General features: G+C 64.7%; 77 protein-coding genes and 2 tRNA genes (2 of these 79 only partly in view). 39 read left to right on the top strand and 40 right to left on the bottom strand.

All coding sequences use genetic code 11. The features are described from left to right. From ACP7AI_RS16230 to ACP7AI_RS16245, 4 genes are all read left to right on the top strand, one after another. Positions 1–690, top strand: partial view of a uroporphyrinogen decarboxylase family protein gene (locus tag ACP7AI_RS16230; protein ID WP_426169577.1) — the 3' portion only. 333 nt of this gene lie to the left of the window's left edge; 690 of the gene's 1,023 nt are visible here — the last part of the coding sequence; its start codon lies off the left edge, out of view; its stop codon occupies positions 688–690. Next, positions 687–1,826 carry an epoxyalkane--coenzyme M transferase gene (locus ACP7AI_RS16235; RefSeq protein ID WP_426169579.1) on the top strand — a complete coding sequence of 380 codons (1,140 nt, stop codon included), beginning with the start codon at positions 687–689 and terminating at the stop codon, positions 1,824–1,826. Before ACP7AI_RS16230 ends, ACP7AI_RS16235 begins: the two co-directional genes overlap by 4 nt. 103 nt (positions 1,827–1,929) lie before the next feature. Beyond that, positions 1,930–2,325 (top strand): MAPEG family protein, encoded by a 396-nt coding sequence (locus ACP7AI_RS16240; protein ID WP_426169581.1) that lies wholly within the window; start codon positions 1,930–1,932, stop codon positions 2,323–2,325. Beyond that, a complete protein-coding gene (locus ACP7AI_RS16245) occupies positions 2,325–2,819 on the top strand; it encodes a DUF427 domain-containing protein (protein WP_426169584.1) in 495 nt (164 codons plus the stop codon). Before ACP7AI_RS16240 ends, ACP7AI_RS16245 begins: the two co-directional genes overlap by 1 nt. A gap of 54 nt (positions 2,820–2,873) precedes the next feature. Here ACP7AI_RS16245 and ACP7AI_RS16250 read toward each other — a convergent pair whose 3' ends face one another. After that, positions 2,874–3,527: an OmpW/AlkL family protein gene (locus ACP7AI_RS16250; RefSeq protein ID WP_426169587.1), complete on the bottom strand. Its 654-nt coding sequence runs from the start codon at positions 3,525–3,527 to the stop codon at positions 2,874–2,876. A 165-nt stretch (positions 3,528–3,692) separates the two neighbouring features. Here ACP7AI_RS16250 and ACP7AI_RS16255 point away from each other — a divergent pair, with 165 nt between their 5' ends. After that, the gene (locus ACP7AI_RS16255) at positions 3,693–4,511 is read left to right on the top strand and encodes an SDR family NAD(P)-dependent oxidoreductase (RefSeq protein WP_426169590.1); all 819 of its coding nucleotides are present in this window, start codon (positions 3,693–3,695) and stop codon (positions 4,509–4,511) included. On the opposite strand, the gene ACP7AI_RS16260 is transcribed toward ACP7AI_RS16255, so the two are convergent. The 5 genes from ACP7AI_RS16260 to ACP7AI_RS16280 form a co-directional block, all read right to left on the bottom strand. Then, a complete protein-coding gene (locus ACP7AI_RS16260) occupies positions 4,508–12,673 on the bottom strand; it encodes a GH36-type glycosyl hydrolase domain-containing protein (RefSeq protein WP_426169594.1) in 8,166 nt (2,721 codons plus the stop codon). The genes ACP7AI_RS16255 and ACP7AI_RS16260 overlap by 4 nt on opposite strands. A 62-nt stretch (positions 12,674–12,735) precedes the next feature. Further along, positions 12,736–13,209 (bottom strand): pyridoxal-phosphate dependent enzyme, encoded by a 474-nt coding sequence (locus ACP7AI_RS16265; RefSeq protein ID WP_426169597.1) that lies wholly within the window; start codon positions 13,207–13,209, stop codon positions 12,736–12,738. Beyond that, positions 13,209–13,976 (bottom strand): SDR family NAD(P)-dependent oxidoreductase, encoded by a 768-nt coding sequence (locus tag ACP7AI_RS16270; protein WP_426169600.1) that lies wholly within the window; start codon positions 13,974–13,976, stop codon positions 13,209–13,211. Before ACP7AI_RS16270 ends, ACP7AI_RS16265 begins: the two co-directional genes overlap by 1 nt. Then, complete coding sequence (gene hisD, locus ACP7AI_RS16275; protein WP_426169602.1) at positions 13,973–15,301, bottom strand: histidinol dehydrogenase; 1,329 nt, start codon at positions 15,299–15,301, stop codon at positions 13,973–13,975. The genes ACP7AI_RS16270 and hisD overlap by 4 nt, the downstream gene beginning before the upstream one ends. 2 nt (positions 15,302–15,303) lie before the next feature. Then, complete coding sequence (locus ACP7AI_RS16280) at positions 15,304–16,281, bottom strand: ester cyclase (RefSeq protein WP_426169604.1); 978 nt, start codon at positions 16,279–16,281, stop codon at positions 15,304–15,306. Positions 16,282–16,341: 60 nt separating this feature from the next. Between ACP7AI_RS16280 and ACP7AI_RS16285 the strand changes: the two genes are divergently transcribed. Continuing rightward, positions 16,342–17,280 carry a cupin domain-containing protein gene (locus ACP7AI_RS16285; protein WP_426169607.1) on the top strand — a complete coding sequence of 313 codons (939 nt, stop codon included), beginning with the start codon at positions 16,342–16,344 and terminating at the stop codon, positions 17,278–17,280. Here ACP7AI_RS16285 and ACP7AI_RS16290 read toward each other — a convergent pair. The 12 genes from ACP7AI_RS16290 to ACP7AI_RS16345 all read right to left on the bottom strand — a co-directional run bounded on the left by ACP7AI_RS16290 (position 17,267) and on the right by ACP7AI_RS16345 (position 31,174). Beyond that, a complete protein-coding gene (locus ACP7AI_RS16290; protein WP_426169609.1) occupies positions 17,267–18,028 on the bottom strand; it encodes an HpcH/HpaI aldolase family protein in 762 nt (253 codons plus the stop codon). The genes ACP7AI_RS16285 and ACP7AI_RS16290 overlap by 14 nt on opposite strands. Continuing rightward, a complete protein-coding gene (locus tag ACP7AI_RS16295) occupies positions 18,028–19,161 on the bottom strand; it encodes a cobalamin-independent methionine synthase II family protein (protein WP_426169611.1) in 1,134 nt (377 codons plus the stop codon). The genes ACP7AI_RS16290 and ACP7AI_RS16295 overlap by 1 nt, the downstream gene beginning before the upstream one ends. Then, entirely contained in the window at positions 19,158–19,817 is a 660-nt protein-coding gene (locus ACP7AI_RS16300; RefSeq protein ID WP_426169614.1) for a hypothetical protein, read from the bottom strand. The genes ACP7AI_RS16295 and ACP7AI_RS16300 overlap by 4 nt, the downstream gene beginning before the upstream one ends. Then, positions 19,814–20,848, bottom strand: a complete 1,035-nt coding sequence (locus ACP7AI_RS16305) for an ester cyclase (protein ID WP_426169616.1) — start codon at positions 20,846–20,848, stop codon at positions 19,814–19,816. Before ACP7AI_RS16305 ends, ACP7AI_RS16300 begins: the two co-directional genes overlap by 4 nt. 35 nt (positions 20,849–20,883) lie before the next feature. Continuing rightward, positions 20,884–22,137 (bottom strand): MFS transporter, encoded by a 1,254-nt coding sequence (locus ACP7AI_RS16310; protein ID WP_426169619.1) that lies wholly within the window; start codon positions 22,135–22,137, stop codon positions 20,884–20,886. Beyond that, positions 22,134–24,194 (bottom strand): beta-galactosidase, encoded by a 2,061-nt coding sequence (locus tag ACP7AI_RS16315; RefSeq protein WP_426169621.1) that lies wholly within the window; start codon positions 24,192–24,194, stop codon positions 22,134–22,136. Before ACP7AI_RS16315 ends, ACP7AI_RS16310 begins: the two co-directional genes overlap by 4 nt. Positions 24,195–24,253: 59 nt before the next feature. Next, positions 24,254–26,578: a TonB-dependent receptor gene (locus ACP7AI_RS16320; protein WP_426169623.1), complete on the bottom strand. Its 2,325-nt coding sequence runs from the start codon at positions 26,576–26,578 to the stop codon at positions 24,254–24,256. A 144-nt stretch (positions 26,579–26,722) separates the two neighbouring features. Then, complete coding sequence (locus ACP7AI_RS16325; RefSeq protein ID WP_426169625.1) at positions 26,723–27,775, bottom strand: LacI family DNA-binding transcriptional regulator; 1,053 nt, start codon at positions 27,773–27,775, stop codon at positions 26,723–26,725. Between the two features lie 55 nt (positions 27,776–27,830). After that, positions 27,831–28,724 (bottom strand): hypothetical protein, encoded by an 894-nt coding sequence (locus tag ACP7AI_RS16330; RefSeq protein ID WP_426169627.1) that lies wholly within the window; start codon positions 28,722–28,724, stop codon positions 27,831–27,833. Then, a complete protein-coding gene (locus ACP7AI_RS16335) occupies positions 28,724–29,707 on the bottom strand; it encodes an SPFH domain-containing protein (RefSeq protein WP_426169630.1) in 984 nt (327 codons plus the stop codon). The genes ACP7AI_RS16330 and ACP7AI_RS16335 overlap by 1 nt, the downstream gene beginning before the upstream one ends. A gap of 1 nt (position 29,708) precedes the next feature. Further along, positions 29,709–30,392 carry an NUDIX hydrolase gene (locus ACP7AI_RS16340; RefSeq protein WP_426169633.1) on the bottom strand — a complete coding sequence of 228 codons (684 nt, stop codon included), beginning with the start codon at positions 30,390–30,392 and terminating at the stop codon, positions 29,709–29,711. 86 nt (positions 30,393–30,478) lie between these two features. Continuing rightward, complete coding sequence (locus ACP7AI_RS16345; RefSeq protein WP_426169636.1) at positions 30,479–31,174, bottom strand: response regulator transcription factor; 696 nt, start codon at positions 31,172–31,174, stop codon at positions 30,479–30,481. Between the two features lie 430 nt (positions 31,175–31,604). Between ACP7AI_RS16345 and ACP7AI_RS16350 the strand changes: the two genes are divergently transcribed. The 4 genes from ACP7AI_RS16350 (at position 31,605) to ACP7AI_RS16365 (ending at position 37,578) form a co-directional block, all read left to right on the top strand. After that, positions 31,605–33,260: a ShlB/FhaC/HecB family hemolysin secretion/activation protein gene (locus ACP7AI_RS16350; protein ID WP_426169639.1), complete on the top strand. Its 1,656-nt coding sequence runs from the start codon at positions 31,605–31,607 to the stop codon at positions 33,258–33,260. Positions 33,261–33,304: 44 nt separating this feature from the next. Beyond that, positions 33,305–36,007 (top strand): filamentous hemagglutinin N-terminal domain-containing protein, encoded by a 2,703-nt coding sequence (locus tag ACP7AI_RS16355; RefSeq protein ID WP_426169642.1) that lies wholly within the window; start codon positions 33,305–33,307, stop codon positions 36,005–36,007. Further along, positions 36,007–36,642, top strand: a complete 636-nt coding sequence (locus tag ACP7AI_RS16360; protein ID WP_426169644.1) for a L,D-transpeptidase — start codon at positions 36,007–36,009, stop codon at positions 36,640–36,642. Before ACP7AI_RS16355 ends, ACP7AI_RS16360 begins: the two co-directional genes overlap by 1 nt. A gap of 75 nt (positions 36,643–36,717) precedes the next feature. Beyond that, positions 36,718–37,578: an FG-GAP repeat domain-containing protein gene (locus ACP7AI_RS16365; RefSeq protein ID WP_426169646.1), complete on the top strand. Its 861-nt coding sequence runs from the start codon at positions 36,718–36,720 to the stop codon at positions 37,576–37,578. Between the two features lie 15 nt (positions 37,579–37,593). Here ACP7AI_RS16365 and ACP7AI_RS16370 read toward each other — a convergent pair whose 3' ends face one another. Next, on the bottom strand, positions 37,594–38,460 hold the full coding sequence (locus ACP7AI_RS16370) for a type 1 glutamine amidotransferase (protein ID WP_426169649.1): 867 nt from the start codon (positions 38,458–38,460) through the stop codon (positions 37,594–37,596). A 373-nt stretch (positions 38,461–38,833) separates the two neighbouring features. On the opposite strand from ACP7AI_RS16370, the gene ACP7AI_RS16375 reads away from it, so the two are divergent. The 4 genes from ACP7AI_RS16375 to ACP7AI_RS16390 are packed head-to-tail and all read left to right on the top strand — an operon-like array spanning position 38,834 to position 46,237. Beyond that, on the top strand, positions 38,834–40,279 hold the full coding sequence (locus tag ACP7AI_RS16375) for a tyrosine-type recombinase/integrase (protein ID WP_426169652.1): 1,446 nt from the start codon (positions 38,834–38,836) through the stop codon (positions 40,277–40,279). After that, the gene (locus tag ACP7AI_RS16380; RefSeq protein ID WP_426169655.1) at positions 40,276–40,686 is read left to right on the top strand and encodes a hypothetical protein; all 411 of its coding nucleotides are present in this window, start codon (positions 40,276–40,278) and stop codon (positions 40,684–40,686) included. The genes ACP7AI_RS16375 and ACP7AI_RS16380 overlap by 4 nt, the downstream gene beginning before the upstream one ends. Continuing rightward, positions 40,683–43,271: a hypothetical protein gene (locus ACP7AI_RS16385; RefSeq protein ID WP_426169657.1), complete on the top strand. Its 2,589-nt coding sequence runs from the start codon at positions 40,683–40,685 to the stop codon at positions 43,269–43,271. Before ACP7AI_RS16380 ends, ACP7AI_RS16385 begins: the two co-directional genes overlap by 4 nt. Next, positions 43,241–46,237, top strand: a complete 2,997-nt coding sequence (locus ACP7AI_RS16390; RefSeq protein WP_426169660.1) for a tyrosine-type recombinase/integrase — start codon at positions 43,241–43,243, stop codon at positions 46,235–46,237. The genes ACP7AI_RS16385 and ACP7AI_RS16390 overlap by 31 nt, the downstream gene beginning before the upstream one ends. Positions 46,238–46,348: 111 nt before the next feature. On the opposite strand, the gene ACP7AI_RS16395 is transcribed toward ACP7AI_RS16390, so the two are convergent. Continuing rightward, positions 46,349–47,008 carry a hypothetical protein gene (locus ACP7AI_RS16395; protein WP_426169662.1) on the bottom strand — a complete coding sequence of 220 codons (660 nt, stop codon included), beginning with the start codon at positions 47,006–47,008 and terminating at the stop codon, positions 46,349–46,351. Next, positions 47,005–47,643, bottom strand: coding sequence for a hypothetical protein (locus ACP7AI_RS16400; protein WP_426169664.1), 639 nt, complete (start codon positions 47,641–47,643; stop codon positions 47,005–47,007). The genes ACP7AI_RS16395 and ACP7AI_RS16400 overlap by 4 nt, the downstream gene beginning before the upstream one ends. Positions 47,644–48,431: 788 nt before the next feature. Here ACP7AI_RS16400 and ACP7AI_RS16405 point away from each other — a divergent pair. Both ACP7AI_RS16405 and ACP7AI_RS16410 read left to right on the top strand, forming a co-directional pair. Beyond that, positions 48,432–52,157, top strand: coding sequence for a hypothetical protein (locus ACP7AI_RS16405; protein WP_426169666.1), 3,726 nt, complete (start codon positions 48,432–48,434; stop codon positions 52,155–52,157). Between the two features lie 29 nt (positions 52,158–52,186). Further along, positions 52,187–52,384 (top strand): hypothetical protein, encoded by a 198-nt coding sequence (locus ACP7AI_RS16410; protein WP_426169668.1) that lies wholly within the window; start codon positions 52,187–52,189, stop codon positions 52,382–52,384. 329 nt (positions 52,385–52,713) lie between these two features. On the opposite strand, the gene ACP7AI_RS16415 is transcribed toward ACP7AI_RS16410, so the two are convergent. Further along, positions 52,714–53,505 (bottom strand): hypothetical protein, encoded by a 792-nt coding sequence (locus tag ACP7AI_RS16415; protein ID WP_426169671.1) that lies wholly within the window; start codon positions 53,503–53,505, stop codon positions 52,714–52,716. A gap of 233 nt (positions 53,506–53,738) precedes the next feature. On the opposite strand from ACP7AI_RS16415, the gene ACP7AI_RS16420 reads away from it, so the two are divergent. From ACP7AI_RS16420 to drmB, 5 genes are all read left to right on the top strand, one after another. Continuing rightward, on the top strand, positions 53,739–54,779 hold the full coding sequence (locus ACP7AI_RS16420; protein ID WP_426169673.1) for a ParB/RepB/Spo0J family partition protein: 1,041 nt from the start codon (positions 53,739–53,741) through the stop codon (positions 54,777–54,779). Between the two features lie 179 nt (positions 54,780–54,958). Next, a complete protein-coding gene (gene drmD / locus ACP7AI_RS16425; protein ID WP_426169676.1) occupies positions 54,959–58,180 on the top strand; it encodes a DISARM system SNF2-like helicase DrmD in 3,222 nt (1,073 codons plus the stop codon). After that, the gene (locus tag ACP7AI_RS16430; RefSeq protein ID WP_426169679.1) at positions 58,177–62,148 is read left to right on the top strand and encodes an Eco57I restriction-modification methylase domain-containing protein; all 3,972 of its coding nucleotides are present in this window, start codon (positions 58,177–58,179) and stop codon (positions 62,146–62,148) included. The genes drmD and ACP7AI_RS16430 overlap by 4 nt, the downstream gene beginning before the upstream one ends. Before the next feature lie 326 nt (positions 62,149–62,474). Then, positions 62,475–65,942 carry a DISARM system helicase DrmA gene (drmA, locus tag ACP7AI_RS16435; protein WP_426169681.1) on the top strand — a complete coding sequence of 1,156 codons (3,468 nt, stop codon included), beginning with the start codon at positions 62,475–62,477 and terminating at the stop codon, positions 65,940–65,942. Then, positions 65,939–67,807, top strand: coding sequence for a DrmB family protein (drmB, locus tag ACP7AI_RS16440; protein WP_426169684.1), 1,869 nt, complete (start codon positions 65,939–65,941; stop codon positions 67,805–67,807). The genes drmA and drmB overlap by 4 nt, the downstream gene beginning before the upstream one ends. A gap of 552 nt (positions 67,808–68,359) precedes the next feature. Here the strand turns inward: drmB and ACP7AI_RS16445 are convergent. After that, complete coding sequence (locus ACP7AI_RS16445) at positions 68,360–68,686, bottom strand: hypothetical protein (protein WP_426169687.1); 327 nt, start codon at positions 68,684–68,686, stop codon at positions 68,360–68,362. 281 nt (positions 68,687–68,967) lie between these two features. Here ACP7AI_RS16445 and ACP7AI_RS16450 point away from each other — a divergent pair, with 281 nt between their 5' ends. The 5 genes from ACP7AI_RS16450 to ACP7AI_RS16470 all read left to right on the top strand — a co-directional run bounded on the left by ACP7AI_RS16450 (position 68,968) and on the right by ACP7AI_RS16470 (position 76,603). Next, positions 68,968–70,722, top strand: a complete 1,755-nt coding sequence (locus ACP7AI_RS16450; RefSeq protein ID WP_426169689.1) for a hypothetical protein — start codon at positions 68,968–68,970, stop codon at positions 70,720–70,722. Next, entirely contained in the window at positions 70,719–72,842 is a 2,124-nt protein-coding gene (locus ACP7AI_RS16455) for a hypothetical protein (protein WP_426169691.1), read from the top strand. The genes ACP7AI_RS16450 and ACP7AI_RS16455 overlap by 4 nt, the downstream gene beginning before the upstream one ends. Positions 72,843–73,031: 189 nt before the next feature. Then, on the top strand, positions 73,032–73,640 hold the full coding sequence (locus tag ACP7AI_RS16460) for a DUF6088 family protein (RefSeq protein WP_426169693.1): 609 nt from the start codon (positions 73,032–73,034) through the stop codon (positions 73,638–73,640). Beyond that, complete coding sequence (locus ACP7AI_RS16465; RefSeq protein WP_426169696.1) at positions 73,633–74,700, top strand: nucleotidyl transferase AbiEii/AbiGii toxin family protein; 1,068 nt, start codon at positions 73,633–73,635, stop codon at positions 74,698–74,700. Before ACP7AI_RS16460 ends, ACP7AI_RS16465 begins: the two co-directional genes overlap by 8 nt. A 976-nt stretch (positions 74,701–75,676) precedes the next feature. Beyond that, positions 75,677–76,603 (top strand): DUF4238 domain-containing protein, encoded by a 927-nt coding sequence (locus tag ACP7AI_RS16470; protein ID WP_426169699.1) that lies wholly within the window; start codon positions 75,677–75,679, stop codon positions 76,601–76,603. A gap of 100 nt (positions 76,604–76,703) precedes the next feature. On the opposite strand, the gene ACP7AI_RS16475 is transcribed toward ACP7AI_RS16470, so the two are convergent. After that, a complete protein-coding gene (locus ACP7AI_RS16475) occupies positions 76,704–80,438 on the bottom strand; it encodes a hypothetical protein (RefSeq protein WP_426169702.1) in 3,735 nt (1,244 codons plus the stop codon). A gap of 829 nt (positions 80,439–81,267) precedes the next feature. On the opposite strand from ACP7AI_RS16475, the gene ACP7AI_RS16480 reads away from it, so the two are divergent. After that, positions 81,268–81,531 carry a hypothetical protein gene (locus ACP7AI_RS16480; protein WP_426169704.1) on the top strand — a complete coding sequence of 88 codons (264 nt, stop codon included), beginning with the start codon at positions 81,268–81,270 and terminating at the stop codon, positions 81,529–81,531. Positions 81,532–81,780: 249 nt separating this feature from the next. Here the strand turns inward: ACP7AI_RS16480 and ACP7AI_RS16485 are convergent, their stop codons facing one another. From ACP7AI_RS16485 to nth, 6 genes are all read right to left on the bottom strand, one after another. Further along, positions 81,781–82,866 carry a hypothetical protein gene (locus ACP7AI_RS16485; RefSeq protein WP_426169707.1) on the bottom strand — a complete coding sequence of 362 codons (1,086 nt, stop codon included), beginning with the start codon at positions 82,864–82,866 and terminating at the stop codon, positions 81,781–81,783. 109 nt (positions 82,867–82,975) lie between these two features. Continuing rightward, positions 82,976–83,569 carry a hypothetical protein gene (locus ACP7AI_RS16490; RefSeq protein ID WP_426169709.1) on the bottom strand — a complete coding sequence of 198 codons (594 nt, stop codon included), beginning with the start codon at positions 83,567–83,569 and terminating at the stop codon, positions 82,976–82,978. A gap of 332 nt (positions 83,570–83,901) precedes the next feature. Further along, the gene (locus tag ACP7AI_RS16495; RefSeq protein ID WP_426169712.1) at positions 83,902–85,539 is read right to left on the bottom strand and encodes a hypothetical protein; all 1,638 of its coding nucleotides are present in this window, start codon (positions 85,537–85,539) and stop codon (positions 83,902–83,904) included. 566 nt (positions 85,540–86,105) lie between these two features. Then, a tRNA-Arg gene (locus ACP7AI_RS16500) sits at positions 86,106–86,182 on the bottom strand. A 43-nt stretch (positions 86,183–86,225) separates the two neighbouring features. Continuing rightward, entirely contained in the window at positions 86,226–86,618 is a 393-nt protein-coding gene (locus tag ACP7AI_RS16505) for a hypothetical protein (RefSeq protein WP_426169714.1), read from the bottom strand. A gap of 135 nt (positions 86,619–86,753) precedes the next feature. Further along, positions 86,754–87,389, bottom strand: a complete 636-nt coding sequence (gene nth, locus ACP7AI_RS16510; protein ID WP_426169716.1) for an endonuclease III — start codon at positions 87,387–87,389, stop codon at positions 86,754–86,756. A gap of 60 nt (positions 87,390–87,449) precedes the next feature. Here nth and ACP7AI_RS16515 point away from each other — a divergent pair, with 60 nt between their 5' ends. Beyond that, a complete protein-coding gene (locus tag ACP7AI_RS16515) occupies positions 87,450–87,929 on the top strand; it encodes a DUF2244 domain-containing protein (protein ID WP_426169719.1) in 480 nt (159 codons plus the stop codon). Here ACP7AI_RS16515 and dapB read toward each other — a convergent pair. Beyond that, on the bottom strand, positions 87,890–88,699 hold the full coding sequence (gene dapB, locus ACP7AI_RS16520) for a 4-hydroxy-tetrahydrodipicolinate reductase (protein ID WP_426169722.1): 810 nt from the start codon (positions 88,697–88,699) through the stop codon (positions 87,890–87,892). The genes ACP7AI_RS16515 and dapB overlap by 40 nt on opposite strands. Before the next feature lie 115 nt (positions 88,700–88,814). Between dapB and ACP7AI_RS16525 the strand changes: the two genes are divergently transcribed. Next, on the top strand, positions 88,815–89,411 hold the full coding sequence (locus ACP7AI_RS16525) for an OmpA family protein (protein WP_426169724.1): 597 nt from the start codon (positions 88,815–88,817) through the stop codon (positions 89,409–89,411). Between the two features lie 31 nt (positions 89,412–89,442). Then, positions 89,443–90,138 (top strand): NAD-dependent deacylase, encoded by a 696-nt coding sequence (locus ACP7AI_RS16530; RefSeq protein ID WP_426169727.1) that lies wholly within the window; start codon positions 89,443–89,445, stop codon positions 90,136–90,138. 7 nt (positions 90,139–90,145) lie between these two features. Here the strand turns inward: ACP7AI_RS16530 and ACP7AI_RS16535 are convergent, their stop codons facing one another. The 5 genes from ACP7AI_RS16535 to ACP7AI_RS16555 form a co-directional block, all read right to left on the bottom strand. Beyond that, on the bottom strand, positions 90,146–91,366 hold the full coding sequence (locus ACP7AI_RS16535; RefSeq protein WP_426169729.1) for an MFS transporter: 1,221 nt from the start codon (positions 91,364–91,366) through the stop codon (positions 90,146–90,148). 70 nt (positions 91,367–91,436) lie between these two features. Next, on the bottom strand, positions 91,437–92,861 hold the full coding sequence (locus tag ACP7AI_RS16540; RefSeq protein ID WP_426169731.1) for an efflux transporter outer membrane subunit: 1,425 nt from the start codon (positions 92,859–92,861) through the stop codon (positions 91,437–91,439). Then, complete coding sequence (locus ACP7AI_RS16545) at positions 92,858–96,034, bottom strand: efflux RND transporter permease subunit (RefSeq protein ID WP_426169733.1); 3,177 nt, start codon at positions 96,032–96,034, stop codon at positions 92,858–92,860. The genes ACP7AI_RS16540 and ACP7AI_RS16545 overlap by 4 nt, the downstream gene beginning before the upstream one ends. Beyond that, positions 96,034–97,266, bottom strand: a complete 1,233-nt coding sequence (locus ACP7AI_RS16550) for an efflux RND transporter periplasmic adaptor subunit (protein WP_426169736.1) — start codon at positions 97,264–97,266, stop codon at positions 96,034–96,036. Before ACP7AI_RS16550 ends, ACP7AI_RS16545 begins: the two co-directional genes overlap by 1 nt. 184 nt (positions 97,267–97,450) lie before the next feature. After that, positions 97,451–97,846, bottom strand: coding sequence for a hypothetical protein (locus ACP7AI_RS16555; protein WP_426169738.1), 396 nt, complete (start codon positions 97,844–97,846; stop codon positions 97,451–97,453). Between ACP7AI_RS16555 and ACP7AI_RS16560 the strand changes: the two genes are divergently transcribed. Then, positions 97,829–99,043 carry a hypothetical protein gene (locus ACP7AI_RS16560; protein WP_426169740.1) on the top strand — a complete coding sequence of 405 codons (1,215 nt, stop codon included), beginning with the start codon at positions 97,829–97,831 and terminating at the stop codon, positions 99,041–99,043. The genes ACP7AI_RS16555 and ACP7AI_RS16560 overlap by 18 nt on opposite strands. A 3-nt stretch (positions 99,044–99,046) precedes the next feature. Here the strand turns inward: ACP7AI_RS16560 and ACP7AI_RS16565 are convergent, their stop codons facing one another. Then, complete coding sequence (locus ACP7AI_RS16565; protein ID WP_426169743.1) at positions 99,047–99,613, bottom strand: DUF3011 domain-containing protein; 567 nt, start codon at positions 99,611–99,613, stop codon at positions 99,047–99,049. Positions 99,614–99,627: 14 nt separating this feature from the next. Continuing rightward, positions 99,628–100,059: a hypothetical protein gene (locus ACP7AI_RS16570; RefSeq protein WP_426169745.1), complete on the bottom strand. Its 432-nt coding sequence runs from the start codon at positions 100,057–100,059 to the stop codon at positions 99,628–99,630. Between the two features lie 298 nt (positions 100,060–100,357). Here ACP7AI_RS16570 and ACP7AI_RS16575 point away from each other — a divergent pair, with 298 nt between their 5' ends. Next, positions 100,358–100,888 (top strand): hypothetical protein, encoded by a 531-nt coding sequence (locus ACP7AI_RS16575; RefSeq protein WP_426169748.1) that lies wholly within the window; start codon positions 100,358–100,360, stop codon positions 100,886–100,888. A gap of 92 nt (positions 100,889–100,980) precedes the next feature. On the opposite strand, the gene ACP7AI_RS16580 is transcribed toward ACP7AI_RS16575, so the two are convergent. Next, positions 100,981–101,067, bottom strand: a tRNA-Leu gene (locus ACP7AI_RS16580). 152 nt (positions 101,068–101,219) lie between these two features. On the opposite strand from ACP7AI_RS16580, the gene ACP7AI_RS16585 reads away from it, so the two are divergent. The 7 genes from ACP7AI_RS16585 (at position 101,220) to ACP7AI_RS16615 (ending at position 110,976) form a co-directional block, all read left to right on the top strand. Continuing rightward, positions 101,220–102,206, top strand: a complete 987-nt coding sequence (locus ACP7AI_RS16585; protein ID WP_426169750.1) for a complex I NDUFA9 subunit family protein — start codon at positions 101,220–101,222, stop codon at positions 102,204–102,206. A 49-nt stretch (positions 102,207–102,255) separates the two neighbouring features. After that, a complete protein-coding gene (locus tag ACP7AI_RS16590; RefSeq protein WP_426169752.1) occupies positions 102,256–103,059 on the top strand; it encodes an undecaprenyl-diphosphate phosphatase in 804 nt (267 codons plus the stop codon). A 149-nt stretch (positions 103,060–103,208) separates the two neighbouring features. Beyond that, complete coding sequence (locus tag ACP7AI_RS16595; protein ID WP_426169754.1) at positions 103,209–104,627, top strand: NAD(P)-dependent oxidoreductase; 1,419 nt, start codon at positions 103,209–103,211, stop codon at positions 104,625–104,627. Between the two features lie 18 nt (positions 104,628–104,645). After that, positions 104,646–105,218, top strand: a complete 573-nt coding sequence (locus ACP7AI_RS16600) for a DUF2059 domain-containing protein (protein ID WP_426169756.1) — start codon at positions 104,646–104,648, stop codon at positions 105,216–105,218. A 13-nt stretch (positions 105,219–105,231) separates the two neighbouring features. Next, positions 105,232–109,785 (top strand): glutamate synthase large subunit, encoded by a 4,554-nt coding sequence (gene gltB / locus ACP7AI_RS16605; protein ID WP_426169759.1) that lies wholly within the window; start codon positions 105,232–105,234, stop codon positions 109,783–109,785. Positions 109,786–109,844: 59 nt separating this feature from the next. Further along, positions 109,845–110,141, top strand: a complete 297-nt coding sequence (locus ACP7AI_RS16610; protein WP_426169761.1) for a hypothetical protein — start codon at positions 109,845–109,847, stop codon at positions 110,139–110,141. Between the two features lie 169 nt (positions 110,142–110,310). Next, a complete protein-coding gene (locus ACP7AI_RS16615) occupies positions 110,311–110,976 on the top strand; it encodes a glutathione S-transferase family protein (protein ID WP_426169763.1) in 666 nt (221 codons plus the stop codon). A 36-nt stretch (positions 110,977–111,012) separates the two neighbouring features. Here the strand turns inward: ACP7AI_RS16615 and ACP7AI_RS16620 are convergent, their stop codons facing one another. Beyond that, positions 111,013–115,343 carry the 3' portion of an NAD-glutamate dehydrogenase gene (locus tag ACP7AI_RS16620; RefSeq protein WP_426169766.1) on the bottom strand. Its footprint extends 463 nt past the window's final position, so the window shows 4,331 of its 4,794 coding nt (coding positions 464–4,794); the start codon falls outside the window, past its right edge — the gene reads right to left on this strand; the stop codon is at positions 111,013–111,015.

Genomic DNA, 115,343 nt, shown 5'->3' on the forward strand with positions numbered 1-115,343 from the left:
CGCATCCGCCGCCGCCACGCGGTCGAAACCCGCGACGTCGCCTTCCTGCGCGCCAATACCGACCGGATGATCAAGATCACCGTGCCCGGCCCGTTCACCATGGCCCAGCAGGCACAGAATGATTTCTACCCCAGCCTGCGCGAAATGGCGCTCGATTATGCCGAGGCGGTCAATGCCGAGATCCGCGACCTGTTCGCCGCCGGCGCCGACATCGTCCAGATCGACGAGCCGTACATGCAGGCCCGCCCCGACGCAGCGCGCGAGTACGGGCTGGAGGCGGTGAATGCCGCGCTGGCGGGCATCACCGGCCAGACCGCGCTGCACATCTGCTTCGGCTATGCCGCCATCATCCACGAGCGCCCGACGGGCTACACCTTCCTGCCCGAACTGTCCGGGTCGACGGTCAAGCAGGTGTCGCTGGAAACCGCCCAGTCGAACCTCGACACGGCCGTGCTCGAAAACCTGCGCGGCAAATCGATCATCCTGGGCGTCATCGACCTGTCGACGCACGACATCGAGACGCCGGAGACGGTCGCGGCGCGCATCCGCAAGGCGCTGCCGCATGTCGATGCCGACAAGGTCATCGTCGCCCCCGATTGCGGCATGAAATACCTGCCGCGCCCTGTCGCCTTCGGCAAGATGCAGGCGATGGCGGCGGGTGCTGCGATCGTGCGGGCCGAGCTGGCATGAGCGGCGGGCGTTTCCTGACCACCCATGTCGGCAGCCTGCCGCGCGCCGACGACCTGATCGCGATGATCTTTGCCCGCGAGGCCGGCGAGGCGGTCGATGCCGGCGCACTGGCCGCCCGCGTCGAGCAGGCCGTCGGCGAGGTCGTCGCCGCCCAGGCCGGCGCCGGCGTCGCCGTCATCAACGACGGCGAACAGTCGAAGCCGAGCTATGCCACCTATATCAAGGACCGGCTCCACGGTTTCGGCGGGGAGGGCAACAGCTATGTCTTCCAGGATGTCGAGGACTTTCCCGGCGTCAAGGCGCGCATCTTCGGCGATGCCGGCCGCCGCCACAGGAAGACCCCGGCGTGCAACGCGCCGATCACCGTCAAGGACATGGACGCCGTCCATGTCGACGCCGCAAACCTGAAGGCGGCGCTGGCGCGGCATCCGGGGACCCAGGGCTTCCTGTCCGCCGCCTCCCCCGGTGTCACCGCGCTGTTCTTTGCCAATGCCCATTACGACAGCGACGAGGACTATCTGTTCGCCCTCGCCGAAGGGCTGCGCCACGAATATGAGGCGATCGCCGCCGCCGGCATCACGCTGCAGGTCGATTGCCCCGACCTGGCGATGGGCCGCCATACCCAGTTTCGCGACCTCGACCTCAACGGTTTTCGCGACCGCATGGCGCTCAACATCGCCGCGCTCAATCATGCGACGCGCAACATCGCGCCCGAGATGATGCGCATGCACCTGTGCTGGGGAAATTACCCGGGTCCGCACCATTGCGATGTGCCGCTGGCCGACATCATCGACCTCGTGTGGACCGCACGCCCGCACGCCATCCAGTTCGAAGCCGCCAACCCGCGCCACGCCCATGAATTCGCACTGTTCGAAGCCGTCGGCGTGCCGGCGGGCAAGGTGCTGATTCCCGGCGTCGTCGAATGCCAGTCGGGCTATATCGAGCACCCCGAGCTGATCGCCCAGCGGATCGGCCGCTATGCGCATTTGGTGGGCCGCGACGCCGTCATGGCCGGGGTCGATTGCGGCTTTTCGATCCATGCCGGGTCGGGCGGGGTCGACCCGGGAGTGGTCTGGGCCAAGCTGGCGGCGCTGGCGGAAGGGGCGGCGATCGCTTCGAAGCGGTTCTGGCCGTAGGGGGCGCCCGCCCCACGGTTGCACTCCCGCGCCGGGTCGCTTATTGATTTGCGCATGACTCAGATCGGTCGCAACCGGCCGGCGCAGTCAGGGGGAACACGACATGGCACTTTATCCGTTGACGGCACTGGCGATCCTGCTCGCACTGGCGGTCTATTTCGGCCTGGGCGCCGTCGTCGGTGCGGCGCGCGCCAAGTATGACGTGCCGGCGCCGCAGTCGTCGGGCCATCCCGAATTCGACAAGCGCAACCGTGTCCATGTCAACACGCTGGAGCAGCTGGTGCTGTTCGTGCCGGCGGCGATGCTGGCGGCGCCGGTGCTCGGCGATGCCGTCGCCGGCGGGCTGGGGCTGATCTGGACGGTTGGGCGCTTCGCCTATGCCCGCGCCTATTATGTCGACCCCAAGACGCGCAGCCTGGGCTTCCTGCTGACCATCCTGCCGACCTTCATCCTGTTCCTCGCCGCGGCCTGGGGCGCGATCCGGACGCTGCTCGCTTGATGCCGATTCCGGACCCCGTCCTGCCCGGCCAGGAAAGCGTCTGGGATTATCCGCGGCCGCCGGCGCTGGAGGCGTCGACACGGCGGCTGCGCATCGTCCATCGCGGCGTCGTCATCGCCGATACGACGGCGGCGCTGCGGACGCTGGAGACCAGCCACCCGCCGACCTGGTATCTGCCGCCGGCCGACATCGCCATGGCGCTGCTGGAGCCGTCGCCGCAGCGCGGATCGGTCTGCGAATGGAAGGGGCGCGCCGTCTATTGGGATGTCGTCGTCGGCGCGGAGCGGCTGGCGGCGGTCGGCTGGAGTTATCCGCAGCCGACACCGCGCTTTGCGGCCTTGCGGGATCACATCGCCTTTTACGCAGCGCCGTTCGACGAAGTGACCGTCGATGGCGAGCAGGTGCGGCCGCAGCCGGGCGGCTTCTACGGCGGCTGGATCACGTCGGACCTGGCGGGGCCGTTCAAGGGCGTGCCGGGCAGCCAGTTCTGGTAGCGGGCCGATACCGTCATGCTGGCGTGCGCCAGCATGACGGGACGGTAGGCGACCTTAATACCGCATGCCGAGGCCGACGCCGAACACCAGCGGGTTGATGTCGACAGCGACCTGGTTGACGAGCGCGCCGCTGGTCAGTTTTGCCCGGGTCGTCATGTCGATGTACTTGACGTCGAGGTTGAGGAAGACCTTTTCGCTGATGTCGACGTCGACACCGGCCTGCACGGCATAGCCGAAGCTGCTTTTCAGGCTGACATCGGTGGGGCCGACGGCGCTTTCCAGCGCGGCGCTGGCGTTCCGCGAATAGAAGATCGTGTAGTTGATGCCGGCGCCGACATAGGGCCGGACATGGCCGGCGGGCAGGAAGTGATATTGCAGGACCAAAGTCGGCGGCAGCACCCAGGTGCTGGCCAGCTTGCCGACGCCGGCCAGCGTGCCGGTGCCGCTGATCGTGTGCTTGTCGGTGGCGAGGACGAGCTCCACCCCCAGGTGGTCGGTGGCCATGTAGGTGAAATCGAGCTCCGGTGCATAGGCGTCGTTGACCGACACGCCGGCACCTGGAAAGCTGGGCAGCACCGGGCCGCTGCTTTCATTGGGCGATACCATGATGGCGCGCAGGCGGACGAGGACATCGCCCTGCTTGGCGGCGGCCGGGGCGGCGATGGCCGCGGCGAGGGCCAGGCCGGCGATGAGGTTCGTGACGCGCATTGTCTTTGCTCCCTGTTGATGGCGCCGCTGTGGGCGCTCGGCGGGGGCCGGACATTGATCCAGCGCAAAGGCGACCGATTATTCCGGGGCTGGCACGCTCGGGAGTGATGACGCCGGGTCGCGACCGGGCTAGCGTTGCGGCAAAACACGATGGGGAGAGCAAAGATGGGACGACTGGATGGCCGGGTGGCGTTCGTCACCGGCGCGGCGAGCGGCATCGGCCGGGCGGCGGCGATCGCGCTGGCCCGCGAAGGCGCCGGGGTGTTCCTGACCGACATCGACATGCGCGGCGGGCGCGAGACGGCGAAGGCCATCACCGAGGCCGGCGGGCGGGCGGAATTTCGCGGCCAGGACGTGGTGGAGGAAGACCGCTGGGCAGAGCTGGTCGCCAGCACGTTGCGGCTGTTCGGGCGGCTCGACATTCTCGTCAACAATGCCGGCATCGGCACCGGCGCGTCGGTGACGGAAATGACGCTCGACCAGTGGAACCGCCAGCTGGCGATCAACCTGACCGGCGTGTTCCTCGGCACCAAGCACAGCATCCCGGCGATGCGCGCCGACAAGCCCGAGGGCAGCTATCGCGGCGGCTCGATCATCAACATCTCGTCGGTGGCGGGGCTGGCGGGCTCGGCCGGCCTGTCGGGCTATTGCGCGACCAAGGGTGGGGTGCGGCTGTTCACCAAGGCGGTGGCGATGGAATGCGCCGCGGCGAAGGACGGCATTCGCGTCAATTCGGTCCACCCCGGCATCATCGACACGCCGATCTGGGGCAAGATCGACGAGGTCGGCACGATCAGCGCCGCGGTCGGCCTGCCGCCGGGCGCCAATACCGTCGATGCCGACCTGATCGCGACCGCGTCACCGCTGGGCTTTGCCGGGCTGCCGTCGGACATCGCCGACGGCATCGTGTTCCTGGCATCGGACGAATCGCGCTACATGACCGGGTCGGAACTGGTCATCGACGGCGGCTGGACGGCGCATTAGAGCGACCAGGCGATGTCGTGGTCGCCCGGCGACAGCGTCCAGGCGATGCTGCCGTCGGTGACCGCGAGCGGCTGGCCGTCGAGCGTGCAGGCGGATGCCGCGCCGCGGGTGATGGTCATGCGATAGCGGCAGTCGCCGAGGTTGAGCGCCAGCGTCAGGCCGGGCCAGTCGTCGGGGATGCACGGCTTCATGCGCACCGTGTCGCCGCTGCGGCGCAGGCCAAGGATGTGCTCGACGCCGGCGCGGTACATCCAGCCGGCGGCGCCGGTGTACCATGTCCAGCCGCCGCGGCCGGCGTTGGGCGCGACGCCATAGACATCGGCGGCGACGACATAGGGTTCGACGCGATAATGGTCGGCGTCGGCGGGGTTGAGCGCATGGTTGATCGGGTTGAGCAGCTGGAACAGGTCGACCGCGCCGCGGCCGTCGCCGGTCAATGCCGCGGCGATGATCGTCCACATCGCGGCATGGCTGTACTGGCCGCCGTTTTCGCGCAGGCCCGGGGGATAGCCGCGGATATAACCGGGGTCGTGGTCGGTCGCGTCGAACGGCGGGGTGAACAGCTTCACCAGCCGCTGCTCGCGATCGACAAGGTGGCGGCGGATGGAGCCGAGCGCCTGCCCCGCCCGCGCCGGATCGCCGGCGCCGCTGATGACGCTCCACGTCTGGGCGATCGAATCGATCTTGCACTCGTCGCTGTCGGCGCTGCCGAGCCAGGTGCTGTCGTCATAGGTGGCGCGGCGGTACCATTCGCCATCCCAGGCAACGGCCTCGATGGCGGCGCGGACGCTTTCGGCATGGGCGCGCCAGCGGGCGGCACGTTCGGGCTCGCGCGCATCGGCAAAGGGTGCGAAGCGGTTGATGGCGTGGATGAGGTGCCAGCCGAGCCAGACGCTCATGCCCTGCCCGCCTTCGCCGACGCGGTTCATGCCGTCGTTCCAGTCGCCGCCGCCGATCAGCGGCAGGCCGAGCGCGCCGGTCATCGCCACCGACTGGTCGAGCGCCAGCGCGCAATGGGTATAGAGCGACGCCGTGTCGTGGCTGGTGTCGGGCTGGTAGAAGGCGTCGTGCTCGTGCGGTTCCAGCGCCCGGCCCTCGAGGAACGGGATCGCCGTCTCGAGGATCGCCGCGTCGCCTGTCGATTCGACATAGTCGGCGACCGAGATCGCCAGCCAGCCGCGATCGTCGGAGATGCGGGTGCGGACGCCGCGGCCGCTTTCGGGCAGCCACCAATGCTGGACATCGCCTTCGCGGAACTGGCGGCCGGCGGCGCGCAGCAGGTGCGGGCGGACGAGATCGGGCCGCGCCAGCAGCAGCGCGCCGCCGTCCTGCAACTGGTCGCGAAAGCCATAGGCACCGCTGGCCTGGTAGAAACCGGCGCGGCCCCAGACCCGGCAGCCGAGCACCTGGTAGAGCAGCCAGCCGTTGAGCATGATGTCCATGGCGCGGTCAGGGCTGCGCAATTCGATGGTGCCGAGCGTGCGGCGCCAATGGTCGGTGGTCCGCGCCAGTTCGGCGTCGAGATCGGCGTCGCGCCAGTGGCGGACAAGCGCCCGCGCCGCATCGCGGTCGGCGGCCTGGCCGATCGTCCAGACCAGTTCACAGGCTTCGCCAGGGGCGAGCGTGACCTCGGTCATCAGTACGGCGCAGGGGTCGAGCCCGGCACCGCAAGCCGGCGCCAGCGGCGTGTCATGGGCGAGTGCGGCCGGTGCGGCGAGGCTGCCGCCGCGGCCGACGAAAGCCGCGCGGTCGCAGGTCCAGCCGGTCTGGCAGCCGCCCAGGTCGGCAAAGGCGATGCGGCCCCCGGTTTCGGGATCGAAGGGATTGCGGGCGAACAGCGCGCCGGTGTCGGCATCGTGTTCGGTGACGATGTGCGCCGCGGTCTTCGATCGCGCCTGGCCCAGCACCCATTCGGCATAGCCCGTCACCGACAGCACGCGGGTTTCGCTCGACATGTTGCGCAGGGTCAGGCGCGCCAGCCTGAGCGGCGCATCGAGCGGGACATGGACGAGCAGGTCGCTTTCGATGCCATGGCCCGAGGCATGGAAGCGGCTGTAACCGAAGCCGTGGCGCGTGCAGCGGCGGCCATCGGTGCCGGCGGGCGCCTGCGTCGGTGACCAGACCTGGCCGGTGTCGAGGTCGCGGATATACAGCATGTCGCCGGGCGGATCGGCGACGGTGTCGTTCGACCAGGGCGTCAGCTGGTTTTCGCGAGCGTTGCCGGCCCAGATCGCGCCGAGCCCGTCGGCCGAGACCTGGCAGCCGAAATCGGGGTTGGCGAGGACGTTGATCCACGGCGCCGGGGTCGCCTCGCGGCCATCGAGGACGATGGCATATTCGCGGCCATCGGCATGGAAGCCGCCATGGCCGTTCCAGTATTCGAGGCTGTCTGGATGCGGCAGCGCCATCTCGCGCGGGCGGCCGGGGCGCGGGCGATGCGTCGCGGCCGTCAGCGCCGGCGGCACCACGGCCAGCGCCGCCTCCGGCCGCTGCAATTGCCGGCGCAGGCTGCCGCGCTGAGCGGCGATCTCCACCCGGGCGAGCGCGCGCAGCGTCGCCACCTGCTGTTCGAGCATCAGGTCGGCGCGCAGCGTGTAGACGTCGCCGCGCACCCCCGCCGGCGCCGGCCGCGCCCTGACCGCGCGCACCGCATCGTCGATGCCATTCTGCAGGTCCTGGACATACGAGGCACGGCGCTGGTTGAGGATGACGAGATCGAACGCGAGGAAGCGCGCCTGCAGGAACTCGAAGGCGCGCAGCAGGTCGACGACGACGCCCATGTCGCGCGGATCGTCGATGCGGACGACGACGATCGGCAGGTCGCCCGAAATGCCGTGCACCCACAGCGCCGATTGCGGCCCCGCCGCCGCCGCGACCAGCGCCGGTGGCGGCGCATGGACGGCGCCGGCGTTGACGATATGCGCGGCGAGGCGCTGAAAATCGGCGGCGTCGCCGGCATCGAGGCGGAGGAAGCGGCGCTCGACCTGGGCCTGGGTCCAGGCGCCGAGCTCGGCGCGGTCGAAGGCGGCGGGCTCGCGGTGGCGGTCGATGGCCTCCAGCAGTTCGGCGCGCGAGGCGGCGGCAATGGTCCAGAAGGCGACGCGGACCGTCTGGCCGGGTGGCACGACCAGCGGGCAGCGCAATGCGAACGCCGGGTCGATCACGGTGCCGCAATGGCCGCCGAGCCGGGTGCCGGGGGCCAGCCCGACGGGATCGGCGGCGCCGTGCCCGCGGCCGATGAAGGCGCTGCGATCGGTGTCCCATGCGATGGGGCCGGCGGATTCGCCCTGCACGACGGCAAGATGCGCCACCCAGATCGACGGGTCACTGCTGCCGCGCGGCCGGCGGCGGGCGATGAGCACCGGGCCCTCCAGCTGTTCGGTTTCGACGAACATGCGGGCAAAGGCCGGGTGGGCGAGATCGGTATCCTGCGCACCGACCGACAGCTCCATCAGCGAGGTGACGTCGATGCGCCGCGCCCGGTTGCCGCGATTGGCGATCGACACGCGGCGTACCTCGGCGTCGTCCTCGGGCGAGATCAGCACCTCGGTCGTCGTCGCCAGCACGCCGTCGCGACGGCGGAATTCGGCGCGGCCCTCGGTGAAGATCGCGGTATATTGCGTCGGCAGGCCGCCGCGCGGTGCCATTGTCGCCGACCATGACGCGCCGCTGTGATGGTCGCTGACATAGAGCCAGGCGCCGTAATTTTCGACCACCGGGTCCTCGCGCCAGCGGTTGATCGCCAGCCCCTTCCAGCGGCTGTAGCCGGCGCCGTTGCCGGTCAGCAGCACCGCATAGCGGCCGTTCGACAGCAGGTGGACGGGGTGCACGGCGCCGGCGTGCTGGCTGTAGCTGCGGGTGGCGCCGGGTTCGGCGGGGCGGTCGGTCGCGGCGACGGTTGTTTCTTCGGCGCGCGGATTGAAGGTGCCGACGCCGCGCGGCGGCCGCTCGTGCAGCAGCAACGCCGTCGCCTCGATCATCGGTTCGGCGTGAAAGGCATCGCGCAACCGGCCGCCATCGAGGACATTGGTGATCGCCAGCAGCGCCATGCCCTGGTGGTGCGCCATATAGGTGCGGACGACGGCGCCGCGCTCGCCGCTCGGCACCCGCGCCGGGGTGAAATCGATGGCTTCGTAAAAGCCGAATTCGCCGCGGCCGCCGATCGCCTCCAGCGCCGCCAGATTGTCGAGCGCGGCGGCGGCATCGACCATCGTCGCCAGCCCGGTCGCATAGGGCGCGATGACAAGGTTTTCCGACAGGCCGCGCTTCAGCCCCAGGCCCGGCACGCCGAAGTTGCTGTACTGATAGGTCATTTCGCGATCGCGAGCATTATACGCCGATTCGGAGATGCCCCAGGGCACGTCGGCCTCGCGGGCATATTCGCGCTGGCGCTGGATGACATGGCGGTTGGAGGTTTCGAGCAGGCTGCCGTCGGGCGCGCGCATCAGCAGCGACGGCATCAGATATTCGAACATCGATCCCGACCAGGAGATCAGCACCGACGAATTGCCGACGGTGGTGGCGCTGCGGCCGAGGCGGAACCAGTGCTTGGCGGGAATATCGCCCTTGGCGATGGCGAACAGGCTGGCGAGGCGCGCTTCCGACGCCAGCAGGTCATAGCAGCTTTCGTCGCGGCGGTTGTCGGCGACCGACCAGCCGATCGACAGCAGCAGGCGTTCCGGATCGAGCAGGAAGGCAAAGTCCATCGCCAGCGCCATTGCCCGCGCCTCGGCCGCCAGCGCGGCGGCGGCGGCATCGTCCCAGGCGTCGAGCAGGTTGGCCAGCGCAATCAGGTGGCCGGCGAGATTGCCGCTGTCGACGGCGGACACATACGCCGGTTCGAGCACGCGCAAGTCGCGGGTGTCGTACCAGTTGAACAGATGGCCGCGGTAGAGCGCCAGGCGGCGCAGCGTGGCAAAGGTCGCCTGCAGCCGCTCGAGCGCCTCGGCCTGCGTGCACCATTGGCGATCGCGCGCGGTGGCGACGACGAGCAGGTAAAGCCCGATATTGGTCGGCGAGGTGCGGCCGGCGACGATCGGCACCGGGGTTTCCTGGAAATTGTCGGGCGGCAGGTGGTTGTGCTCGGCGGTGACGTGCGTCGTGAAGAACCGCCAGGTCTGGAGCGCGATATCCTCCAGCCGGCGGCGCTGGGCGGCATCGAGCACCGGGGCGGTGGCGACGGGGCGCGGCTGGCTGATCGCCCAGGCGACGGCGGGCGCCGCCAGCCACAGCAGCGCCAGCGGCACGACCAGCGGCGCGATGGCCGGCTGCAGCCAGACGGCGGCGGCGGCGGCGACGCCGACCAGCAGCAGCGATCGGCCCATGAACCAGTAGGTCTGCGCGACGCCGGGGTTGGGGCCGGCGCTCGCCGAGGCGGCGGTGGTCCATTCGAGCAGGTTGCGACGGGTGATGGTCAGCCGGACGAGGGTGCGCACGATGGCGTCGATCATCCGCACCGCCTGGTCGGCGACGGTCGTCAATTGCAACGCGATATGGCCGAAGGCGGAGCGGATTTCGCTGCCGATGACGCCGAGGTGGGCGCGCAGCGGCACGTCGCGGGGCCGCGGCGCCAGCAGCAGCGACGGCAGCGGCAGCAGCGGCGGAACGGCGACCAGCAGCAGCAGGCCGACCAGCCATTGCACCGCGGCCGCCGCTGGCATGAACCAGCCGCCGACCAGCGCCACCAGGATCGACGGCGCCACCAGAGAGCGGCGCAGATTGTCGAGCATCTTGGCGCGGCCGTTGCCTGGCAGCCGGGTGGCGGGCGTCCGGCCGCGCCCGAGGATCCACGGCAGCAGCTGCCAGTCGCCGCGCACCCAGCGGTGCTGGCGGCGGACGGCGGCATCGTAGCGGACGGGGAAATCCTCCACGACCTCGACATCGGAAATCAGCCCGGCGCGGGCATGGATGCCCTCGAACAGGTCATGGCTGAGCATGGTGTTGACGGGCACCCGGCCCTCCATCGACGCCATGAAGGTATCGATTTCATAGATGCCCTTGCCGGTGAAAGAGCCTTCGCCGATCAGGTCCTGGTACAGGTCGGACGCGGCGGCGGCATAGGGATCGATGCCCGCCGGGCCGCCGGCCAGCGCCTCGAACGCCGAAGGCCCGCGGCCGATCGGCAGCGCGATGGTGACCCGCGGCTGCATGATGCCATAGCCGGCGACGACGCGGCGCTGGGCGACATCGAAGCGCGGCCGGTTGAGCGGGTGCGCCATCTTGCCGATCATCCGGCGCGCGGCGCCCATCGGCAGCTGGGTGTCGGCATCGAGGGTGATGACGTAGCGCACGCCCTGCGGCACCGTGGGGGAGCCGCCGTCGGGGCCGTAATAGGAGGTATCGGTGGCGCCGCGCAGCAGGCGGTTGAGTTCGTGCAGCTTGCCGCGCTTTCTTTCCCAGCCCATCCAGCGGCGTTCCGCCGGATTGTACTGGCGGCGGCGGTGGAGGAACAAGAAGCGCGGGGCACCGTCGGATGTCGGATGCCGGGCATTGAGCGCCGCCACCGCGGCATGGGCCTCGACCAGCCGCTCGGCCTCGCCGGGCAGCGTCTCGCTGGCTGCGTCGCCGAAATCCGACAGCAGCGCATAGCGGACGGCATCCTCGCGGGTGCGCAGGTGGTGGATCTCGAGGGTGGCGATCTCCTCGTGGACGCGGGTGTTGGAGCCGAGCAGGATCGGCACGACGACCAGCGTCTGCAGGCCGGGCGGCACGCCGTCCTTCATCTCCAGCGCCGGGATGATGCGCGGCGGCAGCACCGTCGCCATCACCCGGTTGACGATCGCGGTCGCCGTCTCGATCGCCATGACCAGCACCGCCGCCAGCATCGGCACCACGAACCACCACGGCAGCGCGGCGTGGCGCAGCCCGATCAGCGGCGCCTGCAGCACCAGCAGCGCGACCAGCATGACGATGCCGATGTAATAGAGGATGCCGCCCTCGCGCAGGCGCCGCGCCAGACGGGTATCGACCGGCGGCACGAAACCGATGTCGTCCTCCAGCAGCGGCCGGCCCGGGCCGATCAGGTAGAAGCCCGGGTCCTTGTCGACGAAATTGTCGCGCAGCCGCGCGTCGGCCAGCGCGATGGCGCGGGCGGCGACGGCGTCCTCGGCATAGGCGGAGCCGCGCGACAGCTCCTCCAATGCGTTGCGGTAGAGATTGCGCGAGACGAAATCCATGCCGGCAAAGGCGCTGCCGGCGCGCAGCACGCGATCGGGCAGGCCGACCGATTCGACCATGTCGCCCCAGTCGGTTTCCGCGATGATCCGCATCGAGGTGATGACGTTGCGGATGGAGGCGGTGGAGGCGATTAGCGCGGTCTGCGCCAGCGTGTCGATCGCGCTGATGCTGGTGCCGGCGGCGGCGGCCTGGGATTCGAGCCAGCGCCGCGCCATCTCGCTGCGATTGTCGGCGTCGCGCAGGCGCAGGGCAAGCTGGCTCATGAACGCCGTCGGCTGCGGGCCGTCGATCGTCGTCAGGCTGGCGAGCGCGACCGCGTCGCTCGGCGCCGCGAACAGCGCATTGGCAAAGGCTTCGGCGCGAGTCCGGTCCTGTTCGTCGGCGATGGCGAGGTCGGCGAGGCGGCGCAGGTTCTCGACCATGACCAGCTGTAGCGCGATGGCCAGCGCCCACAGCTCGCCGATGGTCAGCGCGCTGACCTGCTGATAGGCGCCGACATAGCGGCGGAAGCGCTGTTCCTCGAACAGGCTGTCGCTGTGCGCGACATAGGCCCAGGCGATGGCAAAGACGCGCGGCAGCGTCGCCAGCGGGCCGTCGGCGAGCTTGGGCAATTGCCGGTAGAAATCGGTCGGCAGGTCGTCGCGGATCTTGCGGATCTGCTTTTCGACGATGTGGTAATTGTCGATCAGCCAGACCGCCGCCGGCGCGATCGGCCGGTCGAGCTCCAGCGCCTCCGCCGTTTCGCGATAGGTACGGCGCAGCGCCGCGGCATTGTCGTCGAGCCGGGTCAGCAGCTGGCGCGAGCGCAGCGACCCGGTCTCGATCTGCTCGGCACGCGCCAGCGACTGGGCGTGCAATTCCAGACGCTCCACCCCGAACAGTTCGGCCCTGAGCGGCGTCGGGTCGCGCCAGACCGGGGCGGTCAGCGCCTTGCGGGTCCGTTGGTCGAGGGCGCCTTTGAGCGTGGATCGGGCGGGGGATATCACCCCGTGTTGCTAGCGCGTATTGGCGGACCGCGACTAGGGACATTCGGCGTAGCGCCGCGCCCTCAGGCCTCGGTGATCCCGATGATTTCGGCGGCAAGGCCCCGGGTCGCCAGCGCCGCGACGATGACCTGGGCCCGGCCGGGGTCGGTGAGGTCGAGGCTGAAGGTAATGCTGACGACGCGGGCGCCGAAGCCTTCGGTGCAGGCGATCTTGGTGCGCGGCGTGCCGTTGGGCATCACCACCGTTACCGGAATGCCGAGCCGGCGGCCGTGATAGGCGACGCCCTGGGCGTGATTGCCCGCCGACACCGCGACGACGCCGCGGGCCCGCTCGGCATCCGACAGCTGCAGCAGGCGGTTGAGCGCGCCGCGTTCCTTGAACGAGGCGGTGAACTGCAGATTCTCGAACTTCAGCCAGACATCGGCACCGGTCAGCTGGGACAGCGTCTGCGACGGCAGGAACGGCGTCCGCACGACGGCACCGGCGATGGCATCGGCAGCCTGTCGCACATCGTCGATCGTCAGCGCGCCGGCCATCAGTCCGCCGTCCAGCCGCCGTCGACGACGAGGCTGGTGCCGGTGACCAGCGACGAAGCCGGAGCGGCGAGGAACAGGATCGCGCCGGTCAGGTCGTCGACGGTGCCGAGCCGGCCGAGCTTGATCCGCGCCAATACATTGGCGCGGAACGCCGGGTCATCGAGGAACGGCCGCGTCATCGGGGTCTCGATGAAGGTCGGCGCCAGCGTGTTCGAGCGGATGCCATGACTGGCGAGATCGAGCGCCATCGCCTTGCTCATGCCCTCCAGCGCCCATTTCGACGCACAGTAGAGCGAGCGGTTGGGCCCGCCGACATGGCCCATCTGCGACCCGACATGGATCAGCGAGCCGCCCTTGCCGGCGGCGATCATGCCGCGCGCCGCGCCCTGCGCCACGAAGAACGCCGCCTTGACGTTCAAATCGAGCACCGCGTCGTAATCGGCCTCGGTCACGTTCTGCATCGGCATCGGCCGGTTGGTGCCGGCATTGTTGACGAGGATGTCGAAGGCCGGGCGGTCGGCGAAGAAGGCCGAGACGGCCGAGAGGTCGCGGACATCGAGGCACGCCGATTCGGCGGCATCGCCGCGCGCCGCCAGCGCCGTCGCGACCGCCGCCACCTCGTCGCCCGAGCGCGCCACCAGCGTCACATGCGCCCCTGCCCCGGCCAGTGTCGCCGCCGCCGCCAGCCCGATGCCGCGGCCGGCACCGGTGACCAGCGCGCGCTTGCCGTCGAGCCTAAAATCGGGCGGCGGTGGCAGCACCGTCATTCGGCGGCCAGCAGCGGCCCGGCGACCCCGGCATAGGGAATGTTGCGGCCGCCATGGCGGCGCACGCGGATATTGGCCTGCTCGCCATGGCCGGCAAAGCCCTCCAGCGCACACAGCCGGCTGCAATATTCGCCGATCATCGTGCTGGCGCTGTCGGTCAGCACGCGCTGGTAGGTGCAGGTCTTCAGGAACTTGCCGACCCACAACCCGCCGGTGAAGCGCGCCGATTTCTTCGTCGGCAACGTGTGGTTAGTGCCGATGACCTTGTCGCCATAGCTGACGTTGGTGCGCGCCCCGAGGAACAGCGCGCCGTAATTGGTCATGTGCTGCAGGAAATAATCGGGGTCGCGGGTCATCACCTGGACGTGCTCCGACGCAATGTCGTCGGCGATGCGGACCATCTCGGCATCGTCTTCGGCGACGATGACTTCGCCGAAGCTGTCCCAGGCGCGGCGGGCGATCTCGGCGGTGGGCAATATGCCGAGCAGGCGCTCGACCTCGCGCATCGTGTCCTCCGCCAGCGCCCGCGAGGTGGTCAACAGGATCGCCGGGGAATCGGGGCCGTGTTCGGCCTGGCCGAGCAGGTCGGTGGCGCACAATTCGCCATCGGCGCCGATCTCGTCGGCGATGACCAGGGTTTCCGTCGGTCCGGCGAACAGGTCGATGCCGACGCGGCCGAACAGCTGGCGCTTGGCCTCCGCGACAAAGGCGTTGCCGGGGCCGACGAGCATGTCCACGGCCGCCATGCTGGCGGTGCCGAGCGCCATCGCGCCGACCGCCTGGATGCCACCGAGGCACCAGATTTCATCGGCGCCGGCCATGGCCTGGGCGGCGACGATGGCGGGTGCCGGACGGCCCTGGAACGGCGGCGCGCAGGTGACGACGCGCGGCACGCCGGCGACCTTGGCGGTGATGACGCTCATGTGTGCCGACGCCAGCAGCGGATATTTGCCGCCGGGCACATAGCAGCCGGCGGCATTGACCGGGATATGGCGGTGGCCGAGGACGACGCCGGGCAGAGTCTCGACCTCGACATCCTGCATCGATTCGCGCTGGATGCGGGCGAAGTTGCGCACCTGCACTTGCGCGAACTCGATGTCCTTCAGCGCCTGCGCCGGCAGCTGGTCGATGCAATCCTGGATCTCGGCGGCGGTCAGCCGGTAACTGTCGCGGTCCCAGCCGTCGAATTTCACCGACAGCTCACGCACCGCCGCATCGCCGCGGGCCGAAATATCGGCAAGGATCGCCTCCACCGTGTCGCGTACCTTGCGATCGCTGTCGGCACGGGCTTCGGACGTCGCGCCGCGCTTCAACCATTCGGCCATCGTCAGCTCCTGTCGTTGAGGGCCGCCATGCGCGCAAACAGGTCGATGCCCATCTGCGACAGCAGCTCGGAAATGTCGATCATCACCCAGTTTTCCGCCAGCCGGTCACCGTCGCGGCGCCAGAAATCCATGACCCGCATGGTGATGGCGCGATCGGTCGGGGCGAGCCCCAGCCAGCCGCCGCCGCGATGCGTGGCGGTGATGCTCGGCCAGCCGGTGGAGGCGACGAAGTGGCCGTCGCCGAACCGGGCGCGGTGATTGCCGCCGACGCGATCGGGGAAGGCGGTCAGGAACGGCAGCTGGTGGCCGCGCTCGTAATCGGCATGGCCGCGGAAGCTGCCGATCGGGCCGGGGCCGAACCACCAGAAATCGTCGCGCCAATAGGCCGTCATGCCCATCGTCGCGAGGCCCTGGCCATCGAAGCGCATCAGCCCGCCGATCATCGCCTCGACAAGCGCGAGGCTGGCGGCGCTCTCCAGCGCCAGGCTGGCGCCGCTTTCGTCAGTCGCCGTCGGCCAGATGCCGCCGCCGATCGGGCCGGGCGCCATAAGCAGCGGACCCAGCGGCGGGCCCAGCGGCCAGGCGCCGGCCTGCATCATCAGCGCCGGCAGGTCGATCAGCACGATGGTCTCGATGGCCTTGCCATCCTGCCAGTTCTGGAAACAGCCGAAGCGGACATGGGCGATGCGGCCGGTCGGCGGGATGCCGAACAGCGGCGCCAGGAAGCGGCCGAACAGATGGCCGCTGGTTGCCGTCCACAGGCCGCCGCGGAAAATCCCGCGCATCGCGATATCGGCGCGGACCTCGAAACCGGGCAGCGCGGCGGCCAGCGGTGCCAGCAACTGGTTGGCGACGACACCGGCGCCGTTGCCGCCTTCGACCGGGTGAAAGGCGTTCAGCCGATGGTCCGGCGCCAGCCATTCGAGGGCATCGGCGGCAAAGATGCCGTGCGGGTCGGTGCTGGTCTCGCTGGGTGGCATAAGAGCATATTGACTGCGAATGCAAAGCTGTTCAAGCACAGAAATCACAGGAGCTTGCCGATGACCGAAAATGCGTCCCGACAGTCATGGACCCCGGCGGGCATGGCGGCGCGGATCGTGCGCTATGCCGATCTGCAGCCCTGCTACAACGCTTTCATCGACACGCGCACGCCGGGGTCGGAAGCCAAGGAGAATTTCACCATCATCGGCCCCGGCGTGTCCGAAAACCCCGAGCAGCATGTCCATATCGCCGAGCCGCACGGCTTCAACATCGGCGGCGCCCGCCAGCCGCCGAACTGCGTGAATTCGCAGCACAGCCATGACACGGCCGAGGTCTTCGTCGTCCACAGCGGCCATTGGCGCTTCGATCTCGGCGAGCATGGCGACGATGCGCAGGTGTTGCTGGCGCCGGGCGACGTCGTCTCGCTGCCGGTCGGCTGCTTCCGCGGTTTCACAAACGTCGGCGACGATATCGGCTTCCTCTGGGCCGTGCTCGGCGGCGACGATCCGGGGCGGGTGACCTGGGCGCCGCAGGTGTTCGACCTGGCCGCCGAACACGGCCTGGTGCTGCTCGAAACCGGGCAGCTGCTCGACAGCACGCGCGGCGATGTCGCGCCCGCCGGCGTCGGGCCGATGCCGCGTACATCGGCGGCGCAGGTGGCGGCGCTGCGGCGGATAGGCCCCACCGACGCCGAAAATCTGGCGTGGCGCGCGACGCCCGGCGCGGGCGAGACGCCGGTGATCGCGCCGGGCGCGGCGCTCGATGGGCCGCATCCCTTTACCCTGTCGCGGATCGACCTCGCCGCCGGCGAGGCGCTGGCCGCGGCGACCCCCGCCACGCCGGAGGTGCTGTTCGTCCACCGGGGCGAGATGACAATCGGCTGGGACGGCGGCGCCGTGACGCTCGCCGCCGGCGACACGATGACAGTGCCGATCGGGCTGACGCGCCGCATCGCCAGCGCCGCCGGCGGCGTCGGCTATCGCGTCAGCGGGCTCTGATCGCCGCGCCCAGCCGGGCGGCGCCCTGCAGCAGGAAATCCTGGTCCGACTGCAGCAGGAACAGCGAGGCGCCGCGGGCGCGCCATTCCGGCACATCCTCGGTACGGCCGAGGAACATGCCGACCGTCCGCCCCGCCGCCTGCCCCGCCGCGCAGATGCGCTCGACCGCGGCGACGACCGGGGCGTCGTTCATCGTCTCGGCCCCCATCGAGATCGTCAGGTCGGCGCGGCCGATGAACAGCGCGTCGATGCCCGCGACCGCGGCGATCTCGTCGATGGCGTCGACGGCCTCGGCATCCTCGATCTGGGCGATGACGATGACCTCGCGCGCCGCCGCGCGGTGGCCGGCCATGCCGAGCGTCGTATAGGCCGCTGCCCGGCTGCTGCCGGCATAGCCGCGGCCGCCCGGCACATAATGGCAGGCGCGTACCGCCGCGCGGGCCTCGGCGACCGAGCGGATGTGCGGGATGACGACGCCATCGGCGCCGCAATCGAGCGCACTCAATATCTGTTCGTGCGCCGCCGACGCCGGCCGCACCAGCACCGGCATGCCGCCGGCACGCGCCGCCATGATGCACAGGTCGAGCGCGGCGCGATCGAAGGGCGCGTGTTCGCCATCGAGCACCAGGCAATCGAGCGACGACAGCGCCAGCACCTCGACATTGTGCGGATGCGGCGTCTTCACCCAGGTCCCGGCAAGCAGGTCGCCGGCGCGCAGGGCCTCGCGAAAATCGGTGACACGCGACATCAGAGCATTTTCCCGGCCAGCGCCGCCCCGTCGGCGAGCGCACCGAGCTTGGCATAGACGATATCGGGATCGACCGCACCGAAACCGGCAAATGTCGAAAAGCCGCAATCGGTGCCGGCAATCACCCGGTCTGGACCGACGATGCCGGCGAACCGCACGATGCGTTCGGCGACGACGCGCGGGTGCTCGACGAAGTTGGTGGTCGAATCGATGCAGCCGGGGATGAGGATCTTGTCGGCGGGGATGATGTCGAGCATCTCGGCGAAGTAATTCCAGTCGTGCTGGTGGCGGGGGTTCGACGTTTCGAACAGCAGCCCGGCGGGTTTCGCCTGCATCAGCGTCGGCAGGATGACCCCCATTTCGACATCATGGGTGTGCGGTCCCTCGTAATTGCCCCAGCAGATATGCATGCGCACCCGGTCGGCGGGCACGTTGCGTAGGGCATGGTTGAGGACGGCGACGTGACTGCCGATCAGCTGCAGATATTCGGCATCGCTGCGGCCCTTGTACATCATGTGGCGGCCGAGCCCGAGGTCGGGCGAATCGAGCTGCAGGATCAGCCCGGCGGCGACGATCGCTTCATATTCGGGCCGCATCGCCTCGGCGAGAGCTTCAAGATAGGCGTCCTGCGTCGGGTAATATTCATTGGGCTGGAACAGCGCGATGACACCGGGGGACGCCGCATTCATGAAGCCACCGGCGGGGGCGTGGCGCGCCAGTGCGGCGGCCATGTGCGCAAGGTCGGCATCGAGCGGGGCGAGCGTCGCCGGCGCCACCGGGCCGACGCATTTGGGGCGGCGATAGGTGGGCGTGCCGCCACCCTTGGCCTGGCGTTCGAGAAACCCCGGGAAGTCCTCCAGGTCGGCGGGCGGCGTGCGGGGTGAATCGCCGTCGAAGCCGGTGATGCGGTCCTTGATATAGGTGGCGTAGGAGATTTTCGACATCTCGCCGTCGGACACCAGGTCGATGCCCGCGGCGACCTGCCGCCAGACCGCCTCGTCGACGGCGGCGCCGATGACCGTATAGAAAGTGGCCGCGTCGACGGCCTCGCCGCGTTCGGCGGCAAACACCAGGTCGGTGACGGCGCGCGACCGCGGCAGCGAGCCGACATGGGTGGTGAGGATCTGCGTCATGCTGGCAACTCCCGATCAGGCGTGTGGCGACCAGCCGCTACCGCGATTGCGGCTTCGCCGGCGGCGTCGCGGACGATCCGGACATCGCCGTCGCGCCACAGCGCCGCGACATGGACGAAGCCGGCGCTGCGCACCGGGCCGGGGCCGAGGCGATGCACCGCGAACAGCGCCGCGCCGTGTGCGTCGTCGCCGAAGGCGCGCACGACGAAAACATGGCTGCGGCCATCGGGGAAGGCCTGCGGGATGCCATCGCCGATGGCGAGGACGCGCGCCACGCCCGCTGGCGCCAGCGCCGGATGGTCCGAGGCGGCAAAAGCGAGGCCACTCCCGGCCTGGGTGAGCGCCGGATCGAAGGCGACATCGATGCGCGGTTCGGCGGCGCCGGGGAGGCCGGGCCCCAATCGCCACATCCGGGCGATACCACCCTCCCCCACATCGGCGATGAGCGCCCGGTCCCCGTCGACGATGGCGAGGTGGCCGGGGAGTTCGATGCCGTCACAGTCCGCCGCCAGTTGCAGCGGCGCGGCGCGGAAGCCTTCGAGGATCGCCGGGACGCCGTAGAGTTCGACGCCGAAGGCGGCCAGACGGCACATATGGAGGAGGCCGTCGGCCGCCTGGCCCGCCGCCAGCGCCCGCAATGTTGCAATATCGGTCATGCGCCGAGCCCGCCGGCGACCTGGCGCAGCACGGCGAGTTCGTCGAACACGGTCGTGTCCTCGACGATCGAGCCGCCGCGCAGCCGATAGTGGCTGACGGCGAGGATGACGATCTCGCGGCCCGATGCCGGCCCCCACAGGCCATCGCCGCGATGCACGCCGGCCAGCGTCCAGCGCAGCGCCACGGCGATATCGCCGTCGGGCAAAGGCCGCGCCGCGACATGGCCGAGCCGCCACGACACTTCGTGGAGCGCCGCGCGGATTTGCGTCAGGCAGCCGATCCAGCAACCGCGACCATGGCCCAGCCGCCCGCTCGGCCAGCGCACTTCGACGGTGGGCGACAGTGCCGCCGCCGCTTCGCCGTACAGGTCCGCGCCCAGCGCCAGCGCCAGCATCGCCGCCGGCCCTTCCGCCGGGTGGCCCGCCGGGATCGCGACCGGCGCAGCATCGCGGGTTTCGGCGATCAGGTCCGCGCGCCAGCCGTGCCGCGACGGGTCGCCGAGCGCATCGCCCGCCGCCTGCGCCCGCGCCACTGCCCAGGGGTCGCCGCCGACCTGCGCCACGCCGCGCAGATTGTCGCGCACCAGCCATTCCTCGACGATGCGGTTCTCGCGGCACAGGCAGTCGGCGATGGTCATCACGCCGTTCGACCGCCGCGTCGCCGGGCCGAGCAGTGCGTCGGGCCCCATGTGGGTCGAGGTGCTGACGATGCGGTGCGAGCTGTACAGCCCGGCGGCGCCATCGTCGCTCCAGATCACATCCTCGCCGATCAGCCGCCGGTCCGGGGTCGCCGCCAGCGTCGTGATGGTGTTCTGCACCACCGCCTCGACGCCGCGCACCGGCCCGGCCAACGTGTGGATGGCGCAGTCCGCGGCATAATGGCTGCGGCACAGGCCGATGTTCTTTTCCTCCCAGATGCGATGCGTGCAGCGGATGATGTAATCGACGAAGTCGCGATAGACGGGGTCATAGCCGGGCAGGTCCTGCCGACGCGGCCCGGGTTCGAGCAGATCGGCAAGGCTGCGCCTCATCGGCGAGCGTATCTCGGGAAGATCGTCCCAGCGCATCATGCGGCAACTTTCAGTGTCTCGGGCAAGCTGCGCCAGACCAGCGCCGCCAGCGCAAAGGCCGCGCAGCCGATCAGCATCACGGGTGCCATGCCCCAGATCGGCACCAGCGCGCCGGTCAGCGGCGGCGCCATGATCGAGATGATGCGGCCCCAGTTGTAGATCGACGCCGCTGTCGAGCGCAGGTGCGGCGGGTAGAGTTCGGAAAACCACGGCCCCCAGACGGCGCTCGCCGACAGCATGAAGCCATAGGAAAAGCCGACCACGGCGAACGGGATCGGCGACAGCGGCACGAACAGATAGACGGGGATGATCAACGCCGCGGCGACAAAGCCCCAGGCGCCGACCCGGCGCCCCCAGATGTCGGACATCCGCCCCCAGGCAAAGCCGCCCAGCGCCGCGGCGATGAACTGGAAGGCGAGGACAGTGCCGACGACATCGGGCGGGATCAGCCGCACTTCCTTCAGATACGTCGTCGCCCAGCCGGTAAATGCCTGATAGGCAAAGAAATTGAGCCCGGTCATGGTCACCAGCAGCAGCGTCTGGCGGCGCACGCCGGCGTCGAACAATTCGGTGATCGGCAGCGGGCGCGCGGCAATCACCGGCGCATCGGGATCGACACCCCACGGCACCAGCCGGCGATCATCGGGGATGAACAGCGGCGCGAACAGCGCGGCGACGATGGGCACGATGCCGACATAGAGCATCAACCGCCAGTCATGGCCCGCCGCCACCGTCTGCCCGGCGGCAAAGCTGAGCACCGCCACGGCGACATTGTAGATGCCGAGCACGAAGCCGGCGACGGTGCCGCGGGTGCGGCTGGCGAACAGCCCCGAATAGATGCCGACGGTGATCGGGAACATGGAGCCGAGGAAAAAGCCCATCAGCCCGCGTTCGAGCGCCAGCTGCCAGAAGTCGGTGACCCAGATGCCGGCCAGCAGCGCACTGCCATAGCCGAGCATGACGATCATCAGCGCCGTGCGCCGGCCGATGCGATCGGCGACCTGGCCCATGACGACGGCGCCGACCAGCGCGCCCGAGGACTGGATGCTGTACAGCCAGCCCGATTGCGCGATCGTCATGCCGACGCTGTCGCGGATGTATGGCCGCAGGATGTCGACGGTGTTCCAGGACCAGGCGTAGAAGAAATAGCCGACCATCAGGAAGCCGAGCGCGGCATAGCGGCGGCCGGCCGACAGGTCCTCGGCGCGCGGCCGCCCCGGCGGGATGGTGGTCACGGCGATGGCGGTCATCGTTGCCCGAGCACGGCGACGCCCCAGGGCGGCAGCGTCAGCCGCGGTCCCGCCGGCGCGCCATCGAGAAGGCTGGTCATGCCCGGCGGCAGCGGCAGCGACTGCTCGCTCGTCGCCCAGTTGATGACGACATGGGTGGTCCGGCCGCCGCCGCTGCGCGCCGCCACCTCGACGCCGTCGGGCACGCCGGGCAGCAAGGGCGCCGCGCCGGCCTGCGCGGCGCACCAGGCGAGGAGTTTCTGCAGCGCCGCGGCATCGAGCCAGACGCCCACGTACGTCACCCGCCCCCGGCCGACGCGGCGCGTCACCACCGCTGGTGCATCGTCGAGCCAGTCGGCCGAGCGCGGGTAGCGCATCAGCACCGTCACATCGGGCGCATCGATCGCCAGCCGTTCGGCCCAGATCGCCGCGCTGCCCGTCGCGATGTCGCCCGTCACGGCGATCGGCGCCGGCGGCACATGGGTCTGGTCGACATGGGCGCCGACCAGTGCCGCGAGCGGCCCCGGCGCACCCGGCGTCCACAGCGCGTTGGTCGGGTCCTTCACCCCCGACCGCGGCCCCAGCACCAGATGGCCGCCGCCGCGCACATAGTCGGCCAGCGCCTTTGCCGCCGCGGCGTCGATGACGTGCGGCAGCGGCGCCACCACCAGCTTGTAGCGCTTGAGGTCGGTCGGTTGGTTGAGGACGGCGACGCCGGCCACGCTTGGCCGCACGGCACGGTAGAAATCGGTGAACAGCGTGAACGGGTTGAAATCGACCGTCATCGGCTGGCGCCGGATCGCCCAGCGACTGGGGAAATCATGCAGCATCGCGGTATCCGCGATCGGCACCGTGCCGGCGATGACGTCGCGAACCCGGGCGAATTCGGCACCGACCTGCGCCGCCTCGGCATAGACCGGTTGGGGCCGGCCGCCGGCATCGGTCAGGGCGCCATGGAATTGTTCGACACCGCCCAGCGCCGGCCGCCAGGTCCAGAACGCATAGCCGTCGGCACCATGGCCGACGGCCTGCCACGCCATCGCCCGCACCTCGCCGCGCGGCATCGTGTAATTGCGTTCGGCCCAGTTGGTGTTGCCCGGTGCCGTCTCCATGATCCAGAAATTGCGGCCCAGGAAGCCGCGATTCATGTCGTGCAACAGCCCGCCTTCGGCCGGATCGACGCGAGGACCCGGGAAATACCAGTCCCAGGACACGAGATCGAGCGGCTGCGCCGTCAGCGCGAAATCGAAATTGTCGTAGCGGCCGGTGAAATTGGTCGTGATGAAGCGGTCCCCCGGCAGATGCGGCCGGATCGCATCGATCTGGACCTGCTGGTAGTCGCGCCATTGTTCGCTGAAGAAGCGCAGCCAATCGAGGTAGAGCGACGGGCTGTCGCCGGCGCCGGGGATCGGCACCTGCGCCCAATCCGAATAGGCAAGGCTCCATTGCGCGCCATGATAGGCGGCGTTGAAGCGGTCGATGCTGCTGTACTTGGCGCGTAGCCATTGCTGGAAGCGCCGGCGCGTCTCGGCATCGAAGGTGGCGCGGCCATATTCATTGTCGACCTGGACGCCGATGACCGCCGGTTTGCCGCCGTAGCGCGCGGCCATGGCACCGGCGATCGCCGCAGCCTTTTGCCGGTAAAGCGCGCTGCCGACCGAGAAATGCCGGCGGGCGCCGTGGCGCGCCGGGCGGCCGTCCTCCTCGACGAGCAGCACCTCCGGGTAGCGCGCAGTGAGCCAGGCCGGCGGCGCCGCCGTCGGCGTGCCGAGCACGACCTTCAGGTCGTGCGCCGCAGCCTTTGCGATGGCGCGGTCGAGCCACGCCCAGTCATAGCGCCCTTCGGTCGGCTCGATCGTCGACCAGGCGAATTCGGCAACCCTGACGAAGGTGAATCCGGCGGCCTGCATGCGCTGCAGGTCGGCGTCCCAAGTGGCCTCGGGCCATTGCTCGGGGTACCAGGCCGTCCCATAGGCCAGCGGGCCGGCGGCCCCGGTCGGAACCGGCGGGGCGACAGGCGCCGCAGCGGCCAGCAGCGTCGCCCCCAACAGGCCCAGGACGCCACGCCACACGCGCATCACTTACTCCGGTCTGGCCAAGGCGGCGGCGGCACGATCAGCCGCCACCGCCGGATATGCTATCGGCGAAACGTCACCTGGACACCATAGAAACGCGGCGTTTCATAGCTGGCGTTGAGCCCCTGCGAGCCGAACACGCCGCGGTTCTTGACCGCGACATCGCCGATATTCTCGACAAAGACATCGACGCCGTAGCGATCGTCCTTCGACCGCCAGCCGAGCCGGGCGTCGAACTTGGCATAGGCCTTTTGCCGATCGAGCTCGGTGTTGAAATCGGTGTTGAAGAACGAGCTCGACACGATGGCGTTGGCCGATGGCGTCAGCACGCCGGCATTGCCGAGATCGATGTCGTAGCGGGCGGCAAAGGTGAACTTGCTGCGCGGCGAAAATGGGATTTCCTTGCCGGCCAGCGAGATGCCGTTGGGCGCGGCCGGATAGTTGGGCGGGGCGCCGGTGATGTACTCGGTGTATTTCGTCTTCATCAACGTCGCGGTGGCGTTCAGCGTCAATTCCGGCACCGGCCGCGCCACCAGCTCGGCCTCCAGGCCCTGCGAATAGGCTTCGCCGGCATTACGGATCGCCGACAGCGTCGTGGCGCCGACGAGGAACTGGTTCTGGACCTGCAAATCCTTGAAGTCGTTGCGGTACAGCGAGATGTTGAACTGATAGCGGCCATCGGCGAAGCGGTTCTTGGAGCCGATTTCATAGGCCGTCACGGTTTCCGGCGCGAAGGTCGCCGGGATCAGCGGGTTGGTGCCGGCACCGCCGTTGAAGCCGCCGGAGCGGAAGCCGGTCGAGACACTGGCATAAACCATGTTGTCGGGCGTCGCGAAGAAGTCGGCGCCGGCGCGCCAGGTCGTCTTCTTGAACTTGCCGGCCAGCTTGAAGCTGTTGTTGACGACATCGACGCCGGCGACGATCCGGAAGTTGGTGACGTCGAAATCCTTGTCGTCCTCGGTATAGCGGATGCCGCCGGTCAGGCGCAGCTGCGGCACGACATAATAGGACGCCTGGCCATAGACGGCTTTCGATTCGACCTTGGCGGTGAACGGTCCGCGGCTGCCGGCGATGCCATCATTGATGTTGGTGCGGAACGAACCGAATTCGTCGAAGACCTTGTCGTTGAGATAGTAGAGGCCGACGATCCATTGCAGCGGCTTCGTTTCGCTGCCGCCGATCTGGAATTCCTGGCTGGTCGCGTCGCTGCCGCGGATCTGGCGGCTTTCGGCGGCGGTCGGCCCGGCGACTTCACCGGCGTTGGCGACATAGCTGAAGTCCTGGTAGCCGGTGATCGAGCGCACGAAGATGGCGTCGTTCGACCATTTGATCTGCGCCGACACCGCCTTTTGCTCGAGATCGGCGAACGAGCGCAGCTGGCCCTGCCAGGTATAGGGGTCGGGATCGACGGAGACGCCGAGGTCGCGGCCCTGGAAATCCGGGATGCCGTCGCGCTGGCCCGATGTGGCGGAGAAGAAGTTGAGGTTGGGGACGAGGATGCCGTTCAGGTCGCGACCGCCGCGGGTGTCGAAAGCCGACTGGCTGGCATTGGGGTCGACGAAGCCGCCCTGCGGCTTGTAGCCGAACGCCTGGCCGCCGGTGCCGCCTTCGCTCCAGTAGCTGCCGCGGACGATGATCTCCAGGCTGTCGGTCGGCGTCCATAGCGCCGTCGCGCGGATGAACTTGGTGTCTTGGGAATAGAGGTCGTTGTCCTTGACGACGATATTCTTGACATAGCCGTCGCGGGTTTCGCGGGTGCCGGCGATGCGGATGCCGAAATTGCTCGACAGAGGGATGCTGACATAACCGCTGGCGGCGACGCGGCTGTAGTTACCGACAATGACATTGCCGCCGAAATCGAATTCGGCGCCGGGCAGCGCGCCGACCACCGAGACGGCGCCGCCGAAGACGTTGCGGCCGAACAGCGTGCCCTGCGGCCCGCGCAGCACCTCGACGCGCTGGACATCGACAAACGGCTGGCCGGCCTGGGCGGCGCGGCTCTGGTAGATGTCGTCGACATAGAAGCCGATGGTCGGGTCGCCGTTGCCGGCGACATTTTCGGTGCGCACGCCGCGGATCGCCGGACGCGCCTCCAGGCCCGAGCGGCCGAAGGTGAAGCCCGGGGTATTCTGGGCAAGGCGGGTGATGTCCTGCGTGCCGGTGCGGCGCAGGTCCTCGGAGGTGAAGGCAGTGATCGAGATCGGCACGTCCTGCAGCCGCTGTTCGCGGCGCTGGGCGGTGACGACGATCTCGTCGACGCCGAACTGCGACGACGGCGGTGGCGCATTCGCAGTCGTTTGTGCATGCGCCATCGTCGCGGGCAGCAGGACCGCCAAAGTCGCTATGGCGGTCGCGACATAGTAGCTGGTCTTGACGGTGCTGCGCATCTTGGGCCCCTCGGTATGCAGCGTCGATGCTATGTATTTTTGACTGCCTATGCAACACAATAGTCATTGTTGGCCCATCGGGCATAAAGCCGCTCAATTTCAGCAGCTTGCGTCTATCCGGATGCGCGCTGGCGCCCGTAGCGGTCAGCGGGCGGGGGCGAGCCGCGCCGACGCGCCCTCGATGAAGTCGCCGGCAAAGCTGCGCACCTCGGGCAGCAGGGCGGGGTCCTCGATGCGTTCCACCACCATCGTCACCGCCGCCTCGGTCATGCGCCGCACCGGCTGGCGGATCGTCGAGATGCGGTAATTCCCCCAGAATGCCGGCGCGACCCCGTCGAAGCCGACGATCGACAGGTCGCACGGCACCGCCTTGCCATAGCCGATGCGGGCGCAGTCGACGGCGCCGATCGCCATCAGGTCGTTGGCGCAGACCAGCGCATCGATACGCCCGTCGGTCATCGCCATCAGCGCCTTCAGCCCGGATTCGCCGCTGACATAGTCGAACGCGCCCTTCACGACATGGGCGCTGTGGCCGTGATCCTGCAGCCGGGTCACCGCCCCGCGCACGCGTTCCTGGCTGACATAGCTGTCGTCGGGGCCGGAGATGATGCCGAATTCGCGATGGCCGGCCGCGACCAGGCGATCGATCAGCTGCCGCTCGCCGCCGACGGAATCGCAGCAGACACTGGCCACCGGCTCGCCGTCGCCCAGCCGGTTGTAGAGCACCACCGGCACCCGGTGGCGGGCGAATTCGTGCAGTTGCGCCTGCGACAGCCGCGCCGCGACGATCGCCCCGTCGACACCATAGCGCCAGATCTGGTCGAGCGAGGCATCGACATCGCTTTCGGCCTGCAGCGCGAACAGCAGCACCCGGATGCCGCGATCCGACAGCCGCCGCGTGATCTCGGCGAGCACCTCCGGATAATAGAGGTTGGTCAGGTTGGAGATCAGCACCGCGACCAGGTTGGACCGCCGGGTGATCAGCCCCGAGGCCATGGCGTTGGGCGAATAATCGAGCTCGCGCGCCGCGGCGAGCACCTTGGCCCGGGTCTTGGCGGCAATGCTGGCACCGGGGCGGAAACAGCGCGACACCGCCGATTGCGACACGCCGGCCAGCAGCGCCACGTCGTATGATGTCGGCCTCACGCCGGCGCTGGCCAATTGCCGGGGACTGGTCTGCTTGCTGTTACGGGTCATCGGGCGACGTTCCGCCGAAACTTGTCATGGCTCAACAAGAATCATGCCCGCCGGGTCAGCCCGTGACCAGCCGCAGTGTCCGCGCCGCGGTGGTGATCCGCACCTGCTCGCCCCAGCCGAAGGCGAGGAAATCCTGCTCGATGCCATCGGCGAAGATAACGCCGCCGTCGTTCATGCGGGACGTCACCACCAGTGGCGCATCGGTCAGCTTGCCGGCCTTGAGCGTCGTGCCCGTGGCGACGCTGGGGAACGGCTCGCGTACGAAATAGCCGATGGCGCGTTCCGCCGGCGCCAATGCCACCGCGTTGCCGGTGGCCAGCATGATCGACCGCGCCCAGCCGGTGGCGCCGGTGCCGCTGGCGGCGATGATGCCGCTCGACGACTGGTCCTCCTCGGTGTCGCCGACGCTGATCCGATACCGCGCCGACTGGTGGCTGCGATGCCCGACGAAAATCTCGTTGAGCGACAGCAGCCGGGCGCCGCTATCGAGCCGCGCCTCCACCATGGTGCGTTGCTCGGCCCCGACATCGCCCTGGACGCTGGCGACCAGCGATCGGCCCAGCCCGGCCAGCGGCACCCGCACCAGCACGCCGTCGTACAGGTCGGGCGCCGGGTTGACGCCCAGCACCGGCTGGCCGTCGAGGTATTTGGCGATATTGGCGACCAGCCCGTCCTGGCCGACGGCCACCACCACATCCTCCGGCCCGAACAGGAAGCGGTCGAAATCGGCGCGGCGGACGAGCGTCTGGCGCCAGTCGCCCGGCACCGCCGCCCGCGCTGTCTTCAGCGTCGCCGTGAACCGATCGTGGCGCGCCTCGACCTCGGCGATGTCCTGGCCGCGCGTCGCCAGGTAGAAGCGCGCCTGTTCGCGGGTGGCGTGCCGCGCGACCAGCAGCTCGTAATCGGTCTCCCGCGTCACGAAGACGGCGCGCGGGCTGGTCGTCGTCATCAGCCGGCGTCGACCAGCACCGGGGCCTTGCGAAATTCGCCGAGCACCGTCGCCAGCAGGTCGGGGGTGATGTTCAGATGCTCGATGGTGTCGAGCTTGCCGGCGAGCTCACGCGCGGCAAGGCCGAGCAGCACCGCCGGCGGCAGGTCGCGATAGATGCCGATCCGGGTGCGCTCGGCTTCGGCATTGGCGCTTTCGACGGTGCGGGTGCGTTCGGCCGCGGCGGCGGCTTCGATCTGCTGCGCCTCGGCGAGGCCGATGGCGCGATCGCGGGCGTTGCCGGTCTCCTCGGCGATCAGCTGCTTTTCGCGGCGCGCCAGCTCGGTGCGGTTGGCGAGCTCGTTCTCGGCAATGGCGCGCTCCTTGTCGACCGCCAGGGCGCGGCGCTCGAACATCGCCTGGTCGGCCTTTTGCTGCAGCGCCTCGAAGGTCGGCGTCTGCAGGGCCCGCTCCAGCTCGCTCGACGGCGCGATGCTGGTCAGCCGCACGGCGACCACCGCAATGCCGATCTCGGCGAGCGACGGATCGGCGCCGACGGCCGCTTCCAGCCGCAGCCGCAGCGGGTCGAGCCCGGCGTCGAGCAGGGCGCGCACCGGCGCTTCGGCAAGATATTGCGCCGTCGCCTGGTTGATGAGGCCGGCGAGCCGCGTCTCGATGCGCTCGATCGGCTCGCCCTGGTGGCGGCCGGTGGTCAGCGCCACGCTGAAATCGACGCGTTCCGCCAGCCGCAGCGGGTCGGCGACGCGCCAGGCCAGCGTGCCCTGCACCGCGACGGCCTGGAAATCCTGGCTGCGGCCGCGCACGAACAGGGTCATCTCGCGATCGTCCATGGGCAATTCGGCGATGCTGCTGGTTTCCGGCACGAACCAGAAGACGAGGCCGCGACCGCTGGCCCGGACCTTGCCGCCGCGATAGCGGATGACATGGTTGCTGGCATCGCTGCGCAACTGGGCGAGGAAGCCGAAGTTCTTGATATAGGCCATGTCAGGCGCCTTTCCTGGCTAGGTAGCGGTAGAGTTCGGCGGGGCGGAACGAGGCGCCGGTCTCGCGGTCGCCGGTCGCGGCCAGCCAGCCCTTGTCGAGCATGCGGCGGCGGAACGCCGGCTTGTTGAGGCGGACACCGAGGATCGCCTCATGGACATCCTGGAGCTGGCGCAAGGTAAAGCGTTCGGGAAGCAGCGCGAAGCCGACGCCCGAATAATCGAGCTTGCCGCGCAGCCGCAGCATCGCCTGGCCGAGGATGTCGGCGTCGCCGGGCGGCAGCGCCAACGGCTCGCCGCCGGGCGTGCAGACGTCGACGGGTCCGCCGGTCTCCCCCGCCCAGGGCACGATGACTTCGGCAAGGGCGAGGCGGTCGCCGGCCTGCAAGGGTACGGCGAAGCCGTCGCCGGGAACCAGCGCGACGTAGGCGATGGTGATCGCGGTTGGTCCGCTGCCGGTCGCGGGCGTCGCAAAGCTGTAGAGCTGCTCGAGATAGGCGAAGGCGACCGGCGCCTCGGCGGACAGGATGCGGCGGGCGGCGGCCTCCAGCGTCTCGCCGGCGCCGAGGCTGCCGGTGGGCAACGCCGCCGCGTCGCCGCCGGTCTTCGACAACAGGACGGCGACGACGCCGTCGACGATGCTCATCGGAATGACTGCCAGAACAGCCGTGAAATCCAGGGCGGTCACGAACATCTCCTTGAACGCATCATGCGTCTTAGATATTCGTACCTAGCATATATGTCAAGTGCGCATATATCGGACAATGCGCCCGGTCAGCCGTCCGCCAGCCGGTACGCCGGTCCCCCGCCGGCGCGCTTGCGCTGCCTGCCGGTATAATCGTCAGCGTGCGCCGGCGCCTCTATCGAACGGCCCGAGGCAAAGGCGATGCGCACCGCCGCGGCCAGGCTCTGCACCCCAAGCTTGTTCATCATGTTCGACCGGTGCATCTCGATGGTGCGGATGCTGACCCCCAGCTGATAGGCCAGCACCTTGTTGGAATCGCCGGCGACAAGGCCCCACAGCACCTCCTGCTCGCGATCGGTCAGCGTATCGACACGGGCGAGCGCGGCGCGCTGCTGGTCGTGCACCAGCCGCTCGCCGCGCAGCCGGTCGAACACGCGCGACAGGCTTTCGGCCAATATGTCCTGGCTGAGCGGCCTGGGGATGAAATCACAGGCACCGCGGCGCATGGCCATGATCGCACCGGCAAGGTTGGATTCGGTCGCCATGACGACGATCGGCAGTTCGGCGCGGCGCAGCGAGGCCGCGGCGAATAGCGCGTCATAATCGATGCCGACAATGTCGCAGTCGATCAGCAGGCACCCCGGCTCGACACCCGCCAGCATGCCGAAGCCCATATCGGGCGCCAGCGGCCGGGACACGATGCCGAGACTGTTCAACAGTCCGGCAAGCGCCGACGTGTCGGCAGCACCATTGTCGATATGATAGGCGATCCGACGATCCCACATCAAAAACCTGCTTTCCTTGCCCCCAACAGGCATTTTCCAAACACGCGCTTGACAAAAAGGTTCCGGGTCAGAAACGAAAACGCTAATTCCTATACTGCGGCAGACGGACAGAATTACCCGATCCACCGGAAGATACGCTGCTCGTTACATCGTCATGACTGGTCACCATTGTCGCAGGTTGGAAGGGACTAGCTAACAAATCCAACCAGCAACAAGTTAACGCAACACTAACGCTCGTTACCGGGTTATCCACATCTGGGCGAATCAAGCCCGGCGGGCGAAAAACCTTCAGCCAGGGGGATTTAACATTTGATCGAGGGCGCCGCTACTGCTGGCGGTGCCCGGCAACCGGGGTTTCCCCCCTGGCAGGATCCTTGTGTCGGAACGGCAACCCGCCGTCCCGGGCAAGGACACCAGCAAGGTGGGCAACGTGCGGACTGCGATTATCGGACTTCTGCTATCGACGGCCGCCGAGGCCGCCCTGGCGCAACAACTGCCCAGCGCCGGCGGCCAGCTGCGCCAATTGCCGCCGCCGTCGCAGACGCCGCGGGTCATTCCGGAACTGCGCGTCGATCGGCCGGCGCCCGCCGCCCCCGCCGCCGATGCCGGCCCGGCCTTCCCGGTCAATGCGCTCGCCATCACCGGCATGACGGTGTTCACCGAATCCGAACTGCGCGGCGTCAGCGGCTTCGTGCCCGGCGCCAGCGTCAGCCTGAATGATCTCAACGCCATGGCGGCGCGCATCACCGCCTTTTACGGCACCCGTGGCTATTTCGTGGCGCAGGCCTATCTGCCCGCCCAGGCCGTATCCGGCGGCACCGTCACCATTGCGGTGATCGAGGGCCGCTATGGCGCCATCACCACCAACAACAGCAGCCGCGTCGCCGACGGCGTCGTCGCCGGCCGGCTTACCGGGCTCGACAGCGGCGACATCGTCGCCAATCGCGCGCTGGAACGCCGGCTGCTGCTGCTGTCCGACCTGCCCGGTGCGCTGGTCAAATCGACGCTGTCGCCCGGCGGCGAAGTCGGGACTGCCGATCTTCGCATCGACGTTACCCCCGGCCGCAGCGTCACCGGCAGCATCGATGCCGACAATGGCGGCAACCGCTATACCGGTTATTACCGCGCCGGCGGCAGCCTCAACTTCAACAATCCGCTCGGGATCGGCGACGTGCTCAGCGTCCGCGGCCTCGTCTCCGATGGGGGCCTCACCTACATTCGCGGCGCCTACCAGCTCCCCGTCGGCGCCCTTACCCTGGGCGTTGCCTATGCCCGGCTCGACTATTCGCTCGGCAAGGAGTTCGAGGCGCTCGATGCCCATGGCTCGGCCGACATCGCCAGCGTCTTTGCCAGCTACCCGTTGCTGCGAACCTATGACTACAACGTCTATCTGCTCGCCGCCGCCGATTTCAAATTCTTCCACGACGAAGTCGACACCACCGCCAGCGTCATCGACCGGCGTTCGCAGGTCGGCTCGCTCGGCCTGTCGGGCGACGGGCGCGATGCCGGCGGCAGCAGCTTCTGGTCGATCGGCTGGACCTATGGCAACCTTGACATCCGCACCCCGGCCGTGCGCGCCATCGATGCGGTGACGGCGCGCAGCAACGGCGGCTTTCACAAGCTCAACCTCGCCGCCGGGCGCAACCAGAACCTCACCGAGAACCTGTCGCTCTACCTCTATGCCCGCGGCCAGCTGGCGTCGAAGAACCTCGACATTTCCGAAAAGATGCAGCTCGGCGGTGCCTATGGCGTCCGCGCCTATCCCGAAGGCGAGGGCTTTGGCGACCAGGGCTATATCGTCACCGCCGAGGCACGGCTGCGGCTGGCCGGCGTGTCGGCGGCGGTGCCGGGCGATGTCAGCCTCGTCGCCTTCGTCGATCATGGCGGGGTCACCTTCAACCGCAACCGCTTTTCCCCGGCCGACAACAGCACCAGCCTCAGCGGTGCCGGCGGCGGCATCACCTGGTTCGGCAACGGCAATTTCCAGGCCCGGGCATCCTATGCCCATCGGCTGGGCAGCAAGCGCGTGATGTCCGGTCCCGATGCGTCGGGCCAGTTCTGGTTCCAGGTCAGCAAGTTGTTCTGATCCGTCCTGCCGCTGCAGGTTTTCGTTTTCCAAAGGTAACGCCCATGTCCTTCGTCTCCCTCGCCCAGGCCTATCGCACCCGCCTTCTCGCCGGCACCATGGCGGCGGCACTGCTGTCGCTGCCCGGCGCCGCGCTGGCGCTGCCCGGCGGCGGTGTCGTCGTCGCCGGCAGCGCGACGATCGCGGCGGCGCCTGCGGCCCTGACGATCAATCAGTCGAGCCAGAACGCCGTCATCAACTGGCAGGGCTTCGGCATCGGCACGGGCGAAAGCGTCACCTTTGTCCAGCCCAACGCCCAGTCGGTGACGCTGAACCGCGTCCTCGGCCAGGATCCCAGCACCATCATGGGGCAGATGTCGGCAAACGGCCGGGTCTTCATCGTCAACCCCAACGGCATCCTTTTCGGCCGTGGCGCCCAGGTCAACGTCGGCGGCCTTATCGCCTCGACGCTGGGCATCAGCGACGCTGATTTCATGGCCAACCGCTTCCGCTTCGAAGGCAGCGGCGGCAGCGTCCGCAACGACGGCAGCATCAACGCCGATGGCGGCGTCGTCGCGCTGATGGGCTCGCAGGTCAGCAACCAGGGCACCATCCAGGCCCAGCTCGGCACCGTGGCGCTGGTCGGCGGCGAGGCGGTGACGCTCGATTTCACCGGTGACGGTCTCCTCAACGTCGCCATCGAGCGCGGCGCCATCCGGGCCGTCGTCGAAAACGGCGGCATGATCGCCGCCAATGGCGGCCGTGTGCTGATGACCGCCCAGGCCGCGGGCACGTTGCTGAAGACCGCCGTCAACAATACCGGCGTCATCGTCGCGCGCACCGTCGCCAACCGCGGCGGCGTCATCCTGCTGCTCGGCGACATGGACAGCGGCACCATGACCGTCGACGGCAGCATCGATGCCGGTGCCCCCGATGGCGGCAACGGCGGCTTCATCGAAACCTCGGCGGCCAGCGTCAACATCGCCGACACCGCGCGCATCACCACGCTGGCGGCCACCGGCACCACCGGGACCTGGCTGATCGACCCGCAGGATTTCACCATCCAGGCCGGCAAGAACATCTCGGGCGCGGCGCTGTCGGCGCTGCTCGTCACCAACAGCATCGTCATCAGCACCTTCCCGGGCGACGACATCACCGTGACCGGCACGCCGCCGGTGACCAGCCTGTTCACCTCCGCGACCGGCAACGGCGACATCTTCGTCAACGAAGCCATCGCCTGGACCGCCAGCCCCAGCACCACGACGCTGCGCCTCAATGCCGTGCGCGACATCAACGTCAACGCGTCGATCACCGCGACCAACGGCAATATCGTGCTGTGCTGCGGCCGCGACGTGAACATGGCGGCGGCGATGACGACGACCAACGGCAGCATGATCGTCAACGCCGGCCGCAACGTCACCATCCAGGCCATCGCGGCGCTGACGGTGACCGACGGCAACATGGCGCTGTGCGCCGGCCATGACCTCATCATCGAAGGCGCAGTGACGCTGACCCGCGGCACGACGATCCCGGCACAGGCGCTGGGCCTGCCGCCCGGCATGACGCTGATCGCCGGCTTCGACGGCACCGGCCCCGGTGTCGAGGGCGGCACGGTGATCTTCGGCGCCACGGCCCCGCCGGTCGTCGTCACCGGGCCGACGGCGCTCGTCACCATCAACTACAACCCGACCTCCTATGCGACGCCGACGAACTTCACGCCGCGCTTCACGCTCAGCGGCGGCGCCACGGTCGATGCCCGCATGCTGGTCTTCCCCAAGGCCGAAAAGGTCGGCGACGGCACCACCGGGGTCGTACTCAGCGGCTTCAACAGCACGGCGACCTCGGGCCTGCCGACCGGTGTCACCCTGGTCGCCGGGCCTGAAGCGCAGGCGAATTTCGACAGCGCGGTGCCGGGCGAGGACGGCGGCGTGAGCTTCAGCGGCTATACGCTGGGCGGCCCCGATGCCGCGAAATACGCACTGGCGAGCTCGTGCTGCGAAGCCGGGCAGCGGACGGCTGGCGTGGTGACGACGCCGACCCCGACCCCGACGCCGACTCCCACTCCGACACCCACGCCGACTCCGACGCCTACGCCCACGCCGACTCCGACACCTACGCCGACGCCGACGCCGACACCTACGCCGACCCCAACCCCGACGCCGACTCCCACTCCGACACCCACGCCGACGCCGACGCCGACACCGACACCGACACCGACACCAACGCCGACGCCGACACCTACGCCGACGCCGACGCCGACTCCGACGCCTACGCCAACACCCACTCCGACGCCGACGCCGACTCCGACGCCTACGCCAACACCCACTCCGACGCCTACGCCGACGCCGACGCCCACCCCGACGCCAACTCCGACGCCGACGCCGACGCCAACTCCGACCCCGACGCCGACGCCAACTCCGACCCCGACGCCGACGCCGACGCCAACCCCGACGCCTACGCCGACCCCCACTCCGACACCAACCCCCACGCCAACTCCGACTCCGACTCCAACACCAACGCCGACCCCAACCCCGGCACCCGCACCCGTCGCGGTCTCGCCGATCTCGACCACGCCGATCCCCGCGGTCATCACCGGCATGCCGCTCGCCGGCGTGGAGCTCGCCGTGCTCAGCGGCGGCGTCAGGATGCCGGCCGCGCCGGTCGCGGTGCCGGCGCCGGTCGAGGTCGCGCCGGCCCTGGCACCCGCGCCGGCACCAGTCGCCCCGGCGCCGCTGCCCGAGCTCAAGCCCAAGCCGTCGCGCCATTGATGGACCGCGTCGCCGGCCGCCACGCGCGGCAGCTCTGCCTCGCGCTGGCGCTGCTGGCGGCACCGGCCGGTGCCGCCGAGCCCGCACCCGCGCCGGCCGCGGCACCCTCTGCCGACGTCGCCGCCATGGCGGAACGGGTCCGCGCCGCCGGTGACAACGCCGGCCAGGGCTATGTCATCGTCGACAAGCGCAACGCCCGCGCCTTTGCCTATGACGCCGACGGCAGCCTGCGCGGCGCCGCCCCGGTGCTGCTCGGGCTCGCCCGCGGCGACGTCAACCCGCCCGGCATCGGCGATCGGCCGCTGTCCGCCATCGGCCCGGCCGACCGCATCACCGCCGCCGGCCGCTATGTCGCGCGGCTCGGCAACGATCTCGGCAAGAACGACATCTTGTGGGTGGATTACGCCGCCAGCCTGTCACTGCACCGCGTCATCACCGGCAAGCCGGCCGACCAGCGCGTGCGCCGCCTGATGTCGCCCAGCCCCGACGACAACCGTATCTCCTACGGCTGCATCAACGTCCCCGCCGACTTTTTCGACAGCATCGTCCGCCCGCTGTTCATCGGCACCACCGGCATTGTCTACATCCTCCCCGAACAGCGCGCGTTCGACGACGTGTTCCCGATGCTGCGCTGACGGCCGCCCCGCTGAAATCGACGTGAAAACGTCTCCGAATCGAGCTATAAGGGCGTGTGCGGTGGGGAGTGTGCCATGGCCGGTTCGAGCATGTTTGCGACATTGACGCGCGGCCTGTGCGGGCTGCTGGCCGCCGGACTGTTATGGGCCGGCCCGGCGAGCGCGCTGCCCGCCTATGTCTTCGTCGGCATTGCGGACTGGGACCGCGACGGCCACCAGGACATCATCGCCCGCAACGGCGTCAGCGACCTGATGCTGTTTCCGGGCGAAAGCCGCCGCGGCTACAGCCAGACGCAACCCATCAAGATCGGCAACGGCTGGAACGGCTACACCTTCGCCGGCATCGCCGACTGGGACGGCGACGGCCATCAGGACATCGTCGCCCGCAACGCCGCCCAGGACCTGATCCTGTTCCCCGGCCAGAGCCGCCGCGGCTACAGCCAGATCGAGCCCATCAAGATCGGCAATGGCTGGAACGGCTATACCTTTGCCGGCATCGCCGATTGGGACGGCGATGGCCACCAGGACATCATCGCCCGCAACGCCGCCAACGACCTGATACTGTTTCCCGGCGAAGGCCGGCGCGGCTACAGCCAGACGCAACCCATCAAGATCGGCAATGGCTGGAACGGCTATCGCTTTGCCGGCATCGGCGACTGGGACGGCGACGGCCACCCGGACATCATCGCCCGCAACGCCGCCATGGACCTGATCCTGTTCATCGGCGAGGGCAAGCGCGGCTACAGCCAGACCCAGCCCATCAAGATCGGCAACGGCTGGAACGGCTACAGCTTTGCCGGCGTTGCCGACTGGGACCATGATGGCCACCAGGACATCGTCGCGCGCAACGCCGTCAACGACCTGATGCTGTTCCCGGGCGAAGGGAAACGCGGCTACAGCCAGACGCAGCCCATCAAGATCGGCAACGGCTGGTAACCAACGCCCGGCCGCTCAGCCACAGGCCCCGGACAGCAGGCTGGGCACGCTGCGCCGGGCAACATGGCCGAGGAAATTGCCCAGCTCCGTCCGCCGCCGATCCGCATCGATCGCCTGGGCGTCGAGCCCCAGCCGCCAGGCGAGGTCGCGACGCCGCGGATCGCCGTGCAGCCCGTCGACAAGCGCCGCGGTCGCTTCGACATCGGCCTCGGTTTGCGCCAGCCCGTGCGCGACGATGTCGTCGGCATCGCGCCGCAACGCCGCCGCGACTTCGCACAGGCTGATCTCGGGATGATATTGCACGCCCCAGAACAGCCCGCCATCGTGGCGGATTTCCGCCGCCTGCACCCGGGTGACGCCGTTGGTAGCGAGCAGCGTCGCCCCGGCCGGCAGTTCCGCGACCTCGTCCGAATGGATCGCCGGCGCGTCCCAGGCCGGTGGCCGCCCGCGCAGCAGCGGATGCGCCGCACCAGCCGCAGTCGCGGTGATGCGCCGGGCAAAGCCGGCCTCGCGGCGAGACCCCATGGCCCGCACCGTGCCGCCGGCCGCCATGACGGCGATCTGCAGGCCGGCGCACGACCCGAACGCCGGCGTGCGCGAGCCAAAGACCGCCCGCATGAAGGCGAGCTCGCGCCGTACCTCCGGCGTATCGTCATAGGCATGCAGCGGCGACCCGGTCAGCAGCACCGCATCATAATCGCGGAGCCCGGCCCGGCCGGGCAGCACGCTGTCGGCATCGGCCGGCGTGATCCGATGGCAGGTCGCACCCGGGACGAGCGCGGTGACGACGTCGACAAAGGTCTCGCCCGACGACCGACCGACACTGTCACGCCGCCGCCGCCGCGCATCGGCAGGCTCGCTTTCAGCCACCAGGAAATGCATGGGTTCCAACCTGCCAAGGACGCCCACCGCAACAGCGGACAATCCCCCGCAAACCCGCCACCCACCAAACCGTGCCATCGCTGCGGCAATTGGCGCCGCACGACGAATTCGCCGACACTGATCGGCCATAGCGTGGGGATTGGCGCATCCGACAGGATTCGAACCTGTGACCCCTGCCTTCGGAGGAAGGCAGTCTGAATAATACGCCGCCTGCCGATGCCCCTCAACTGCTTGGAATCAGGACAAGTTCTTCGTTGCCGGGTTCCCGAGGGTTCCCGTGGTTTCCCGCGGTTTCCCGATGTTTTGCTTCCGATGTGCTTCCGAATTCGGATACACCGGTGACATCAAAACATGCTGAATTTGAGGAAATCCGATGTCCGGACCGACAGGACGATCTGCGTTTACAAAAACCTTCATCGACGGGTTGGTGCCTTCCGACAAGGAAATTATCGTATGGGCATCCGACCCGCGCAACCTCGGTGTCCGCATATCGCCGTCAGGAACGAAAACATTCATCGTTCAGTACCGGCTGCCTTCAGGTCAGCAGCGCAGACTGAAGCTGGGTCGAACCGATTCCATCACCACGGAACAGGCAAAGAGGTCTGCTCGGGAAGCGCTTGGCCAAGTCGCCGGCGGTGTCGACCCTGGCGACAAGAAACGTGCCATGCGAGCGAGTCTCACTTTCAGAGCGCTTTGGGACGAATATTATCAGAATTGCAAAGATGGGCTTGTTCTGGGGCGGAACAAGCAGCCAAAGACCGCTTCTACCATCGAAATCAACGAAAGTCGGGCGCGACGCCACCTGCTGCCGCTCCTCGGCAACAAGAAGATCGTCGACATCACGGCATCCGATATCCTCGCTGCCCGGGATGCGATCGCCACCGGCAAAACTGCTGTTGACGAGAAAACCCGCAGTCGGGGTCGAGCGCGGGTGACGGGCGGCAAGGCCACAGCTAGCGCCTCGATCAAGCTTTGCGGAGCAATGTTCACTTACGCCGTCGCCCGCGAATACCTCGATGACAACGTTGTCCGAAAGGTAACAACGTTTGGCGACAATCAACGAAAGATATTCATTACGCCTGAGGAGTACGTTCGACTTGGCGAAACCATGAGGCAGGCTCGGGCGTCCGGTTCAATCAACGCCACGGCGCTCGACCAACTGCAGTACATCGTGCTGACGGGAGACCGGCGAGGCGAGGCACAGTCCCTTGCGACGGGCTCAGTGGACATCGAACGCCAGTGCCGTGTGCTCGCAAAAACCAAGACCGGAATGTCCGTCCGGCCGATCGGCGCCGCTGCTTGTGACCACCTGCGCAATGTGAATGCCGGTGAACAGCACTTTTTTCCCTCCACCCGCGGGACCGCACCTTACTTCATTGGCCTGCCAAAGATCTGGAAACGGGTTTCGATCCTGGCCGGGCTGCCACCAAAATTGACTATTCATGGCCTCCGACATGGGTTCGCCGGGTGGGCGGCTGAACTCGGCTACACCGAACCGACGATCAAGGCACTGCTGGGCCATAGGCGGGCCGGGGTGACGCAAGGGTACATCATCCGTCCGGATCGTGCACTTGTTAAGGCGGCCAATGACGTCGCGGGCCATATCGCACGGATGATGGCTGGTGACACGCGCTGGCCGGACCAAGTCATCGATGCGACCGTCGAAATTACCCTTGAGCCGGAGCTGCGGCAGAGGTTGACGACCTGCGCAGGCATGAACAAAAGGAGCTTGAGTGAAGAAGTCATAGCTTTGCTGGATCTCCATCTCGATGAATCCGGCCGGGGGCCCGAAATCCGCAATCTATATACCAATAAATGAAGGTTGTGGGTCAGGTCAAAGATTATATGAGCAAAAAAATGGCAGATTTTCAAGGGTTTATCGTACTTTTTCCTTCGGAAGACGGAAAAGTAAAAGCGGAAAATGTAACACCCCATGACCAGAAGGCGCCAGGTTTCGCGCTTCTGAAATCCGATGTTCGATCGTTAATGCCACCCAAATGGTCACGCAAGACAGCCATGGCGGCTCGCGGTCGGGCCAAAGATTTCACTATTGGAAAAACTGTTGTTTATGAGAATGTTGCCGGCTCTGCGGCTTTTCCCATCGTAGCAAAATCCAGATCTGTAACGCCTCTGAAGGCGGTCGTCGGTGTTGTCCGTCGCTTTCGCGCTTTGCCACTCCAGTTCGGCGACTTCCAACGCCAGTTGGCAATGGTGTCGACCCGATGACCGGCATGCATAACAACGACGTGCCGCTTGAGGGCCTAATTGCGTTGGCGCCGGCAGACCTGGCTGATCCGCTGCAGCAGCTGTTCACGCTCATCGACGCGCCCGCCAGCGCGCAAGGCTTTCAACGTGTCGCACGCAACCTGGAAAATCTCCGGCTCGATATTGAAGAATTCGTTGGGTCGGTGGCCGAAGACACGGGCCTGTGGCCGAGCAATCTTGCAAGCTCGCTGCAATGGCTGCTGTCAGTCGCGGCAAGTGAGTGCTTGGCCGCTTTGGGCATCGATCCTTCGGGTGGTCTCGGCCCCCCCCGTGGGACATTGACGGCGCACCCGATCTACGCCGCATTATGGCTCGACCTGTCAACCGATCAGGGGTGCATCCGAGAAGCACTCGTGCAAATCGTGGTCGCCCACGCCATGCTTCCAGCTCCGAGGCTTGGAACCGACCTGTACCACAGCGCCCGCGAAAAGGCGGGTCGCGCCGTCCGGGAGTTAGCAAAGCTAGACCCGCACATGTCGTCTTCATGGTTGCCAGTTCAGAATGTGCGGTCAACCACCGCTTACGCAGCAAAGCTCAAATCGACTATCGAGACTGTCGGCTCCGCTGCCATCGGCAGACATCTTGGTTCGATCCGCCACTTGATCGAGACAGCCACCGCTCAGCGGAACGTTCGACGCCGTGGTACCGGAAACCGGCATCGGGAAATCGGACAACGGATGTCGCCATCTGAGGCCACCGTCGATGATGACAGCGATGACGGCAGCGATCCCGAAAATCACAACATCGAAGACGCCAATAACGTCGAAGCGCACACGGCCGATGACGTCGATGCAGCGGAAGCGGATGTCGCCGCCGTGCCCGACACAGACCTCTCAGTTGACCTCACAGAAAGGCACAGCAGCGAGAAGGTCAGCCGTATCGAAACGCACCAGGCCGAGGATGTCGGTGCCACGGTAACGGTCGTTGCTGCCCTGCCAGCCAACGATGTCGCAGCAGACCTCGAGGATTCCGGCTCCATCTCGAGCGAGATCGAACCATCAAGCGAAACTTTCATCGTCAGGTTCGAGGATGAACCCGGCGCCGAGCGCTCAGCGATGCAGAATCGGCTCCGAGTGCAAGCCGTTGGCAAAGGTATAGCGCGGTCAAATCAAAAGCTTGTGGGACAGGTGACGACCTTGTCGACGCTCGAAATCGACGCACTCATCGAGCAGATTACACGCGCATGCTCCGACAGAGCCGCGACGCTTTTGGAAGTGAAGTCAGCAGTGCTCGTCTGCTGCTCGTTGGCAACCGGCCAATCATTTGCGGATCTTGCTGGCCTCGTGGATGGGGTCATCGACGACGAGAACCCGGTCTGGCTCGAAAAGCAGGGGGGACAGTATTTTTTCAGAGTGTCGCCCCTCGAACTGCAGGGCGCTCAAGAGTTAACGAGGTTGGGTAGTGAGCAGGCCGTTGGGGCTGGCTGGCAAACATGGCTTCCATGCCCGTCCCTGACCCAGAAGCTACTCGCCCAGGTTCTTCGCGGCAGTGATGGTACAAGCAAGTTCGCCGATGCCGCGGCACTGATAGCCGGCGCCAACGAGTTCCTGGCCAGGGCGTCCAAGGCTCAGTCCGCCCGGTTCACCGAGCGCCGGATTCAGGGCTGGTTGTTTTTGCAAATCCTCAACTTGCACGACGGCGGGATTGCAGCGGCAGCACTGATTACAGCTACCAGCGATCCGCTGGCGACCAATCCGGCGCAGTATCTCACGCTGTCATGGACTGAAGTCACTGACCTCTATCTACGGGCCGTAAAACCGCTGAACCGAGGCTGGCGCAGTGTTACTACGGAGAATGTCCGGGTGCCGTCGACACCGATTCCCGCGATCGGGTCTCACTATCTGCCCCTCCAGGACGAGCTCGCTGCCTTTATTGCCAGAATGCAGCACGAGCTTGAATCGCTCAAGCGAGCGAATGCCGGCTTCGTTGCCATCCATAACGCCATGACACTTTACACCGTGAAAATGTCAGGGTTCGCGTGCGGCTTTCGTACCGTTCGCGAACCGATTTTGCGGCCTTCCGAGATTGACGAGACCACCGGCTTCGCTGTTTTGCAGGATAAGGATAGCCAAGACGGATATAACGCACGCTTCCTCTGGGTGCCGCTGACGATGCGGAGCCAGTTGAAATTTTATACGGCGCACTTGGGGCACATACGAGATGCGATCCGGGAGACAGATCCAGCGCGCTACCAGCAGATGGAGCCGCCACCAAGCGGCCAAACGTCAATTAGCTCTGGGCTCTTTCTGCTTGATGAAAACGGCGTGTCCTATGACGCAACAGTGCCGATTTTGAAGGAGGCATGCGCCGAAGCTGGGTGGCACTTGCCGCTAAACGCTGGCCGGCATTATCTCCAATCCCACCTCCGCATTCACTGTTCGAACGATACAATGTTGGCTTTTCTTGGACATTGGAGCCGGGGGACCGAGCCTTGGTCATCGGATTCGGGGTTTGATCCCGAGGCATACCGCGCCGACCTTGGGCCAGCACTGACAAAGCTGCTTGCCGCCGACGGATGGCGGGCTATTTCGGGTTTCAAGCCATGAAGCCCGGGAATCCTTGGCACCTTGTCGCCGACGCCACCGATCGTGGTGACCGGTTATCCCACCACCGTCATGTTGTGAAGATCGTCAAAAAGCGCTTCCCTCCCCTTCACGCCGGCGTGAGCGGCCTCAAGTTGAGCCCGGTGGAAATCGACAGCCTTGTTGCAGAACTGACCGATGGCCAGTCGTCGCTCACTACAAGCTTCCGGCTCAAATATCTGAACTCTGTCCTGCGCATTGGTATCCGCGACTGTGGCTGGGAAACACCCTTGGCAACTATCCCGACCGCGCTGATACGCACACCGTCGCCCATCACAGCGAAAATATTCTCGCACACCGGGCAAATGCGGCGCTTTGAACGCGCCTTCGTAGCCAGTCTGGAAGTTCAGCCGTCGTCAATAGACGCGATGGCGGGCCAAATGCTCATCAGCGCTGTCATGTTTGGCGGCCTGCTGCGAGAAAAGAACTGGGACAGCTGGCTACGCGCGGCAGATGACTTTGATGGGCGCTCGCTTTCGATTATCGCCAGTGACGATGCTCCTCCCATCCGTTGGTTCGCCGATCCGGTAACCGCGAGATTGCTTGCTCGCTGGTGCGTGAGCTCTGATTCCGGTCAGGCGCTCTTGGCGCCAAAGAAGGCTTCGGCTTGCATCCGGGCGGCGGTAGCTGATGCGGCCTTTGACGGAGTAAAACCGGCCTCGGCGGCGGAGCTTCGTGGCTGGGCAGACCTACGACTACGCATGATCGTACCAGGTTACCTCGTCGATTATGCGTCCGGCGGGGGGCCATCCGTTTCGCTGCCCGACTGCGCATGGCAGCGGCTGCTGACAGGCCGACGGGCCGTCCCGACTGCACGCGCCGATGAAGCACCCACTTTCACCGTCTTGTCTTCCCTCGCGCCTGCACAACCCGTTGCCCCACGCGATGGGGTCGCAGTCTTGCGATCGCTACGTTCTGCCTTGCGCGCCTACGGCCGCGGAACGCGCAAGCCGTCGCGGGCAGCGGCAGCTTCTGCCATCGAAAAGATAATCGAGTCGCACGGCCCGGCCTCTCATACGAGCGAAATAATGCTGAAGTGGGCTCACGTCAGGCTGACCCAGCCAAAGCGAGATGGCGGCCTCGACCCGAAGTCTGTCAGGCGATATTTAACGCCGCTTGCTACACCGCTGATGACGTTCGCCGGTTCAGACGATTGGAGCAATTACGAAGCCGAAGACATAGCCGAACTCTACCTCTTAATCATCTCGTCCCAAAAAACTGATGGTGAGAAGGCGATGGCTGGCCGCGCGCTCGCGAATTTTCACGATGTGGTCATACGTCTGTTCCCGTCGCTCACGATCGATATGAGTGAAATTCGCCCGGGCTCGGTGCGGGGCCAGGTGAACGCAAACATTATCACCGCGCTCGAGTATGTAAATGCGAAGCAAAAATTGTTTAAAGTTGGAATGTCATGGCGCAGACGAATACCATGCATCATATTGATCCTTGGTTATCGTGCCGGTCTTCGCCGCAATGAAGCACTGCTGCTACCACTCAGTAGTTTGAGAATAAACGCTGACGATATCGAACTTACTATTCGCAAGACGTGCTTTGGCGGACTGAAGTCGGCGGCTGGGACACGCCGACTTCCACTCAGCGAGCTCCTTACCGCGAAAGAGGCCGCATTCTTGCGCAGATGGCTTGCCGATCGGCCTGCTTCACTCGCAAAATCTGGGGATCAACTGCTCTTTTGCGATGGCTCCGATCCAATGGTCTCGCTGCCGGAGGCCGAGGTGTTCGAACCAATCCGCGCAGCTCTGATCGCTGCCACTGGCGATCCGGATATCCGCTTTCATAATCTTCGCCATTCCTTTGCAACATTCTTGCTGCTGACGCTAACATTGCCGCCGGGCGTAGACCTGCAATGGCTTGGCGGCCTCGACGACGACATCGTCTCAGACAAGCGACGCGAACGCGTCAGCTTGGCCCTTTTGGGCGGCGGTCGGATGAGCCGTGCCGGCCTCCATGCGGTCAGCCAAGCCTGCGGCCATAGCGATGTCCGCATAACACTAGCATCGTACATGCATCTGGCAGACCTTGCGCTTTGGTTGCTCCTCGCACGGGAATCTGTTCAGCCGGCGCTGTCGAGAAAAGTAAGTGCGGCCATTGCCGGCATTTCCCAGTCCGCCGTGCGCGTACAGGAGCATCGACTACGACAAAAAAAGGACGCACCTCGATCAGTCGATCCGGCACTGCGCGTCGATGATGCTCGCCCAACGCTGGATTCGCACCGTGATGCCCCGAGGCGGAAAGCAGTTTCTCACGTTGGCGTGCGAACCCGTCGCTCGAAGACCCCTTTGACATTGAAACCCACGGCAGTGACAAACTTGCCCCCGGTCAAGTACATTCAGAATGTGCTTGAAGCCTTACATGCCGGCTTGGCGCCGGAAGACTGCGCACGAAGTCTGGGTGGAAACGTCGATGATATCACTCGCTGGTCTCAGCGTGCCCGGCATCTTGGCGGTATTCGCACGCAAAAGGGTGGCTACAGGCACCGCTCGGTTGGCAAGGCGACTATTGAGGATGTCCTCTTCCCGTCGCCTGCAATAGGTCAGCGGGAGATGGATCAGGCCGTAAAAATGTGGGCGCGTATTTCGACCAAAGCCGATGGCGCAAAGCTGCACTCAACTGCTCTAGGCCTCTTTTCTCAGCGATATCAGTCGACCGGGAGCATGGTCCGGATTGTCGATGACCAAGAACACAAAGCTTATGAGCAATTTCTCGCAGCGCTCGGTATTGCCAAAGCGCGGATCGTTTGGACGCCGATTCCCGATAAAAAAGGCCCAGGACTGGATCGAACGAAAGCGAGGCTCGCCGCCGACAAGCAAGGATACTTTACCGTCAAGTCTGCCGGCGACGAGGCCGCATCTGCAGGTTTCAACTACGTGGCCAGAATGCTGATCATCGCCGGGAGTTTTGCCTTCCCGTAGCTTTTGGACAGGCTTTGAAAGGTTTTCGCGATGCCACCGGCTCCAAGCATAGACCGGTGTGACGGATAGGTCGCCAAGTCGGACTAACCTGTCGTGACGTCCGCCACCAATTCACGGCCGCACGGATGGCGGCAAGTCCGCGAGGAAATTCTGCCATTCTGAATGGAGCAGGGTTTGGCCTCCATGGCCTAACAGGTCCCTCGCGAAAACGCCGACGCCATCCGCGCCTGCGACTCTTGCCGACGCGACGAGATGGACGTGGAAATCGCCGCCGTGGCTAATGCGGGCAGGCGAATGTGCGACAAGCTGGACACACAATCCGCGAGCGTCGGCAAGACGTGCCTGGGCGAATTCCGAAGCAGCGCGAACCGCACGATGCTGGAAAACCACGCCGGGAAACCAGAGCGTAATCGCAACTGCCAAGTGCTGGTCTGGCTTCCAGACATCCGAGTCGACCAACGGCCAAAACACCTCCGCCTTAGCCAAAAGATCTGGGCAGCCGGGGCTCACGATGAACGCATTCGCCGCGACGTCACGTCCGAATGTTGCAGCTGTCAGCGGTCCCTCTTCCTGTCGGAGTTTCGACCTGACGTAGCCGAAGGCACTGTTGGAGACCCCCTGGCTTGATGCCTTTAAAATGCCAAATCCAAAATCGGCCATATGCCCGTCTGGGCTGTCATAAAGCCGTGGATCGAACTTGCGCCACGCCGGCGCGCGGGGAGGCCGCTTGGCCGCTGCGACCGCCTTCGGTTTCTTGGGCCGCACGGTCATGACCCCTGCCCTTCGAACGCGTGGGGGTGCCCGGTGACTTCACTATCAGGCTGCCGAAAGCGACTGAGCGCTGAACAGAACGAAAATCGCGCACGATCAAACGCCGAAACAAGCCAAGGCTTGCCCGTATTCGTCTCGGTCACCAGCAACCCTTCAGCGGTCACAACGAGGCAAGCGCCGCCACTTTCCGGTTCAAGAACGACACCGCGCTGGTGCCGGAACGTGACGGGAATGAAAACGCCGCCGTTCCACCTTTTGCCATGATCGAGCACCACCACCCGCAGCCACGATGGGTGGAGAAGGGAGCCGCCGACGAGCACCAGCAAGATTGGGCGCGGCTCGCTTGCAGCGAAGTCAAGCAAGGCGCCTTCGCCAGCACATCCTTCCTCGCACCCGAGGCACCGTCGTTCGACATGGCAGTTTGCGTACTTCCCAAAGGTCGGCGGAGAGCTTGCACAGTGGGCGCCCACTACGTCATAGACGCCGAGTTCCATGTGAATTCCGGCTTGCGACGAACGGCCAACAGTTGGCGATGACTGGCATTCCGGCGTCATCGGATCGCCAAATAGCTCGACCGCTGAATGTGTGAGTTCAGCATGCGGTCGAATGCCCATCGCTTCGAGAGCTTGTTCCATTTGTGTATTCATTGTTCAATATTCTCTATTTGCATTGCGGCGCTGTCGGATCAGCCCCCGCGAACATTCGGCTGCACTTTTTCATTTTTGCATCCGTCCTACCTTCCCCAATTTCCACTAACCCATTGCTTTTTCGCGCTCTGGCGCACTAGGTCAGGTGTCAACGGACGCGTGACACTGTTCGGTGTTCTGATGCTGTCACGCGCCAGGGGTGGCTCGGCAGATTTGCGAGCGCGGCACTAATGCTCAGGGTCTTGCAGAAGTATTGCTCCCCAGCCGGGTCATACGATTTCGATTAGTGGTCACAATCTGACGATTGGCACCCGTGGCGATCAAACGGCTCTCGCTTCGAAGCATTGTCCTGCCGGCCGAGTGAAACCTGGCCGCAACGCACGTCAACGCTTTCTTTGTGGTAAATGCGACGCCGATCCCCGAAGCTGCTGTTCGTTCGGGGGGTGGCTCGCGTTCGCGGGACACGACAAATGGAACTATGTTTCCATTTCCGATCTGCTCACCCGTTCTTGGCTTTCGGCGGAAGCCGACATTCGCGCAGGTGCTCATGCGACGTCCTTGAATGGCTAGTGCAGGGCGGCTTTCGGACTGGTGGGTTCTGTGATCGGCACCGGTCGAAGGGGATATTGGCTACCAGCGCCCCCGATCGTCCAAATGATGCTACCTCACACCGCCTTCGTATCCGCTAATTGCTGGCACAACGGAGCCGGCATGCCCATATGCTGACGCGTGCGACGCAGAGATAAGTGTCTACTCATGGGGCGAGACGAGTTGTAATGAAGTGGATTGAAGCAAACCACCTCGAACAGTGGGGCCGCACGACCGCATCCGAGGCTGATCTGCCTGCACTGGTCGCAGACCTCATCTGCGCGACCATCGGCGGCATCAAGTCGATCCGCTTTCCGAGCCGTGGCAAGGGCCGTGTCCGTGGCTTCGACGGCGTTCTGGAGAGCTACGAAGAATCGCTTTTCGTCCCGATAGGTAAGTCGGTCTGGGAGTTAAAGTCCTCGGCCAACTACAAAGACAAAGCGCTGGAAGATTTCAACAAGCGGACGAAGGAGACCTCTGTCGGGGAGCAGGCCGACCTTACGCTGGTCCTCGTCACGCCGTTCACTTGGGACTCTTCGGATCGCAACAAGACGCTCGAGGCATGGGTCGCCGAGAAGAAGGAGGCAGCAAGCTGGAAGGACGTCGTCGTCATCGACGGCGCGATGCTTGAACATTGGCTGGACTTGGCACCCGCCGTCGCCGCTCTTTGGGCACGCGGGGTGATAAGGGGTTTCTCGGTGAACGGCATCCAAAGCACAGAGGAATACTGGAGGGAATTCGCCGGCCGCTACGACCCTAAAATTATTGAGGAATTGCTCACAACCGAACGTGGCGCCGTGGTCGAGACGGTCGTCAACACCATGATAGGCCCCCCTGCGAAGATCACGATCGTCGCCGACGCACCGGAGTTTGCGACCGCCTTCGCTGTTGCCGCCATCCGTAGCGCGCCCGAGGAGACGCGCCAATTCATCGAGGCCAGAACCCTGATTGTCGATACGATCGAGGCGGGACGCGAGATGGTCGGCCTCAAGAATATGGCGTTTATCCTTCGCAAAGCGGCGGCCAGGTCACCCACTTCCTTCGCTGAACAAGGACCAACTGTTGTCCCGCTCTCCAGGTGGCACCGGAACGATGGCGGACTGCCGCTTCCACACCAGACATCCTTCTCGGTCAAACAGGTCTTGCTCAAGATAGGATTGACCGAAGGCCGTGCGGAGACGTTCGCGCGTGGTTGCGGCGGGAGCCTGTCGGCGCTTGCCCGTATGATGGGAAGCGGAACCTACGACCCCCCAGCATGGGAGGCTAACATGGAACTGCTCCTCCCGGCCTTCCTTGCGGGTAGCTGGGACGCATCCAATCCACTTGATCAGGACATTCTCGCGAGCCTAGCCGGAACGCCAACCTACATGGCCTACGAGGCGCAACTTCGTCGCTTCCTCAACATCGAGGACGCGCCGCTCGTGGTCGAAGCGAACCTTTTCAAGGTGGTCGCACCTATCGATGCATTCGTGTTCGCGGGCAGGCTCATCGGTGAAGACCATCTCGACGCTTTAAGGCCATTGCTTCTTTCGGTCTTCGGAAAGCTTGACCCTGATCCTGACCCTGACAAGCCTTACAGATCCCGGCCCACAGACCGGCATAGCGACGAGCTGCGCGATGGCCTCGCTACCACGCTCCTGCTCATCGCAGCCTGGCAGAAACAGGCCGCTCTCTCGCTTGCACCCGGACGAGGGCAAGTATTCGCGGACGAGGTGGTCAGGGCGTTGCCGGGTCTCAACTCGGATTACCGGGTGATGGCCAGTCTCAAGGATGAGCTCCCGCTGTTGGCGGAGGCCGCCCCAAATTCTTTTTTGGCGGCCCTCGAGCGGATGCTCGAGGGCTCAGGGGCGGCAATCCGCCCAATATTTGATGAGATCGAGAGCTTTTCATTCCCGATCCCGCGGCACACCGGCATGCTCTGGGCGCTGGAAACCCTCGCATGGGATCCGAACTGGTTCCGCCGGGCGTGCCTAATCCTTGCCGGCCTCGCGACCATCGATCGAGGCGGCCGCAGCGCAAATAGGCCGGCACACAGTCTCGTCGACATTCTGCTTTCGTGGATGCCCTGTACCTATGCCTCGCCGGAGCTACGGCTCGCGGTGCTGGACGAAATCATCTCGGACTATCCGCAGGTCGGGTGGGAGCTTGTCCTCAAGCTTCTCCCGGACGCGACGACCTCCACCAGCGGAACCTCGCGTCCGAGGCTGAGAGGCGCTGATTTCTCACCGCAGCCCACGCTCACCCACGGCGACGTCTGGGCCGCCCAACGCGCAGCAAGCGAGCGTGCGCTCACCCTCGGCAGCGGTGATGCAAACAGGATGGGGGCATTGCTCGGGTCCATGCTGCACTTCGCCGCCCCGGAGCGCGAACTCGGTCTCGACGTCTTGGACTACACCTTGGGCTCCTTGGACAAGCCTGAGCGAGAGGAGCTTTGGCAGGCGCTTCAAGATCAAATCATGCGACACAAGCGGTTTGCTTCGACCAACTGGGCGCTCGACGGCGAGGAACTGGCGAAACTGGAGGCCATCGCCAACAAGCATTCGCCGACCGATCCGGTGCTTCTGACCTCGGAGCTCTTTACCTTTTGGGGAGACGACGACGATCCGGACGGGCTTATGCGCAAGCGCGTCGAAGCTGTCGCAAGTCTCGCGGCGGAGAACGGGACGGAGGCCATCCGAGCGCTTCTCCACCGGTCGCAGCAGCCGCACTACGTGCGAGAGGCGATCGAGGAGGCAAACCTAGGCCCCATGTTCCTTGAGCAACTGCTGAGGGCAGAAGTTGCCGAGGCTCCAGACGGCATGCATGCAGGTGCCTACTTCTCGATGTTTCGGCGCGCAGGAGGTGCGCTGGCGGCGCTCGCCGTCGCGGCCGACCTTCTGCGGACCAACACGCCCGCCACAGTCGCTAAGCTCATGCGCTCCTGGCCGACGGAGCCTGCTACCTGGCAAGCCGCCGCCTCTCTTGGTAGCGAGGTGCTTGAAAACTACTGGACTGACCTCACGCCCTTCCACGTCAAGGGGGATCGACGAGTACTCCTGACCGTTATCATACAACTGATGCGGCGCAACCGGTCAATCGTCGCCTTGGAGACCTGCCTGAACCGCATCGACGAAGTCCCTGCCTGCCTCGTACTCCGAATGATCGATGCGATCGTGGGCGAATTGAACGAGGGCCAGAAGCCGCGTCTCAGCGGGCTCCTCGATTACGAGTTGGAGGAGACGTTTAAGTCACTCGACAAGCGAAATCTGCCCGACATGGCGATTGCGCAGCGGGAATACGTGCTGCTTGCCCTGCTCGAGCGCGGGCAACGCCCCCTTAAGATCCACAGCCTGATGGCGCGCGATCCGGAGATGTTCCACCAGATCCTCAGGGAAATCTACCGGGCAGAGAACACAGAGGTCACGGGCGTCGAGCAGACCGACGAGCAGCGCGCCCGCTGGCGCCAAGCTTACAAGCTCCTTTCGCATTTCTCGACGGTTCCGGGTTTCACCGAGGCATATCCAGATCAGGAAGTCTTGAATGCTTGGCTCGCTGCGATGCGGGCGCTTGGCGTCCTTCATGACCGCAAGGATGTCACCGATATCGTGGTCGGGAATGTGCTCGCGCACTCCCCTGCAGACGACATCGACAGCATATGGCCCCACCGATTTGTGCGCGATGTGCTAGAATCGAGCGCGGGCATGATCCCCAGAGGAATCATGACTGAACGCGTGAACATGCGTGGTGTCACGGTCCGTGGCGTCCTAGACGGCGGTGATCAGGAGCGCAATTTGGCGGAGCAGTATCGCAAGGACGCAGCCGCTATCCAAAAATGGCCTAAGTCCTCAGCCATGCTGCTCGCGATGGCAAAGCGCTGGGATGCCTATGCAGAGCACGAGGACATCGACGCGCGTCAGCGACGGTTGCGAAGCTAACAGTGCGACGGCGGTTGGTGCGCAGGGTGATGGCTGTCTGCTTTCGGGCAGGCCCGTGGAATTGCTGGACGATCGACATTGGGGGCGCCTCGCAGACGGGCGGCTTTGAGGGAAGCCAGTTGCCGCTGTCGATGAAAGCGGCAAATCTGCAGTTGCTTGGCTATGATCCATTTGTGGATTGGGAGACGCCAGCCATTACAGCCATGCGCACCGAGCGCCAGGTTTGAATATCAGATCTGGAATTCAGGTCCGAATAAGGTGCGCTACCGTTCGTTTCACCGATCATGACGATTCCGCGCGACCAGGTCTGTTATGGCAATCAGCGTCGCATCAAAATCACGGACGAAATGTCAAATACTGGAACCCGAGTGCTCATGCGCGACAACGATGTGCCGCTACCCCTGTTTAGCAATCGCCAGCTTCTGTCTCATGTGAGCAACTCGTACGCAGGGTTAAATGGCCCTAGCTGCCCTATATCCGTTTACACTTTGCCTGCCAGAATGATCGGCAAAGTCTTTTTATAGTCTGTGATTGGGTCGAAGGTACTGACCCAATGTCATTCGACAAGCGAACCGAGGGCTTTTTTCACAGAAAGAAAATAATCATCTAGTTCAGGAGCAGAAAATTGACCCATGTCTACCAGTGTGGAGCCAGATTTATGAACTAAGGTGCTGACATTTATCAAGGTACAGGCAGTTCTAGAACGATATTTGGTTTTCGGAGGTAGACGTCCCGCTGTCTTTGACGAAAATAAAATCGACATGCGTCCGATGCTCACCAATGGGAGTGGCGCACCAGTCGCTTGCCTTTTAGCCTCTAGATCTATCCAGTCTTGTACGTCATCATACTTTGTAAAACCATCGATAACACCCGAAAACATTTGTAGAAACACAGGATCGGTCGAGTGGCTTTCGCGCGACAACCATGCCTCAGCCATGCCGGAGAAAATGTCTGTCCAATAGGTCTTGACCATTATTGCAGCACGGAGCGTATCTACCGACGAGTCAACTGCAGCGAAGATTACGGTCAGTTTCCACAGTTCTGAGAATGCGTACCGAGCATTTGGCCCGAGATTTCTCGTCGCGGGCGGAGGAATTTGGGCCTTGCTGCGCAGCTGCTTGAGCCGTGCTTCGAGCCGCTTCATGTCTTGGTGCGCAGAGATTTCAAGCTGTGCTGCGATACAGGCAAGCATGTGGCTGTAAGCGACCTCTATATTATTATCCGGTACCATATTGACGATCGCTCCAAACCGGCATATCTTTACCCGGTATAGACTGAGGTTGATATGACGAATGCCGGACGATTGGATGCAGGTCAAGCTGTGGTGCATAATCTTCGGAACATGCACCGTCCCGGCCCTTGCCCGCTGCTGACGGGAGCCGAGGCTTCAGCGTTGCTTTTGACACTCGGAATTCATCTGTCGACGAAGACTTTGGCAAACCTTCGCAGTGCCGGCGGTGGGCCCGCGTTCTGCAAACTTCGAAACGGCAAAATCGTTTATCCCTCTGCCGACTTGGAGGATTTTGCACGATCGCAGCTTTGTTTTCGTGGCGACAGCACTTCGACCTTGAGGTCCGTAATATGACGATGGAGCTTAGAATCGTCGGCTCTCCGACCCACCAATCGCCCGACACCGAATGCCGCGAAGCGGACGAAGGTCTTGCAGAAATCCTGTCTGGCGGCAAATTGATCGTCGCAGATCCGCGGAGTTGCATGGTCGCAAACTTTGTCGCTCGCGACCCCGAACGGCCAGGCATCGAGCCGATCCAAGAACTAATCGATTCATTTCGATCCGAAGGGCAGCTTCAGCCCATACTTTGCCGACAGGCTTTTGACGCGGACGGCGCACCCGTTTTCGAGGTCGTCATGGGCGTGCGGCGATGGTTGGCGGCCCTGTGGCTCTGTAATAATGACATGCCGAACTTCATGATCCGGATTGAAATCATTGCTATCAGCGACCGCGACGCATTTGTGGCGATGGACAAAGAAAACTCGGCGCATGCAACATTGAGTGCAATTGAGCGGGGCCGTTCAATGCACCGAGCATTGGGCGAGAAACTGTTCAAAAGTCAGCGTGAATTGGCGGTCGCACTGAATGAACGTCCGGCGACGGTCTCCACGCTGGTACGGCTTGCCGAGTGGCCAGCCGATCTATTGGCCGCCTTCGACTCACCGTTTGACATCCTGATGGTAGATGCTGAACGACTGGGCCCTATTGTCGACGACCGAGCGAGACGCGGCAACCTTCTCCGGGAGGCAAAGCGCATCGGTGATGAGCAGACAGCACGAAAGGCGTTGGGCAAAGCGCCCCGTACACGCGCAGCTGTTCTCAATGCCCTGAGGCGATCAGTCCGACCGCCGACGCCCTCGGAGACGGATCCATGTACTTTCGCAAAAATCAAGAAAGCGCCTGACGGCACCAGAACACTCGTTATCTCAATGGGTCTGCCGCTCCAAAGCAGATCAAAGGCACTTGCAGAGGTTCGCGCGCATGTTCAAAATGTTGATCTGGTCCAGCCATCGAATGATGCTGAAAACGCAGAGATAAGCCTCGCATACCCGCTTCTGGATTTTATCGAAGCACATTCGCAATTTACAGCGGCCGACGATACGACGTCGTAATTCCGCAGCCAAAGCGGCGACGGACATGATCAGCCTGTCGCAAATCCTGAGGCGGGCACAGTTTCAGTGCGTCTGGTAATAAGAGCTTAAGGTCGCCCATGGCGCCTTCCGGTTGTCGCCCTGCGAGACTAAGACATAAGTGCTGCGCGTTCATAACGCGCCGCGCGTGGGGGAAAATAGTGAATGTGATTCCGCAAGTTGGGGAATTTGTTGAAACCCGGGGGCGCCTCTGGCTCGTTGAACATGCGCCTGACCCCACCGAACCGTTCGGCTCTCACCGTCTCAGCTGTGTGGACGACGATGCTCAGGGTGAAACTGCCCGCGTCCTGTGGGATGCCGAAGTTGGAGCCAAATCTCGGGACCAGGAAGCATGGGAGTCGATCGGTGAACGGGGCACAGACGATGCCCGTCTATTCGCTGCGTATCTCCGAACCCTGCGATGGAACACGGCGACAGCGGCCGACCGTGATCTATTCCAGGCGCCCTTCCGGGCCGGCATCAGACTGGACGCCTACCAGCTATTGCCGCTCCGGAAGGCGCTCAAGCTACCCAGAGTAAATCTGCTGATCGCCGATGACGTGGGGCTCGGCAAGACCGTGGAGGCTGGTCTCGTCATGCGAGAGCTGCTGCTCCGCAGGCGTGTCGATCTGATCGTTGTCCTCGCTCCGCCGTCCATGACGATCCAGTGGCAGGAGGAGTTAGCATCCAAGTTCGGCTTGTCATTCGAGATTATAGATCGGGAGTATCTGGCCAATCTTCGGCGTGCCCAAGGCTTTGGGGTCAACCCATGGGCTACCGGATCACGTTTCATCCTCTCCCATAAGCTGCTGACTGACGAAACATACACTGCGGGGCTACGGGAGGTGCTTCAGGACTTCCGAGCCAGAACCCTTCTGATTCTCGATGAGGCGCATCACGCAGCCCCTGCAGGTGGGGGACGTTATGCCATAGAAAGCCAGTTTACGCGGGCGGTTCGTGACATTGCAGAGCGGTTCGAACACCGGCTGTTTTTGTCTGCGACCCCCCATAATGGTCACACCAACAGCTTCGCCACGCTTCTCGAGCTTCTCGATCCTCAGCGCTTCACCCGCGGCATGGAACCCAGACCTGCGGACCTTGAGCCGGTCATGGTCCGTCGTCTGAAGTCAGACCTGAGGGCACTCGGCGAGGCATTTCCCGAACGCATTGTGGAAAAAGTGCTTTTTGATAATCTGCCGGCGAGCACTCCGGAGTTAAGGCTGGCTTCGATGTTCGCCGACTATGGCGAACTGCGAGAGCGACGCATCGCCGCCCTGTCGGCTACCAAAGCAGCGCAAGCACGATTGGTCTTCGTTGGCCTGCAGCAGCGGCTGCTGTCGTCGGTCGTGGCGTTTGCGAGGACGTTAAAGGTGCACAGAGCGTCGCTCGAAAAGCTGATCACTTCCGGAAGCCAGGCGGCGCCGGTGGCGGCGGCGGTGCAATTCACTGGTGGCGAAAACGCAGAAACCAATCTGACGTTGATATCCGAAGAGGACAGCGCAGCCGCTGAGATTGTTCGCGATGATGAACGTGGTGCCGCCGCTGCTACGGCACTTGGCGCCGCCAACGCCACACCTCCACAACTTCAAGCAGAACTGGCCGCGGTGGATGCGATGCTTGAAGTCGCTGATACTGCAAAAGCCCGCCCCGATGCGCGCATCCGTTGGCTACACGACTGGATATCCTCGAACCAGATCAACGCAGGTAAATGGACAAATCGGCGGCTGATCGTCTTCACCGAGTACGAGGACACACGTCGCTATATCGAGCGCCAGCTGACTACCTTGCTTGGCGATCTGCTCGATACTGACGAGCGAATGGCAACATTCACCGGCATAACGTCATCCGAAAACCGCGAAATCATCAAGAGAGCGTTCAACGACGCCAGCTCGCCGTTGCGCATCCTGATCTGCACGGATGCGGCGCGCGAAGGCATCAACCTGCAGCAGCAATGCCACGATCTCGTCCATTTCGATCTTCCATGGAACCCCTCCCGCCTGGAACAGCGCAACGGTCGCATCGACCGCAAGCTGCAGCCTTCCCTGCAAGTCTTCTGCCGTTATTTCGTCTACCAGCAACGCCCAGAAGACATCGTGCTCGACGCCCTTGTTCGAAAAACCGAAACGATCCGAACCGAGCTAGGAGCAGCCGGGCAGGTATTGGAAGATCGCATCGCCAAACGCATCGCCGACCGGGGGATCGATCGCAACACCGCTCGCGCGCTCGCCGATCGCATCCAGGCTGAAGCCGACGACGAACGTGTCGAGACCGCGCGTCGAGACCTTGATGATGCACCTGATCGACGCCTGGAACGGCTAAAGCGCGAGATGGCCGATTTGCAAGGCGCTCTCGAGCGCTCCCGCGTCCAAGTCGGTGTCGATCCTACCGAACTCGAAGAGGTTGTTGGTGCCGCGCTTGAGCGCGCCGGTGGCGTGCTGGCAGCGAAAGCCGCTGCGTCAGTGGGCAAGGTGCACACTTTTGCCCTGACGCCAGATGACGCCGTCTTTGCGAAGGACCAGACTTGGCAGCCGCTTTTTGACGAACTGCGCGGTCGCCGCATCAAGCCAGGGGAACGGCCCGGTCAATGGCGAACTTCGCCAGACGCCGCGGTGCGTCGTATCAGCTTTGCGCCGGCTATCGAGGCGGACGGGCGCGATGCAAGCGGCGTTGTGCAAGTTCACCTTGAACATCGATTGGTGCGCCGGCTTCTGTCGCGCTTCCTCGCTACCGGCTTCCAGGCCGGACTCAACCGCGCGTGCGCAATCCGTTCGGCCGGAGCACAGCCCCGCGCAATCTTGCTTGGTCGGCTGGCGCTTTATGGTCCAGGCGCGACACGACTTCACGAGGAGATCATTCCGGTTACCGCGGACTGGCGAGACCATGATCGCGCTTCCAAGTCCCTCCGGGCATTCGCCCAGGAAGGCCAAGCTGAGGAAAAAATTGTCCGTCAGCTGGAAGCCGACCTTCGGTCAGCCGAACCGGTAGACGAACGGATACTCGCGCGGATCATTCCTTGGGCTAGCCGCGACGTTACTGATCTCCGTCCTGCCCTTGAAGAGCGTGCCGAGGTGCGCCGTGCCGCTGTGGCAAAAGAACTTTCGGAGCGTGGGATCAGCGAGGCCACTAGCCTGACGAAGCTGTTGCAATCGCAGATCGACCGTATTCACAAGGAGCAGGGTCGCGACGACCGGCAAATGCTGCTCACCTTCGATGCCGACGAGAATCGCCAGCGAACTGCGGACAAGAAGGCCTGGGAGCGCAAGCTCACCCGGCTCGACAAAGAGCTTGAAGCTGAGCCTGAGCGACTACGAAACTCCTATGAAGTGCGCGCCGCACGTATTGAACCGATCGGCATGGTCTATCTGTGGCCAGTGACAGGATGAGTGCATTGCCCGAGTTAAAGCCAGAACACGCATGGCTAGGCCACGTCCAACCAGTCGGCCTTGTTGTTTCGACGCTCGTTCTTGATGAGCTTGGCCTAATCCCCGAGTATCTCGGTCCCGTTGAGACAGCTCAGGTCGGCGAGCTGATCGCCAATGAAGGTCCCGCTCTCGACGATCTGTGGGCCTTTCTCGAAAGAATACTCGGCTGGCGGTCTTCCGACGTGGCAGGCAGTCCTGGTGGTGCGCCGGTTCCGGATCAGCTTAGTTTTGCGATGCGAGATCACGACACGTTGCTCGGGCCAACGATGGCGGTTCGAGCCGCCGCGGGAGACGGCTGGCAGCTACTCGTGAAAACAGAGGCGGCCGGCATCGATCTCGACAAGCGCGGCGAGCTCGCCGGTTGGGAAGCCACCCCGCACCAGCGGTTCGAGAGGCTGTTGCGCGAAACCGGCGTCGGCACCGGGCTGCTGATCGGCGACGATGAAATCCGCTTGATCACCGCGCCACGCGGCGAAACATCCGGCTGGATCATTTGGCCGATCCGGCCGCTGGCAACCGTCGCCGGCCGGCCGATGCTGGGTGGCCTCCGGCTGCTGCTGGATTCTGCGGCACTTTTCACCAACCCCGCCGAGCGGCGTCTGCCGGCGTTGCTCAAGGCCAGTCGCGAACGCCAAGCTGAAGTCTCGACAAAACTCGCCGGCCAGGTGCTCGCCGCGCTGCACGAACTGTTGCGCGGTTTCGATGCCGCCGAGCCAACGCTCATCCGCGAGCTCGCCGATACCCGGCCGCAGCATGTCTATGAAGGCCTGCTTGCTGTCCTGCTGCGGCTGGTCTTTATCCTCTATGCCGAAGACCGCGACCTGATGCCGTCGCGGACCGATAATGGCGGTCGCGAACTCTATGAGCAGGGTTATTCGCTGCGCGGTCTGTTCGCGCAGCTTGATGCCGATGCCGCGCTCAACCCCGACACGATGGATGACCGCCGCGGCGCCTGGGGCCGGCTGCTGGCACTGTTCCGGCTGGTCAACGCCGGGCATCGTTCGGGCTTCATGCAGGCAAGGCGCGGCAAGCTGTTCGACGAGGGCGCCTTCCCCTTCCTTATGGGCAAGCACGATGCCACCGAGCCCGACCGTGTGCCGCCCCTATCTGACGGTTGCCTGCATCGCGTGCTCAAATCGCTGATGATGGTGAATGGCGAGCGGCTGTCTTACCGCACGCTCGATGTCGAGCAGATCGGCTCGGTATATGAAACGGTGATGGGCTTCACCGTCGAGCGGACGCAGGGGCGCAGCATCGCCATCGCGGCGGGCAAGAACAACCGTACCCCGGTTTTCGTCAATCTCGACGCCCTGGTCACGAAATCGCCGGCCGATCGGTTGAAGGCGATCAAAGAAGATACCGGGCGCGGTCAGCTTGGTACGCGGGTGACGCCGCTGGTGCGCACTGCGGCTGATGTGACGGCACTTGAAGCCGCGTTAGGAACCATCGCCGATCCGCGCGGGTCGCCACGCGCACAGGCTGTTCCGGCGGCAACGCCGATCCTGCAACCGACCGACGAGCGGCGGCGGACAGGCAGCCATTATACGCCGCGGTCGCTGACCGAGCCGATTGTGCGCCACGCACTCGAACCGGCGCTTGCGCGGATGACTGACGACGCCACCCCCGAGGAAGTGCTGGCGCTCAAGGTTTGCGATCCGGCCTGCGGTTCGGGAGCATTTCTCGTTGAGGCGACCCGCCAGATTGGCACACGGCTGGCGCAGGCGTGGGAGCGGCATGGCAAACTAAAGCCGCCGATTCCCGCTGACGAGGATGAGGATCTGCACGCCCGCCGGCTGGTGGCGCAGCGGTGCATCTATGGCGTTGATCGCAACCCGATGGCGGTCGATCTCGCGAAGCTGTCACTGTGGCTGGCGACGCTAGCGCGCGACCATGAATTCAGCTTTCTGGACCATGCGCTGAAATGCGGCGATAGCCTTGTCGGGTTGAGCCGACAGCAGTTGACGGCCGGCAGTTGGGAAAGCGATGCGCGTCGGCAAACTCTGCTGGGGCAGCAGATCGGCGATCGCGTCGCCAAGGTGCTGACCCAGCGCGAGGCGATCCGCACCGCCGCCGATGATGTGTCATTGGCGATTCAGGAAACTCGTCATGCCGAGTCTGAGCGCGAGTTGGCGCGCGTGCGGCTTATCGGCGATGCCATCATTGCGGCGTTCTTCAAGCATGACCGACCTCGCCAGCGGATCGAAGAAGCGCGCTATATCGCGACAATGTCTGGCGGCGCGTCGGACTGGTGGGAGGCACTAGCCCAGCGTGCCGTCAGCTTGGCGGGCGGTGCCCATCCGATACGGCCCTTCCATTGGGAGATCGAGTTTCCCGAGGTTTTTGCGCGCGACAACCCGGGGTTTGACGCGATTGTCGGCAACCCGCCCTTTGCCGGCAAGAACACGACGATCGCCGGGAACCGGACTTACTATCTGGAATGGCTCCAGACATTGCATGAAGGATCGCATGGCAACGCCGATCTGGTGACGCATTTCTTCCGCCGCGCCTTCGGGCTTCTCCGTGATGACGGCGTATTCGGCCTAATCGCTACTAACACCATCCGCCAAGGCGACACGCGTGCGTCGGGGCTTACGAAAATTATAGCTGCTGGTGGCGCGATTGCGCGCGCCACGCGGAGGCTAAAGTGGCCCGGCGAAGCCGCAGTAGTGGTTTCGGTCGTGCATATCATCAAGGGCGAAGTGTATTTACCGGTGCTCGATAAGCGTTCAGTTCGCCGCATCTCTGCCTATCTAGTCGAGGGCGATCTCGATTCCTCACCTGCCGCGCTGGCGTCGAATTCCAGCAAGGCGTTTGTTGGTTCTTATGTGCTCGGCAAGGGCTTCACGTTCGATGATGCCGCTGCTGCCAAAGGTGAGGCGGAAAGCCTGAACGTGATGCTGGCACTGATTGCCAAGGACCCGCGAAACGCGGAGCGGATTTTTCCGTTCATTGGCGGTGAGGAGGTAAATACGGACCCCACGCATTCTCACCATCGTTATGTCATCGATTTCTTCGAGCGCCCCCTTAAACGCGATCCAACTCTGACTGCTTGGGCTGATATGAATGACAGCGAGGTTGCAAGGTGCCGCGTCGAAGGCGTCGTTCCGGCTGACTACCCTGATGAAGTTGCGGAGGATTGGCCGGATCTGATCGAGATCATCCGTCGCCGTGTAAAACCCGAACGCGATAAGCAGACACGGCCGGCACTGAAGACACGCTGGTGGCAGTACGCAGAAAAGCGGCCAGGACTCTATCGAAGGATCAAGCTACTAAGATATGTCTTTGTAAACTCGAGTAAGGCTGCCCCTCAATTTTCTATTGCAAGGTTAGAAAATGGTTTAGTATATTCACAAAACTTGAATGTATTTGCGTTTGAAGGTTTTTCTGGCTTCTGCGCGCTTCAATCTTCAGTGCATGAACTTTGGGCTAGATTCGTCGGGACTACTTTCGAGGACAGGTTGACGTACGTAAAAGATGATTGCTTTGGGAGTTTTCCTTTCCCCGCCGGTTTTGAGTCTGATCCATGCCTTGAAGAAGTGGGCGGCGCCTATCACGCGTTTCGTGCGCAATTGATGATTGAACGCAACGAAGGTCTCACCACGACCTACAACCGCTTCCACGCGCGCGGCGAGACGGCCGCTGATATCGCTCGCCTCCGCGATCTGCATCACGAAATTGATGTGGCCGTGTTGCGTTCCTATGGTTGGGATGACCTCGCCGCCCTTGCCGCTTCCGAATTCATTGAGCAGGAGGCTGATGAAGGCAAAACGCCCAAGACCCGCCTCGATTGGCCATCCGACTTTAAGGACGAAGTTCTCGCCCGCCTCCTCGCCCTCAACGCCGCTCGCGCCGCTGAAGAGCGCGACGCCGGACTGGTCGCGGCGGATGAAGAAGACGACGGGGACATCTCGGACGGGGAGGTCGAATGAACGGGAAGCGTCCAGTTTCGTCTATAGCGAGCGCAAAGGTAACTGGCGCTCCCTCCAGCAGGGATTTCATGCGATCCTGCTACGTCATCCACAATCACCAGGACGGCACCGGAACCGTCGCGCTCGAGTGGTACGAAATGTCGGATGGACGGGATTATTGCTCATCTGACGTGTTCATGCGGACAGAGATCGAGACTGCATTGCAGATCGTCCGACTACTCAACGCCCAATTGCCGGGGCGTGTTCACGCAGACGAACAACTCGACTGGCCCGATGAGGATCATGATCCACATGGATAATGCGATTACGGAAGCGGGGAAAGCGCGATGAACTCGATCGAACTCAGGTCGGAACTGGTCGATCGTCTGCGCCGCGACCTCGTCGGGCCTTCCGAATATCCCACTGATGACGACTTGTTGAACGAGCAATTGCGGGAGAATCCGTCACGTTGGTACCTGACAGGGTTTCTCGGCCCGGCCTTCGACGGACCTGTAGACGATGACGAAAGCGACGAGGAGCAGGAAGAGCTGTTAACGGTCGAACCGGGCGGAGCCGGTGCTGGAGGGGCGGCTGGCGACGACGGCGAAGCTGACCCGCCTGTTGTTCGGCGACGCTTTCTGCCCTCGTCCGTTGGCATCACCGTGATGCTGCCATTCGGGGTTGAACGTCTGAAAGTCCGGGCGACCTGGGGTGACTACGTCACTGAACCGCCGTTGCCACCGGAAATCCTCGAAGGCGAAAAGCGCGACAACCACCAAAAGGTGACTTGGGTGCGAAAGCCAGGCGTGGCCGAGATTGACGTGGATGTGCCGGCTTCCGGCAAATTGGCAAAGCACGTTCTACCGGACAGCGCTGCGCCCGGTAAGCGCGGAGGCGCGCTCGAGCTCGGTGTGCAGGCCCGTCCGTTCACGCTCAAGCACCCAGACGGATCGACCGAGACGGTGAATGTCGTCACCGTGTTCCTTGTCAACAGGCGGGCGAGTGTTCGTGGCCGTTATGCTGACATCACGTACGCGTTTCAGGTGCGGCTTGCGCTCCTGTGTGACGAAGGCTTTCGACCCCAATACGACCTGTCGCGGTATCGTTCGTCAGACGATGACGAGCGGCTGGCAGATCTGCACTATCGCGACCTCCCCGCATTCGCTGTCGGACGCAATGCCGCGACCAGCTTCCGCACCGATGCTGACGGCATCGTCCGCTACGTGGCAACCGACGCAATGCCGAAAGCTTCGGTCGAGCGCGTCGAGGCCGCAAAAGTCAGCGGTGTCGAGTTCGGCATCGAAGCCTTGGCTGACCTGGCCGAAAAAAGTGGGGACGAACTGGCTGCACGACTGGCCCCGCTTGTTGAAGCCTATGCCACGTGGAGCACAAAGCAGACCACGGACGCCTCCTCCGAAAACGCTATCGCAGGTGCCGAGCGGCGGCGAGAGGTGGCCGCCAGCTTGATCCGCAGCCAAGGGCGGGCGCGTGAACGCATCGCCGAAGGGATAGCGCTGCTGCAGAGCGACGACAAAGCTAGGCGGGCGTTCGAGATCATGAATCGTTCGATTGCCTTGGCTGCACGACAACGAAATGCCGCCATCGAAGGTGTGGCGCCATCCGCGGTCACCGCACCCACCTGGCGTCCTTTCCAGTTGGCATTCATATTGTTGAACTTGGCTGGCAGTGCCGACAAAGGCCACGTTGATCGCGAGGTTGTGGACTTGCTGTTCTTCCCCACTGGCGGCGGGAAGACGGAAGCATACCTCGGCCTCGCAGGTTTCGCGATCGCACACCGGAGGCTCTCAGCGAGCGGGCTACTCGGCGCAGGGGTGAGCGTGATCATGCGCTACACGCTGCGATTGCTGACACTGGACCAGTTGGGAAGAGCGGCAGGGCTTGTCTGTGCGCTCGAGCTGCTCCGAACCGGCACCCGCTATAGGACAAAGGACGATCGTCCATTGCTGGGAGACTGGCCGATCGAAATTGGGCTTTGGGTAGGGTCCGACGCATCGCCCAACTCACTCGGTGGCAAGGGGAACAAGAGCGACAACACCGCCGTCAAACGCGTCCGCGATTACAAGATGGGCAAGGACAAGCGAGCGCCGGCACCGCTCAAGGTTTGCCCATGGTGCGGAACGGCCTTCACGACCAATAGCTTCGCCTGCACCCCAAATATAATCAGCCCGACCAACCTCGAAATTAACTGCGCGAACATCGATTGCGACTTCACTGGTGACCGGTCTCTGCCCATCGTGACCGTGGATGAGGCAATCTATCGTCGGCTCCCCGCCTTCATCGTCGCAACGGTCGATAAATTTGCAGCACTGCCTTGGAGGGGTGAAGCAGGCGCATTTTTTGGCCATGTTGATCGGCACGATCATAATGGATTTTACGGTGCGAACGAGCCTCGGGAAGGAAAGACGCTATCCCACGGTTACAAGCTCGATCCACCCGACCTGATCATTCAGGACGAGCTTCACCTCATCTCGGGCCCGCTAGGTACGGTTGCGGGCCTATACGAAGCTGCGATCGACCGTTTGGCGAGCCGTGAGCTGTCCGGCAAGATTGTCCGTCCAAAAATCGTTGCATCAACCGCGACGGTTCGGCGAGCGAGCCAGCAGATCAAGGCGTTGTTCGATCGGTCGGATACGCAGGTATTCCCGCCGCCGGGAATCGATCGACGCAACAGCTTTTTTGCGCAAACACTTCCGGAAAGCGCGTCACCGGCGAGATGGTACGTCGGGCTGGCGGCCGGCGGTCGCGGCCCGAAGCTGGTCTACTTGCGCGCGTTGACCACTCTGCTCGCCTCGGCGCAGCAAATGTTGGAAGCTGAAGGCGAATCGTCCGACCCTTATCTGACCGCGCTTTGTTATTTCAATGCGTTGCGTGAACTTGGAGGAGCGCGCCGGATCGTTGAAGACGAAGTGCGCGCTGGTGTCGCCAGGTACGGAACCGAGCGGCGACGAATTGTACCGCTCGACAAACCCTTCGCTGATCGGAAAATCGGCGAACCCCTCGAATTGACGTCCCGCGTTTCGACCGATGCTGTTGCAGAGGCCAAAAACAGGCTCGATCAGGTCTACACAAAGAGCGATGAAACTGTCGACGTGGCGCTGGCGACGAACATGATTTCGGTCGGGCTCGATATTTCGCGCTTGGGCCTGATGGTTGTCCAAGGCCAACCCAAAACCGCTGCCGAGTATATCCAGGCAACGAGTCGGGTCGGGCGCGATCCGAACCGCCCCGGCGTCGTGGTGACTATCCTGAATTTACATAAGCCGCGGGACCGAATGCACTTCGAGCAGTTCTGCCATTTCCATTCGACCTTCTACCGAGCGGTCGAGGCAACAAGTGTGACGCCATGGGCGGCACGAGCACTCGACAGGGCGCTAGCCGCCGTCGTCGTGGCGATTGCCAGACACCTACGTCCCCACCTGACGCCATCCCGTGCAGTGATCGAACTTGAGGGGTCGCCAGAGGTGCGCAGCGAGGTCATCCGTTACCTTGTGGCAAGGGCACCAGACGACATCGTCGGAGGCAAGCCGGCCCTCGAGACCCTCATCGCCGGGCTACTCGACGACTGGGTTGCGATAGCCAGGGAGCAGACGCAAGGCGGCGGCAACTTCGTTTATGACATGGCCGGCACCCAGCGCCTTCTGCATGCACCCTTGGACAAGGCAATCCCAAACCTCGACCCACGCCAACAGCGGTTTCAAGCCGGATGGAGCATGCGTGACGTCGAACCTGCGGTTCGCCTTAAGCCTCGCGGGCCGGACGGCAACCTCATTTCAAACGCGGATGATCTGGCATGAAGCAGTCGTCAAAGAAGGCCGAACTCAGGCTGTCACAGATCATCACGACCTTTGGCCCGGGCGCGATGGTCGATCTGCCGACAAGATCTGTTATCGTCGGGGGTCTGGAACGCTGGGATATGCGGGAGAATAGCTGGAAGCCGATCTCGGAGCCGCGGGCGTCGCAGTTGCTGCAAGACAAGCTCGTAAAGACTGGTCGCCTCAGTCCCGGAGTGACGCTTGGCCTGCGGACCCCCCCGCTGGATCCACAGTTGCCAGGCCGTGAGCCACCAGGGATCGACGTAACCATATTCCCCTGCTGGTTCGTTACCGATGCTCACGAACAGACACCAACGGGACGCCGGCGTCGTTTGGTGCCTTGGAAGCAACTCGATGCCGCCGGTGGCCGTCGGAAATTCACCTTGGACGATGGGAAGAAAAGTGACGTCACTCCAATCCGCTTCGTTGCCGCTTGCGAGAAAGGCCATATCCAAGACATCGATTGGGGCTGGGCTGTTCACGGCAGCGGTGTAAAATGCAGCGATGCCCTCTGGCTCGAGGAGCAGGGAACCACCGGCGAGCCGCGTAATACCCGGATCGTTTGTGGCTGCGGCAAGTCGCTATCACTAGAACAAGCTCAGATACCGGGCCGGTTCGGTAGCTGCACCGGCAAGCAACCCTGGCTGTATGCAGATGCTCCAGAAGGGTGCGGCAAGGAGCTCCGGTTTTTGACGCGGACCGCAACGAACACATATTTCTCGCAAGTCCTCACCGTGATCTCATTGCCGTCCGCCGAGGATGCTCTCACGCGTCGGATACAGGAGCACTGGGACTCGTTGGGCAATGTGACCAGCATTGCTGAAGTAGGCCAGGCTCGTAAGTTTAACCCTGCAGTTTCGGCAGCCATTGAGGGGCACTCAGACGAAGCTGTTTTCGTACGCATCGAGCGGCTGCGCACTGCAATCCTTCAGGATCTCGACAAGAAGCCAAAGTTTGCGGAATTCGAGATTTTTGCGTCAGGTGAAAAACTCATCGGCGTAAATCGGCCCGATGCAGAGCTGCATGCCGAAACGCTCAACCGTGCTGGGTGGGGTGGGACCGAGGCGTGGCTTGCGCCGATCCATTCCGTTGTTGCCGTCCATCGGCTGCGCGAAGTCTCATGCTTGTACGGGTTCACACGGTTTGAAGCCGCCCCGACATCGATCGATGGTGACATTGAAGAAATCTACATTGCGGTGGACGGCGCGCCGATCGCGAACGAACTTACATGGCTCCCAGCTGTCGAACAATTTGGCGAAGGCCTGTTCATAAAGTTTGATAGCAGAGAAATAGGCGCGTGGATGGCCAAGGCGCCTGTTCAAGAGCGGGACGCCAGCCTCCACGAAGGCTTTCGAGCTTGGGCGGCAAAAAAATTCGACGGAAAGAAGCATCCTCCTTACCCGGGGGCACCGTACATAATGCTTCATTCTCTCAGTCACGGCTTGATGGCCGAAATAGCTCTTGAATGCGGGTACCCCGCGACAGCGCTGAAGGAGCGAATTTACTCCCTGCCAGACGATAAAGGGCCCGGCCGGTTTGGCATCTTGATCTACACCGCGACGGCTGGGGCTCAAGGCACGCTCGGCGGCCTTCTATCGGTCTTGCCCCGGCTGGGAGACATGATTGGTTGTGCTTTGGACAAGATGACAATTTGCTCGAGTGATCCAATCTGCGCCGATCATCAGCCAGAACGACAGTCCGACGACCGCGCGCTTCATGGGGCGGCCTGTCATAGCTGCCTTTTGGTGGCCGAAACCAGTTGTGAGCACCGCAATCTATATCTGGACCGGGCCCTGCTCAGTGAAACTGTCTCGCTGTCTGAAAGTCGGCTTTTCAACCACCGATAGATGCTCAAGCACTCCTCGAATTGAATGCTTGTGCAGAAACTTATAACGTATTTTATGTTAGTTTGAAAACGTCACCAAATGAACTCTGAGTAAATTGATCAACTCTCTTGAACTGCTTTTGAGCGAGATTGCACGGATGAACGGGGAGTTATTTCGTCGTGGTGATGTGACTTGGGATTTTTCTGCAGGCTGCTTGGCTCGGTCAGCGGGACGTAGGATGACGCCGCCCTCTCGCCAGCTAGTGAGACAATGCCTGCAGACCTCTTCAGCGAGTTTCAGGTATGAAATAGCACCAAAACAACCCATGATGCGGCATGCGTTGGCTGCCCAGAAAAGCCAGCGCTCAATCGAAACGATCACGGCAACGAACATCGTAGCGGGGAAATGGCATTAACAGAATGACTCGGTCGGAGTGCTAAATGAGTCAATGACAATCCAAAACAGGCTGATGGCCAAACAGTCGCATTAGTACTTGTCTTATATTGTGTAATTTTCAGCAGTTTAATATTTTAAAAGGATATAGTTTTGAATTCTAGAAGTGTTAGAAAGCATCTAAAATCTAATCGCAAACCAGGAAACAGTTGTTACAACGTTAATTGCGTAAATTTGCCCCCACTCGTATTTCATCATGACCATCTCGTCGATTTCACAATTTCTGCGATAGAAAGCAAAATTATCTATAAAGGCTGGGATCTGGACCCCCTGATTATCTTTGATGAAATGTGCAAAAATAATCTCGCTGGCTGCTATTTCCGTTCCGAATGGGTTTGCGAACTTTGCAACAGCATGGATGGCAGGGGCAAAGATCAGCGATATAGAAAACTTCAAATTCAGCTCTATCCGCACTCTTTTTCTATGAAACCGAGCGAGCTTTGGCAACTAAGGCCAATATCTAACGAAAACTGGTTATCTGAAGCAGCTAATATTTGGAGTCTGAATGCTAAATCTCACGTTCTAAACCTGTTAGAGATACTCAAAGTAGTAAAGAGCGACACACATTTATATAGAGCTATTGCTCAAAAATAACCGCCTAATTGTCACGGCAGCTTTAGATTATTGATTATCTCGACGATGATGAATGAAGTCAAAAGGCCGAAGTTTGTAGGCATCGAAAAATAGTCGACTAGACAGATTGCAATGTTATATATTTCGAGGCCATTTTGCTAAATCTCAAGCGGCTTCCAGCCGGTATCGCATTGCTTGGCTGGAACACGGAGCTACCTTCTTCGGGCACCGGCGACCCGCTCGGCATGACCCTGCGAGTTGGCGCGCGCCTGGGCGCTGAACTCCTCCATTGCATCACCTCGATCACGCCGCGCGCGCGCTATTATTCCTTTTTCCCGTGGGCTTTCCAGCGCGCGCAGCACCGGACCGAGGGCGAATCCGATTTCGTTCAGACAATGCGCCTTGTCCTTATCGACGAGCGGGCAATGACACTTGGCGCGGTACTCCATCACAAAGGTCACCCATGCGACGGAGGAGGTCTGCAGGGCTCTAATCGAGGAGTCGAATTTGCGACGGGTTCTACAGAGCGCTCGATCGACCTCAGTCGCTGGAGTCACCTGCGCGACAACACCAGCGGGTTCGACGCGTATAAGGGATCGCTGATCAACCTCGGCATATTCAAGGAGAGCGTGACAGTAAGCGATACCGAAAACGAAGACGGCCGATCTGCGGCCATGAGCTCCGGAGAATTGTCCGCCAAGGGAAGCCTGTTAGCCGGTGCCTTCGACCGCGCTGTCGCGGGAACCGCGTTTGTCAATCTGGGGCCGGCGAGCGCTTCGATTGAGACTGACATACTAAAGGAATTCGGCGGCGCAGCTGGACTATGCGAATTGCGGGCGGCAGACGACTCTGATCTTATGCCCTTGCGCGATCTGTTTTTCGCGACCGAAAGCGATCGGCTCAATTCTCATTATCGGCGCCGCATGAGCTTGCTGCTTCTTTTGTGGGCGACCGATATCGCTGCCGGACAGGGGTTGGAATTCAATGTGCGGGCATTTGCCGATCTGACCTACTATCGGATCGTTTTCGACGACGAAGAGAACACGGTTTCGGTGACGCCGCCGCCAGCGTTGATCGACATATCGGAGCGCTGGCGGATTTTTCAGTTTCACAATTATTTGACCACCGCGCTCGAATCCTTGTTGGCTGGCCTGGTGCGCGCGATCAGGGATCATGCCGCGGGTAGGATGCTGGAGGAAATAATCGAAGCCTTTGACAGCATAGAGTCACGCGAGGCGCTCGGCGAGTTTCTTTCGTTGGAACTGCCCATCCCATTCATGGACCTCTCGCCGGCAGACTCGCTGGCATTGCTGGGGATCGATGTTCATGATGAAGCCGATAATGGAAAAACTTCGGGGTCGTTCGCATCCAATCCGTTCGTTGAACGGCTTCTTCGTAAAGCGTTAGTCGAGCAGGATTTCGTCTCTGGGCCGGCGGGTCCACTGTTGGCCTCCTTGCTGCTCTACTCCCTGATACTTCGATATGATCTAACTGTCGCTGAAGCCCATAAAGGGTGGAACATCCAAAAGGCGCCGGACCAAGGAGCCGACGTCGCAATGCCGACTGTCTTCCACATGCTCACCGTCGATTTTGGCGAGGGCTGGTGGAAAATGGCCAATCGGGAGATCCTGACTCGGGTGCTAAAGCGGTTCGTCATTCGACAACATGAAACCATGAGCTACGAAAAGGGCTTTGGCGGAAGCCCGCCCTTATTTCGAGTTGATGGCATGATGGTCTACGGTACGGGACTGACTCGCGATGAAGTGGACCCTGGCAACCCGCGTTTTCCGAGCGCGATGCAAGTGCTGAGGGACTTGCGGCTGATCGCCAGCGACCCGGAAGTCGGGCAACGCCTGACGTCCGACGGCCGGGAAATGCTACGTTTCTACTTAGAGGACGTCATTTCGTGACGGTAGATTTCCTCGAGTTCCTGAAGAAGGCCAAGGGCAAGTTCGCGTTCGTCGCCACATATGAATTCGATCCACATTTTTTCGAACGGCGCATACTCGCTACCCCCGCATTCGACGGCGCATTGGTCCTCGTTTTCGTGGACAACGACCGCTACCGGGACATCCTAGAGAATGGCAGGCAAGGCCAAGGCTTCGATCGAAATTACTTTGTCATCCCGATCAGCATGGCCAGAGGTGTGTTCCACCCAAAATTGTACCTTTCGATCGGCGACAAGAAAATGATCGCGTCGGTCGGCAGTAACAATTGCACTTCCGCCGGAACGGGTCATAATTTCGAGCTCATCTCAACGCTGGAGTCGTCAAGCGGCGACGATCGAAACGGCAACGCTGAGCTCATCGCCTCGATATTTCGCCAATTTCAACGCTACGCACAAGAGGCTGGGCCAGTCTCCAAGTGGCTGAAAAAGGCAGTTTTCGATCAAGCTGAGGTCGCTTACCCTTGGCTTACCGAAACCGCCGTTGCCGGACAGGATATCGAGTTCGTGTCCAGTCACGCCGGTCCGCTCTGGCCGCAAATTGTCGCTCGACTGGCCAACATGGATGTTCGCAAAATCACGATGCTGGCTCCATACTTCGACAAGAACCTCAGCATGGTTGAGCTGATAAGAGAGCGTTGGCCCACCGCGACCATCCAAATAGTCAGCCAATCTGGTTATAGTAATCTACCGGTCGAGCGGTTTGTCGCGCTGCGCAACACACTTGGCAATTTGGAACTGATCTCGGCGACGCCGCAAAAAGCCGGACGCAAGATGCACGCAAAGGCGCTTGCCTTCCAGACACCGGAGCGCACTTACTGGCTCGCTGGCAGCGCTAACATGTCCAATGCCGCCCTCGCAGGCGGCAATAGCGAGGCATGCCTCTGGTTCGCGACGGAGCAGAACGCCACGGCGGCGTTGAAGCAGGATGACTTGAAGTTTGCCGAGATCGCAACGGAGAAATTTCAAGCGTCGCCGATCGAAGAGCCCGCCCCCTCGACTGCCGGGACTCACGGGCTCAAGCTACTATCGCTGGTCCTAACCGAAGAAGGACAGCTTTTGGCGACCGCGGCGATACCTGCACATACGACCGAACTTACGCTCCGAATATTCAAGCGCCACGAGGCGCTGCCCACCCTCTCGTGGAATATCGGTGCAGCAAAATCCGATATCACTCTGGCCCTAAAGGACAATGATCAAGAAAAATTCGACCAGCCTGCAGTTGGTCAATTGCGAGCTATAGTTGACGGTCGTGAAGTGACAAGCCTGCTCTGTTCCGTCAAGCAGCTTCCGCGATTGCTCCGCGATCGAGCGGGAGGTAATACTGCTGGTAACAGGCTGCAACGAGTAATCGAAAGCGGCGACGGGCTGATCGAATACATCGACGCACTCGGCGGAGTCGATGAGGCGATCGATTTTATGAACCGGACGACCATTCGGTTTGCCGATGACAGCTTTTCCGGCGGCGGTGGCGGCGGACGGTGGCGCGCGCGCGATCCTTTTTCGGGCGATGTTCCCGACCATTGGGTCATAGGCTCAAGCGGCGCTTCAGTCGCCGAACTGCGTAAAGCCATCTGGGCGTTCGTCCAGCGTCACATTCGAACGAGACTGGAACGGCACGCTAACCGACGAAACTTGCGCGGGTTGTCGAATTTCCTCGATATCTTTCGCACGATCAGCCGATTCCTGTTGGCCTGGAATAATCGGCGGATGAATAACGAAGTCGTCGTTTCCGCCGCCTTCGTGACGACGGGACTGCAGGAAATCTTAGCCACGCTGATCGGTGCGCGGGGCGAAGATCCGACAGATCGGCCGGGATATGGCAGGGCCCTTCTGTCAAGCCTGAGCGCCGACCACGCCCTCGTTACGGCGGAACTGAATCGCCACCGAGTGCCCGCGCTAGTCCGCGCAACAGTCGACGAAATCATCCGGGCCCGCGCGATTTCCCTGAACCGGCCATTTTACGATGAATGGTCGCAAGCAAGACGCGACTGGGTCTCGAACTGGATCGCTGAAATGCAGCTCGATGTACCCAGTGAAACGGATATTCATGAAATTGGAGCCGAGTTCAGGCTCGCCGCGTAGCGCGCCGCTCTTTTCGGTCTGGGAGCACGCTCAACCAAAATCCGGTGTGCGGCATCGCTCGGCTGGAGGCCGCCGGACATCCATTTGAGCTACACGAGAGGAAAGGTGCACTTACCGCGCATCATCGTTCGGACAGGATAGCTTGTTAGATATTTTTGGGCTATTATCTAACAAGGAAGGAGCAGATCCGTGACCGCTATCGCTGACAAAATCATGAAGCGCGTTCGCGGCAAGGGGCGCGGATGGGTATTTACGCCGAGGAGCTTTCTCGATCTGGGCTCACGCGGCTCGATCGATATGGCACTTTCGCGCCTGACTGAGTCCTCTGCAATCCGCCGGCTTGATCGCGGGCTTTACGATTATCCTCGCGTGCATGACGTGCTCGGCGCGTTAAGCCCCGACCCGGCAGCACTGGCAGCCGCCCACGCCGCAAAGAGAGGTGACAAGCTTGCACCGTCGGGCGCAGCGGCGGCCAACAGCCTCGGCCTCTCCACACAGGTGCCTGCCAAGGCTACCTATGCGACCACCGGCCGTACGCAGGTCAAGCGCACGGCGGGTCGCAGCCTGACGCTACGCCATAGTCGTGCGCCTGTCCTGGATACCGCTTCAGACACCGCGAACGCGGTGTTGCAGGCCCTGGCCCTGCTCGGCCGGGCCAAGGTCGATGCCGATACGATCAGGCGGCTAGCGTTACGCGTGGATAGCGACGACATGCGACAGCTGCTACGTGCGCGCCCGTCGATGCCCGGCTGGATGGGCGATGTAATCCTCAAGATCGAAGCTGCCCAGCATGGATAAGTTTGCTCGCTCCAGTATCGACAATCGGCGCGCCTTTATCGAAGAGACGGCGAACAAGCGTGATCTCACGCCGCTGATCATTGAGAAGGACTTCTGGGTGTGCTGGACGCTGAGGCGGCTTACACACACGCCCGACCTAAAGGGGCATTTGACGTTCAAGGGCGGCACGTCGCTTTCAAAGGCCTACGCAATCATTCAGCGCTTCTCCGAAGATATCGATCTCACTATCCGGCGAACCGCCCCGCTGTTGGACAAGGTCGCCTCGCCGATGGAGCATGGAATCTCCGGTAACGAGCGTCAGCGGCGCACCAAGGCGCTGAAGGCTGCAGCACAAGCTTTCGTCGAGACGATTGCGCTTCCGGTGCTGAGTAAGGCGATCGAGACTGAGCTTGGCACCACGGAAGGCTGGAGCGTCGAGGTCGACCCGGACGACAACGAGCGGCAGACGCTGCTGTTCAACTATCCTCGCACCTCGGGCTACGGTCTCGGTGGTTTCGGCCGAGGCGTCTTTGGTGACGATGGCAGCAAAGGCTATGTGAAGCCAAGGATCAAGCTCGAATTCGGCGCGCGCGGCGATCCAGATCCGTTCGAAGTACGCGACATTCAACCGTATGTTGCAGAGGAGTTTCCCGACAGCTTGCCGGACGCGGTCACATCGGTCGAGACGCTCAGCATTGCCCGCACTTTCTGGGAAAAGGCGACAATCCTTCACGCGCTGCACCATAACGGAAAGTTGCGCGATGGGCTGTCTCGGCATTATTACGACCTGCTGATGCTCGACATGGCCGGGATTACGTCTGCGGCGTTGGCTGAGCCCGACCTGCTTGCCCAGGTTGTGCGCAATAAGTCCCTGATGTTCGCGGATGGATCCGCTTCCTACGCGACCGCTGACCTAGCCGGTCTTAGAATATCGCCTTCCGCCAAGATACGAGACGCGCTCGCTGCCGATTATGCCGCGATGGCCGAGATGTTCATGGTCGAGCCGCCAAACTTCGACGAGCTGCTCGCTGGTCTCGCTGACCTCGAAAAACGCATCAACCAAGCGGCAGCCACTTCCTGAACCAGTGGTCAGCGTTGATGCCCATAGCATCCTGCCGCTGTCTCGCAATCTCCGGCGGCGCTCGCCAGATTGGTACAATGCTCGCCGTCCGCGCCATTACCACTAATCTTCGCGACGCTCGCGCCGACCCCGCGATGCGCGAACAGGATCCGCCGAACTGGGGCGATACCACCTCGCTGAATTGGAGCCTCCGGAGCGAGACGGAAAAGGACGACCAATGGACATAATCTGGTGAGAGAAATTGTTAGATATTTTGCTCGATATATCTAACACCAGCGCTACCCTGACCCTGCCTCTCTGATGGCGGCGTAACCCGCGAATCCTGCTTGACCCTTGGGCTGCCGGTACTGATGATATGATGATGCCATGGGATAATGCTAGCGTGATCGGCGGTCGTACGGCGCGCGTTGTGGCTTCACCGAGATGAGCCGGCGTCGGCCATGTTCCGACGACGACAAGGCGCGGATCACCGCCGAGAGCTGCGCCGGCGCCGGCATACGGATCTGCGACGTAGAGAGCCAGAACGGCATCTGCTCTATCTAGTGGCCAAAACCTGACGCTTGGTTCCCATCTTGATGGGTCTGCGAATGACGGGATCTGGGACAGGCCGTGTAAAAACGCAGGTTCGGCGGCTTTCTGCGAAGGATTGATTCAAGATTGGGCGCGCCGGGATTCTGTTATGGGGTCAAGACAGCCTCTCCGATTGCGATATTGCTTGTGTCGGGTCCGGCGAGGCGTTTTTACACAGCCTCGGGACATTTCGGTCATTTCTGGCGGGTCCGCCAAGTGTCGGCTTGCGCCGGCAGCAGACACTCGCGCGTGCGCTCGAGCGATGTCGCCGAATAGCTCGGGTGTGGTACTCGCTTTACGACCGACCGGAACGACGATGAAACCAAACGGTTAGCCGGTCCTAACGGCGGGGAAACGCTCATATCGGCACTGTTCACGAAGCTAGGGAGGTGGCACAGAGTTCGGCATGAGCGACCCCCACAATCATCATTACATCCCACAGTTCTGGCTGAAACGCTTTTCGCACGATGGGCAATCGAAGCTCGTGTGGTCCTATGACTGGGATAAGGACACGGTGCAGGAACGATCGATCATGACTCTTATGTCGGAGTATGACCTCTACACTCAACAAACGAGCACGGGCGACGATTTCAGCCTTGAAACCGGAGAGATGGGACAGGTTGACAGGTCTGGATCCAAGCTGTTTCGTCGCCTCGACCAAGGTGAACGAAGTTCCGCATTGAGAGAGGACTTGGCCGACTTTTTCGGCGTTATGGCCCTCCGACACCCGGCTACTGTGAGTCGCTTCCCGGTGGTCACCGCCAGTTTTCTCGGCGATCTACAATCTGTCTTAGTAGGCGCTACCTCGCTCGCGGATCTCGACGAATATCTCGCAAGCATTGGTGCACCGGCAAGTGGGATGACCCCTGCGGTTTTCGCCGCGATTAAGTCAGCGACGAGCGATGACCTGGATCTTTTTTTCACATCACAGTTTGACAAACAACTCGCACCAGGGGGGAACGAGGCAATCCCGTATGCTGACACGATCGAAGATCATTCGGGTCGGGACATTCTGAAGGACCGGCTTTTGGACATGGAATGGACGTTGGCCACGGCGCCCGAAGCGACGGTGTTGATCGGGGATACCGGCATCGTGCTCGAGCGCGGGAACAGCGACTATGGATGGAAGATCGTAATCGGACCCCAGCTTGTCCTGTCGATCACTAAGACCGAGCAGTCCGTTCCGATGATGATTGGAAGCGGAACACTGACAACCTGGGAGGTCGACGGGCTGAACCTGGAGACTGCCGCACGGTCGAAGAAACTGCTCGTCGGCCGAAGCAAGGCTGCCATTGAAAGAGCTTCGGCTCAGATAAAAGGCGGAAATTATTAAGTTGCGCTAAGCGAAGCACGCAGGTCGGCCGAATGCCCGCAATGGCCCATCAGCCGACAACTGAACCGCCCCGGGTTTGCCGGAGGCTACGGGTTGTGAGTTACGCTGCAAGATCTGGGATCGGGAAGGCTGCCGCCAGCCCGCTGAATTCGGCGATCACATCGACCATCGTTCCGGCCTTGGCCGAAAATAGCATCGGCACGAGGTGGTCGGTGACGAGAGCGGATCGTAGGGACATCCCGACCTGCGGGATACGAGTCAATTTCGCTAGCCTCTGCGGATTTGCCCGAAGAAACGCGAGCCTGTTGAGATTCTTCTCGATCGGGGTTTTCCGCCCACCGGGTGGCGCCAATGTCGTATATTCGGCGAGTCGTTCACCGATCTCACCGATCGAGCGCGCCACCTGAAGCCGCTTGCACTCGATCGCTACCACTACGCCCGAGGCCTCATGCCAGGCGAGCACATCCACATCGCCAAGGGCCTTCGTTCCGCCAAGCTCGGTAAGTTTGACGTCGCTGCGTGCCGTCCATCCTAGGCGTTCCATCTCGTCAGCAACGCTCTTGTTGAAGGCGTGTCCGTCGCGGTTAACGGCCGCGCCGATCCAGCTGCGCATCGCGTCGCCGGTGAACAGTTCTACGGGGACCAGCCCCTGCTCGGCCTCGAAGAATCGTGTGATGAAGTGGTCGACCAGTGCCGGTGCGATCAAAACGAGCGGATCGTCGCCCTCCCCTATCTGCACGATCGGGCGGTGCACGAGCGAGAGCCGACGATTGAAGCGCCAAGGATACCAGTCTCGCTTCCTTGCGCCCTCCGGATGAACCTCGTCCCAACGCGGCCGCGGTTTGAGAGCCAGCGCATTGAACGCTTTGTCGGGGTCATGGGCAGGACAGTCCGCCGTGTCACCGTGCAGGCGCTTGATTAGCTCACTCTTCGACATCTTGAGGACCGTCACGCCGGCAGCCGCAGCCTCATTGGCAAGATCCATCGCAAACCGAGCGAAGGCGAGGAGATCGAGGCCATATTCGTCGAGTATTGCTGCTAAGAAATCGGGATCAGCTTGCAGTTCGGCAGGCGTCGTGCTCACTTCGAAATGACGCGGGTACGCGCGCGCGGCACTCCTGAAAGCGCGCTCGCCATGGGCATTGATATACGGGGTTTGCTCAGCCCGCCGGAAGGTCTCGTCGAAGGACAGGGAGCCATTGTCGTTTACGAAGGGCGGTGTCACCGCCAGGCCCCAGTGGATTGCATCATCCTGATTGGCGCATTCGACCATAATCGCGAGGTCGGCATAAAGCTGGTCGAGATCGGCGTCGCTTGGCACGCGTCCACCTCTCACCGGCGCGATGCAGACCGCCATTTCGGCGAGGACTCGCGCGGCAAGTCCCGCGATCCCCCGCTGGACCTCGAGCCCGTTGGACGCTCCGATGATATCAGCCTGGTCCCGATAGAGGGCGAGCAATGCGGCGGCGGTCTGCTGCCAGCTGAAGCGATCATACACGACAGCGTCATGGTTGATGAGAAGACGCATGACCAACGCCTCACGGTCGAGCTGCTGCATCAGCGCCTCGACTCGCCTAAGCAGGGCGACTGTCGCGGCCTTGAGGATAGCCGGCGCCTGGGCGAACGGAATCGCCCCCGGGCCGGCGGTCCAGCCTGCGGCCTCGGCAAGCTGGAGCCTACCCCATGCGATATCCTCGTCCTGAAGCAGACGAGGCCGGCTCAGACCCGCAGCCGCGTAGACCTGCATAGTCGGTGTGCGCGGTTTGAACATGTGAAAGAAGCGGGCCGAGGTCGATCCGATGACTTCGAGCGCAAAGCTTTCGGCTTCTGCGCCAGTCATCGCCTCTCCAGCGATCGTTGCGACCGCACCGGCAATGCCCGCCACAATCGACCGCTCGGCCACATTGTCGGCACGCGCGAAGGCATTGAGATAGTCATTCCCACATCGAACAGAGATCCTATTGCCACTCCGTTCGACATGTGGCGGCCCGAAGGAAGCGCTGGGCGCGGCATCGGAGTCGAACGATTCGACGTCGGGCACGGTCAGGAGGATGCGGATCGGCCCTTCAGGTAGACCGGTGAACCGGTCTTCCAGCAGCTGCGCGGTCCGCAGCATCCAGTTCTGGACCATGTCCCAAAGCTGATAAACGATGCTCATACCGACAGGGCCGAGAACGCCGCGCTCGAGGCTGACCCACCAGGGCCGCCTTGCGGTTTCGACACAGGATGTCAGCTCGCCATTCGCAACCGCATAACGGTCGACGAACAGGGGCAGCCCCTTCACCTCATCGAAAAAGACATCGGTCGCGGAACGCTGTACCTCAACCCAGCGTGTACCATCATCGCTAATCGCGACATGGGGATCGAGCAGTGATCGCAGATGAGCGCGCAGCGTGCCAACATGGTCGGTGGCAAGCCGGATCCCGCCAGGCGCGGCAACGTCGGGCACCATGACCATCGCGGTGCCCCGCAGGAATCCGTAGAGGTTGGCGAAGCCGTTAATGTTGTCGAGCCGGTAACCGCGCTCGGGCAATTTCGCTTCCTGATCCAAAATCTTCCAGAGCCGCAGCGCGTTGAAGCCATGCTCCCAGATGATCCGGGCGATATCGGCGATACTGACGCCGACGCTGCGCCATACATCGGGTTCATCGTGGGTCAGCTCGATCGAAAAGCCACGCCCGAGCCCGCCATGCACGATCACCGTCAGGCCGCGTTGATAGTCCGGCCGGTCACGAAGCTCGGCCGTAACCGCGGCAACCCGTGCGCCAATCTCGGGCGACAGGATCTGGAGCGATCGGTGGCCGTTGATGCGAAAGTCGTCGAGCGCTTCGCCCGCATAGACGAGATGAAGATAGGCACCCTCGTCGAACGTGGCCACGAGGTCCCGGCCAATGGGGGCAAATGAGCCAGGCTCACGAATCAGCCGGGCTCTGAACCCGGTCAGACCGAAGCTACGAAGCTCGGTGAAATGCTTATCGGCGATGACTGCCTCGACCTGCGCGAGCGCGCCGGCGTCAGCGGCAGCGTCGAGTACTTGACGCCGGATCGCAGCACCGATTGCGGTCGGCATGACGACGATGATCGCCCTTTCGTGCCGGATCAGAGGCCGTCGCTCGAGATCGCTATGTCCGATCGACTGGCCCATGAGCGCCTCGCGATCGGCGGTGGTCAGACCGAACGGAACGACACGGTTGGCGCGAATGCCAAGCCGCATCAGGTCATCGAACTCGAATGTGACGCGTGCACGGGCTTCGTCGATCCGCGCGTCAGACACATCGATTGGCGTGCGCGGGCTGGCGGTCGAACGCGTGTAGCGGGGAATGCCGGCCCGATCGGCAATCTCCTCGCTTAGGGCGAGCATGGCCATGCATTGATCGAGTGCAGTCGCCGCCCATTCCTGGTTCTTCAGCCGCATCGTCGCCCATACGAGCGCTTCGGCGCCAACGTCATTGTCACCCCACAGTCCGTCAAACAGACGGGCATTGCCGTTCCATGAGGGGACGTTCGAGACGAACACGTCCTCGGTCGGATCTTCCTGCTGGCCAAGCGGATCGCTGAGCAGCGAGCCATTAAGCCAGCGCGCAAGATCCTTTGATGTCGGCTTGTCAACACCCATGGCGTGGATCGCCGCGAGCGAGATAAGCGCTTCCAGTCTGAAGGTCGCGGACTGGTTCTCTGGATAGGTCAGCAGCCCGCCGGCGACGGCGGCGATGTCTGGAAAGGAGAACCGGGCAAGCTCGCGCACCATGGCCGCATTGCGTTTGGCAACATCGTTCAGGTCGAGCGTCTTGGCGCTGGCGAGCATGGCCTGGAGGCCGCGCATGACGTCGAGCATATTGGCCCTTGGCCCCTCAGTCTCATTCGCCGCAACCATGGTCTGCCTTCACGCCTTTTCGCGAACGAATACTGTGCCGCGCGGCAGCATGACGTTCGATGGGTTGTGATTGGCGAATGATCAGATCCGCCGGTGACGGACAGCGCCGTCCCCGGCAGCGATCAGCGTCGTGGCGGCTGCGGGAGCGGTCTGGCCCGGGTGCTATCGTGGGCGCGTCATGGTGCCGGGGTCAACAGGTCGGCGACGCTTTCTGCAATCCTTGCGCAAGAAGCGCTTCCTCGCGCGTCAGGACGATTTTCGGCTCCATGGCAGGTTGCAGCAAATGCCGACGCTCACATGAACAACGCTGAATGTCTTGAACTGGGTCGGAAGCCGCCGTGACAACAGCGGCGGAGACAGAGGCAGCTATCCGCAAATCTCATTCTGAAAGCGCCCGGCAGCAAGCGGCCCAGTTGCTGCCAGTACCCGTTATGTCTGCAGGTTCCGCCCGACGCGTTGTATCCCGTAACGTTGCTCAGAAATCGCCAATGATGCGACAGTGGACGTTCCCGCCGTAGAGGTCGATCGTCTCTTGGGGATATCCGTTGGCGACCAACCAGGCGTTGATATTTGCAAGGAACTCGTCGGGGTCAACGCCTTCCGGAATGACTTTGGGAAAGCCGTATCGCCAACCTTCAGGCGGATCGATCCAAGCTACAATCAGGGTTCCTCATTCCTGGCAAAGCCGCTTCAGTAGGACGATCAAAACCTCAGCATCACGTTTGCAATACTCGCGGCGCCGTTCAAGATCAGTGATTGACATCAGACGTGCCCTCATAAAGTCTCGTAATTGGACGATAGTTTCGCCACGGAGAAGTACATGCCTCTTTCGGCCGATGAGATCCAAAAGCGGTTTGAGGATCGAGCCAGGGTGCCTTCCAGTGAAGCGGCACGCCAACTCCTCGCAGCCGGCCATCGCGTCGCTTACAGATACAGGGATACGCCTCTTGATCGAGTGCTGCTGCGCTATCCGGACGGCTCCATCAGCTCAATCGGACCTGACGGCGTCGAAGAATTGGTGTCCGGCCCCGATCCGTTTAAGCCTCTCTCCTAATGGGCTCCATCCGGCCAACTTCAATTTGGCACTGGCGCATAGCCGACAGCGGTCTCCACCGGATGGATACTGAGTTTGGCGCGCGCATCGCGTGCAAATAAGACTATCTGCGTGTCCAGGCATTCGTCGCTGTAACAGCCACTCGCCCGCGCAAGTAACTCGCGATCATCTTTCAGAAAGGCAACTTCTCCCTTGGATCGCCGAGCTCTTCCGGCGCAGCAAGGCTGCCGCCTGACGTCGATCACTTGCTCAGCGTGTTGGCCCTGTCGTAATCGCGACGCCGGGGCCGTCCGCATCGAGCCGCCCGGCCGGCGTTCCCGCAATTGCGGCGAGGAGAATTTTCACCAGCGCGAGCGCGTCGTCGCGCGTCGGTCGGGTCAGGTCCGGACCGATCGAGCTGTTCATGATCGACGGGTGCGCCAGATCGTCAAGATGACCCGCAAGCCCGAAGGCATGGCCTAGTTCATGCACTAAAATGGGCGTCAGATTATAACATTGCGGGCTGCCGTCGGTGGGTTTCGGGAACGCGAGCTCGCCAGTAAGTGCCGCGCGCCAGCAGGGATAGGTTGCGCCGTTAATCCACAGCGTCCGGCCCTCGACCTGCGCTCGCGCCGCTTTGACCTGACCGCCAACCGTCAAGGCCTTAGCGTCCCGGGTCATATAGCGCACCACGAACGAAGCCGTGTCGCGGCAGCCAACCCGTACCACTTGCGGCGGCGTCATCAGCACGTAGCCACCCGCCGATCGGCTCAGCATACCCTGAAACGCGACTCGCGCGGCCGGTGGCAGGTCGGGCCCAAGATCCTGAAGCGCGCCCATCCACTGCGCGACCGCGTTGCCGAACGCGTTGCGGACCTCTTGGCTGCGTGGACTATCCGGCGCGATCGGCGCGCCGCGATCATCCTCGAGATAGAAGGACATCCCGCGCGTGAGAATTCGGTTGTCGAACACGGGCTCGGGTCCATAATTCACCGCCCACGGTACGCTCTCGGCGCAAAACGCCGGCACGGGCGGCGTCTCCGTAATACCCTCGCGACAATATTGCCCTCTCGCTATTCCGACGAAGCGACGGTCGGGTCCGTGATAGGCCGTAAGGCCATCGACGGAGCGCAGGTGTAGCCGGCCATTAACGAGGACCGCGGCGGATGCCAGAAATCGCACCTTGGGTGATTTGAGTTCGACCTCATAGAGCGTGAGCGGCGTAGTCGGGCACATTTGACCGCCCGCCGAATAGGGGCGGATCGGCTTGGGGCGGCAGGCACCATTACGCTCGACCTGCTTCACCTCGCCGCGCGGAAAAGCCTGCTCCGCGCCACATTCCGGCGCGAACCGCACGGCCGTGGCGCCTACGGCGATGAGCCGTCCAAAGATCAACCGGTCACCCAGTACGAGCGTATCAGCATGTGCCGGGGGCGCGCTGGCTAGCATAGCGAGTGAGACAAGCTTAGCGAGAAAGCGTGATATCACTGGTGTCGTCCCGCTTGATCAAGTGGATGAAGGGCACCTCGGCGGTGCTCGCCGCTGGCTTAAACAGAATGACGATGTCCTTGCCTGCGAACAGAAGTCGATACCCCGCGAACGGCATCGCCTTGCCGTCCTTGTTCTTAAGCTCCCGGACCACTGGCAGACGCGAGGTTCCGGAACGAAGGTCGACATCGGCGGCATGCGCGCCGGCCGCGATGCCGGCGAGATAGGTCGTGATCACGACGAGAATGACCAGCGCATAGGTAATCGGCTGCACCCAGGGCGCCGTGCGCGGCCAGCGCCCAGCCATACCGGCACTCCCGCCCGCCAGCCATCCCATCGCGATCAGATAGGCGACGATCAGCCACGGCCCATCCAACACCGCCGTCAGGCCACGATAGACGAGGTGGGTGATCGAGAACTCCAACACCTGATAGCGAACGCCGAACCCCGCATAGTAGGTCTCGGTTGAGACCAGCCCGGCGAACAGTACCACGAAGGTGATGAGCGCCAACTGCTCCTTGAGCGCCGACGCGATGCCTGAACCATTGTCGCTTGTCGTCGGCATGATCACCCCCGCATCTAACGATAGCAGTCTTGTGCTGGCCGTGACATAGTTGTGTCAGGCGGATCGACCGTGTTGTTCGAGTAACCGAACGGTCGAATTGAGGGCGCGTTGCCGCCGAGCGGCTTGATGGCAGACGAATGACCGGTCTCGGGAGGAGAAGGCATTCACGCGTCGATAGGGGAATGGCTTAAACTGTGTCGGAAGCGGCCTTTGCGACCATGGGCACCAAGTGTCAGACTTTGACTACTAGCTTTGCACCCGGCGCCTCCAGCTCCGGCAGAGCTGACAGGGTTGTCCGCCACTCATCCGCATTCACATGGCTGCGCTCATGACCCGAGTTATCGGCTTTCCGTCGCGATTTTAGCGGACTCATCACCGGCAATCTCGATCAGATCAACATCGACCTCTCGCATATTGTCCGGATGGATCATGATAGGCTGATCATATCTCGAAGCTAACTCCTCCATGTACTCGTCGAGATCGGGAACAATGGGCCGCACATCGATCGGTTTAAACGACGCAGAGCTATAAACGCGCCGATCGCGACCCGTAGGTTTGAGTTCAATCTCGACGCCGTAGCTGATGCCGTCGCCTGCCAGCTGAGCGCTATTGAAGTAAATTGCCTTTACCGGGCCGCCGTCCCCCCTAATCTCGTCGACTTCGAACGCGAACCGCGCCTCAGGCTTCGTCCGCAGCAGCAGATCCGCTGCAAGTTGTATCCATCGGGTGTCCCACATGTCGTTGATTGCGAGGGAAGCATTTGAACGGACGCCGGCCAACTCCAGCAAGCGGCGCCAGTCCGAAGCGATCCTGTATAGCGCGGGAAGCCCGTCGACGTTGGGACCGGTCAGCCTGTCGGGCAGCGACAATTTGACCGGTCCGAATCGGCCATCGTCGCCCTTAATCACGATCGCGCCTTGGCCCGACGCTAGATTGGTAAGCGCCCGGAGAAGCATGACGAGATCATCCAGCGTGCGGCCAACCTGCTCGAAGACCGCCTTCGTTTCGAAATCGGCCTCACGCTCATGAAACATGAAGCTGAAGTCGGAATGGCGGATCAGCATGCGGAGGCGAGCGTCGAAGGAAGGCGCGAAGAATATCTCGGCTAGGAACGTGGCTGGCGGGGTCAACGGAGGGCCCGTCACTACGACCTCGCAAGCGCCGCCGGAGGGAGGCGATAACATGATCTCCTCGATCGCGTTCAGCATGTCGCCATCGTATGGGACGGGCATGTCAAAGCGGTTATCGAATGTGCGGATCGCGATTGGCTTCAGCGGGTCCATACCGAGCACAACGCGGGTCAAATGATCTTCGGTGTCCGCCCGGAAGACAACGTCGCCAACGATGCGATCGTCGCGGTAGCCTAAGTTGGCAAGCTGGGCGAGCTTCTCTGCGGAATAGGCGGCTGGATCCGGGCCGCACGCCGTGGCAAGCGCTTCGCGTAAACCCTCGGGCGTGACTTCGAAAGCCTGGCCGACTTTGCGATAGTCGAAAGAGATCGTCTGCTGATTTATATCCAGCCTGCCAATGTATTGCTCGTGTCGTAGCCTGCGCAACAGCTTCTCGAGCGGTGCCCCAAGGAGATGAACGAGATAGCCGCGGATCGGGGTACCGTCGGGCTTCATCCTGAAAACCACGATGAACGCAGGAAGCGGGCTCTTCGCGAGCAGATCCGCCGCCGACAGCCGCAGTTTAACCTGCCCGGTCCCCACCGTCTTCGTCGCCTTCAGCTGGACATGGCAGGTCGTCTTCTGACGCTGGTCGAGGATCCCCTTAGGCACGGGCAAATCGACGACAAAGTCCCAGCCGGATCTATCGCGGTCGCTCTTGTTGCAAACGAGGAGCGCGCGCGGGCAGAGATAAGTAAAGAAGGCCTCCGCAGCGGCACCGAACTCGTCATTGGGTAGTTCCGAAACTGCGCCAACGCGGGCGCCCGGCGCAGCGACGCCGCCACTTAAATCGTCGTCTACATTCACAAGTCGTCCCTTCCTTGCGAAGCCATCCAGTACGACAGGAAGGCGGCCTGAGCTTTGTGCGCGGCGCTGCCCTACCCGTCGTTGCCAACTTCACCCCTGACGAGCGCTGAAGTCGCGGAGCAATCTGCGCCCACTACCATCTCGCGAATCATTAGGTTGCGCTGAAGCCTAGATGCCAAACTCTACACGTGTCGTCGTAGGCCAGATCATTGAGTAGCATGTGCGCCTTCTTCTCGTAGCCGCAATGCGCAATCCTAACATCGCGTAATACGTCGATGACGATTCTGGAGGCGCGAACATTGGGAACGGCTGACCCTGCTTGAGACGTATGTCTCCTCGACCGTACTATTGGAGGATATGCGCCTCGCCAACAAGCAGCTCGTACTTCGCTAAAGCTCCTGGAGGGCACCTGATCAGAAGCGAACTGGGGCCACATATTCGATTACAATGATTCGGGTTCCAAATCATTGCCCGTCGTTTCCCAAAGCACCGCTTCCAATATGCTTCCGTCAGAAATCCGACGGGTCAGGAAACCGACATTTCGAGTAGCAACTAATTGAAATGTTTGGCGCATCCGACAGGATTCGAACCTGTGACCCCTGCCTTCGGAGGGCAGTACTCTATCCAGCTGAGCTACGGATGCGTGAGGGCGCTGTTAGCAGCCGGCGCCGTGCAATACCAGACGGCTATTTCCGGGCCGGGCGTTCGATCGGGGTGAACTGGCCGAGGCCGCAGCTGGCGCCGCGGCGCAGGCCGCCGCCCTGTTGCAGCACGGTGATGACGTCGACCGAGCACAGCTGGCTGATCGAGGTTGCATAGGTGAACGAGCGTTCGAAGCCGAGCTGGGGGCAGCTGTTGGGCAGCGTGTTGCGATAGACCTTGCCGTTGCGCATGATGAAATCGATGGTGCTGTCGTCGCGCACCTTGGTTTCGCGGATGTTCTGCAACAGCACGCAGCTGACGGGCTCGCCGGTCACCGTGGCCGGCGGGAGCTGGCTGGCAGTGCGCACGGCACTGCCGCCGCAGCCGGCCAGCGCCGCCATCATGATCAGCAGGGGAGTAGCGGAACGCATGGTCATCATCCCGGCAAAGACAATACGAGCACAGACACAGGCCCAGACACAGGGGCAAGCAACGCAACGGTGTACGCAGCCCGTCTGGCAGCGCGACACTGAACCCCGGCTTAACCTTCCGCGGCCCTTGGCGTTTCCCCGTCAGGCCGGCGTCTTATCGCGAAAATCGCAAAGATCGGCGACCGGGCACACCGGGCATTTCGGCCGCCGCGCCACACAGACATAGCGGCCGTGGAGTATCAGCCAGTGATGGGCGTGGCGGCGATAGGGTTTGGGCGTCCGCTTCATGATGCCGTTTTCGACAGCCAGCACCGTCTTGCCCGGCGCCAGGCCGGTGCGATTGGCGACGCGGAAGACATGGGTGTCGACGGCGCAGGTTTCCTCTCCGAATGCCACGTTGACGACGACATTGGCGGTCTTGCGGCCGACACCCGGCAGGGACTCGAGGTCCGCGCGGTCGCGCGGCACCGCCCCGCCGTATCTCGCGACCAGGATCTCCGACAGCGCGATGATGTTTTTCGCCTTGGTGTTGAACAGCCCGATGGTGCGGATATGCTGTTTCAGCCCCTCCTCCCCCAGCGCGATCATCGCCTCCGGCGTGGTCACGGTCTCGAACAGGCGCTGCGTCGCCTTGTTGACGCCCACGTCGGTCGCCTGGGCCGACAGCACCACCGCCACCAGCAGCGTATAGGTGTTCACATAGCGGAGCTCGGTTTCCGGCACCGGCATGGCGGTGCTGAGGCGGGCATAGAATTCGGCGACGGCGGCGCGGTTCATGCCTGCGCTTTGGCGTCACGGGCGCTGTAATGTCCAGATGCGCGCGTCTACTGTGGCAATGTGCTGCTCGATCTTACCCTCACGCCGAACCGGTCGCTCGATCGCCGCCATGCGGGCTGGCTGGTCGGTGCGGTCGGCGCGCTGTTCTTCATCGGCGGGCTGCGCTTCCTGGCGCTCGGTGCCTGGCCGATCCTGCCGTTCATGGCCGCCGATCTCGCGCTGCTGTGGTGGGCCTTCCGCGCCAGCAACGCCGCCGGGCGCGGCCATGAACGCGTCGTCCTCGATGCCGATGCGCTGACCCTGCACCGCGTCAGCGCGCAGGGCGCCATCCGGCGTTTCGGCTTCGAGCCGCTGTGGACCCGGGTGCAGGTCGAGGAGACGCCGCTCGGCGATGCACATGTCTTCCTGGCGGCACGTGGCCGGCGGGTGCGGGTCGGCAGCTTCCTGTCGGCGCCGGAACGCCGCGAGGTGGGCGCGACGATCGCGGCCGCGCTGGCAAACTACCGGACCGGCAGCCCCAGCACATCGTCCATCGTGTAGCGGCCGGCGGGTTTCACGGCGAGCCAGGCCGCGGCCCTGAGCGCGCCGCGAGCAAAGATCTCGCGGCTTTCGACGCGGTGGCCGAGCTCGATGCGTTCCCCGTCGCCGCACAGCATGACCAGATGATCGCCGGGCGCCGAGCCGCCGCGCAGCGCCGCAAAGCCGATGTGCCCCGGCACCCGCGCGCCGGTGATGCCGTCGCGGCCGCGGTCGCTGACCCGCACCAGGTCGACGCCGCGCCCGCGCGCCGCCGCCGCGCCCAGCGCCAGCGCGGTGCCCGACGGCGCATCGACCTTGTCGCGGTGGTGCAGCTCGGCAATCTCGATATCCCAGTCGAGCGCGCGCGCCGCCTGCTCGACGAGCCGCGCCAGCAGCGTCACGCCCAGGCTGGTATTGGCCGCCTGCAGGACAGCGATGCTGCGCGCCGCGCGGTCGATCATGGCATGGTGGCGCTGCTCCAGCCCGGTCGTGCCGATGACGATCGCCGCCCGGCCGTCGCAGGCGGCATCGAGCGTCGCCGCCAGCGCGTCGGGCGCGGTGAAATCGACCAGCACGTCGCTGGCGATGGCGAGCGGGCCGTGGTTGGAACAGATGGTCAGCGACGGCGGGAACGGCGGCCCCAGCGGCGTGCCGACGGAATCGTGCCCGGCCCGCTCGATGGCGCCGGCCAGCACCAGCCGCGGATCATCGGGAATGGCGGCGATGATCGCCCGGCCCATGCGGCCGCCGGCGCCCAGCACACCGATTTTGATCGCCTTGGCCATGGTCATGTCATGAACGTCGGCACGGCGGCTGGCAAGATTGCGCGGGCGAACATTGTCAAATGGCGGCCGCGCGAATAGCCTGTGCCGTAACGAGACGCCTTGCCTGTTGGGGGAGATTGCCATGCGCATGCTCATGTTGGTCGGACTGGTCACCGCTGCCCCGGTCCAGGCGGCGCCACCGACGGCCCGCAACAGCCCCGATGCCATCGTCTGCCAGTTGAGCGGCAGTTGCGACGGCAGCACCGCCGACAGCAGCCGCAAGCAGGCCGTCGGCGACGAAAAGGCGTTCAGCCTGGCCCGCCCCGGCGCCGTCAAGGTGCCGACCGCGACCAGGGCCAGCGCGCCGGCCAGGCGCAGCGCCGCGGCCCGTCCGGCTGCGCGCAACAGCCTCGACATGCAGATCAATTTCGCCACCGGATCTTCCGAGCTGACCGAACAGGCCAAGGCGGAGGCGCGCGCCTTTGCCGAGGCGATGAAGGCGCCGGCGCTGGCGGCGATGCGCTTCAGCGTCGATGGCCACACCGATGCAGTCGGCAATCGCGACTACAACCTCGACCTGTCGAAGCGCCGCGCCCAGGCCGTCACCGATTACCTGATTGCCCAGGGTGCCGACCCCGGCCGGCTGGAACCCCAGGGCTATGGCTTCGACAAGCCGCGGCCGGGCACGGCGGCAACGGCTTCGGTCAATCGCCGGGTGGAATTTTCGAAGCAACGCTGACAGGTGAGCCTGCCGCTGGCACACGCGGGCCATGGCCATTCGCAACATCGTCATCCTGACCGGCGCCGGCGTGTCGGCCGAAAGCGGGGTGCCGACATTTCGCGGACCCGACGGGCTGTGGGAGGGGCACCGTGTCCAGGATGTGGCGACGCCCGAGGCCTTTGCGCGCAATCCGGTGCTGGTGCAGCGATTCTACGACGAGCGCCGGGCAGCGCTGGGCCGGGTCGAGCCCAACGCCGCGCACCGGGCGCTGGCGCGGCTCGATGCCGAATGGCCGGGGGCGTTGCTGCTCGTCACCCAGAATGTCGATGACCTGCACGAACGCGCCGGGTCGACGCGGCTGCTGCACATGCACGGCGAGTTGAAGCGGGCGCTGTGCACCGGCTGCGGCGCCGCGCCGGCCTGGGAGGGCGACCTGTCGGGCAACCCGCCCTGCCCGCGCTGCGCCGCCGCGGCCCTGCGGCCCGACATCGTGTGGTTCGGGGAGATGCCCTATCACATGGACGCGATCGGCGCCGCCATCGACGCTGCCGACCTGTTCGTGTCGATCGGCACCTCGGGGGCGGTGTATCCGGCGGCGGGTTTCGTCGACTGGGCGCGCAGTGCGGGGGCGCTGACGCTGGAGATCAACCTGGAGCCGTCGGCGGGGACGCCGCTGTTCGACAGTGCGCGGCATGGGCCGGCGGGGGTGCTGGTGCCGGCTTGGGTGGCGGAGCTGCTTGGGTAACCGTCCGCTACGCGTGCGCCGGGCGGATCACCGGCAGCACCAGCTGCACATACAGCGTCGCCGCGAGATACGCCCCCGCCGCGATCGCGAACATCGGCCAGTAGCCGACGCCATTGTCGAGCGTCCACCCGGTCAGCTCGTTCATCGCCAGCCCGGTGAGATTGCCCGCCACCGCGCCCGCCGCCATGACGCTCGCTACCCGGCCCGACGGCACGATGTCGGCGGCCAGGCCGAAGATGTTGGTCGAAAAGCCCTGGTGGGCGAACAGCGCCAGGCCGATCAGCAGCGCCGCCACCAGCGGCGTCTGCGCCTGCAGCGCCAGCGGGATCGGCAGGATCATCAGCGCATAGAACAGCATGGAGCTTTTCCGCGCCCGGTCGACCGTCATGCCGCGGTCGAGCAGCCGCGGGAACAGCGCCCCCGACGACAGCGCGCCGGCCGCCGCCATGGTAAAGATGATGGCGATCGGCCAGCCGATCTGGGCCTGGTTCATCTTGAACACCCGGTTGAACAGGTCCGGCGTCCAGAACAGCAGGAACCACCAGACGCAATCGGTCAGCGCCTTGGCGCCGATCACCGCCCAGCTGCGCCGGTCGCGGAGCAGCGCGCCCCAATTCGCCTCGGCACGCGACGGCGGCGCTGCATCGACCGGCACCAGCCGCCGTGTGCCGGCGATCCAGAACGCCAGCCAGACGAAGCCGAGCGCGCCGGTCACGATGAACGCCGCCTTCCAGCCAAAGGCCAGCGCTAGCGGCGGGATCAGCAGTGGCGTCAGGATCGCGCCGATGTTGGGCGCCGTGTTGACAAGGCCGAGGCCGAACGAGCGTTCCTTCAAGGGCAGATAGGTCGCCGCCGCCTTCACCGCCGCCGGCGTGTTAACCGATTCGGCGACGGCGAGGATGCTGCGCGCCGCGACGAACTGGCCCACGGATGCGGCCGCGGCATGGCCCATGCCGGCGATGCTCCACACGGTGACGGCGATGCCATAGGCGATGCGGACGCCGAAGCGATCGACGAACCAACCGACGAACAGCAGCGCGACGATGGTGGCGATGTTCACCGCCGAGCCGAAATGCGCGAATTCCTGGTTGGTCCAGCCGAATTCGGCTTCGAGTGTCGGCTTCAGCAGCGCCAGCACCTGGCGATCGACATAGTTGAGCGCGGTGCCGACGAACAGCAGCGCGACCAGCCAGCGCCGTGCGCCGGCACCATCGTCGATCCTGTCCACCCCGCCTCCCCCAATCGGTTTTGCGGGACCTTGGCCGTCGACCCGGCATCGCGCAAACGAAAATGCCGCGCTAGGGGCGCTCGGCGCTCGCCACCAGCGCATCGCCGCCAAGAACGCGATACAGCGTGACGCCGTTGCTGGCGGCGACCAGCCGGACGTTCACCTGCGCCCGCTGCGCGGCATAAAGCGAGCGCTGGGCATCGAGGCTCGACAGGAACGGATCGATGCCGCCGCGATAGCGCGCCTCGGTCAGGCGGAAGGTGTCGGCCGCCGCCGCCGCCTGGGCATCGACCGCCGCCTGTTGCGCCGCCAGCGTGCCGCGCCGCGCCAGCGCATCGGCGACGTCGCGAAAACCGGTCTGGATGGCGCGTTCATAGCTGGCGACGGCGGCGTCGCGCTGCGCCTCGCTCAACTGTACCTGCGCCCGGCCGGCACCGGCGCGGAAGATCGAATAGTTGAGCGATGGGGTCACCGACCAGGTGAACGAGTCGCCGCTGAACAGCGAGCCGAGCGCCGTGCTGGCGAAGCCGAGGACGCTGGTCAGCGAGATCGTCGGGAACAGCGCGGCGCGGGCGGCGCCGATTTCCGCATTGGCAGCGCGCAGTTCATATTCGGCCTGCACGATATCGGGCCGCCGCAGCAGGATCGTCGAATCGAGCCCGGCCGGCGCCGGCGCCACCGTCGGGCCGGCGGCGGCGATCGTATCGACAAGCAGCGACGCATCGATATCGGCGCCGACGAGCAACCGCAGCGCATTGATGTCCTGGGCGATTGCCGTCGTCTGCAGCGCCACATCGGCCTCGGCCTGGCCCAGGATCTGCTGTGACTGGGCAAGATCGGTCCGCGGTGCGATGCCGCCCGTCAGCCGCGCCCTGGTCAGCTCAACGCTGCGCCGCGCGCTGGCGACGGTGTTCTGCGCCACCTGCAGCAGGCTGCGATCGGCGGCGTAGGCCAGCCAGGCATCGGCGATGTCGCCCACCAGCGTCAGCCGGGTCGCCCGCGCCGCCGCCTCGCTGGCGAAATAGCGGTTGAGGTCGGCCTCCGACAGGGATCGCAGCCGGCCGAACAGGTCGATTTCGAAACCGCTGATGCCGACATCGGCCGAAAAGGTGCCGCCGGGCCGGGCAAAGCCGCCGCCGGTGCCGGTGCCGCTGCCCGATGTCTGCGATCGGGTGTAGCTGCCGCCGCCGGCGACGGTGGGGAAAATCTGGGCGCGCTGGATACGGTACTGGGCCCGCGCCGCGGCGATGTTCGCGGCGGCGATGCGGATGTCGCGATTGTTGGCCAGCGCCGTTTCGATCAGCCGCTGCAGCCGGGCGTCGCGGAACACGTCGCGATAGCTGACGCTGGGCAGCGCCGCCTCCGATTGCCGCAGATAGGCGTCGCCGACCGGCCAGGACATCGGCACCGGCGGCGCCGGCCGCACATATTTCGGCGCCATCGAGCAGCCGGTGGTGGCCAGCAGCCCGAGCATCAGGAGTCCGCGCCGCATCATGCCGCGACCGGGGCGGGCGGCCGGCGCCGGAACGCATCGCGCGCCGTCCGCCGCACGATGACGAAGAACAGCGGGATGTAGAAGACGGCAAGGATCGTCGCCGTCAGCATGCCGCCGATGACTGCAGTGCCGATGGCGATGCGGCTGTTGGCACCGGCGCCGGTCGACAGCGCCAGCGGCAGCACGCCGAAGATGAAGGCGAGGCTGGTCATCAGGATCGGCCGCAACCGCAGCCGCGATGCCTCCAGCGCGGCCTCGATGACGCGCTTGCCCTGTTTTTCGGCGCGCTCGGCGAATTCGATGACGAGGATGGCGTTCTTCGCCGCCAGGCCCATCGTCGTCAGCAGGCCGATCTGCAGATACACGTCGTTCTCCAGCCCGCGCAGCGTCACCGCGAACACCGCGCCGACGAGGCCGAGCGGGATGACGAGCAGGACGGCGATCGGGATCGTCCAGCTTTCATAGAGTGCCGCGAGGCACAGGAAGACGACCAGCAGCGACAGGCCATAGAGCAGCGGCGCCTGCCCCGACGACAGACGCTCCTGGAACGACAGCCCGGCCCAGGCGACGCTGACGCCGGGGATTTCGCGCGCCAGCGCCTCGATACGGTCCATGGCGTCGCCCGAGCTGACGCCCGGCGCGGCCTGGCCCTGGAATTCGAACGCCGGGATGCCCTGGAACCGCGACAGGGTCGTCGGTGCCTGCGACCAGCCGGTGCGGGCAAAGGCGCTGAACGGTGCCATCTGGCCGTTGTTGCCGCGGACGAACCATTGCGACAGGTTCGACGGATCGGCACGGAACGGCGCATCGCCCTGGACGAAGACGCGCTTGACGCGGCCGCGGTCGACGAAATCATTGACGTAGCGGCCGCCCCAGGCCGTCGACAGGGTGCTGTTGACGTCGCCCTGGGTGAGGCCGAGCGCCGACAGCTTCTGCTGGTCGATATCGACCTGCAGCGTGGCGATGTCGGGCAGTTCGCTCAGCCGGACGGCGGTCAGCATCGGGTCGGCGTTGGCGGCGGCGAGCAGACGGTCGCGGACGGCGGCGAACTGCTCGCGACTCATGCCGCTGCTGTTCTGCAGCTCCATGGTGAAGCCGTTGGATTGGCCGAGGCCGCGGATGGCCGAAGGCACCAGCGCGAACACCTGCGCGTCGCGAAAGCCCGAAAAGGCCGCCGAGGCGCGGGCGACGATCGCGTCGGCGCCATTCTCGCTGCCCTCGCGCTGGTCCCACGGCGCGAAGTTCAGGAATCCCTGCCCGGTATTCTGGCCGCTGGCACCGCCGCCGCCGCCGCCGGCGACGGTCAGGATGACGCTGGTATTGGCCTTTTCGCGGGTCAGGAAATAATTTTCGACCGCCAGCTGGACCGCGATCGTCCGGCCCTGGGTGGCACCGGCGGGCAGGCGGAACTGCAACTGGGCCGCCCCCTGGTCCTCGGTCGGCAGAAAACTGGTAGGCAGGCGGATGAACAGCAGCACGAGCAAAGCGACGACCACGGCATAGATGACGAGGAACAGCCATTTGCGGTTGATGATGCGTTCCACGGCCCCGACATAACGATCGGTGGCGGCGCTGAAACGGCGATTGAAGCCGTCGCCGGCGCGATCGAGCGCGCCCGAAACGCGCGGGAAATTGCGATGCGCCCAGCCTTCATAGGGCTCCCCGGGCTTGTGCTGCTTCAGCAGCGTCGCGGTCAGCGCCGGGCTGAGAATCAGCGCCACGAGCGCCGACAGCACCATCGCCGAGACGATGGTGATCGAAAACTGCCGGTAGATAACGCCGGTGGAGCCGCCGAAGAACGCCATCGGCAGGAACACGGCGGACAGCACGATGGCGATGGCGACCAGCGCGACCTGGATCTCGTCCATCGACTGGATGGTCGCCTCGCGCGGCGTCATCTCGGGATTTTCCTCCATCAGCCGCTGGACGTTCTCGACGACGACGATGGCGTCGTCGACCAACAGCCCGATGGCGAGGACGAGGCCGAACAGGGTCAGCGTGTTGATCGAGAAGCCGGCGAGATAGAAGATGGCGAAGGTGCCGAGCAGCACGACGGGCACTGCGATGGTCGGAATGAGCGTGGCGCGCCAGTTTTGCAGGAACACGAACATGACGATGATGACGAGGATGATGGCCTCGATCAGCGTCTTGACGACCTCGTCGACCGACAGCTTGATGAAGGCGGTGGTGTCGTTGGCATAGGCGAACTTCAATCCCGCCGGGAACGACGGCGCCGCAGCCTCGACCAGCGCCTTGACGAGCTCGGCGGTTTTCAGCGCGTCGGCGCCCGGCGACAGCGAGATCGACAGGCCGGCGCCGGGATGGCCGTTGACGCGGCTGCTCGACGAATAATTCTCGGCGCCGAGCTCGACGCGGGCGACATCCTGCAAGCGGACGACGGCGCCGCTGGGTTCGGTCTTCAGGATGATGGCGCGGAATTGCTCGGGGGTCTGCAGCCGCGCCTGGGCGGTGACGGTGGCGTTGAGCATCTGTTCGGCCGGCTGCGGCTGGCCGCCGATCTCGCCGGCGGCGACTTCGGTGTTCTGGTTCTGGATGGCGGTGATCACGTCGCCGGGCATCAGCGCGAAACTCGCCAGCCGATCGGGGTTGAGCCAGATCCGCATGGCATAGGGGGAGCCGAAGACGTTGACTTCGCCGACGCCTTCGACGCGCGCCAGATTGTCCTGCAGGTTCGTCGTCAGGAAGTCGGAAATGTCGCTGCGATCGAGGCGATCGGTTTCGTCGTAGATGCTGACGATCATCAGGAAATCGGGGTTCGACTTGGTGACGCGCAGGCCCTGCTGCTGGACCGGCTGCGGCAGTCGGGACAGCGCCTGCTGGACCTGGTTCTGCACCTGGACCTGGGCGATGTCGGGGTCGGTGCCCTTGGCGAACGTCGCCGAGATCGACACCGATCCGCGCGACGACGACGACGAGCTGAAATACAGCAGCCCGTCGATGCCGGTCAGCTGCTGCTCGATGACCTGGGTGACGCTGTTCTGGATGGTTTCGGCCGAGGCGCCGGGATAGGTGGCGCGAATATTGACCTGCGGCGGCGCCACATCGGGATATTGCGCAATCGGCAGCGACAGGATCGCACCGACCCCGCAGAGCATGACGATGATGGCGAGCACCCAGGCAAAGATCGGGCGATCGATGAAGATGCGCGACATCAGCCGGTGCCGCCGCGGGTCGCGCCGGCGCTGCCGCCGCCGCTGGGGGCAGTCGCGCCGCCCGTGCTGCCGGTCGGCGTGCCGGCGTCGCCACGCGGATTGGTCGCGGCATCCTTGCGCGGCGCCTCCAGCCGTTGCGGGGCGTTTGCCGGCACCGGGCGCACGACGGCGCCCGGCTTCACATTGGCGGTGCCCTGGACGATGACGCGGTCACCCGGCTTCAGCCCGGAAGTGACCACCCAGTCGGACCCTTGCGTCCGCTCCGCCTTCACCGCACGCTCCACGGCCTTGTTGTCGGCGCCGACAATGAACACCGTCGCCTCGCCCTTGGCATCGCGGGACAGCCCCGCCTGCGGCACCAGGAAGGCATTGGTGTCGATGCCCTGCGCAAATCGGGCGCGCACGAACATGCCGGGCAACAGCACGCCCTGCGGATTGGGGAAGCGCGCGCGCAGCGTTACCGTGCCGGTGGCGGCGTTGACCACGACTTCCGAAAACTGGACGGTGCCGGTCAGGCCATAGTCGCTGCCGTCCTCGAGCACGAGGCGGACCCGCGCCGACGTCGGCACGGTGCCGCCACTGGCGAGCGCACGCCGCAGCGCCAGCAGGTCGGCGCTGGCCTGCTGCATGTCGACGAAGATCGGATCGAGCCGCTGGATGACCGCCAGCGGATCGGCCTGGTTGGTGGTGACCAGCGCGCCGACGGTGAACAGCGATCGACCGATGCGGCCGGTGATCGGCGCCGGCACCGTGGTGAAGCCCAGGTTGATGCGGGCGGTTTCCAGCGCGGCGCGGTTCTGGGCAACGGCCGCCTCCGCCTCGCGCGCCGTCGCCTGGGCGTTGGTCAGGTCCTGCGCGCTGACCGCCTCGATGGCGGCGAGCGGCTTCAGCCGGCCGGCGCTGATCCGCGCCGCCTCGGCGGTGGCCTCTGCCGACTGGAGATTGGCGCGCGCCTGGGCAGCGGTGGCGGCATAAAGCCGGGGATCGATCCGGTACAATGTCTGGCCGCGACGCACGAGCGAGCCTTCGGTGAACAGCCGCTCGCGGATCAGCCCGGCAACCTGCGGGCGCACTTCGGACACTTCGAACGCCGTGACGCGCGCGGCCAGCTCGACAACCGACGGCACGCTGGCGCGCGCCATGACGACATAGCCGACCTGCGGCGGCCCCTTGGGCCCGCGTGACGGTTTTTCAGCGCGCTCGCCGCAGCCGGCCACGGCAGCGAATGACAACAGGGTCGCGATGGCGATGCACCGTCGCCATTGATTCGGGTACAATCTCAAAACTCGCTCTCGGTCGGCGGTGAACGGGGCCGAACACGGCAAACCCCGGAATACGCGTGCTGGTTCCGTTACGATAACGAAATGCCGCAGGCGGGCAGTCCGTCACCGATCGCGATAGCAGTACGCGCGAAAGCTACCAATCCCCCGCCGGCATTTCCATCGCGGTCACCGGCGCGCGCATCGCCCCGCAGATCGCCCAGGCCAGCGCCGCGTCCACGTCGATCCTGATCATCCGGTTGTCGGCGCGCCGGTACAGCGCCAGCTGATAATTGCCGTCCGCCTGCGCGAGCAGCCCGACTTCGGCCGATGCGGTTTCGATCACCATGTCTGCAACCCCCCGGTTGTCCGCGGCAGCCCCGCGCGCCGCATGCGCAACGTGCGGAAATCCCGGCGACTTTGCCAGACTTGCCCGGCGGCGATGCGACGAGCCGTTGGTGCTTCGTCGCAAATTCGCAGCCATGGCGTGATCGCGGGACATGGACATTCCGGCGCCGGGCCCGATGATGCCGGAATGAACAGCATCGACCACAGCGCATTCCGCCCCGTCGCCATCATCGCCGCCCTGGTGGCGCTCGCCGCGGCCGCCCCGCCGCCGGCCCAGACCGAAGGCGACGCCTATACCCGCTACGAACTGCTGGCGCCCGGATCCGGCAAGTTCCGCATCCTCTACGAGGTCACTGCGACGACGCCCGGCGCGCGCCATTATTTCAACCCGATCCGCAAGGGCAGCATCGCCACCGACGAGCGCGTCACCGATCGCGCCACCGGGCGGCCGCTGCGCTTCGATGTCGTCGACGGCGCCGTCGCGCGCAGCGGCGGCCTGGCCGGCGCCGAGCCCGACGGCCAGTATATTCGCGTCACCCTCGCCCGCCCGGTCCCGGCGGACGGGGAAGCGCGCGTCCTCATCGACAAGACCTATGCCGACCCCAAAAGCTATCGCAGCGACGGCGACACCATCACCTTCGACCGCTCGCTCGGCATCAAGCGCAACGCCATCGTGCTGCCGCCCGGCTATCGGCCCATCGCCGTCAACTATCCCTCGCAGGTGCTGCAGGAGGCCGATGGCCGCATCAAGCTGAGCTTCTGGAACACCAGCCCGGCCGCGGCGCCGCTGGTCGTCACGGCACGGCGCATGGCGGCAACGGCGGCGGTCCCGCCCGACCTTGCCGAACGCCTGCAGGAACGCGCCGCCCAGACCCGGGAGATCGTCTATTACCTTCGCGATCCCGACACCCACAGCTTCGACCTGACCCACGACTATACCGAGACCCAGGCCGGCATCGGCACCTATACCAACATCGTGCGCACCGGCAGCCGCGTGTCCAACCCGTCGGCGCGCGACCTCGACACCGGCGAAAGCCTGAAGACCGAGATGCTGAAGGGCGCCGGCATCGCCCAGGCCGGCGGCAACGCCCCCGGCGCCACCGCCGAGACCGAGGCGGTGCTGTTCCATTTCAAGCCGCCGGCCGCCGGCGAATCGCGCCGCCTGCGCATTTCTGAAACCTATACCGATCCCCAGCGCTACCGCCGCGTCGGCGATACGCTGGTCTGGGACCGCAGTTTCGGTCGCCCCGTCAATGCCGTCATACTCCCCGCCGGCTGGGCGCTGACCAACAGCTCGGTACCGGTGACGATCAGCCGGCTGGCCGATGGCCGCATGCGGCTCGATACCGTCAACCCGCGCACCGACGAGCTGGCGATGCTGGTCAGCGCCCGCCGGGAATAGCCGCTATCGGCTCCAGCACTGGTTGTAGCCGCTGGCAAAGGCCTGTTCGTTGCGCCCGTCATAGCTGTTGTAATGGCTGGTATAGTCGCGCGCCCCGCCGTTGCGACCGTCACCGCGGCCGGCGGCGCAGCCCTTCTCGTGATAGCGGGCGTAATCATTGTCGCCGTTCGACTTGTTCTTCGACGCCGCCGACGCAATGGCGATCGCCCCGACGATGGCGCCGATGGCCAGCGCCGTCTTGGCGCCGTCGTTGTTCGATCGCGGCTGCTGTCCGTAGTTATAGCCATTGCTCTGGTGATAATTGTAGCCGCCATAGCCGCCGCTGGAAAAATCGGCGCGGCAGCCGCCGCTCACCCAGACGCCGTTACGGTCGTAGCCCCAGGTTTCGCCCTGGTAGCAGCCGCTGCTGCTCAGCTGGGTGGACAGGGTGACGCCGCCGCGGGTGTTGATCGGGCAATAACGCTCGCGGCCGTTGTCGGATTCGCAGCGCACGGTCTCGGCCAGTGCCGGGCCGGCCGCGCCAAGCGCGAGGGCCGCCGCGACGACAAGGCTGACGGACTTGATGATCATCACGATGTCCCCTTTCAGAACAGCTTGCTGGGCCGCACGACGTTGCGCCATTCGGCCGGCGTCAGCGCGCCGTCCTTGCCGGCGTCGCCGTCGTCGAAATGCTTGCGCAGCCCGGCATTGAAGGTGCCGAGGTCGACATCGCCCGGCGGCGTCGGCCCCTTGGGCCCGGCCAGCGCCTGCAGCTCCGCGACTTGCAGGATGCCGTCGCCATTGGCATCGACCTTGCCGAACAGCCGCATGGCGCGGTTGCGATATTCCTCCCAAGTGACCAGCAGGTCGGCATCGCGATCGGCATAGGCAAAGGCGATCCGCGACGCCGCATCGCCGGCCGGCGCCAGCGCGCTCGCATCATCAGCCATCGGATCGACGGGCTTTGCCGCCTGTGCGGCAGCCGGCGCCGCCCCCGCCACCATCAGCGCCACGGCGCCCCACAGGAATTCGCGCATCTCGTCCCCCAACATCGGTCGTGCCGGCGGCCAGGGTGCAGCCGCAGCGCCAGAAAGTGTCGCGCCGAAACGATTTCGAGACAAGCGCAAATGCGAGATTCGGCATCCTGCCGCAGCCGGGTGCCGGCGCGGCCGCGATCGCGCGCCCGAACCAGCGCGTCACGACATTTGCGGTCGTCGCGAACCTCCAAAGATAAACGGTGTCGATATCGCATCGGGGGCGTATCGTTCTATCCGTCGCGCCGGCTGGATCGCTTGCCTGCAGCGTCGCAAAGCACCCGCAATCAGGAGCAGGGACATGAACCTCGGGTCTGCCAAAAGCATCGCCAGGACGATCGTGCTGTCGGCCAACCAGTACATCAATTTCCAGGCCTTCGAGAACGGACCGGTCAGGAAATATGTCTCGACCCACGATGACAAGCATCGTTCCCAGAGTCGCGCCACCGCGATTGCCCGCGAAGCGCCCAACAAGCCGGTCAGCTATTACCAGGAATTGAACCCCGAAAACCTGCAGCAATCGCGGGACCTGAGCCAGCAGAAAGAGGTCGATATGCTGCGCAAGGCGCTGGAGGAGAATTGGAAGGACAATGCCGCGTATCACGAAAGCTTCAATGTTCGAGACAATTGCGTGAACCCAGGTGACTTCAACCTGATCGTGTCCATGCCCGACCTGTTTTCCGGCAGCACGCTCAAGAACGGCGGCTCGACCGCCTGTAACCGGATGGTGATCACGATGGGCAAGGCCGGCAACAATGCCTGCATCCACACGCATTTCCCGATCTCCGAGGCTTCGTTCAACCTGACCTACAACCGACCGCTGGCGGCATAAGCCGGGACCCGCCGACCAATGCCGCGCAGCCGACGCGCCGGGCGAACCGTCCTGCGACGGTTCCCCGGCGTTTTCATCATGTTCTGGAATAGTGGTGCCCGGAAGAGGACTCGAACCTCCACGCCCTTGCGAGCGCCAGCACCTGAAGCTGGTGCGTCTACCAATTCCGCCATCCGGGCACGGGGTAGGAGCGGCGGGTTAGGGAGCGGCGGCAGGCTTGTCAATCACAACCGTCGATCGGTGATGCAAAAGCCGCCAAAGACAGGCCAAGGACAAGGTTGCGCCAACTCGCGCCGCGACAGCCGCGAAAAGCCGCGTTAAAGGCGGCAGCATGCCTCACACGCTCTCTCCGCTCGCAGCCGACAGCCTGGTGACCGTCATCGGCGGCTCGGGTTTCATCGGCCGCTATATCGTGCAGCGGCTCGCCGAAGCGGGCTATCGCGTCCGCGTCGTCGTCCGCCACCCCGATCGCGCATTGTTCCTGAAACCGCTCGGCGGCCTTGGCCAGATCCAGCTGGTGCGCGGCGATGTGACGTCCGATGCGGCGATGGCCGCGGCATTCAACGGCGCCCATGCCGGCATCAACCTCGTCGGCATCCTCGATGAAAAGGGCGGCCAGAAATTCGCCGCGGTGCAGGCCGAGGGGGCGGGTCGCGCCGCCCGCGCCGCCGCCGCCGCCGGCATCGGCCATTACATCCAGATGTCGGCGATCGGTGCCGATGCCACCAGCAGCGTGCCCTATGCCAGGACGAAGGCCGCCGGTGAGGCCGCGTTGCTCGCCGCCATCCCGACCGCGACGATCCTGCGGCCCAGCCTCGTCGTCGGGCCGGAAGACCAGTTCCTCAACCGTTTTGCAGCGATGGCGCGGCTGTCGCCGGTGCTGCCGGTGATCTGCGGCGATACCCGTTTTCAGCCGGTCTATGTCCTCGATGTCGCCGCCGCTGCCGTGGCGGCGCTGGCGACCCCGGCCGCCGCCGGCCGCACCTATGAGCTCGGCGGGCCGAAGTCGATGCGCTTTCGCGACATCCTGCGCATGATCAACACCGAAACCCGGCTCGATCGCCGGCTGGTGGAGGTGCCGCCGGGCATCGCTCGGCTGATGGGCCGCATGGGCGACATGCTGCCGCTGATGCCGATGACGTCGGACCAGCTCGCGATGCTCGGCAAGGACAATGTCGTCGCCGCCGGCGCCGCGGGTCTCGCCGATCTCGGCATCGCGCCGACACCGCTGGCGGCCTTTGCGCCCGCCATGCTGGAGCGCTACCGCCCGGGCGGCCGCTTCAACAAGGTACAGGCACCGGGTCTCGCCGGCCACTGATCCGGGCCGCAACGCCAGCACAGCCCGGCGCGCGCCGGACGGAGATCTCATGGACCATTCGCTGACCGACATCATCATCCTGGGGATCGTCGAGGGCCTCACCGAATTCCTGCCGGTGTCGTCGACCGGCCACCTGATCCTGGCCGGCGAGCTGCTCGGCTTTCGCGGCGACGACAATGCGACGTTCGAGATCGCCATCCAGTCGGGCGCCATCCTCGCCGTCGTCGTCGCCTATTTCCGGCGCTTCCTCGATGTCGGCATCGGACTGTTCGGCCGCGCGCCCGGGGCCTGGGCGTTCGTCCGCAACATCGTCCTCGGCTTTGTGCCCGCGGGCATCGCCGGCGTGCTGTTCATCAAGGCGTTCGAAGCGATGCTGCTCAGCCCGATGACGGTCGCCGTCGCGCTGATCGTCGGCGGCATCGCCATCCTGTGGATCGAGCGCACCGCCAAGGAACCGGTGATCGACAGCGTCGAGACCATGCCGGCGCGATCGGCGCTGCTCGTCGGCATCGGCCAGTGCCTCGCCATGGTGCCGGGCGTGTCGCGATCGGGCGCCACCATCATGGCGGCGATGCTGCTGAGGATCGACCGCAAGACCGCGGCGGAATTCAGTTTCTTCCTCGCCGTGCCGACCATCGCCGGCGCCACCGTGCTGCTGTTGTGGAAGAACCGCGACACGCTCGATACCAGCCAGCTGTCGGCGATCGGCATCGGCTTTGGCATCTCGTTCATCGTCGCGCTGGCGGTGGTGAAGGGCTTTGTCGCCATCGTCAGCCGCTTCGGCTTTGCGCCATTCGCCTGGTATCGTATCGTCGTCGGCTCGGCGGCGATGGTCTGGCTGCTGGCGCGATAGGTCCGGAACGGCCACAAAGTAACGCCGTGGCCGACGGAAAACACCGAACGACGGGTTTATAGGTAAGTAATGCTGTCCTTTCATGCGTTTTTCGCGTGACTCGCCCGGCACGAGCCGATAACGCCGGTGTCCGAAGGGAGCTGGCGACGATGGCCGAGACGCGGATGCTGAAGTTCACCGACCGGGCACAGGCGTATCCGCCTAAGCGCACCGCCGACGAACGCGCCCATGATTTCCTCGAGATCGCCCGGCCCTATATCGTCGCCAAGGCCGAGGAACAGGCCGCGCGCTGCTCGCAATGCGGCGTGCCCTTCTGTCAGGTCCATTGCCCGCTCCACAACAACATCCCCGACTGGCTGAAGCTGACTGCGGAGGGCCGGCTGGAGGAAGCCTATGAGCTGTCCGCCGCGACCAGCACCATGCCCGAGATCTGCGGCCGCATCTGCCCGCAGGACCGGCTGTGCGAGGGCAATTGCGTCATCGAAAAGGATTTCGGCAGCGTCACCATCGGCGCGGTCGAAAAATTCATCACCGACACCGCCTGGGAAAACGGCTGGGTCAAGCCGGTGCGCATCGTCGCCGACCGCTCGTCGCAATCGATCGGCATCATCGGCGCCGGCCCGGCCGGGCTGACCACCGCCGAATATCTACGCATCAAGGGCTATGAGGTCCATGTCTACGACCGCTACGATCGTGCCGGCGGCCTGCTGACCTATGGCATCCCCGGCTTCAAGCTGGAAAAGCCCGTCGTCATGCGCCGGGTCGAGCGGCTGCGCGACGCCGGCATTCACTTCCACCATGATTTCGAGGTCGGCCGCGACGCCACGCTCGCCGAACTCCGCGAGCGCCACGACGCCATCCTGGTCGCCACCGGGGTCTACAAGCCGCGCGCCGTCGACGTGCCCGGCGCCGACGCCGCCGGCACCGTGGAGGCGCTCGACTATCTGACCGCCTCCAATCGCTCGGGCTTCGGCGACGATCTGGCGCCCGGCCATGACGCCGCCGGCAAGCATGTTGTCGTCATCGGCGGCGGCGATACCGCCATGGATTGCGTCCGCACCGCCGTCCGCCAGGGTGCCGCCAGCGTCAAATGCCTTTATCGCCGCGACCGCGCCAACATGCCGGGGTCGCTGCGCGAGGTGAAGAACGCGGAAGAAGAAGGCGTCGAGTTCATCTGGCTCGCCGCCCCCGCCGCCATCGCCGGCACCAGCGTTTCCGCCACCCGCATGCGGCTCGGCCAGGCCGGACCCGACGGCCGCCGCGCGCCGGAGGCCGAGCCCGGCGGCGATTTCACCCTGCCCGCCGACCTGGTCATCAAGGCACTGGGCTTCGATGCCGAGGACCTGCCCGGCCTGTTCGGCGCGCCCGACCTGTCGGTGACCCGCTGGGGCACGCTGCGCTGCGACCACAAGACCATGATGACGTCGTTGCCCGGCGTGTTCGCCGCCGGTGACATCGTCCGCGGCGCCTCGCTCGTCGTCTGGGCGGTGCGCGATGGCCGCGACGTGGCGGTCCAGATGCACCAGTATCTGCGGGCGCAAATTGCCACCACGGCCGCTGCGGCCTGACCTGACCGGAGTTACCCCATGATCACCCTGTTGACCGCCCTTGTCGTCGCCGCCGGCACCCCTGCCGCCGCCCCCGCCGATCCGGCGCGCCTGGCCGCGGCGCGGACGCTCGTCCAGCAGCTGCAGATCGGGCCGCAGCTGCAAAAGATGCTGGCGCAGAATGTCCAGGTCATGCGCTCCGGCGTCGCCATGCGGGCGCTGCTGTCGCAGCAACCAGGCTTTGTCCCCGCCTATCAGGCCAACAAGGCCAAGTTCGATCCCATCCTGCAAAAGGCCGGCGGCATCCAGGCCGATATCGCCGACAATGTGATGCGCGACAATGCCTCCGCGGTCGTCGATGCCGCCGTCCGCAGCTATGCCGCCAACTACACGCTGGCCGAGCTGCAGGGCCTGTCGGCCTTCTACAAGACGCCGCTCGGCCAGAGCTTTTTCGCCAAGGACGGCCGCGTCCGCGCCGAGATCAACGAGTCCGGCAACAAGATCATGGGCGCCAAGCTGCAGACCGCGATGCAGGCCAATGCCAGCCGCATCTCCGCCGCGCTGGCACCACTGAAGACGATCGCCGGGCCAAAGCCCGCCGCGAAGAAGTAGCGGAGAGCACTGGATGACGCCCTTCACCGCCTCTGCCGAAGAACGCGCCCGCATTGCCGAGGTCGGCATGTACCGCCCCGACCTGGAAGGCGACGCCTGTGGCGTCGGCGTCATCGCCGCCACCGATGGCAAGGCCTCGCGCCGCGTCGTCGTCGCCGGCATCGAGGCGTTGAAGGCCGTGTGGCATCGCGGTGCCGTCGATGCCGATGGCAAGACCGGCGACGGCGCCGGCATCCATGTCGAGCTGCCGCTGGATTTCTTCCACGAGCACATCGGCCGCGCCGGGCACCAGCCCAAGCCCAATCTGCTTGCCGTCGGCCAGGTCTTCCTGCCGCGTACCGACCTCGCCGCCCAGGAAAGCTGCCGGACCATCGTCGAATCCGAAATCATCGGGTTCGGCTACAAGGTCTATGGCTGGCGCCAGGTGCCGGTCGACATCAGCGTTATCGGCCGAAAGGCGATGGAATCGCGCCCCGAGATCGAACAGATCATGATCGCCGGGCCCCTTCCAGGCAGCGACCGGGCGGCGCTGGAGGCGTTCGAGAAGGACCTCTATCTCATCCGCCGCCGCATCGAGAAAAAGGTCATCGAGGCGCAGATCCAGGGCTTCTACATCTGCTCGCTCAGCGCCCGCTCGATCATCTACAAGGGCCTGTTCCTCGCCGAGGAACTGTCGGTCTTCTACCCCGATTTGATGGACGAACGCTTCGTTTCGCGCTTCGCCATCTATCACCAGCGCTACAGCACCAACACCTTCCCGCAATGGTGGCTGGCCCAGCCGTTCCGCTGCATCGCCCATAACGGCGAGATCAACACGGTGCGCGGCAACACCAACTGGATGAAAAGCCACGAGATCAAGATGGCCGCCGCGGCGTTCGGCGAGCATTCGGAAGACATCAAGCCGCTGATCCCGGCCGGCGCGTCCGACACCGCTGCGCTCGATGCGGTGTTCGAGGCTTTCGTGCGCTCGGGCCGCGACGCGCCGACGGCCAAGCTGATGCTGGTGCCGGAGGCCTGGTCCAAGGACGACAGCCTGCCCGACAGCCACCGCGCCATGTACGCCTTTTTCGCCAGCGTCATGGAGGCCTGGGACGGGCCGGCGGCGCTGGCCATGACCGACGGCCGCTGGGTCGTCGCCGGGCTCGATCGCAACGCGCTGCGCCCGATGCGCTATTGCCTGACTCGCGACAACCTCCTCGTCACCGGGTCGGAAGCCGGCATGGTCGTCATCCCCGAGGCCGACATGCTGATGAAGGGCGCGCTCGGCCCCGGCGAGATGATCGCCGTCGACATGGACGGCGAAGCTGGGGCGACCCCCAAATTTTACAGCGACCGCGAGATCAAGGATCGCATCGCCGGCGCCAACGACTATGGCGCGCTGGTGGCCGGCTTCACCACATTCACCTCGATGCAGGGCCATGACGGCGCCCAGCCGGGTGCCAGCTATGCCCGCGACGAGCTGCGCCGCCGCCAGGTCGCCGCAGGGCAGAGCATGGAGGACATGGAGCTGATCCTGGCGCCGATGGTCGAGGAGGCCAAGGAGGCCATCGGCAGCATGGGCGACGACGCGCCGCTCGCGGTCATTTCAGACAATCCGCGCAACCTGTCGCATTTCTTCCGCCAGAACTTCAGCCAGGTCACCAACCCGCCGATCGACAGCTTGCGCGAGACGCGGGTGATGAGCCTGAAGACGCGCTTTTCCAACCTCGGCAACATCCTCGACGATGGCGCCCGGCAGGAAGGCGTCATGGTCATCGACACGCCGGTGATGACCAACAACGGCTGGAACGTGCTGAAAAGCCATTTCGGCAAGCAGGCCGCCGTCATCGACTGCAGCTTCGACATCGCCGGCGGACCGGAGGCGTTGCGCGCCGCCATTGCCCGCGTCCGTGCCGAGGCCGAGACGGCGGTGCGTTCGGGCAAGAGCCAGTTGTTCCTGACCGACGAGAACCAGTCCCCCACGCGCGCCGGGATCAGCATGATCCTCGCGACCGCCGGCGTGCACACGCATCTGGTGCGCAAGGGCCTGCGCACCTTTGCGTCGATCAACGTGCGCTCGGCCGAAGCGCTCGATACCCATTATTTCGCCGTGCTGATCGGCGTCGGTGCCACCACCGCCAATGCCTATCTGGCGCAGGAGGCCATCGCCGATCGCCACGCCCGCGGCCTGTTCGGGCCGCTGACCTATGACCAGTGCGTTCAGCGCTACAAGAAAGCCGTCGAGGACGGCCTGCTCAAGATCATGGCCAAGATGGGCATCGCGGTCATCTCGTCATACCGCGGCGGCTACAACTTCGAAGCGGTCGGGCTCAGCCGGGCGCTGGTCAACGACTTCTTCCCCGGCATGCCCGCCAAGATCTCGGGTGAAGGCTTCGAATCGCTCTTCATCAACGCCCAGATGCGCCACGAGGCGGCGTTCGACGAGGATGTCGTCGCGCTGCCGATCGGCGGGCTGTACCGCTATCGCGCCGGCAGCGAGGCCCATGCCTATCAGGCCAGCCTCATCCACCTGCTGCAGCACGCCGTCGGCGCCGACAGCTATTCCGACTATCTGAAATTCTCTCGCGCCGTCCGCGACCTGCCGCCGATCGCGCTGCGCGACTTGCTCGATTTCAGCGACAACACCCAGCCGGTGCCGATCGAGGAAGTCGAATCGATCACCGAAATCAGGAAGCGCTTCGTCACGCCGGGCATGAGTCTCGGCGCCCTGTCGCCCGAGGCGCACGAGACGCTCGCCATCGCCATGAACCGCATCGGCGCCAAGGCGGTGAGCGGCGAAGGCGGCGAGGATTCGATCCGCTACAAACCCTATGCCAATGGCGACAACGCCAATTCCGTCGTCAAGCAGATCGCGTCGGGCCGCTTCGGCGTCACCGCCGAGTATCTCAACGCCTGCGACGAAATCGAGATCAAGGTCGCGCAAGGTGCAAAGCCCGGCGAGGGCGGGCAATTGCCCGGCTTCAAGGTCAGCGAGATGATCGCCCGGCTGCGCCATTCGACGCCCGGCGTGTCGCTGATCAGCCCGCCGCCGCACCACGACATCTATTCGATCGAGGACCTGGCGCAGCTCATCTACGACCTGAAGCAGATCAACCCGCGCGCCCGCGTCTGCGTCAAGCTGGTCAGCAGCGCCGGCATCGGCACCGTCGCCGCCGGCGTCGCCAAGGCCCATGCCGACGCCATCCTCATTTCCGGCAATGTCGGCGGTACCGGCGCGTCCCCGCAGACCAGCATCAAATACGCCGGCACCCCTTGGGAAATGGGCCTGACCGAGGTCAACCAGGTGCTGACGCTCAACGGCCTCAGGCACCGGGTGAAGCTGCGCACCGATGGCGGGCTGAAGACCGGCCGCGACATCGTCATCGCCGCCATCCTGGGCGCCGAGGAATACGGCATCGGCACGCTGTCGCTGGTCGCCATGGGCTGCATCATGGTCCGGCAATGCCATTCGAACACCTGCCCGGTCGGCGTCTGCACCCAGGACGAGGCCTTGCGCGAAAAGTTTGGCGGCAGCCCCGAAAAGGTCATCAACCTGATGAGCTTCATCGCCGAGGAAGTCCGCGAGATCCTGGCAAAGCTCGGCGTCCGCACGCTCGACGAGGTCATCGGCCGCACCGAGCTGCTGCGCCAGGTCAACCGCGGCGCCGAACATCTCGACGACCTCGACCTGAACCCGATCCTCGCCAAGGTCGACGCCCCCGACGGCATGCGCCGCTTCAACATCGAGGGGCATCGCAACGAAGTGCCCGACAGCCTCGACGCCGCGATGATCCGCGACGCCGACCAATTGTTCAGCCGCGGCGAGAAAATGCAGCTGACCTATACCGTCCGCAACACCGACCGCGCCGTCGGCACCCGCCTGTCGGGCGAAATCACCCGCCGCTTCGGCATGACGGCGCTCGCCGCCGGCCATGTCCATATCCGGCTGCGCGGGTCGGCCGGGCAGTCGCTGGGCGCCTTTGCCGTCCAGGGCGTCAAGCTCGAGGTCTTCGGCGAGGCCAACGACTATGTCGGCAAGGGCCTGTCGGGTGCCACCATCATCGTCCGCCCGATGGTGTCGTCGCCGCTCGCCAGCCAGGACAATGCCATCATCGGCAACACCGTGCTCTATGGCGCGACCTCGGGCCGCCTGTTCGCCGCCGGCCGCGCCGGCGAACGCTTTGCAGTGCGCAACTCGGGCGCACAGGTCGTCATCGAAGGCTGCGGCGCCAATGGCTGCGAATACATGACCGGCGGCGTCGCCGTCATCCTCGGCCGCACCGGCGACAATTTCGCCGCTGGCATGAGCGGCGGCATGGCCTTCGTCTATGACCAGGACGGCGATTTCGAGCGCCGGGTCAATCATGACTCGGTCGTCCTCACTCGCCTCGCCAGCGCGCATTGGGAGACCGTCGCCCATGATCTCGTCAGCGAACACGCTCGCGAGACCGGCTCGAAATGGGCCGCGGGGCTGCTCGCCGAATGGGATCGCACCCGGCAGCGACTGTGGCAGGTCTGCCCGAAGGAGATGTTGACCCGGCTGGCGCACCCGCTCGACGACGCACCGCAGCGCGAAGCGGCCGAATAGTTGCGCCGGGGGCGTCCGCTTCCTATCTTGGTGTCTTAGCCGGATAGGATAGCGCGACGATGGCCGACGACAAGCAGGACCCGCTGGTACAAAGCCTGATGGCCCTCGCCGTCAGCGCCGCGCCGCTGATCAAGCGCGCCCGCGATTCGGGCATGTTCAAGGCCGGCAGCCGCGAAGCCGCCGCGTCCGAAGCCGTCGCCGACGTGCCGCCCGCCGCGCCGGCCGAGCCGGCCCCCGATTTCACCGCGGAAAAGGCCGCGCTGCAGGACATCATCGTCAGCCAGGCGATGAAGATCGCCGCGCTGGAGGCCGAAGTCGCCCGGCTGACGGCCAAGGCCAAACGGTCGAAGGACTGAGCCGGCACCGACGCGAATAGGTGATTTCCCGCACCGTATCGAACGCGATAGGGGATTGCCGAGAGGCGGCGTGTTGAACGACTGATGTAACGATGCCCGGGAAGTGGCGGAAAAACCATCGCGCGCCCCTTCCTTCGCGGCGCATAGACGTTAAGAATGTGTTTCAACCATGTGGCGCCTCCACCAATATCCCCTGTGCCCGTTCAGTCGTAAGGTCCGCTTTGCCTGCGCGGTAAAGGGCGTCGACGTCGAACTGGTGCGCGAATATCCTTGGGAGCGGCGCGATGCCTTTGCCGCGCTCAACCCCGCCGGGCAGACGCCGGTCATCCAGAACGGCGCCATCACCCTCGTCGACAGCGCCGCCATCTGCGATTATTTCGAAGAGACCGTGGCGCGCACGCCGCTGCTCGGCGCCGGGCCGGAGGAACGTGCCGAGGCGCGGCGACTGGTCGCCTGGTTCGACCAGAAATTCTATGGCGAGGTCACCTCGCTGCTGCTCGCCGAGCGCATGTACAAGCGCATCGTGCTGCGCCAGCCGCCCGATGCCGGCACCGTCCGCGCCGCCGCCCGCAATGCCGAGGCGCATCTCGACTATCTCGATTTCCTGCTCGACCGCCGGCGCTGGGTGGCCGGCCCGGCGTTCGGCCTCGCCGACATCGCCGCCGCCGCGCAACTGTCGGTCGCCGATTATCTCGGCGGCATCGAATGGGACGGCCATGAACCGGCGCGGATCTGGTATTCGGCGCTGAAATCCCGCCCCGCGTTCCGCCCGCTGCTCGGCGAACGCATGGAAGGCCTGCCGCCGCCGGCGCATTACGACAAACTGGATTTCTGACCCTCTTTTCCCCTCCCTTTCAAGGGAGGAGAGTAATCACCCCAGCACCACCCGCGCCTGGCTCGCCAGATGCGCCAGCATCGCCGTCGTCACCGCGCCGCCCGATCGCGCCCGTGCCACCGGCCCGGAAATCCGCGCCACCGCCGCCTCGTTCGCCGCCAGCCAGCCGTTGACCGCCGCCACCGGGTCCACGCCGGCGCCGGTCACCCGCCGCACCAGATCCAGCCGCAGCTGTTCGAAATCGCGCACCAGCCCGGCCTGCAGCAGCCGTTCCCAGGGGTCGCTCGGGTCCAGCCCCGCCGCCGCGCCGCGCGCCCAGTCGAGCCCCGTCGCCTCGCCGAGCGTCGTATAGGCCGCCGCCGTCGCCGCCTCGTCGATGCCGAGGTCGCACGCCAGCAGCCCGACGCCGACGGCACCATCGAGCGCCTCGATCCGCACCAGCGCCGCGGCGATCGCATCGGGCGCACCCAGCGCCGCCAGCCCGGCGGTATAGCGATCGAGCCAGGCGCGCGATTCGGGCCGCAGCACGGCATCGAGCGCGCCGCCGAGCCGATCGATGCCCGGCCGCAGCCGCGCCACCAGCGTCGACGGCATGGCACCGCCGCCCTGGCGGATCAGGTCGGCCATCTGCGACCGCAGCGCCGCGATGCCGGCGACGTGCAGGTCGAGATGGGCCGGGCCGGGCACATCGGCGGTATCGATCGCCGCCCAGAGCACCCGGAAATCGAACAACTCCCGCGCGGCGACGAACGCCGCCGCGACATCGGCCAGCCCGACGCCCAGTTCCTCAGCGAGTTCGAACGCCAGCCCCAGCCCGCCGCGATTGACGAGTTCGTTGGTCAGCTTCGTCGCGATCAGCTCGCGGCGCAGCCGGTGGCCGTCGATGGCGGCGGCAAAGCGCTCCCGCATCGCCGAGGGGAAGGCGGCGTGAAGATCGGGCACCAGCAACGGATCGTCGACCAGCGGCGCCTCGACCAACCCGTCATAGATCGCCATCTTGGCATAGGCCATGACGACGGCAAGTTCCGGCCGTTCCAGCGCGCCGCCGTTGCGCCCGCGCTGGATCAGCACATCGTCGCCGGCCAGCCCCTCGACCGTCCGGTGCAGTTCGGCGGCGCTCGCCTCCAGCGCCTGGATAAGGCGGATATGGCCGGGCAGCGCCGCGGCACCGCCGCGTTCGGCGATCGACAGCGCCTGTGTCTGCAGGCGGTTGTCCTCCAGTACCAGATGCGCGACCTCGTCGGTCATTTCGACCAGCAGCACGTCGCGATCGGCCTCGGCCAGCCGCCCGGCGGTGACTTCGGCGTTGAGCGCGATCTTGATGTTGACCTCGTTGTCCGAACAATCGACGCCGGCGCTGTTGTCGATGAAATCGGTGTTGATGCGGCCACCGCGGCCGGCGAATTCGATGCGTCCGGCTTGGGTCACGCCCAGGTTGGCGCCCTCGCCGACCACCCGCGCGCCGATATCGGTTCCATTGATGCGATGCGCGTCGTTGGCGCGGTCACCGGCATCGGTGTCGCTTTCGGCCGACGCCTTCACATAGGTGCCGATGCCGCCGAACCACAACAGGTCGGTCTTCATCTTCAGGATGGCGGTGATCAGCTCCGACGGGCTCAGGCTGTCGGCGGTCACGCCGAGCATGGCCTGGACCTGCGGGCTGAGCGGCACCGTCTTCAGGCTGCGCGGGAACACGCCGCCGCCGGCCGAAATCAGCTTGCGGTCGTAATCGTCCCAGCTCGAGCGCGGCAATGCGAACATGCGGGTCCGCTCGGCGAGGCTCGCCGCCGTGTCGGGCTCGGGATCGAAGAAGAAATGGCGGTGGTCGAACGCCGCCACCAGCTTGATGACCGGCGACAGCAGCATGCCGTTGCCGAACACATCACCCGACATGTCGCCGACGCCGGCGACGCGGATCGGCTGGGTCTGCACGTCGACGCCGAGTTCGCGGAAATGCCGCTGCACCGAAATCCAGGCGCCGCGCGCAGTGATCGCCATCGCCTTGTGGTCATAGCCGTTGCGGCCGCCGCTGGCGAAGGCATCGCCCAGCCAGAAGCCGTGTGCCTCGGCGATGGCATTGGCGATGTCCGAGAATGTCGCCGTGCCCTTGTCGGCGGCGACGACGAGATAGGGGTCGGGCGCGTCATGGCAGGTGACGTCGGCGGGCGGGATGTTGCTGCCGTCGGGCGCCAGATTGTCGGTCAGCGACAGCAGGGCCCGGATGAAGATGCGATAGCTTTCGGTGCCTTCCGCCAGCCAGGCGTCGCGGTTGGCCGGCGGCGGCAACTGCTTGGGGTAGAAACCGCCCTTGGCGCCGGTCGGCACGATGACGGTGTTCTTGACCTTCTGCGCCTTGACCAGCCCCAGCACTTCGGTGCGGAAATCGTCGCGCCGGTCGGACCAGCGCAAGCCGCCGCGGGCGATCGGCCCGCCGCGCAGGTGGATGCCCTCGACGCGCGGGGAATAGACCCAGATCTCGCGATACGGCACCGGCGGCGGCAGGTTCGGCACCTGGCGGCTGTCCATCTTGAAGGCCAGCGCCTCGGGCCCGCCGGGCACGAATGCGTTGGTGCGCAGCGTCGCCCCGATGATCGAGCGATAGAGCCTGAGGATGCGATCGTCGTCGATCGAGGCGACGTCCTGCAGGCCGGCATCGATCGCCGCCAGCCGCTCCGCCTCCGGCGATCCACGGTCGCCGGCGTCCCGGGCGAAGCGCGCGCAGAACAGCCCGACCAGGTCGCGGGTGATCGCCGGATAACGGCGCAGCGCATCGACGACGGTCGCCAGCCCATAGGTGACGCCGGTCTGGCGCATGTAGCGGAAATAGGCGCGCAGCCAGCCGGCCGCCTCGGCATCGAGCGCACAGGCGATGGTCAGCGAGTTGAACAGGTCGTTCTCGTGCGCGCCGGTCAGCACCGCGGTCAGCGCCGGTTCGACGCGGGCGCGCAGCGCCTCCCAATCGGCCAGCGCCTCGGGCTCGGTGACTTCGAGCAGGAAATCATGGATCCAGCCGAGCCGCCCGCCGGCGAGATCGAACGGAAACTCCTCGATGACGCGCAGCCCGAAATTCTCGAGCACCGGCACCGCTTCCGACAGCGGGATGATCTTGCCAAGCCGATAGATCTTCAGCCGCAGCTGGCTGGGCACGCCGTCGGTGGCGGGCAGCAGCCGCACGCCGCGGTCGTTCTCGTCGTGCAGCTGGCTCAATGCGATGATGTCGGTCGCCGCTTCCTCGGGGCTGTGCTGCGCGCGATAGCTCGGCGAAAAGGCCCGGCCGTGGCTGATCGTCAGCCGCGCCGCCCGCGTCGGCCCGGCGACGCTCAGCAGCGCCGTCTCCAGGCCCTCGTCCCAGCCGCGCACCAGCTGGCGCAGCCGGCGATCGAGATCGGCTTCGGCGGCCGGGTCGAACGCCGCGACGGCACCTTCGGGCATTTGGATGACATAATGGACGCGGGCGAGCCCTTCGGACCGCAGCTCGACCTCGAACCGGCTGAGCGTGCCGCCGGTGGCCGCGGTCAGCATGCGGCCGACGCTTTCGCGGATGCCGCTGGTATAGCTGTCGCGCGGCACATAGACGAGCGCGGACAGGAAGCGGCCAAAGGCATCGGCGCGCACGAACAACTTGGGCCGCGGCCGGTCGAGCAGCGACAACAGGCCGAGCGCCATGGATTTCAGCCGTTCCGCCGACGCCTCGAACAATTCCTCGCGCGGGAAGGCTTCGAGGACATGCACCAGCGCCTTGCCGGTGTGGCCCGATGCCGAAAAGCCAAGTTCGTCGATGACTTCGGCGACCTTCCGGCGCAGCACCGGGATCTGCCGCGGCGATGTCGCCAGCGCGGCGGAGGTATAGAGCCCGAGGAACCGCGTCTCGCTGGTCACCCGGCCCTGGCGATCGAAACCCTTGACCGAAACGAGGTCGCAATTCACCCGGCGGTGCACCGTCGACACGGTGCCGGCCTTGGTGATCAGCAGCGGTTCCGGCGAGGCGAGCAGCGCCTTCAGCGCGCGCGGCGTGTCGGTGCCGGCGCGGCCGGTCCACAGCGGGTAGTCGGGATCGCGCAGCAGGCCGAGGCCGACATCGCTGACCGGCTGCATCGCCGGATCGTCGAGGTCGCCCTCGAGTTCGTAGCGGCGGACGCCGAGCAGCGTGAAATTGTCGGCGGCGAGCCAGTCGAGGAATGCCGTCGCCTCTGCCGCGCGATGCGGCGCCACCGGCGGCGGATTGGCCTCCAACGCCTTGATCGCGCCGCGCAGCGCCGCCAGCATCGGCGGCCAGTCGGTCACCGCCGCCGCGACATCGGCCTGCACCTGTTCGAGCGCCGTGACGAGATCGGCGCGCGCCCGGGCGCCGGTGCGCTCCAGTTCGA

Source organism: Sandarakinorhabdus sp. DWP1-3-1, from assembly GCF_049896705.1.
Lineage (GTDB): Bacteria > Pseudomonadota > Alphaproteobacteria > Sphingomonadales > Sphingomonadaceae > Sandarakinorhabdus.

Bases quoted from the DNA above. Each gene is read 5' to 3' on its own strand.
- ACP7AI_RS16385 (WP_426169657.1), top strand. From the start codon at position 40,683: ATGACCGGCATGCATAACAACGACGTGCCGCTTGAGGGCCTAATTGCG.
- ACP7AI_RS16505 (WP_426169714.1), bottom strand. From the start codon at position 86,618: ATGACCATGCGTTCCGCTACTCCCCTGCTGATCATGATGGCGGCGCTG.
- ACP7AI_RS16430 (WP_426169679.1), top strand. From the start codon at position 58,177: ATGAGTGCATTGCCCGAGTTAAAGCCAGAACACGCATGGCTAGGCCAC.
- ACP7AI_RS16590 (WP_426169752.1), top strand. From the start codon at position 102,256: ATGGACCATTCGCTGACCGACATCATCATCCTGGGGATCGTCGAGGGC.
- ACP7AI_RS16375 (WP_426169652.1), top strand. From the start codon at position 38,834: ATGTCCGGACCGACAGGACGATCTGCGTTTACAAAAACCTTCATCGAC.
- nth (WP_426169716.1), bottom strand. From the start codon at position 87,389: ATGAACCGCGCCGCCGTCGCCGAATTCTATGCCCGCCTCAGCACCGCC.
- ACP7AI_RS16315 (WP_426169621.1), bottom strand. From the start codon at position 24,194: ATGCGCGTGTGGCGTGGCGTCCTGGGCCTGTTGGGGGCGACGCTGCTG.
- ACP7AI_RS16245 (WP_426169584.1), top strand. From the start codon at position 2,325: ATGCCGATTCCGGACCCCGTCCTGCCCGGCCAGGAAAGCGTCTGGGAT.
- ACP7AI_RS16565 (WP_426169743.1), bottom strand. From the start codon at position 99,613: ATGATCATCAAGTCCGTCAGCCTTGTCGTCGCGGCGGCCCTCGCGCTT.
- ACP7AI_RS16475 (WP_426169702.1), bottom strand. From the start codon at position 80,438: ATGCTCGACGTCATGCGCGGCCTCCAGGCCATGCTCGCCAGCGCCAAG.
- ACP7AI_RS16360 (WP_426169644.1), top strand. From the start codon at position 36,007: ATGGACCGCGTCGCCGGCCGCCACGCGCGGCAGCTCTGCCTCGCGCTG.
- ACP7AI_RS16240 (WP_426169581.1), top strand. From the start codon at position 1,930: ATGGCACTTTATCCGTTGACGGCACTGGCGATCCTGCTCGCACTGGCG.
- ACP7AI_RS16355 (WP_426169642.1), top strand. From the start codon at position 33,305: ATGTCCTTCGTCTCCCTCGCCCAGGCCTATCGCACCCGCCTTCTCGCC.
- ACP7AI_RS16400 (WP_426169664.1), bottom strand. From the start codon at position 47,643: ATGGAACAAGCTCTCGAAGCGATGGGCATTCGACCGCATGCTGAACTC.
- ACP7AI_RS16560 (WP_426169740.1), top strand. From the start codon at position 97,829: ATGAACAGCATCGACCACAGCGCATTCCGCCCCGTCGCCATCATCGCC.
- ACP7AI_RS16290 (WP_426169609.1), bottom strand. From the start codon at position 18,028: ATGTCGCGTGTCACCGATTTTCGCGAGGCCCTGCGCGCCGGCGACCTG.
- ACP7AI_RS16420 (WP_426169673.1), top strand. From the start codon at position 53,739: ATGACGATGGAGCTTAGAATCGTCGGCTCTCCGACCCACCAATCGCCC.
- ACP7AI_RS16545 (WP_426169733.1), bottom strand. From the start codon at position 96,034: ATGTCGCGCATCTTCATCGATCGCCCGATCTTTGCCTGGGTGCTCGCC.
- ACP7AI_RS16320 (WP_426169623.1), bottom strand. From the start codon at position 26,578: ATGCGCAGCACCGTCAAGACCAGCTACTATGTCGCGACCGCCATAGCG.
- ACP7AI_RS16615 (WP_426169763.1), top strand. From the start codon at position 110,311: ATGTGGCGCCTCCACCAATATCCCCTGTGCCCGTTCAGTCGTAAGGTC.
- ACP7AI_RS16300 (WP_426169614.1), bottom strand. From the start codon at position 19,817: ATGACCGATATTGCAACATTGCGGGCGCTGGCGGCGGGCCAGGCGGCC.
- ACP7AI_RS16250 (WP_426169587.1), bottom strand. From the start codon at position 3,527: ATGCGCGTCACGAACCTCATCGCCGGCCTGGCCCTCGCCGCGGCCATC.
- ACP7AI_RS16470 (WP_426169699.1), top strand. From the start codon at position 75,677: ATGAGCGACCCCCACAATCATCATTACATCCCACAGTTCTGGCTGAAA.
- ACP7AI_RS16255 (WP_426169590.1), top strand. From the start codon at position 3,693: ATGGGACGACTGGATGGCCGGGTGGCGTTCGTCACCGGCGCGGCGAGC.
- ACP7AI_RS16325 (WP_426169625.1), bottom strand. From the start codon at position 27,775: ATGACCCGTAACAGCAAGCAGACCAGTCCCCGGCAATTGGCCAGCGCC.
- ACP7AI_RS16585 (WP_426169750.1), top strand. From the start codon at position 101,220: ATGCCTCACACGCTCTCTCCGCTCGCAGCCGACAGCCTGGTGACCGTC.
- ACP7AI_RS16530 (WP_426169727.1), top strand. From the start codon at position 89,443: ATGGCCATTCGCAACATCGTCATCCTGACCGGCGCCGGCGTGTCGGCC.
- ACP7AI_RS16370 (WP_426169649.1), bottom strand. From the start codon at position 38,460: ATGCATTTCCTGGTGGCTGAAAGCGAGCCTGCCGATGCGCGGCGGCGG.
- ACP7AI_RS16280 (WP_426169604.1), bottom strand. From the start codon at position 16,281: ATGCCACCCAGCGAGACCAGCACCGACCCGCACGGCATCTTTGCCGCC.
- ACP7AI_RS16600 (WP_426169756.1), top strand. From the start codon at position 104,646: ATGATCACCCTGTTGACCGCCCTTGTCGTCGCCGCCGGCACCCCTGCC.
- ACP7AI_RS16405 (WP_426169666.1), top strand. From the start codon at position 48,432: ATGAAGTGGATTGAAGCAAACCACCTCGAACAGTGGGGCCGCACGACC.
- ACP7AI_RS16295 (WP_426169611.1), bottom strand. From the start codon at position 19,161: ATGACGCAGATCCTCACCACCCATGTCGGCTCGCTGCCGCGGTCGCGC.
- ACP7AI_RS16540 (WP_426169731.1), bottom strand. From the start codon at position 92,861: ATGATGCGGCGCGGACTCCTGATGCTCGGGCTGCTGGCCACCACCGGC.
- ACP7AI_RS16380 (WP_426169655.1), top strand. From the start codon at position 40,276: ATGAAGGTTGTGGGTCAGGTCAAAGATTATATGAGCAAAAAAATGGCA.
- ACP7AI_RS16335 (WP_426169630.1), bottom strand. From the start codon at position 29,707: ATGGCCTATATCAAGAACTTCGGCTTCCTCGCCCAGTTGCGCAGCGAT.
- gltB (WP_426169759.1), top strand. From the start codon at position 105,232: ATGACGCCCTTCACCGCCTCTGCCGAAGAACGCGCCCGCATTGCCGAG.
- ACP7AI_RS16595 (WP_426169754.1), top strand. From the start codon at position 103,209: ATGGCCGAGACGCGGATGCTGAAGTTCACCGACCGGGCACAGGCGTAT.
- ACP7AI_RS16575 (WP_426169748.1), top strand. From the start codon at position 100,358: ATGAACCTCGGGTCTGCCAAAAGCATCGCCAGGACGATCGTGCTGTCG.
- ACP7AI_RS16305 (WP_426169616.1), bottom strand. From the start codon at position 20,848: ATGAGGCGCAGCCTTGCCGATCTGCTCGAACCCGGGCCGCGTCGGCAG.
- ACP7AI_RS16285 (WP_426169607.1), top strand. From the start codon at position 16,342: ATGACCGAAAATGCGTCCCGACAGTCATGGACCCCGGCGGGCATGGCG.
- dapB (WP_426169722.1), bottom strand. From the start codon at position 88,699: ATGACCATGGCCAAGGCGATCAAAATCGGTGTGCTGGGCGCCGGCGGC.
- ACP7AI_RS16365 (WP_426169646.1), top strand. From the start codon at position 36,718: ATGGCCGGTTCGAGCATGTTTGCGACATTGACGCGCGGCCTGTGCGGG.
- drmB (WP_426169684.1), top strand. From the start codon at position 65,939: ATGAAGCAGTCGTCAAAGAAGGCCGAACTCAGGCTGTCACAGATCATC.
- ACP7AI_RS16270 (WP_426169600.1), bottom strand. From the start codon at position 13,976: ATGACGGTGCTGCCACCGCCGCCCGATTTTAGGCTCGACGGCAAGCGC.
- ACP7AI_RS16395 (WP_426169662.1), bottom strand. From the start codon at position 47,008: ATGACCGTGCGGCCCAAGAAACCGAAGGCGGTCGCAGCGGCCAAGCGG.
- ACP7AI_RS16610 (WP_426169761.1), top strand. From the start codon at position 109,845: ATGGCCGACGACAAGCAGGACCCGCTGGTACAAAGCCTGATGGCCCTC.
- ACP7AI_RS16345 (WP_426169636.1), bottom strand. From the start codon at position 31,174: ATGTGGGATCGTCGGATCGCCTATCATATCGACAATGGTGCTGCCGAC.
- hisD (WP_426169602.1), bottom strand. From the start codon at position 15,301: ATGGCCGAATGGTTGAAGCGCGGCGCGACGTCCGAAGCCCGTGCCGAC.
- ACP7AI_RS16265 (WP_426169597.1), bottom strand. From the start codon at position 13,209: ATGGCCGGCGCGCTGACGATCGACGATGTGCGACAGGCTGCCGATGCC.
- ACP7AI_RS16310 (WP_426169619.1), bottom strand. From the start codon at position 22,137: ATGACCGCCATCGCCGTGACCACCATCCCGCCGGGGCGGCCGCGCGCC.
- ACP7AI_RS16465 (WP_426169696.1), top strand. From the start codon at position 73,633: ATGGATAAGTTTGCTCGCTCCAGTATCGACAATCGGCGCGCCTTTATC.
- ACP7AI_RS16235 (WP_426169579.1), top strand. From the start codon at position 687: ATGAGCGGCGGGCGTTTCCTGACCACCCATGTCGGCAGCCTGCCGCGC.
- ACP7AI_RS16570 (WP_426169745.1), bottom strand. From the start codon at position 100,059: ATGCGCGAATTCCTGTGGGGCGCCGTGGCGCTGATGGTGGCGGGGGCG.
- ACP7AI_RS16390 (WP_426169660.1), top strand. From the start codon at position 43,241: ATGGCGGGCTATTTCGGGTTTCAAGCCATGAAGCCCGGGAATCCTTGG.
- ACP7AI_RS16330 (WP_426169627.1), bottom strand. From the start codon at position 28,724: ATGACGACGACCAGCCCGCGCGCCGTCTTCGTGACGCGGGAGACCGAT.
- ACP7AI_RS16410 (WP_426169668.1), top strand. From the start codon at position 52,187: ATGGCTGTCTGCTTTCGGGCAGGCCCGTGGAATTGCTGGACGATCGAC.
- ACP7AI_RS16525 (WP_426169724.1), top strand. From the start codon at position 88,815: ATGCGCATGCTCATGTTGGTCGGACTGGTCACCGCTGCCCCGGTCCAG.
- drmA (WP_426169681.1), top strand. From the start codon at position 62,475: ATGAACTCGATCGAACTCAGGTCGGAACTGGTCGATCGTCTGCGCCGC.